This window comes from Stutzerimonas chloritidismutans, from assembly GCF_051486945.1.
Classification (GTDB): domain Bacteria; phylum Pseudomonadota; class Gammaproteobacteria; order Pseudomonadales; family Pseudomonadaceae; genus Stutzerimonas; species Stutzerimonas chloritidismutans_B.
In genome coordinates this window covers 1,309,974-1,422,125 of sequence record NZ_JAHVDX010000001.1, presented here as the reverse complement: position 1 = coordinate 1,422,125, position 112,152 = coordinate 1,309,974, and the positions used below count along the sequence as shown (strand labels likewise).

Genomic DNA, 112,152 nt, shown 5'->3' with positions numbered 1-112,152 from the left:
TTGAGCACGATGATGGTGCCAAGCACCAGACCGGCCAGTGCGAGGTTGGGCAGGGCGCCGGGGTCTTCGGCGCCGTAACCGCCAGCGATGTCGGTCATCGAGACCTTGATCAGCGACAGGCCCATCAGGCTGATGATGGTGCCGGTGACCACGGGTGTGATGATCCGGCGCAGCCGGTCGATGCAGCGGCTGACGGCGATCTCGACGAACGCCGCGCAGAAGCTCACACCGAAGAGCGTCGCGAGGATGTCTTCCGGGGTGCCGCCGCGGTTCTTGACGATGAAGCCGGCCGCCAGCACCACGCTGAGAAAGCCGAAGCTGGTGCCCTGCAGGCAGAGCATGCCGGCGCCGATCGGGCCGACGCGCCTGGCCTGGATGAAGGTTCCGATGCCGGAAACGAACAGCGCCATGCTGACCAGATAGGGCACATGCTCGCCCAGGCCCAGCACGCTGCCGATGATCAGGGTCGGAGTGATCACGCCGACGAAACTGGCCAGCACATGCTGGATCGCGGCGAAGGTGGCGGGGAGTGGACCGGGGCGATCTTCCAGCTGGTAGATCAGGTCCTGATTGGGAGCGTCACCGCTCCTGGGTTCGGTTGCGGTCATGAGTCAAGCCTGCCATTCGTTATTGTTCGGTCATGGGCTTTCGAGGCTGCACGGACCTCTATCACTGGCCGAAAAAAGCTGTTCGCTCGGTCAGGATGCGCTCGACTATAACAACCTGTGGACAGGAGATGAAACAATAAATTTTGTAATTGTGCACAATCCGGACGGCCGTGCACCCGCCGTGTCAATGGGCCGCGCGTAGCTCTCTCGCGACATGCTCGGCCAGGCCCGCGCCGGCTTCGCTCATCGTCAGGTAGGTACGGTCCGCGCCGGCGGCTTCGATCTGCTTGGCGATATCGTCATACATGGCATGCGAGACGATCAGGCCGCTGAAGCCCTTGCCACGCAGCTTGCGGGTAGAAATGATCTTCGCCTCCGGATCGTTCATCGCCAGGATCACCGCCTTGACCTGATTCATCTCCAGGCTCTCCCAGAACATCTGATCCTCGGCATCGGCGAACAGCACATGGCGGTCGTTCTCGCTGCTCTTCTTCACCGTGACCAGGTCCGAGTCGAGGCTGATCAGGCGCCAGCCCTGCGCCTTGAGATGATCGTAGGCGGCGCGCCCGGTACGGCCCATGCCCATGACCAGAATCTGCGCGTCGCCGAGCGAAACGGGCTGTTCGTCCGGGTGGCGGATGTCACGTTCGAGCGGAATCAGGCGTTTGGCCAGGCGATCGTAGAGCGGGTGCGAAATCCGGTTCAGTTGCGCCGAGATGACGAACGACAATGCCACCGTGATTGCCAGCGGTGTCAGCCATTGTGGCAACACGACGCTGGCGACGATCAGGCCGAATTCGCTGTAGTTGGTCAGGCTCGAGGCGCTGAGAAAGGCGCTGCGCGCGCGCAGGCGGAACAGCAGGAAGAGGAAGAAGAACAGCGCGCCCTTGAGCGGCAGCAGCAGCGCAACGGCGCCGGCGAAGAGCATCGCATCCATGTCCGGCAGCCCGCCGATGCCGATCTGCAGGAAGAAGCCGACGAGGAAGACTTCCTTGATTGCCCACAGCGAGTTGGAAAGTTCGGTCGCGCGCTTGTGCTTGGCGAGCATCGCGCCGAACGCCAGGGCGCCCAGTTCCGAGCTGAGGCCGACATATTCGAAGCCCAGGCCGCCCGCGACCAGCGCCAGCATCAGGCCGAGCAACACCATGAGTTCTTCGTGACCGCTGTAGTCGAGCAGGCGGAACAGCAACGGGCGAAGCAGCGGCAAGAGGAATACCAGCAGGGCCCAGGCGGAGGGCACCTTGCCGCTGGCGATGCTCATCACCACGAGGGCAATCAGGTCCTGGATGATGAGCACGCCGATCGCGACGCGGCCATGGAAGGCGCGCAATTCGCGCTTGCCTTCGAGCACCTTGGCCGCCAGCACGGTGCTGGAAAATGACAGCGCGACCGCCAGCAAGAGGCTGTCGCGCCACGTCGTATCGAGAAAGAAGAAGATCGCGGGCAGCACGATCAGGCTGGAAATGCCGAAGTGCAGCAGGCTGCCGCCGATCACCTCGCGCCGTACCAGGTTGCTCAGCTTGAGCTTGAGCCCGACGGTGAAGAGCAACAGCAGCACGCCGAGATGGGCGAGGTGGGCGAGGATTTCGCTGTCCCGCGGGCCGACACCGATCCGATCGCCAAAGGCTGCCAGGGCGAAGCCGGCACCCAGATAGCCGATCAGCGGCGGCAGGCCGATCGATCTCGAGGCGAGCCCGAGCGCGAAAGCGAAGGCGATCCAGGTGGCTTCGATCATGGGTCAGTCCTTCTCGGTTCGGCAGGCGGGCGCCGCATTTTAACGGGGGCGCATGGCTTGTCGAGCATCGGGAAGAACGCCGCGGTGCGCGGAGCCCGCCCGTGGCAGGCTCCCGGTCGGGTGCCTGTCAGTGGTGCGCGGCACCTGTCAGTGCATGGCGCTCCGGGCCACCCAGAACATTGAACAGCAGGTTGAGCGTCACGGCGCTGAGGGTCGCCACGGCGATGCCGCTGTGGGTGATGGGCTCCATCCAGTGCGGTAAGTGGGCGAAGAACTCGGGCCGCACCACCGGCACCATCCCCAAGCCGATGCTTACCGCGACCAGCAACTGGTTGCGTCGATCGCCAATATCGGCCTCCTGAAGGATTTTGATGCCCGTTGCGGCGACCATGCCGAACATGGCGATGCCCGCGCCGCCAAGCACGGCCGCCGGGATCGAGGCCACGAGAAACGCCGCCTTGGGCAGCAAACTCAGCGTGATGAGAAAGAGACCGGCGATGGCCGTGACGTAGCGGCTACGCACGCCAGTCATCTGCACCAGGCCGATATTCTGCGCAAAGGACGAGTGGGTAAACGTGTTCATGAAGCCGGCCAGAAAGGTCGCGCCGGCGTCGCACAGCAGGCCCCGGCGCAGTTGCCTCGGATCGACTTCCTGACCGGTGATCTTGCCCAGCGCCAGGAACATGCCGGCTGACTCGACGAAGATGATCACCACCACCAGACACATCGACAGAATGGGCGCGAGCAGGAACTGCGGTGCCCCGAAGTGGTTTGGCGTCACCAGCTGCACGGCGGGCGCAGCATCCAATCCGCTGAGATCGACCATGCCCAGGGCACCTGCCAGCACGTAGCCGAGGCCCATGCCGATCAGCACCGAGACATTGACCCAGAAACCCCGCATGAACTGATTGATCAGCAGAATCACCGTCAGTACCGCCGCGGCCACGCCGAGATAGGGCAGGGCGCCGAACTGGCCGGTCCCGCTGCCCCCGCCCGCCCAGTTCACGGCGACCGGAAACAGCGACAGGCCGATGGCCGTGATCACGGTGCCCGTTACCAGCGGCGGAAACAGCCGAACAATCTTGCACACGAAGGGCGCGATCAACAGCCCGAAGAAGCCTGCCGCGATGGTCGCGCCGAAGATGCCGGTCATTCCCACGCCGGGCATGCCGGCCATCACCACCATGCTGCTCACCGCGGCGAAGCTGGCGCCCATCGTCACGGGCATGCGGATGCCGACTGGCCCGATGCCCATGGATTGCACAACGGTAGCGATGCCGGCAACGAGCAGATCGGCGTTGATCAAAAAGGCAATTTCGTCACGCGACAGCCCCGCCGCCTGGCCCACGATCAACGGGACGGCGACGGCCCCGCCATACATCAGCAGTACATGCTGGAAGCTCACCAGCAGCATCTGCAGCAGGGGCAGCCGCGTTTCCGTGGCTGACGCGGTTTCCCGCTCGGTCACATCGTTCATGCAAAAACACCTCGGACGCTTTTGTTATTGGAGGGTCGCGGTGGCCCCGCTGAACGTGCGGAGCCGGGAATGGTGCTTGGGGGGTCCGGCCGTGCCGGGTGCTGTTCGTGAAACCTCGCAGGGGCGTGGTCGAGTCGGTTGGAAGGCAGACGCCGCGCCAGCAAGGGCGCGGCGCCGTGGGCGCGATCAGTCGATCGGCGCGCCCTTGTCGATCCAGGCGCCGAGCTGGTCGCGCTCTTCCTGGGTCATGTTGGTCATGTTGCCGAGCGGCATGATTTGGCTGGCCACGGCTTGCGCATGGATCTTGGCGGCTTGCTGGCGGATCTGTTCAGGGGTGTCGAACATCACACCCGCAGGCGCTGCGCTGAACAGCGGGCTGCTGGGCGCAGCGGCATGGCAAACGGTGCAGCGTTCGTTGATGATCCGATGGACTTCAGCGAACTCGCTGTTTCCGCTTTGCTCTGCCGGCGTTACTGCCGCGGCCTGCTGCGCTTCGATGCTCTGCTCACGCGGGCTGGTCGGGGCGGCGTTGGGCACACCACCCTGGCGGTTCGGCGCGGTGACGAACGCCAGGCAGATCATGCCGACGGCCGCAGCGGGCAGGGCCCAGGCGAAGCGGTTGCTGTCATGACGGGTGTTGAAGTAGTGACGCACCAACACGGCCAGCACCGAAATTCCGGCCAGGATTGCCCAGTTGTACTGGCTGCCGTAGGTGCTCGGGAAGTGGTTGCTGATCATGATGAACAGCACGGGCAGGGTGAAGTAGTTGTTGTGGCGCGAGCGCAACAGGCCCTTGGCCGGCAGCACCGGGTCTGGCGTGCGGTTCTGTTCGATGGCAGCGACCAGTGCGCGCTGGGCCGGCATGATGATGCGGAACACGTTGCCGACCATGATGGTGCCAATCAGCGCGCCGGTGTGGATATAAGCGGCGCGGCCGCTGAACACCTGTGAGTAGGCCCAGGCGGCAAAGATCACCAAAACGAACAGCACCAGGCCGAGCAGTGCGGGCTTTTTGCCCAGCGGCGAGTCGCAGAGCAGGTCATAGACGAACCAGCCGACGATCAGTGAGCCAAAGCCGATGGCGATGGCCATCGCTGGGGTCATGTCGCTACCCGGTGCGATCAAATACAGGGTGGGGTTGAGGTAGTACACGACCATCAGCAGGGTCACGCCCGACAGCCAGGTGGTGTAGGCCTCCCACTTGAACCAGTGCAGGTTCTCCGGCATCTGCGGCGGTGCCAGCTTGTACTTCTCAAGGTGGTAAATGCCCCCGCCGTGAATGGCCCAGAGGTCACCCGAAAGACCGTCGCGCGGGTTGGCGCGGTTAAGGTTGTTTTCCAGCCAGACGAAATAGAACGAGGCACCGATCCAGGCGATGCCGACGATCATGTGAATCCAGCGAATAGTAAGGTTCAGCCATTCGGTCAGATGTGCTTCCACGATAGTTACCTCTTGCACGGCTGGCGGACCAACCGCTGTTTCTTCTTATTCGACTCGTCGCAAGTGTCCGGTCTGTTCTGAAGCACGCACGTTCTCTCGGCTGTGCACGGCAGCCTGGAAAATGCCCTTCGGGGTCAGTCGGTCGCCTGTTCGGAGTCCCGGTGGGGGTCGAGGAGAACCTGCTCATCCTCGGTGAAAAAATGCTCGTCGCAGTTGTTCCCAGAACCGCTGCGATCGACCACCAGGAATTCATCCCGCTTTTCGATCGTCAGCACCGGGTGGTGCCAGACGCCGCGGTGGTAATTGACGCCCTGCCTGCCGTTGCTGCGGAAGGCGCGGACGTGACCCGGTACAGGTGCATCGCCAAGTGGCGCGACCACGACCAGAAAAGGGTTGCCGAGCAGCGGAATGAAGGCCTGGCTGCCCTGCGGGTGTCTTTCGAGCATGCGAATGACCAGCGGCATGTTCAGCGCCTCGGCGGCGAAGATGCTGATGATCGCCTGATCCTCGGGCGCGGCGGTCTCGACTGTGGCCAGCTTGTGATAGCGACGGGTCGAGCCGTTGTTGATCATGAAGTAGTCGCTGCCTTCGGTTTCGATGACGTCGCCGAAGGGGGCGAAGGCTTCCTTGGTCAACGGTTCGATCTTGAGTGTGCGCATGCTGTGCTCGTTAGCTGTTCTGTAGGAGCGAGCTTGCTCGCGATCCTGGGGTGGGTCATTCGCGAGCAAGCTCGCTCCTACGGTCTATGCCTGAAGCGGTATCTGGCCGATGCCGCCTCAACGGTTACTTCACTGCTTTGCCAAACAACCGCAGCCGGCTGACGCCGCCGTCCGGGAAGATGTTCAGGCGTACATGGGTAATCGGGCCAAGCTTAGCGATCTGTTCGCTGAACTCATGCTCGGCATGCATCTCGAGCTTCTGGCTCGGCAGCAGCTCACGCCAGAACAGGCTCTGGGTTTCGATCTGGCTGTCGGTGCCGCCTTTGACGTAGGCCGCCTGGATCGAGCAGCTGTCCGGGTAGTTGCCTTTGAAGTGCAGCGTGTCGACGACGATGCGCTCGATCTCGCCCGGATGGCCGAGGGCGACGATCACCCAGTCATTGCCCGGCGTACGGCGGCGGGCGGTTTCCCAGCCGTCGCCCATGTTCTCGCCACGGTTCGGATTGAGGATGTTGCTCATGCGGCCGAAATGCTCGTCGGAGCAGGCCAGTGCGCGGCCGCCATTGAGCGCCGAGGCGAGGTCGAGCTGCTCGTTGTCGCCGACCGTGCTCCAGTCACGGTACGGAATGCCATGTACACGCAGACGGGCGATGCCGCCGTCCGGGTAGATGTTGAAGCGCAGGTGGCTGACCGGCTTGTCGAAGGCGATCTCGTGGTAGTGATGGCTGTTGCCTTGCAGTTCTACCGCGGGAAGGATCTCAGTCCACTGGGTGCTGTCGTCTGGGTCGCCTTCGGCGAGGAAACAGGCTTCTAGCGAGGCGGACGGCGGGTAGTTGCCAGTGAAGAAGCTGGTGTCGATATCCACACCCTTGATCTGACCCGGCACGCCGAGGCGAATCACCGCATGGTCGTAGCCTTCGAAGCGCTTGCGGCGCGACTCCCAGCCGTCCATCCACTTGCCGTTGTCATCGAACACGCCCTCCTTCCATACGGCCGGTGTTGGCTGGAACAACCGGTTGACGTCGGCGAACCAATCGTCGGTGACGGAAATGGCCTTGGTGCCCAGGCGGGCGTCGGCCAGGTTGACGTATTTTTCGAAGGGTACGGCGTAAGCTTTCATCGCGATCTGCCTTGAATTGAGTGGAGCGGTTTCTGCCTTTATTGCCTGTGTTGCGGTGTTGCCTATTTCCCGTTCCGGCTACATCGCCTGCAGCCGGAACAGGGCGATCTTGTTGATTTCGGCCAGCGCTCGGGCGAACTCCTGATCCGGGCTGTTGTGGATGCGCTCTTCGAACGCCGCGAGGATCTGGTGCCGGTTGCTGCCCTTGACCGCCATGATGAAAGGGAAGCCGAACTTGGCCTTGTAGGCCTCGTTGAGTTCGGTGAAGCGGGCGAATTCCTCGGGCGTGCATTCATGGATACCGGCGCCGGCCTGCTCGGAGGTGCTCGATGCGGTCAGCTCGCCACGCACGGCGGCCTTGCCGGCCAGGTCCGGGTGCGCATTGACCAGCGCCAGTTGGGTGTCGTGGCCGGCGGCGAGCATCGCCTGGGACAGGCGGGTGTGCATCACCTCGACGTAATCCAGCGTCTCGTCGACGCCAGCGCCATAGACCGTCTCGGCGACCCAGGGCGAATGCTCGTAAACATCGGCGAAGGCGGCGACGAAGGCGTCGCGGTCCAGGGTCGACGGCTTGATCGTTTTGAACGGGGTCATCAATTGCGCTCCGCGGTCATGGGGTGGGTGGCGTGCCAATGGCGTGCGATATCGACGCGGCGGGCGAACCAGACCTTGTCGTGCCCCTTGGCATACTCGATGAAGCGCTGCAGCGCGGCCAGACGAGCGGGGCGACCCAGCAGGCGACAGTGCATGCCAATGGACAGCATTTTCGGCGCGCCCTCGCAGCCTTCTGCATAGAGCACATCAAAGGCGTCCTTCAGGTATTCGAAGAAGTCGTCACCCTTGTTGAAGCCCTGCACCTGGGTGAAGCGCATGTCATTGGTGTCCAGCGTGTAGGGAATCACCAGATGCGGCTTGGCGGGCGTCGACTCCGGGTCCCAGTAGGGCAGGTCGTCGTCATAGGTATCGGAGTCATAGAGGAAACCGCCTTCCTCACGCACCAGGCGACGCGTGTTCGGCCCGGTGCGGCCGGTGTACCAGCCGAGCGGGCGTTCGCCGGTCAGCTCGGTGAGTATGCGGATCGCCTCCTGCATGTGCTCGCGTTCCTGGGCTTCGTTCATGTACTGGTAGTCGATCCAGCGATAGCCGTGGCTGCAGATTTCGTGACCGTCGGCGACCATGGCTTTGATCACGTCCGGGTGGCGCTGCGCGGCCATGGCCACGGCGAAGATCGTCAGGGGTATGTCATGGCGCTTGAACAGCTTGAGCAGGCGCCAGACGCCAGCGCGGCTGCCGTATTCATACAGCGACTCCATGCTCATGTTGCGCACGCCCTGAAGCGGCTGAGCGGCGACCATCTCGGAGAGGAAGGCTTCGGATTCCTTATCACCATGCAGCACGCTGCGCTCGCCACCTTCCTCATAATTCAGCACGAAGGACAGGGCGATACGGGCGTCGCCCGGCCAGTGCGGATGGGGTGGGTTCTCGGCGTAGCCGATAAGGTCACGAGGGTAGTCGGCGCTCATTGTCGTTCCTTGTTCGAACCGGGCCGCCGCGTAGAAGGTCCGGCAACCTGTATGGCTCAATTGTATACAAAACGATTTGTGGTTTGTAAATCAAAAATCCAGGATTATTTCTGTCTCGCCTCATCGGTGACGCCGTCTGCCCCTATCGTTTTTCTATGCCGAGCGGCGCTTGGCCTTATGCCTTGTGCTTTTGTGCAGCAGGAAGCGGGCCAGATATGGAAATCGCGAGTTGTGTACAATTCAAAAGAAAACTGTCTTTAATTTTTGTGCGGAGTGCTATGCTCCGGTCACCAATCACCACTAAGGAGGCGGGCAGGGCGGTTCGCGCCGTCGTGCTGGAACCTATGGGACGTTTGACCACACACGTATTGGATGCTGCCCACGGCTGCCCGGGCAGCGATATCTGCATCGAACTCTATCGGGTCGAGGGCGACCGCCTGGAGCGGGTCGCCACGCGCCAGACCAATGCCGATGGCCGCTGTGACACGCCGTTGTTGGAAGGCGACGACTATCGGTCCGGTGTTTATCAGCTGCAGTTTTCTGCGGGTGACTACTACCGCCGTCGTGGGGTGGCGCTAACCGAGCCAGCTTTTCTTGATGTGGTGGTATTGCGGTTTGGCATCGATGCCGAGCAGGACCATTACCACGTGCCTTTGTTGATATCGCCGTATAGCTATTCGACGTATCGGGGCAGCTAGTCCGGTTTCTTAAGTGCTGACTCTACTGGAGTCCTTTTACCCGCCTTAATGGCGGGTTTTTTATGGGGGGTGGGGTTTGGCGTGTGTCGCTCGGCGCCAGTTGCAGGACTGCTTACCTTCTTTTGTGTCGCTGATCGTTAGAGTGGAAGGCCGCGCTGCGTTTTTCCACCGAAGTACAACGGCTTAAGACCTACAGGCGACTCGGACTCTTCGTAACGTGCCCTGGGAGCGGCGCCGTAGTGAGAGAGGCCCGGTCGCATAGCGATCAGATCCAGATGTCGGAACGCGCCCAGCAAGGCGAAATCAATGCCCCAGCCAACCAACTGGCTATGGGCATCGCTTCAAAGCGCCTACCGGCTCATCAACGAAGCCGCCCCCGCGCCCCCAAACAGCGCCGCACTCGTTCGGTTGAACCACACATGCCCCTTCCCGGTGCGCAGGTAACGCGCCGCGCCCTGCGCGCCCAGCCCATAGGCCAGCTTGCAGCACAGGTCCAGTACGGCCCAAGTAGCGATCATCACCAGCAACTGCGTCAGCAATGGCTGCTCCGCATTGAGAAACTGCGGCAGAAATGCGGCGAAGAACAAAATGTCCTTCGGGTTGCTGCCTCCTAGCAGGAAGGCCTGCCCGAACAGTCGGCCGAAGCGCGGAGCCGATACCGCTCCATTGATCTCACGCGCAGCTGGCGCGCGGCGTGCTTCCTGCCAGCTCTGCCACGCGAGGTAGAACAAGTACAGCGCGCCGATCAGCTTGAGCGTGCTGAATAGCCGTTCCGAGGCCATCAGGATGGCGCCGAGGCCGAGCGCCGAGGCGCTGAGCAGGAGAATGGAAGCCGTCACCCCACCAAGAAACGCCGGCCACGAGCGACGCACCCCGTGATTCAGGCTGTTGCTGATCATCAGCAGCGACAGCGGGCCGGGGATCAGGATCACTACCAGCGCCGCACTCGCATACAACAACCAGGTTTCCAGACTCATTTCACCCTCCTGACTTTAATAAGAAAGCCCCGCCGCGGTGCGACGGGGCGGCGATGCGCCTCGCTCAGAGAAAGGCGAACTTGGCGATGAAGATCACGCACAACACATACAGGCTGATCGAGACCTTGTCGCGCTGACCGGTGAGCAGCTTCAGCGTGGCATAGGTCAGGAAGCCCAACGCGATGCCGTTCGCGATTGAGAAGGTAAGGGGCATCATCACCACCGTCACGATCGCAGGAATGGTGTCGGTGTGGTCTTTCCAGTCGATGTGCGCCATGCCGCTCATCATCAGCATTGCCACGTAGATCAGCGCGCCCGCGGTGGCATAGGCGGGGATCATGCCAGCCAGCGGGGCAAAGAACATCGCAATCAGAAATAGCACACCGACGGTCACGGCGGTGAGTCCCGTCCGGCCACCCGCGGCGACGCCCGAGGCGCTTTCGACGTAACTGGTCACCGGAGGGCAGCCGACGAAGGCGCCGACCACGCTGGAGGTGCTGTCGGCTTTTAACGCGCGGGACAAGTTCTGGATCTTGCCGTCTTCGTCGACGAGATGAGCGCGGTGGGCGACGCCCATGAGCGTCCCGGCCGTGTCGAACATATTCACGAAGAGAAACGCCAGGATCACGCTGACCATCGCGACATTCAGCGCGCCGGCAATGTCCATCGCTAGCCAGGTCGGCGCGAGGCTTGGCGGCATCGAGACCAAACCGTTGTATTCGACCAGGCCCATGGCCCAGCCAATACCGGTCACAGCGAGCATGCTCAACAGGATGGCGCCGAACACATTGCGGTGGCTGAGCACGGCAATCATCAGGAAGCACACCGCGGCAAGCAGGGCGGTGGGCTCGCCGAAAGAGCCCATGGTGAGCAGTGTCGCGGGGCTGTCAACGACGATGCCGGCGGTCTTCAAGCCAATCAAACCAAGGAATAAGCCCACCCCCGCACCCATTGCAAAGCGCAGGCTCATCGGGATGCTGTTGAGTAGCCATTCACGCAGTCGCGACAGGCTCATGATCATGAACAGGATGCCGGAGAGGAAGACCGCGCCCAAGGCGATCTGCCAGCTGTAGCCCATCTCGCCAACGACGGTATAGGTGAAGAAGGCGTTGAGGCCCATGCCCGGCGCCAGGCCCACCGGCCAGTTCGCGTACAGGCCCATCAGCAGGCAGCCGAGTGCCGCACCAATGCAGGTGGCGACGAAGGCGGCGCCGTGATCGATGCCGGCGTCGGCCATGATGTTGGGGTTGACGAAGATGATGTACGCCATGGTGACAAAGGTCGTGAGGCCGGCGAGCAGTTCGGTCCTGACACGCGTTCCATGAGCGCTGAGTTTGAAGATTCGGTCGAGCAGACCGGTGGGTTGCGGCTGCAGCCCAAGGGCCGCCTGTTCCTGCTTGGTGCTTTCCACAAGGTGTTCCTCATCGTTCTTGTTGTCGATCACCCAGAGCGACGCTCTTGAGGCAGGTGATGGTGAGGGCGCGTCCCCGGCTGGCCGCGTGTAGGCGCAGCGCCTTGTATTTGACCTGAAGGTCAGGATGGCCTGGCGCGATTATCTATTTGTATACAAAAAATGCAAACGGAATTCGCCGGGGAGATCGGGCGGCCACGGTTCTCCTGGCTCCCAAGAAATGCTAGCGCGTCGGCTCGCGCCGCCAGGCAAAGTGCGTGAGATTTTATACGCTGTTGATTGTGCACAATTATTTTGGATTTATTTCGCGATTTGATTCCCGCTAGCTGCCAGCGAACCTCGGAAACGCAGTAAAGTGCGTGCTGCCGACATTTCCGAACGCGAGTCACCATGAACGAACAGTTGCAGCCTCTGAAGAAGCCGACTCGAAGCGGCAAGGTCCGGACCGGGACCCAGGACGACATCGTTTACGCACATATCTTTGACGCGATTCTCGAACAGCGGCTGGCCCCGGGCACGAAGCTCAGCGAGGAAGCCCTCGGCGAAATCTTCGGCGTGAGTCGCACCATCATTCGGCGCGCCCTGTCGCGGCTCGCGCACGAAGGGGTAGTGCTGTTGCGGCCCAATCGCGGGGCGGTAGTGGCCAGCCCGAGCGTCGATGAAGCGCGGCAGATCTTCTTTGCGCGGCGGCTCGTCGAGAGGGCCATCACCGAGTTGGCCGTACAGCATGCCAGCGCCGAGCAGCTCGCCGAGCTGCGGCAAATGGTCAAGGATGAGCAGGACTGTTTCGCCCGTGGAGATCGCGGAGCTGGCATCCGCCTGTCTGGCGAGTTCCATCTCAAACTGGCCGAGGCCGCGCGTAACGCCCCGCTGGTGAGCTTCCAGCGCAGCCTGGTGTCGCAAACATCGCTGATCATTGCCCAATACGAGAGCGGCAACCGCTCGCACTGTTCCTACGACGAGCACAACGAGCTGATCGACGCCATTGCCGCGCGCGACAGCGACAAAGCAGTGAGCCTGATGATGCATCACATGGATCACATCGACAGCAAGCTCAACCTCGACGAAGAGGGCGCGTCGGACGACTTGCACGCCGTGTTCTCGCACTTGGCCCTCGCGAAGAAAAAGCCGCGCGCGGCGCGCTAATCGCTCTGCAGCGGCTCGCCGGAATCGCGACGCCGCTGCGAAAAACACGCCCACCTTTGAATAGCCAAGCCTGAACACCTCAGTCGGGCGGGGAGCCTATTGCTTTCGCCTGATTTTGTTATGTTATAACTATTACGTTATCGCTTGGCCCTGATGCCAGACACCAGGCTGGCGTCCGATAGAAACCGAGGTAGCAATGATCCGTTGTACGCATTTGCAATGGGGGGCGAGCGGGCGGCCGCTGACGCCACCGCTCGATCTGAGCGCGGCGCCCGGGAGCTTGACTGCTGTGATTGGCAGCAACGGTTCCGGCAAGAGCAGCCTGCTCAAAGTCATCGCCGGGCTGGACCGACCGCTGGCTGGAAGTGTCAAGGTTGAGGCACCGAGGCTCGGGGGTATCGGTTATCTGCCGCAGCAGCAGTATGTCGACCGGCAGTTTCCGATTCGCCTCGCCGAGCTGGTAGCCGGCGGCTTCTGGCGCAGCGTACTCGGGCGACGTGAACGGCAGGCACGGCTGCGTCAGGTGCTCTCAGACTGGGGCCTGCTCGAACTGCAGGAGCAGGGTTTGCATGCGCTCTCCGGTGGCGAACTGCAGCGTGCATTGCTGGCGCGGCTGACCCTGACAGACGCGCAAGTGCTATTGCTCGATGAGCCCGAGGCCGCGCTGGACGAAGTCGGTTTCGATCTGTTGTGGCAGCACCTCGCACGTTGGCAAGCGGAAGGCCGTACGCTTATGTTGGTGAGTCATAACCTCGCCAGCCTCGCCGAGCGGGCGTGCGATGGTCTGCTTGTAGCGCGTAGCGGCTGTGTTGCCGGGCCACTTCGGCAGCTGCTGGTTGCGCCTCATGCTCTCCGGCAGGTCGCGTGACAGTCGATCTGTTGTGGGGACCCTTTGCCGAGTTTGCCTTCATGCGTCGGGCATTGTTCGGTGGCGTGGCATTGGCCTGCAGTGCCGGCCCGCTAGGCGTGTTTCTGATCCTGCGGCGCATGAGTCTGATCGGTGATGCTATCGCCCACGGCATCTTGCCCGGCGCTGCGTTGGCGTTTTGGTTGTTCGGCCTGAGCGTGCCGGCGTTGACGGTGGGTGGGCTAATCGCTGGGTTAGGCATGGCGGGCGCCTCGGCTTGGGTCAGCCGTCGGACCGGGCTGCGTGAAGATGCCAGCCTGGCAGCGCTTTATCCGATCTCGTTGGCGAGCGGCGTTTTGCTGCTCGGGCTGGCCGGACGAAAGCTCGACCTGTTGCACTTGCTGTTTGGCTCCGCGCTGGCGGTAGATGGCACGACAATGCACGGGATGCTCGGCACCGCCGCGTTCAGCCTGGTGCTGTTGACCTTGGTGTACCGCGCACTAGCGCTGGACAGCCTGGACCCGCTCTTCCTGCGTAGCATCAGCCGTTTCGGGCCGCTGGCTCACGCGGTGTTTCTGACGCTGGTGGTGCTCAATCTGGTCATCGGTTTTCAGGCCATCGGTGCGTTGATGGTGGTTGGGCTGATGATGCTACCCGCGGCCGCAGCGCGCTTCTGGAGCCGCCGGCTGATCGTTCTACTCCCACTTGCCGCGCTATTCGGAGCGCTCTGCGTATGGGCAGGGCTGTTGCTTTCGTTTCACGTCAGCCTGCCTAGCGGCCCCTGCATCGTCTTGTTGGCCGGTGCGTTCTATCTGATTTCCATGTTGCTGGGCCCGGTGCAGGGCCTGTTGCGCGTTCAGGCTTTTCCCATCACTCCTTGAGGTGTGTTTCATGCGTTATCTGTTATTCACATTAGCCCTGTGGTTGCCATTTTCGCTGCAGGCGGCCGAAAAACTGGATGTCGTCACCAGCTTCAGCATCCTGGCGGACCTGACGCGCGAAATCGGGGGCGACCGAATCGAGCTGACCAATCTGGTCGATGCGGACGCCGATGCGCATGTGTATGAGCCCAGCCCGGACGACGCTAAAGCGCTGCTGCGTGCCGACCTCATCGTCGCCAACGGGCTGGGGTTCGAGCCTTGGCTGGAGCGCCTGCTGGCCAGCAGCGAGCCGGCGGGCAAGCGCATCAACGCCAGTGCGGGCGTCGTTCCGTTGATGCTGGAAGAAGACGGCGAACAGGTACCGGATCCTCATGCGTGGCAAAGCCTGGCCAATGCCGAGATCTACGTGCGCAATATCGCCCAAGCGTTAGCACAACTCGACCCCACGCATCGCGGCGATTACGAGACGCGACGCGATGCGTACCTGGCGCGCCTGCACGCGTTGCTAAAAAAGGCTGACGAGCGCATTAGCCGTCTGCCGTCCAGCCAGCGCAAGGTCGTGACCAGTCATGATGCCTTCGGTTATCTGGGACAGGCCTGGCAGCTGCAGTTCATCGCCCCGCAAGGATTGTCCACCCATGACGAGCCTTCAGCGGCAGAGGTCGCCGCCTTGATCCGACAAATACGCAGTGAGGGCGTGCGTGCCGTTTTCGTGGAAAACATCCGGGATCCGCGCTTGATCGAGCAAATCGCCGACGAAGCCGGGGCCACCGTTGGCGGTACCCTCTATTCCGATGCGCTGGCCAGTGAAGGGCCGGCCAGCACATACCTCGGCATGTTCGAGCACAACCTCGAGACTTTGATGGCAGCGTTGGAGCCGTAGGGTGAATCACGCGATCCACGCGTTAGAGCACGCTGTCTGCCTAGCTCGCGAGACGATTGATCATCGCGTGTGCGATCTGCTGTTCACGATGCCTTTCGGTGTACCGAAACCCCGGCCGCGTAGGTTTCCTTCACCGCGCGGTCGTCGCCGAGGATCATCAGGGCAAAGAGTTTTTCCTGCAGCGTCGTGGCCTGGCTCAGGCGGTAGTCGATCAGCGGTGTCGCTTTGTAATCGAGCACCACGAAGTCGGCGTCCTTGCCCGGTTGCAGGTTGCCGATCTTGTCGTCCAGATAGAGCGCCCGCGCCCCGCCGAGTGTGGCGAGATACAACGCCTTGAATGCATCGAGCTTCTGGCCCTGTAGCTGCAGCACCTTGTAGGCCTCGTTGAGGCTCTGCAGCTGCGAGAAGCTGGTGCCGCCGCCGACGTCCGTGCCCAGCCCGACGCGCACGCCGTAGCATTCCACCTTCGCCAGATCGAACAGGCCGCTGCCGAGAAACAGGTTGGAGGTGGGGCAGAAGGCCACCGCCGAGCCGGTCTCGCCGAGGCGCTGGCATTCCTCGTCGCACAGGTGCACGCCATGGGCGAACACCGAGCGCGCGCCTATCAAACCGTGATGGTCGTAGACGTCCAGATAACCGCTGCGCTCGGGAAACAGCGCCTTGACCCATTCCACTTCCTGCTTGTTCTCGGAAATGTGGGTGTGCATGTACAGGTCGGGGAATTCGGCGAACAGCTTACCCGCGAGGGTCAGCTGCTCCGGCGTGCTGGTCGGGGCGAAACGCGGGGTGACGGCGTAATGCAGGCGGCCCTTGCCGTGCCACCGCTCGATCAGTTCCTTGCTATCGGCATAGCCGGACTCTGCGGTATCGGTCAGAAACTCCGGTGCATTGCGATCCATCAGCACCTTGCCGGCGATCATTCGCAGATTGCGCTTCTCGCAGGCCTCGAAGAAAGCGTCCACCGACTGCTTGTGCACCGTGCCGAACACCAGCGCGGTGGTGGTGCCGTTGCGCAGCAGCTCGCCAAGAAAAAGATCGGCCTGCTCGCGGGCGTGAGCCATGTCGCTGAAGCGGCCCTCGTTTGGGAAGGTGTAGGTTTCCAGCCAGTCGAGCAGCTGTGCGCCATAGGAGCCGATGACGCCGACCTGCGGGTAATGGATGTGGGTGTCGATGAAACCGGGAGTGATCAGCGCGTCCGGGTATTCGACCACCTCGGTGCCCGCTTTCAGGGTTGGAAGTAGGTCAGCAGCACTGCCGATCTGGGCAATCTTTCCATCCCCGACAACCAGCAGGCCGTCTTCGAAATACTCGTGAGATTGCTCGATACCGACCTCGCGCGGGTCGGCAAGGCAGTGAAGCAGGGCGGCACGGTAGGCTTTGGTTTGGGACATGAAGATTCCGAGAAATTCGTTGTATGTAGGTTGCGTAGGAAAGACTGACTGCGAAAGCGCCGTGGTACCTGTAGGAGCCAGCTTGCTGGCGATCCTGTGGGCTCATCGTAGGCGGTTGCGCATTGACACCGGGAGCAGTGCCGCCTTGCGTATCAGCCCGTTTGTGATCGGCGTGATGCAGGCACGAGCATCGGCACCGGCTTTTCGCCGTCCTGAGCTTTCTCACCAAAGTTGGCGTTGTAGGTGGCGATCACTTCGCCAGCGATGGATACCGCAATTTCGACCGGCAGCTTTCCCTTCACCTCGGCAATACCCATCGGGCAGCGCATGCGTTGCACGGTGTCGGGCTGGAAGCCACGGTCGCGCAGACGGTGTTCGAACTTGGCGCGCTTGCTCTTCGAGCCGATCAGCCCGTAGTAGGTGAAATCGTTACGCTCGAGGATGGCCGCGGTCAGTTCCAGGTCGAGCTGGTGGTTGTGGGTCATGACGATGAAGTAGCTGCCCGCCGGCATCTCGGCCACTTCATCGACGACGTCGTCGTTGACGACTTTTTCCACGCCCGCTGGGATATGGGCCGGGAATTCGTTTTCACGCGAATCGATCCAGCGCACCTTGCACGGCAGGCTGGCAAGCAGCGGCACCAGTGCGCGGCCGACGTGGCCGGCACCGAACACCGCGATATGCGCCTGTGGCTGACCCATGGGCTCGAACAGCAGCACGGTGGCGCCACCGCAGCACTGGCCGAGGCTCGCGCCCAGGGAAAAGCGTTCCAACCGCGTATCACGCACCCGGTTTTCGAGCATCTCGCGGGCAATCGCCTGAGCCTTGTATTCCAGATGGCCGCCGCCGATGGTGTCGTACAGGTGTTCACGACTGACCACCATCTTCGACCCGGCGTTACGCGGCGTCGATCCGCGCTCCTCGATGATGGTCACCAGCACGCAGGGTTCACCTTTGTGTTGCAGCTCGGCGAGGGCGTCGATCCAGCTGTTCATCTCGTTCTCCGATGCCGTATGGCATGCGCGTATTCATGTCGTCGGTGACCGGGTCGCAAGCCGAGCTTGCTCCTACAGGTCGCGGTGGCAAGTTGTAGGAGCAGGCTCTGCCTGCGACCGGTGCAGCGCGTCAGGCCGGGGTGGTTTCCGTGGCGCTTGGCACCGCCGCGGTCCGCTTCAGCTTGCGCATCTGCTCCACGCCCCAGAGCACCCGTTCGGGCGTCGCCGGCGCGTCGATCTTCGGCTGGGCCTTGTAGTCCGCCAGGCTGGCGACGGCATCCTTGATCGCACACCAGACCGAGATGCCGAGCATGAACGGCGGCTCGCCGACGGCCTTGGAGTGGAACACGGTGTCCTCCGGATTCTTGCGGTTTTCCACCAGCTTGACCCGCAGATCCAGCGGCATGTCCGCCACCGCCGGCACCTTGTAACTCGCCGGGCCGCTGGTCATCAGCTTGCCCTTGTCGTTCCACACCAGCTCTTCCATGGTCAGCCAGCCCATGCCCTGGACGAAGCCGCCCTCTACCTGGCCGATGTCGATGGCCGGGTTCAGCGAGGCGCCGACGTCATGCAGGATGTCGCTGCGCAGCATCTTGTACTCGCCGGTCAGGGTGTCGACGATCACCTCCGAGCACGCCGCGCCGTAGGCAAAGTAGTAGAACGGCCGGCCGCGTGCCTGGCTGCGGTCGTAGTAAATCTTCGGCGTGCGGTAGAAGCCGGTGGACGACAGCGAAATTTGGCCGAAATAGGCCTGCTGGATCAGTTCGTCGAACGACACGTACAGGTCACGAATGCGCACCTGACCGTTCTTGAACTCGACGTCTTCTTCAGTGACTTGATAGTGCCGCGCAGCAAACTCGATCAGGCGCTGCTTGATGGTCTGCGCTGCATTTTGCGCCGCCTTGCCGTTCAGGTCGGTGCCGCTGGACGCAGCGGTTGGCGACGTGTTCGGCACCTTGTCGGTATTGGTGGCGGTAATCTGGATGCGGTTTATGTCGACTTGGAACACCTCGGCCACGACCTGCGCGACCTTGGTGTTCAGGCCCTGGCCCATCTCGGTGCCGCCATGGTTCAGGTGGATGCTGCCGTCGGTGTAGACGTGCACCAGCGCGCCGCCCTGGTTAAGGAAGCTGGCAGTAAAGCTGATGCCGAACTTCACTGGGGTCAGTGACAGACCCTTCTTCAAAATCGGGCTCTTGGCATTGAACGCGCGGATCTCTTCGCGGCGCTTGGCGTACTCGCTGCTGGCCTCGAGCTCGGCGGTCATCTCCTCAAGCATGTTGTGCTCGACGGTCTGGTAGTACGGGGTGACGTTGCGCTCGGTCTTGCCGTAGTAGTTGCGCTTGCGCACCTCTAGCGGGTCCTTGCCCAGCTCGCGCGCAACCGTGTCCATGATCTCCTCGATGGCAACCATGCCTTGCGGGCCGCCGAAACCGCGGTAAGCGGTGTTGGAGGCCAGGTTGGTCTTGCAGCGATGGCCGTTGATGGTGGCGTCGCCCAGGTAATACGCATTGTCCGAGTGGAACATGGCGCGGTCGACGATGGAGCCGGAGAGGTCCGGCGAGTAGCCGCAGTTGCCGGCCAGGTCGATCTCGATGCCATGCACCAGGCCGTCGTCATCGAAGCCGACGTCGTACTCGACGTAGAAGGGGTGACGCTTGCCGGTCATGGTCATGTCTTCCATGCGCGGCAGACGCATCTTGGTCGGGCGGCCGGTGAGGTGCGCGATCACGGCGCACATGCACGCTGGGCCGGCGGCCTGGGTTTCCTTGCCGCCGAAGCCGCCGCCCATGCGGCGCATGTCGATGACGATCTTGTTCATCGAGACGCCTAGTACTTCGGCGACCAGCTTCTGCACCTCGGTGGGGTTCTGCGTGGAGGTGTAGACGATCATGCCGCCGTCTTCGGTGGGCATGACCGACGAAACCTGGGTTTCCAGATAGAAGTGTTCCTGTCCGCCGATGTGCAGGCTGCCCTGCAGGCGACGCGGGGCGGTGGCCAGCGCGCCACTGGAATCGCCACGCTTGTGGGTATGGCTGTCGAGTACGAAGTGCTTCTTGCGCAGCGCATCGACCACGTCGATCACCGGCTCCAGGTCTTCGTATTCGATGATCGCGGCCATGGCCGCTTTGCGCGCGGTTTCCAGGCTGTCGGCGGCGACGGCGATCACAGGCTGGCCGACATACTCGACTTTGCCATCGGCCAACAACGGGTCACCGGGCATGACTGCGCCAATGTCCAGTTGACCCGGCACGTCCTGCGCCGTGATGGCGATGGCCACGCCCGGAATCTGGTAGCAGGGCGCGGTGTCGATGCGCACGATGCGCGCGTGGGCACGGTCGCTCATGCGGGCATAGACGTGCAGCTGATTGGGGAATTCCAGGCGGTCGTCGACATACACCGCCTCGCCAGTGACATGCTTGGGCGCGCTGTCATGCTTGACGCTGCGGCCGACGCCAGTGATCAGGTCCTGCTTGAACAGGGCGGCGATTTCTTCCTGGGTTTTGGTTGGCTTATGCATAGGAAGTGACCCTCGTCTCGTACGCCGGCGCTTGTTGTTCGTGGAAGCATTTGCGCAGCAGGTTCTGTGCGACCAGCAGGCGGTATTCGCGGCTGGCTCGGAAGTCGGTCAGTGGCGTGAAGTCGCTCTCCAGCGCCTCGCAAGCTCGCTCGATGGTGTCGGCAGTAAACGGCGCGCCGATCAGTGCGCGCTCGCAGGTCACTGCACGTTTTGGAATGGCCGCCATGCCGCCGAAGGCCACCCGGGCATCGTCGATCAGACCGTCTTCGAGCTTTAGGTCGAAGGCTGCACAAACGGCGGAGATGTCATCGTCTAGGCGCTTGGACACCTTGTAGGCGCGGAACAGCTGGTTCGGCTGGGCGCGCGGCACGATGATCTTCTCGATGAATTCACCTTGCTCGCGAGCGGTGACCTTGTAGTCGATGAAGTAATCCTGCAGCAGCAGGGTGCGGCTGTTGTTGCCTTTGCGCAGCACGACTTGCGCACCCAGCGCGATCAGCAGGGGTGGCGAATCGCCGATGGGCGAGGCGTTGCCGATGTTGCCGCCCAGGGTGCCCTGGTTGCGGATCTGCAAGGAGGCGAAGCGGTGCAGCAGCTCGCCGAAGTCCGGGTATTCCTTCGCCAGCACTTCATAGCAATCGGTCAGCGGAGTGGCGGCGCCGATCTCGATGCCCTTGTCGGTGACTTCGACCTTCTTCATCTCGGCGATGTGGCCGACGTAGATCATCACCGGCAGTTCGCGGTGGAACTGGGTGACTTCCAGGGCGAGGTCGGTACCACCCGCGAGCAGGCGGGCGTCCGGGTTGGCGCTGTAGATGTCAGCCAGATCGCCTACGGTCAGCGGCGACAGGCAGCGCTTGTCGCCGCTGTTCAACTCGGCGGTTTCGCGGGGTTCGATGGCCTTCAGTTGGGCGACGGTTTCGGCCTCACGCGCATCGAACTGGTCCGGCTGCTTTCCGCAGCAGGCCTGCTCGGCAGCCTCCAGGATCGGACGGTAGCCGGTGCAGCGGCAGAGGTTGCCGGCGAGGGCTTCATGGGTGTCGGCTTTGTCGAAACCGTCCGCTGATTTCTGCAGGGCGAACAGGCTCATGACGAAGCCCGGTGTGCAGAAGCCGCATTGCGAGCCGTGGCAGTCGACCATGGCTTGCTGAACGCTGTGCAGCTGCCCCTGGTGCTTGAGGTCTTCGACGGTGATCAGCTGTTTGCCGTGCAAGGCGCTGACGAAGGTCAGGCACGAATTGAGCGTGCGGTAGCGCAGGCGGTCACCGTCCAGCTCACCGACCACGACGGTGCAGGCACCGCAGTCACCGGAAGCGCAACCTTCTTTGGTGCCGGACTTGCCGCGATGTTCGCGCAGGTATTCCAGCACGGTGGTATTCGGATCGAGTGTCTGCTCACGGCGCAGTTCTCGATTGAGAAGAAACTGGATCAAGGCGGGCCTCCGGGGCTTATTGTTCTGGGCTCTGGCGGTGGAAATTAGCGGTATCTGACTTTTCGGTCAACTAATTCCTGACTCCAAAGTCAATGCGGCCGACGAGCGCATCCCAGGGATGGCGCCCACAACGTGCCATCCCGGGGTGAACAGGGCTTGAGTGTGGCTCAGGCGGGCAGAGGTTGCTGCTCGCGGCGATAGGCGTAGGTCTCGGCAAAGCGCGACAGCATGTACTGGCTGCACGTCGTGGCCGGGTACTTCGGTGGATTGTCCGCGCTATGGCAACCCGGCAGGCAAGCGATTTCGGTGTCCGGATGCGGCTCGGCAAAGAACGGCATCGAGTAACGATCCACACCCAGCGGGCTGATCACACGGTGCGGCGTCGACTTGTACCGGTCGTTGCTCCAGCGCGCCATCATGTCACCGATGTTGACCACGTAAGTGCCCTCGATGGCTGGCGCGTCGATCCACTCACCCTTGACGTTCTGTACCTGCAGACCGCCGGCCGAGTCCTGATGGAGCAGGGTGACGCAACCGTAATCGGTGTGCGCGCCAGCGCCTTGCTGATCTGCGCTAGTGGCGGTCTGTCGCGGCGGGTAATGAATCATACGGAACACGCTGATGGGCTCGACGAAGCGCTTGTCGAAGAAGTCCCGCTCGATACCCAGTGCCATGGCGATGGCGCGCAGCAGGGTACAGGCCAGCGCCTGCATGTCCTGATAGTGCGCCTCCAGCAAGGGTTGCCAGGTCTCAAGCTGCGCCGGGTGGCGATTAGGGCCGCGTAGTGGTTTGCCGGCGAGCACGTCGGGATGGTCCGCGGGCATGTGAAAACCCATGTCGAAGGTTTCCTTCAGGTCGCACGGCTGGTTTGGGTCCAGCTGCTCCGTGGCGACAGCGCCGTAACCGCGGTGGTGCTGGCTCTTTGTGATATCGATCTCGAGCTTTTGCTCGGTCGGCAGGGCGAAGAAGCGCTTCGCATGTGCGGTCAGCTCGGTAATTCGTTCTGCGCTGATGGGGTGCCCCTTGATATAGAAGAAACCCCAATCGCGGCAGGCGCGATCAATCTGTTCGGCTACCTCAAGATGGCCCGCCTCGTTGTTACGGTACAGCGGGGAGATATCGATGATGGGCAATGCGTTCATGGTTGACTCCGCAATACGCGCCGCCGGTCTTCTCGTACCGGCGGCCTTCGGGGGTGGTGCCCCCTTGCGTGCGGTTCGCCCGGAGGCGGGACGGCACGCAATGTCCGCCAGGCACCGACGTTTCGCCGGTGCCTATTGCCTTCACTTAGGCATATCAGCCTTGATGCCTTCGACGTAGTAGTTCATCGACGCCAGGTCGCCATTCGAGGCGGTCTGACCTTCGGCGATGCGCACCTGGCCGGCTTGATCCTTGATCGGGCCGGTAAACGGGTGGAATTCGCCGCTCTTGATGCTGGCGATGATCTGCTCGGCTTCGGTCTTCACGTCAGCAGGGACCAGGTCGCTGATCGGCAGGCTGATGGTGTCCTCGGCCAGGCCGCCCCAGAAGTCCTCGGATTTCCAGTTGCCGGCCATTACTGCTTCAGCCGATTTGGTGTAGTGAGGGCCCCAATCGTTGACGATGGAGGTCAGTACGGCCTTGGGCCCGAAGTGCGCCATGTCCGAGGCGTAGCCGACGGAGTAGACACCACGGCGCTCGGCGGCCTGAATCGGTGCTGGGCTGTCAGTGTGCTGGAAGATCACGTCAGCGCCCTGGTCGATCAGCGCGTTGGCCGCATCGGCCTCCTTGCCCGGATCGAACCAGGAGTTGACCCACACCACCTTGATTTCGGTGCCGGGGTTGTACTTGTCCAGGGCCAGTTGGATGGCGTTGATGTCACGGATCACTTCCGGGATCGGGAACGAAGCGACGTAGCCGATCTTCTTGCTCTTGGTCATCTTTGCGGCAAGGAAGCCGCCGACGTAACGGCCTTCATAGGAGCGCGACAGGTAGGTGCCGAGATTCTTCGCCTGCTTGTAGCCGGTGGCGTGCTCGAAGGTTACCTTGGGGAATTGCTTGGCAACCTTCACGGTCGGGTTCATGTAGCCGAAGGAGGTGGTGAACACCAGGTCATAGCCGCTCTTGGCCATGTTGCGGATAACACGCTCGGCGTCGGCGCCTTCGGGCACGTTCTCGACGAAGTTCGCTTCGACCTTGTCGCCAAGCTTTTCCATCATGTACTGGCGACCCATCTCGTGCTGGTAGGTCCAGCCGTGGTCGCCGATGGGGCCGATGTAGACGAAGCCGACTTTTAGCGGATCGGCTGCCACGGCGGATAGCGCAGTGGTCAGGCCAACGGCCGCGGCGATACCGCGCAGCAGGGATTTCCTTGTGGTGTTCTGCATTTGAGTTGTCGCTCCATGGTGCATGTCTTTTATAGGTCCGCCGTGAGGCTGCCTGATCGACTGCAAAAAACTGACCAACTGGACAGAAGTCGACAGGTTTCGGCAGGCAGGCAGAACTCGCGACGAGGCGTGGGCAGGTCCGATTCGCCGCGGTGCAGGCGCAGCACTATATGCCACAGGTTGGTGCATCGGCGCCGCGTTTTTTACGCGTCGGCCAATGCCCGGTGCGCCCTGTATAGTGGCTGGCCGCGGGTCCGCGGGCGGGCCCGCGCGCTCGAAATCAATCGGATGGATGTCATGACACAAGCGATCTACATCGCCGGCCCCGGCGTGTTCCGCCCCGATGCAATCGAGCATGGTGAACGCCTCAAGGCGATGTGCGCCGAGTTCGGCTTCGTCGGGCTCTACCCACTGGACAAGCATGTGCCGGAAGGCATCGTAACGCCATGCGAGCAGGCCGCCTGGATCTATCGCGCCAACCTCCAGTTGCTGAAACAGGCCGATGCCGTGCTCGCCGATTTGAACTTCTTTCGCGGCGGCGAGCCGGACAGCGGCACCAGCTTCGAGGTGGGTTATGCCGTTGCCCTGGGCAAACCGGTGTATGGCTACCTGGACGGCGAGGGCAGCTATGCCGAGCGGCTGCGGCAGGCACACCCGCAGCTGTGTGGACTCCCCGGCGTCGACTGCGACGGTTTGCAACTCGAAGCCTTCGACTTACCGCTCAACCTGATGCTCGCCGTGCCCGCCAGATTGAGTGTCGGCGGGCCGCGCGAGGCATTGAAGCGGATGGTTGAAGAGTTGCGCCGACCTTAACCCGCAATCAGCTGGCGTGCCGCCTGACGGTGGTCGGCGATCAGCCCCGCTACATCCAGCCCCTCGATCTGGCCTTCAATGACCCGCCATTGGCCCCCGATCATTACCCGGTCTGCGCGCTCCGCGCCGCACAGCAAAAGCGCTGAGATCGGGTCGTGGCTGCCGGAGAAACGCAGCTCGTCAAGCTTGAACAGCGCCAGGTCGGCCTGTTTGCCGACTGCCAGTTCGCCCACGTCGCTTCGACCCAACAACCGCGCCGAGCCGCGCGTGGCCCAGTCCAGCACCCGCTGCGGCGTGATCTGTTCGGCGCCGTAGCGAAGACGCTGAATGTAAAGCGCCTGGCGTGCTTCGAGCATCAAGTTGGAGGCGTCGTTGGACGCCGAGCCATCCACGCCCAGGCCGATGGGCGCACCTGCTGCTTCCAGCGCGAGCGTCGGGCAGATTCCCGAGGCGAGGCGCATGTTCGAGCTGGGGCAATGGCAGATGCCGGTCCCAGCGGCGCCCAGGCGGGCAATCTCTTCTTCATTGAAATGAATGCCGTGGGCTAGCCAGGTTCGGCTGGACAGCCAGCCAACGCTGTCGAGGTAATCCACGGTGCGCAGGCCAAAGCGCTGCTTGCAGAAGTCTTCTTCATCAAGGGTTTCGGCCAGATGGGTATGCAGGCGAACATCGTGGTAGTCTGCGAGTGCCGCGCTGGCGCGCATGATCTCCGGGGTGACCGAGAAGGGCGAACACGGCGCCAGGGCGATCTGGATCTGCGCCCCTGCGCCGCGCTCGTGGTATCTCGCGATCAGGCGTTCGCTGTCGGCCAGGATGGCCTCGGCGGTCTGTACGGTCTGTTGCTGTGGCAAACCACCATCCGCTTCGCCCAGGCTCATGGAGCCACGGGTCAGCATGGCGCGCATACCCAATTCGCGGACAGCGTCAATCTCCACATCGATGGCGTTTTCGAGGCCGTCCGGGAAGAGGTAGTGGTGATCCGCCGCGGTAGTGCAGCCGGAAAGAAGCAGTTCGGCCAGCGCCACCTTGCTGGCGAGCTTCAGGCGGTCCGGCGTGAGCCGCGCCCACACCGGATAGAGCGTCTTGAGCCAGGGAAACAAGGGCTGGTTGACCACCGGCGCCCAGGCGCGGGTGAGGGTCTGGTAGAAGTGGTGGTGGGTATTGATCAAGCCCGGCAGCACGACGTGCTCGTGGGCGTCGAAGGTATTGTCGACCGGCGCCGAGGGCGTCTGTCCGGCATCGAGCAATTCCACGATGATGCCGCCTTCGATGACGAGTCCACCGGAGGCGGTCTGGTCATTGGCGGTGTGAATGGCGAGGGGGTTCTTGATCCAAACGCGGCTGGCTGTCATGGCCGGCTTCTCCTGAGTTGAGTTCAGAAATGAGCCAGCTCAGTTATGCCCTGTCTGCTGATCCAGGTGCATGTGCGTGCTCCACACATGCCGAGCGCACCATAACGGTAGGCGGGAGAGTTGTCACGAGCTTGGTTCGATGCCTCGTGCCCATGTCCTAACACGAACCCGCTATTAGGACAGGGCACAGGCTCGACTGGGTTTGTCAGCCTCCCAGGTAGGCGTCGCGGACTTTCGGGTTGACCAGCAATTCTTCACCGCTGCCCTGCATGACGATGTGACCGTTCTCCAGCACATAGCCGCGGTCGGCCAGCTTAAGCGCCTGGTTGGCGTTCTGCTCGACCAGGAAGATGGTCACCCCATCTTCGCGCAGCTGTTCGATGATCTCGAAGATCTGCTGGATGATGATCGGTGCCAGACCCAGCGATGGCTCGTCGAGCAACAGCAGCTTGGGCTTGCTCATCAGCGCCCGCGCAATGGCCAGCATCTGCTGCTCGCCACCGGACATGGTGCCGCCGCGCTGATGGAAGCGCTCCTTCAGGCGCGGGAACAGGGACAAGGCCTTGTCCAGCTGCTCCTGGAAATCCGCCTTGCTGGTGAAGAACCCGCCCATGGCGAGGTTTTCCTCGACGGTGAGGCGGGCGAAGATGCGCCGCCCCTCGGGCACCACGGCAATGTCCTTGCGCATGATGTCGCAGGTTTGCTTACCGACCAGCTCCTCGCCTTCGAAGCGGATGCTGCCTTCGGCTGCCATGGGCGTGCCGCAAAGCGTCATCAGCAGGGTCGACTTGCCGGCGCCGTTCGCGCCGATCAGCGTCACGATTTCGCCCTTGCGGACCTCGACATTGACGTTGTGTAGCGCCTGGATCTTGCCGTAGAAGGTCGAGACGTTTTCGAAATACAGCATGGTTACGCCTCTCCCAGATAGGCTTTGATCACGTCCGGATTGTCGCGAATCTGCTCGGGCGTGCCGTCGGCCAACGGACAGCCCTGGTTGATCACGACGATGTGGTCGGAAATGCTCATTACCAACTTCATGTCATGCTCGATCAGCAGCACGGTCACGTTGTGCTGGTCACGCAGCATGCCGATCAGCGCCTTGAGATCCTCCGTTTCCTTGGGATTCAGGCCGGCGGCTGGCTCGTCGAGCATGAGAATGCGCGGGCGCGTCATCATGCAGCGGGCAATTTCAAGGCGCCTCTGCTGGCCGTAGGCGAGGGTACCGGCGGGGCGATTGGCGACGTCGGTCAGGTTGACCTGCTCGAGCCAGTGCGCGGCGAAATCCATTGCCTCGTGCTCGCTCTTGCGGAAGGCTTTGGTCTTCAGCAGCCCGGACAGAAAGCCTGTATTGAGGTGACGATGCTGGGCGACCAGCAGGTTCTCCACGGCTGTCATGTCCTTGAACAGGCGGACGTTCTGGAAGGTACGGACGACGCCCTTGCGCGCGATCTTGTGGCCGGACAAGCCCTCGATTGCCTCGCCCTCGAGCAGGATCTTGCCCGCGGTCGGCTGATAGAAGCCGGTCAGGCAGTTGAATACCGTGGTCTTTCCGGCGCCATTCGGGCCGATCATCGAGACCACTTGTTTTTCGTGAACGGTCAGGCCCACCCCATTGACGGCCAGCAGGCCGCCGAAGCGCATGGTCAGGCCGCTTACTTCTAGAATCGGGCGGCTCATCGCTTCAGCTCCAGGTGGGGGCGTTGCATGGGCAGCAGGCCCTGCGGACGCCAGATCATCATCAGCACCATCATGGCGCCGAACATCAGCATGCGGTACTCGCTGAACTCACGCATCAGTTCAGGCAACAGGATCATCACGATGGCGGCGAGAATCACCCCCAGCTGCGAGCCCATGCCGCCCAGCACCACGATGGCGAGGATGATGGCCGATTCGATGAACGTGAAGGATTCCGGTGAAACCAGGCCCTGGCGCGCGGCGAAGAAGCTGCCGGCGAAACCGGCGAAGGTGGCGCCGAGGGTGAAGGCCGAAAGCTTGATCACGGTGGGGTTCATGCCCAGCGCGCGACAGGCGATCTCGTCTTCGCGCAGTGCTTCCCAGGCGCGGCCGATCGGCATGCGCAGCAGACGGTTGATCACGAACAGGGTCAGCAGCACCAGCAGCAGGGCGATCAGGTAGAGGAAGATCACCTTGTTGATCGAGCTGTAGTCGATGCCGAAGAACTCGTGGAAGGTCTGCATGCCCTCGGCGGCGCGGCGGTCGAAGGTCAGGCCGAAGAGGGTCGGCTTGTCGATACCGCTGATGCCGTTCGGGCCGCCGGTGATGTCCGTCATGTTGCGCAGCAAGAGCCGGATGATCTCACCGAAACCCAGGGTCACGATGGCCAGGTAGTCACCGCGCAGTCGCAGCACCGGGAAGCCCAGCAGGAAACCGAACAGCGCTGCCATGGCGCCGGCGATCGGCAGACTGAGCCAGAAGCCGAAACCGTAGTAGTGCGACAGCAAGGCGTAGGTGTAGGCACCGACTGCGTAGAAGCCGACGTAGCCCAGATCCAGCAGCCCTGCGAGGCCGACCACGATGTTCAGGCCCAGGCCGAGCATGACGTAGATCAGAATCAGCGTGGCGATGTCCACCGCGCCGCGCGAGCCGAAGAACGGCCAGGCGAGAGCGACCAAGATCATTGCGATGATGATGTAGCGCTGGGTCGAGGGCAGGGTCAGGAAGTTGCCGGCACCGGCGGGCACGGTTGGCAGGCTGGGGCTTGCGGCCCAGCCTGCGGCCAGGTGATGACGGAACAGCTGCCAGACGAACATGGCCACGGCACAGGCCGCGATGATCCAGAAAGTCTCCATGTCCGCGCCGTGTACTTCTAGGCGGATGCCGACGGTGGTGAGCTTCAGGCCGAATACCGGCACCGCCACCGCGAACACCAATAGCGCGCTGAAGAAGGCGGTTCGTAGATTGCGCGTCATACCTTTTCGACCTCCGGGCGACCCAGGATGCCGGTCGGGCGGAACAGCAGGACCAGCACCAGCAGGCTGAAGGCCACGACGTCCTTGTACTGGTCGCCGAAGATGTCGGCACCGAACGCTTCGGCCACGCCGAGTACCAGGCCGCCGAGCATGGCGCCCGGAATGCTGCCGATGCCGCCAAGCACCGCGGCAGTGAACGCCTTGATACCGGCCAGGAAGCCGATGTGCGGGTTGATTACGCCGTATTGCATGCTGATCAGCACGGCAGCGATGGCCGCCAATGCCGCGCCGATGACGAAGGTCAGCGCAATGATGCTGTTCGTGTTGATGCCGAGCAGATTGGCCATCTTGAGGTCTTCAGCGCAGGCGCGGCAGGCACGACCCAGGCGAGAACGAGAGATGAACACGGTCAGGCCCAGCATCGCCACGATGGTGACGATGAAAATCAGCACCTGCATGTAGGAGATGACGACGCCGTTCATAGCACTTTCACCAAAGATGAAATTCCCAGGCATCAGGTTTGGGATGGCTTTGTCCTTGGAGTCCTGCGACAGGAGCACCACGTTCTGCAGGAAGATCGACATGCCGATCGCCGAAATCAGCGGAATCAGCCGGTTACTGCCGCGTAGCGGCCGGTACGCAACCCGTTCGATGCTGTAGCCGTAGGCGCTGGTGACGATCATGGCCGCCGCGAACGCACCGATCATCAGGATCGGAAGCGAATCGAGCCCCATCATTGTCAGCCCGACGATGGCGATGAAGGTGACGTAGGAACCGATCATGTACACCTCGCCATGGGCGAAGTTGATCATGCCGATGATCCCGTAAACCATGGTGTAGCCGATGGCTATCAAGGCATAGGTGCTGCCAACGGTCAGGCCGTTGATCAGCTGTTGAAAGTAGTGGTAGAGCTCAGGCATTACATTCTCCTGAACACTGCAGCCCGTGCTGGCAGACCGTTTGACGACCTTGGCCGTTAACAGGCATCGCTGGGAAGGTATCGCTATCGAACCAGTCGCCCGGTGCGGGAATCGCTTACCTGTCCGCTTCGCTTTGCCTGCTGCGCCTGTGTCCTCAATGGCTTGCCCAACCGTCCGTGCGGACCTGCTTCGAACACGCGGCATGGAGAATGCGGCGCCAAGGGCAGGTGCGGATCACGCACTCGCCGGTTCGAGCGGGCCAGCTGTCAGGCCTCTCGCTTGGATGCAAGTGTTGCTGGGGCGTCCCGTGCTTGTGGCCGGGTTGGCCCCGATCAGCTAAAACAAAGCCCACAGCGGATGCCGTGGGCTTCGGGTCGGTTGGTCAAGGGTTCACTTGGCTTCGGTCTTGGTGCCGTCCTGGTGCCATTCGTAAACCACGAAGTTGAAGTCCTTCAGGTCACCCTTCTCGTCGAACGAGAGGTTGCCCGTCGGGGTATCGAAGGTGTTGCTGCGCAGGGCCTCGGCAACCTTGTCGGTGTCGGTACTGCCGGCCTTCTCGATGCCTTCGGCAATGACCTGCACGGCCGCGTAGGCCGGGAACACGAACGGGCCGCTCGGGTCCTGATTCTTCGCCTTGAACGCGTCGACCAGCTTCTGGTTGCGCGGATCCTGGTCGAAGGACTTGGGCAGGGTCACCAGCAGGCCTTCGGAAGCCGGGCCGGCGATGGCGGAGATTTCCTTGTTGCCAACGCCTTCCGGGCCCATGAAGCGGACGTTCAGGCCGCGCTCCTTGGATTGGCGCAGCAGCAGGCCCAGTTCCGGGTGGTAGCCGCCGTAGTAGACGAAGTCGACGCCTTCCTGCTTGAGCTTGGAAATCATCGAAGAGAAGTCCTTGTCACCGGCGTTGATGCCTTCGAACAGGCCGACCTTGATCCCTTTCTTCTCCAGGGTTTCCTTCACGGCCGTTGCGATGCCTTCGCCGTACTGCTGCTTGTCATGGATGACGGCGACGTTCTTCGGCTTGATGGTGTCGGCGATGAAGTTGCCGGCGGTGGGGCCCTGCAGGCTGTCCAGGCCGATGGTGCGGAAGATCAGCTCGTAGCCGCGGGAGGTGATGTCCGGGCTGGTGGAGGCCGCGGTGATCATCAGGATGCCTTCGTCCTCGTAGATGTCCGAGGCCGGCTGGGTCGAGCTGGAGCACAGGTGCCCGACCACGAAGCGGACGTCATCGTTGACGATCTTGTTGGCGACGGCTACGGCCTGCTTCGGGTCGCACGCGTCGTCATAGACCACGCCTTCGAGCTTCTGACCATCGACGCCCCCGTCGTTGTTGATCTGCTCGATGGCCATCTGGGCCCCGATGAACTGCATGTCGCCGTACTGAGCGACTGCCCCGGTGACTGGGCCAGCCAGCCCGATCTTGATGGTGTCGGCTGCCAGGGTGTAGCTCGCTGCCCCCGTCATTGCAATGGCCAGGAAAATCTTGGAAAGACGCTGCTTGGTCTTCATACGTGCTCCACTTGCATCATTATTGTTTGGATCCTGCGGGCTGCAGTGTCGTTAAGGGCTCATCGTCCCCAAACGGTACGGCAACTGTACCGGCACAGTGTAGAAGCGTCAGCACCTGTTTGCACAGTCAGGATTCCATCCGTTTGATGACTTTCACCCGGGCGCTATGATTGCGCCCTTTTCGAGACGGGTGAACTTCATGAGCGACGATTCAAGCACTCTCTATGCCAAGCTGCTGGGCGAGACGGCGGAGATTAGCTGGCAGGAGCTGCAGCCCTTCTTTGCCCGCGGTGCTCTGTTGAGGGTTGAGAGTGACTTCGACTTGATCGAGGCGGCGCTCGCGGTTGCGCAGGATGATCGAGACAAGGTTTGTGCCTGGCTAACGTCCGGCCAGCTCTCCAAGCTCGATACAGAGCACGCGCAGGATTGGCACGCACGTGACCCGTCGCTCTGGGCGGTGGTGGTCAGGCCTTGGGTATTGGTTCAGGAAAGGGCATCCCGACCGGAGCTGCACTGAATCGGAACAGTAGCCAGGGTCTCGCTATGCCCGTACCCAACGCATGCGCGCCCATCCGCTCGCGGCGTCAACGACCAGAACCATTAGCAGCATGGCGAGAATGACGGTCGCGGCCTGGGCCTGCTGGAACAGGCTCAGACTCATATACAGCATCTGACCCAGCCCGCCTGCCCCGACGAACCCGAGCACACTGGCCATGCGGATGTTGTTTTCCCAGCGGTACAGGCTGTAGGCCACCAACTGCGGCCACAGCAGGGGCAAGGTGCCATAGCAGAACGCATTGATCTGTCCGCTCCCGGTTAGACGCAGGGCCTCGCTCGGCGCTTCTGGCGTGTTTTCCAACGCTTCGGCGAACAGGCGTCCAAGTACCCCAGCGGTATGCAGGGCCAGAGCAAGGGTACCCGCATTGGGTCCCAGGCCTGCTGCGAGCACCATCAGGGCTGCCCAGACCAGCTCCGGAATGGCACGAAGGGCATTGAGTAGCAGCCGAGACGCTGCTTTGCCCAGGCGGCCGAAACGACCCGATGCGGGCAGAGCCAAGACCAGCCCGAGCATCGCGGCGAGTAAAGTGCCGATCGCCGACATCGCGAGCGTCTCCAGCGCCCCTTGGCCAGTGGCGTATAGATGTTCCGCAGAAAAGTCAGGCGCGAAGAAACCGGTGGCGTAGTCGGCCATCCCCGCCAGGCCATCGGCACTCAACACCGCGGCGGTATCCAGCTGTAGATAGGCAAAGGACGCGATCACGGCGGAAATCAAGAGTAGCGGCAAGGAAACGCGCGACAGGAATTTCATGCGAACCTCCGACGCAATGCCTGGCTGATGGCATCGGCCAGCAACACCAGCAGGAGGAATGTCAGCAACATGGCCGCAACCTCGCCGCCAGCGAACATGCGCATCGACAGGTCCATCTGCTGACCCAGGCCGCCGGCTCCAACGAATCCCATCACTACCGATGCGCGTATTGCGCATTCCCAGCGGTACACGCCGTAAGAAAGCATTTCTCCGCTGGCCTCCGGCAGGATGCCGTACGCGAACGCCTGTATGCGCGGTGCGCCCGCGCCAATCAGCGCGCGGCAGGGAAGCGGGTCGACCGATTCGAAGATTTCCGCATAGACCTTACCGAGCATCCCGGCATAGGTGATGGCGATCGCCAGCACACCGGCCGTCGGTCCGAGCCCCACGGCGCGCACGAACAGCAACGCCCAGACGATTTCCGGCACGCTACGAAGCACGATCAGCAAAGCCCGGACCGGCCAGCGCAGCGCCTCACCCAGCAGGTGCGGGCGGCCCCCGCGGCTAATCGCCGAGACCGACAGCACCCGCGTGGCCAGCAGAGCGCAGGGGAGGGCGACGAGCAATGCCAGGGTCATGCCGGCGGTTGCGATGGCCAGGGTCTCCAGCGTCGCTCGCAACAGCAGAGCGAGAAATTCTGGCTCATGCGCAGGTGGCCAGAAACCCGAAAGAAAAGCGCCCATGGTGTCGGCATTGCTGCCGTCGAAGAGTACGCCTACGTCCAGCTCGCTCAGCCAAACGCCTGGCCAGAGCAGCAACACGGTCAGCAATGTCAGCGCAAGCCGGGAGAATGCGGCCGGGTCACGAGGCGCCCGCTCCTGATTCAGCATCGTGGCACGTGCAGCCGGTGCTGAACTGGCGCCATCGAGGGCGTTGCACCCGTCAGTTGTTCGTTGGCGTAGAGCGCATCGAGCTCTGCGGGGCTGACCTGGCTGGCCGGTTTGTCGAACAGAATTCGGCCGCCCCGCACGCCGATCACGCGCGGAAAGTAGTTCATCGCCATCTCGACTGCATGCAGGCTCGCCAATAGCGTTGCCCCTCGCTGGCGCGCGTCCTCGCTGAGCACACCGAGGGCATGGCGAGCGAGGATCGGGTCCATCGCAGAAACGGGTTCATCGGCTAGCATCAGGTCGGGTCGCTGATAGAGCACGCGGGCGATGCCAACGCGCTGCAGCTGGCCACCAGAGAGCTGATCGCAACGTTCATAGAGCTTGTCCGCGAGGTCCAGCCGAGCAAGCGCCTCGGCTGCACCCACACTGTCGAGCGGGTGGATCAGGCTCATCAGGCTGCGACCGAGCGACCACTCGCCCAGCCTGCCGGCAAGCACCGCGGTGACCACCCGCTGCCGAGGTGGCAACGGTGGCGCCTGGTGAATCATGCCGATGCGCGTGCGCAGACGACGTCGGGCCGAGGCAGACATCCGCCAGGGTTCGCAGTCAAGCAGTTCCAACTGCCCTAGCTGGGGGCGCAAGTGACTGGCGATGAGGCGCAGCAAGGTGGTCTTGCCAGCGCCGGACGGCCCGATGATCGCCACACGCTCGCCAGGCGCGACGCTCAGCTCGATTTCGTTCAGCACCGCCTGGCCGCCAGCGTGGCGAAAGCCGACCCCGGACAGGCGCAGCGCGGCTGGCGTGCCGGATTGGCCGTTTTCCTGCGGTGCTGCCGTGGCGCGCGATGCGCCGGTCGTCACTTAAGCAGACCTGCCGCGCGGGCTGCTTCCTCGATCCCTTCATAATTTTCGGGGCGCGTCTCGATGAAGCGCGTCGCGGCCTGGAGGTCGAGGATTTTCTTATGATCAGGGTTCGCCGGGTCGAGCTCGAGGAAGGCGGTCTTGATCTTCTCGACGAGTGCCGGATCGAGGTTGCCGCGCACGGTCCAGTTGTAGTCGTAGTAAGGCGGCGTGGTAGAGATCACGCGAACCTTGTCGGTGTCGACCTTGCCAGCGGCGACCAGCTTGTCCCATACCGAGGCGTTAAGAACGCCGGCGTCGGCCTTGCCAGCCTCGACCCAGGCGGCGGTTGCGTCATGGGCGCCTGAATATGCGATGCGCTTGAAGAACTGCTCCGGCTCGATGCCGTCACGCAGCATGAAGTAGCGCGGCATCAGGCTGCCAGAGGTGGAGGACACCGAGCCGAACGCAAAGGTCTTGCCCTTGAGGTCCTGCAGGGTCTTGACCTCCGGGTCGGCGGTGATGAATTTGCTGGTGAATTTCTCGTCCTGCTCGCGTTGCACCAGCGGGATCGCATCGCCAGTTTTCAGTCGAGTCTGGACGAAGGTGAAACCGCCGAGCCAAGCCAGATCGAGGCGATCCGAGGCGAGTGATTCGACCACTGCGGCGTAATCGGACACCGGGGTGAACTTCACCGGCATGCCCAATTCCTTCTCCAGGTACTTGCCCAGAGGCTCGAACTTGCGGATCAGCTCGGTGGGGGCTTCATCAGGAATGGCCGAGACGCGTAGAACGTCGGCAGCATGGGCGGGGGCGATAGACAAGGACAGGGCAAGGCCGGCGACGGCTGCCAGGGTGCGCTTCAGCATTGTGGTTCTCCGGTTCAATAGCGGAAAAAGCGCGCGGATTATAGGGGCAGACGAGGCCCGCCGGGCAAGGTGAGTGGCGCGGGCGGCTGGTTGACGCTTCGTCGGTCAATGCCTGCGCTGGCGAACTAGGCGGCGCTACGGCTGTCGTTTTGTGATGTAAGTCTCTCTTGGACTAGACTTCGGCGCCATGAAAGGAGGCTGACCGCGATGGATGAAGACAAAGAGCTGCGCAAGTATCACTCGCTCCGAAAGCACGTGGACGAATTGCTCGCCGAGGGTGCGGTGATCACCGACCGCGACCCTACAACGCTCGTTGCCGATGGCCAGGCGTTCAAAGCCCGGTGCGGCATGCTGGTGGGCGATGAGGGGGCTAATGACTCAGAGCGGCCGGGGGTGCGCACCAATACGTGACGAAGACGGCTACGCGCCTAGTATTGTGCTCTGCGTCTCGCTTCTATTACGCTCGCAGCCTTTTTTGAATGATGGCGCATTGATATGAGTGAGCCGCAGGATCTACGCAAGCACCACGCCCTAAGGCAACACATCGATGAATTGCTTGCGGCCGGCGCCGCGATCATCGCGCGCGATCCCGTTACGCTGATAGTCGATGGCCAGACTTTGCGTGTCAGGCACGGCATGTTGATCGGCTACTCCGGCGTCCTGGACCTTGTCGAACCAGCCCGAGACCATGAATGGCCTGAGGCGCTGCGCCAGATGGCGATCGATCTGTGCCTCAAACAACTCGACAGTGCCATCGAGGCGTTCCAGACGGGCCAGCAGCTTCTTCAGGTCAAGCCCAGCGCAAACGACAGCCAGCACTGAAGCGCGGCAAAAACTGCATCGTCAGGGAAACGAGACGGGGTTGGGCCGATCAGATGGGTAAGGTGTCCGGCAGGGCACCCATCGCCAGAAGGGGGGCTTCATGTCCGATCAGACCGAGTACCGCGGTTTCATTCCACCTTACATCCTCGACCGCATTATCGACCGTGGCTCGCCGGGGCAGCGCGAGCGCGCGCTCGGCACGCTCGACCATGTCCGCCAGTTATTGCACAACCCAGGCCCGCCAAATCGCCAGCCGATGCCCAGCGTGCTTCCCGAGCGCGGCCCGCGTGGCCAGCCTCGACGCAGCATCCATGATGCTCAGCAGCAGATGCAGTTGCCGGGTGTTCTGGTTCGGATCGAAGGTCAGCAGCCGGTCGCCGATGCGGCCGTGGACGAAGCCTATGAGGCACTGGGCGTCACCCACGATTTCTTCTGGACGGTGTACGGTCGCGACTCGATCGACGACCACGGCTTCGCACTGGTCGGCACGGTGCATTACGGCGTGGGCTACGAGAACGCGTTTTGGAACGGCGCGCAGATGGTCTTTGGCGATGGCGACGGAGAAATCTTCAACCGCTTCACCCTGGCGCTGGATGTCGTCGCCCACGAATTGGCACACGGCATTACCGAGAGCGAGGCGGGGCTGGTGTACCTCGATCAATCCGGCGCGCTGAACGAGTCGGTTTCGGATGTGTTCGGCGTATTGGTGCAGCAATACAAGCAGGGCCAGACGGCGGACCAGGCCGACTGGCTGATCGGTGCCGCGCTGCTGACCGAACGGGTGCAGGGCGTGGCGCTGCGCTCGATGGCCAATCCCGGCAGCGCCTATGATGACCCGGTGCTGGGCAAGGATCCGCAACCCGGGCACATGCGTGATTTCATCCACACCCGCGACGACAACGGTGGCGTGCACCTGAACTCCGGCATTCCCAACCGGGCCTTCTACCTGGCCGCCATGTCCATCGGTGGTTTTGCCTGGGAGCGCGCCGGGCGGGTCTGGTACGACACCTTGTGCGATGCCCGGCTGCCCCGCGATGCCGACTTTTCCACCTTCGCCCGGCTCACTCGCGACAATGCCGCTGCGCGCTTCGGCTCGGAGGTGGTCCAGGCCGTCGAGCAGGCGTGGGACGACGTCGGCGTGACGCTTGCCTGAGGAGGTTTGCATGAAACAGCTACCCGAGCTGGGTCGCGAGACCCGAATCCGCCTGTCACGCCAAGGCGGCTTCGCGCCGATGCAGGCGCTGAGCCGACCCCGTGAGATTGCCTTCGCCGAGTGCGACGAACAGCAGCGCGGGCAGATCTGCAGTGTCCTCGAGGGCTGCCTGCCTCTGGATTCCGGCGCCGACAGTGGGGCGGACCGTCGGTACTACCAGGTCGAGCTGCACTACCGGCGCGAAACGGAGGACGGCGAAATAGTCCTGCGGATCCCCGAGGAGCAGGCCCCAGGCGAGTTGGTGCGGCTCTGGGACAAGGGCGAACTGCGCTGAGCATCACGTGGCCTGGCGCGCAGCGAGGGCGCTAGAATCGACGGCCCCGAACGAGGAGATGTCATGTCCGAGCTGCCTTCGATCGCCTTTGCCGGTATCGGCCTGATGGGCGCCCCCATGTGCCGCCGCTTGCTCGCCGCCGGCTACCCATTGACGGTGTGGAACCGGTCGCCCGACAAGTGCAGGTCGCTCGTCGAAGCCGGTGCCCGCCAGGTCAAGACGCCGGCAGAGCTTTGTGCCGAGGCCGATATCGTTTTGCTGTGCCTGGCCGACACGGCCGTGGTGCGCGATGTGGTGTTCGGGCCCGACGGCATCGTCGAAGGGGCCCGGTCCGGCCAGTTGCTGGTCGACCACTCCAGCCTGGAGCCGGCCGCGACCCGCTCAATGGCCGCCGAACTTGAGACGCGTAGCGGCATGCGTTGGGTCGATGCGCCCGTCTCGGGCGGCACCGCCGGCGCCGAGGCCGGCAGCCTGGCGATCATGGCGGGCGGGCGTGTCGAGGACATCGAGCGGGCACGTCCCGTGTTGATGAGCCTCGGCCAAAGGCTGACCCGCATGGGCGAGTTGGGTGCAGGCCAGGTCACCAAGGCCTGCAACCAGATGATCGTCGCCTGCAATGCCGTTGTGATCGCCGAGGTGGTGGCGCTGGCCGAGCGCTCCGGCGTCGATGCCAGCCTGATCGCGCCGGCGCTGGCCGGTGGCTTTGCCGATTCCCGACCGCTGCAGTTTCTTGCCCCCCAGATGGCCAACAGTGCGTTCGAGCCGGTGAAATGGCATGTGCGCACGCTGGTGAAAGACCTCGACACTGCCGTGCAGCTCGCTCGGGAGACGGGCAGTGCCACGCCGGTCACCGGCCTTGCTGCGCAACTGATGCGCCTGCACGGCAGCCAGGGATATCTGGAAAAAGACCCTGCCACGCTGGTCAACCTGTTCCGGGAGCCACGTCCATGAAACTCGCTGCCAACCTGTCCTTATTGTTCAACGAGCTGCCCTTGCCCGAGCGCGTCATGGCCGCGCGGATGGCCGGCTTCGACGGCGTCGAAATCCAGTTTCCCTACGCGCTGCCGGCGATTCGTCTGAAGGAGCTGCTCGAACGGGCCGATTTGCCGCTGGTGCTGATCAACCTGCCGGCCGGTGACCTCATGGACGGTGGACCGGGACTTGCGGCGGTCCCGTCGCGCCAGGCCGCATTCGACGCCGCGCTGCAGGAGGCACTGACTTACGCGGCCATGACCCGCCCTCATTGCGTCAATGTCCTGCCCGGGCGGCTGGCTGAGGGCGTCACGCATGAGCAGGCAATGGAAACCTTGGTGGCGAACCTGAAGACCAGCGCAGAGGCCTTTGGGCTGCTTGGCATTCGTGTGGTCTGCGAGGCGATCAACCCGCTGGACATGCCGGGGTTCCTGATCAACACGCCGGCTGACCTCGGCGAGCTCCTGGGCCGCGTCGACCACCCCAACTGCCTGGCGCAGCTGGACCTCTATCACATGGCCCGCCAAGGCCTGGACATCGCCGAGGGCATCGGGCGATTGGGCGCTCGTATCGGCCACGTGCAGTTTGCCGACTGTCCCGGACGAGGCGCGCCAGGCCGTGGCGAGCTGGCCTTCGAGCCGCTGGTCGATGCACTCAAGCGCGCCGGCTACGACGGCTGGCTCGGCGCCGAGTATCGACCAGCCGGCCAGGACACCACGGCTGAGCTTGGTTGGATGGCGAGGTGGCGCGCCTTCTGACACGCTGCATTGCGCAGCATCAGCGGCACTGATGTTCACAGACAGGCAACCGATAGCGCTCTAGAGTTTCTCGAAGACCGGCCCACTGCGGCCGGGTATAACAATAAGCCGAGAGCGACGCCATGCAGCCATCCAATCAAGCGCCCAATGCCTGGCGCGTCCTGTTCCTGCTGTTTCTCGCCAATCTGTTCAACTTTTTCGATCGCACCATTCCGGCGATCATCGCCGAGCCTATCCGCCTGGAGTGGAGCCTTAACGACTTCCAGCTGGGGCTGATCGGCACCGCGTTTACCATCGTCTACGCCATCGCCGGGGTTCCTCTCGGGCGGATGGCCGACCTCGGCTCGCGGCGCAAGATCATGGGTTGGGGCCTGACCGTGTGGAGCGGCTTGACCGCAGTGAACGGCCTGGCCTGGAATTTCTGGAGCTTTCTGCTGGTGCGCATGGGTATCGGCATCGGCGAGGCCAGCTATGCGCCCGCCGCCAACTCCCTGATCGGCGACCTCTTCCCCGCGCACAAGCGTGCACGGGCGATGGGCATTTTCATGCTTGGCCTTCCCTTGGGTTTGCTGTTGGCCTTCTTCACGATCGGCTCGATGGTCCAGGCGTTCGGCAGCTGGCGGGCACCGTTCTTTATCGCCGCGGTGCCAGGGTTGGTGCTGGCTATCTTCATTTTTCTCGTCCGGGAGCCACGCCGTGGCGCCGCGGAAACGGTGAAGGTGTCAGAGGCGCCTATCGAGCAGCCGATTCGCAAAGTACTGGCGATCCGGACGTTCTGGTGGCTGGTGCTGGCGGGGTTGGCGTTCAACTTCGCGACCTATGCCTGCAACGCCTTCATGGTGCCGCTGCTGATGCGTTACCACGGCGTGTCGCTGGTCGACGCGTCGGTCGCTACAGGGGTGATCGTCGGTCTGACCGGGCTGGTCGGTCTGACCTTTGGCGGCTGGGTGGCTGACAAGATTCACCAACGCTTCGCCCGCGGCCGCCTGATCTTCGCAGCCGCGAGCATGGCTATCGCTACGCTCGCCACCGGCTACGCATTGCTGGCCGGGCGCATCGAGACGGGCGTGTTCGTGGCGGTGTTCAGCATCGGTTGGCTGTTTTCCTACAACTTCTACACCTGCGTCTACACAGCGATCCAGGACGTAGTCGAGCCGCGGCTGCGCGCGACCGCCATGGCGCTGTTCTTCGCCGGCCTCTACCTGCTCGGCGGCGGCATGGGCACGGTGGTGGTGGGCCTGCTGTCGGACCATTTCGCTCAGGCGGCCATGTTTGCCGCAGGCGCAACGGAGATGGCCGAGCCATTCCGCGCCGAAGGGCTGCATGGCGCGATGTACCTGATTCCGGTGTCGTTGCTGCTGACGATGGTGTTCCTGTTTCAGGCCTCGAGAACCTTCGGCCTCGATTCGAAGCGCATGACAGACGACATGGGGCGCGCTGCGGTGGGGGAGGCGGCGCCGGCTTGATCGCTTAGCCAGCGGGCAGCGCAGTGGCTGCTCGTTACGGAGGGAGCGAGCCTGATCATGACGCAATGGGGCGAGCCGCAGGGAGGCGGCCAGCGTATCGGCGGGGCAGGGGAGGCTTGTAACGCGTTCCTCGCCGTGGTGATGACGCCGGTGGGCCCCGAGATGAAGGCGGATAGGCCAACCCGCGACGGGTCTTGATGAACACGGCGTCCATCGGCGGGACGACCCGGCTGTGAGACACGCAGGAGCCCATTCGGCAACCCGTCCTGCATCTACCCGCGACCTCCTTTACACTGCGCGGCCGTTTTTCCTGTCCCCTGAGCCCTCATGCCAAACGCTTCTCCCGCCCGCGCCTGCGGCATCGACTTCGGCACGTCCAACTCCACGGTCGGCTGGTGGCGCCCCGACACCGACCCGCTTCTGGTGCTGGAAGACGACCAGCACACCCTGCCTTCGGTGGTCTTCTTCAACCTGGAGGAGCGCCGCCCCGTTTATGGCCGCCAGGCCCTGGCCGAATACCTGGAAGGCTATGAAGGCCGGCTGATGCGCTCGCTCAAGAGCCTGCTGGGTTCCAAGCTGCTCAAGAGCGAAACCACCGTGCTGGGCAGCGCCATGCCGTTCAAGGACATCCTCGGACTGTTCCTCGGCACGCTCAAACAGCGCGCCGAAGCGCAGGCCGGGCGATCGTTCGAGCACGTCGTGCTGGGCCGCCCAGTGTTCTTCGTCGACGACGATGCCCAGGCCGACCAGGAAGCCGCCGACACCCTGGCGGCCGCCGCGCGCGTGATCGGGTTCAAAGAGGTGTCGTTCCAGTACGAGCCCATCGCCGCGGCGTTCGACTACGAGTCGCGCATCGAGCGCGAGGAGCGCGTACTGATCGTCGACATCGGCGGCGGCACCTCGGATTTCTCGCTGGTCAGGCTGTCACCGGAACGGCGCAGGCTTGACGACCGTGAGGCCGATATCCTGGCGACCTCGGGTGTGCATATCGGCGGGACGGACTTCGACAAGCAGCTCAGCCTGCAGGGCGTGATGCCTTTGTTCGGCTACGGCAGCCGAATGAAGAGTGACGCACCGATGCCCACCAGCACGCACCTCAACCTCGCCACCTGGCACACCATTAACGCCGTCTACGCGCCGGCATCGCTGCGGGCGTTGCAGAGCATGCGCTACGACATCCAGGACCCGACCGGCATCGACCGCCTGTTTGGTCTCATCGAGCAGCGCGCCGGGCACTGGCTGGCGATGCAGGTCGAGCAGGCCAAGATCGACCTTACCGACCATGACCGCTACCTGATCGATTTCGCTCGCATCGAGGCGGGGCTGCAGGCATCGCTGACGCGTCGCGGCTTCGAGGCGGCCATCGAGCCGCTGCTCGAACGAATTCGCGCCAACATCGGTCAATTGCTGGCCAGTGCCGGCCTCGGCGAGAACGACATCGACACCCTGTTCTTCACCGGCGGTTCGAGCGCCATTCCGGCGTTGCGCCAGAGCGTCGCCACGCTGTTGCCGGGCGCTCGTCATGTCGAGGGCAACCGTTTCGGCAGCATCGGGTCCGGCCTGGCGATCGAGGCGCGCAAGCGCTACGGTTGATTCGCCAGTCGCCTAGGCTGCGGCAGGCTGGCGGGCCCCAGAGGAGTGTCCATGAGCTACAAGCTGCGAACGGCTGACCCGGCCGCCGAGGTGCGCAAGGTTGCCCAGCAAGGCATCGATAATGCCATCGACTCATTGAGTGTCCCGGAGGCCGAGCGGGCCGAAGGTATCCATCAGGCGCGCAAGCGTTTCAAGGAACTGCGCGCCCTGCTGCGGTTGGTGCGCAAACCGCTGCGCGGCGCGTTCAAGCGGGAGAACACCTTGCTGCGCGACTTGGGGCGGCGGCTGGCCGAGTCACGCGATGCCGCTGCCATGCTGGAAAGCTGGGACCTGCTGGCGGAGCAATTCCCCGACCCGCTGGCCAAGGCTCCGTTCACCAAGGTTCGCCAGAGTCTCGAAGCGCGTGCCCGGCGCGGCGAAAGCCGAGCCAGCGGCCTGGACGCGCAACTCGATGCGGTGATCGACGAGCTACGCGCCCTTCGCGAACGCAGCGAAAAATGGAAGCTCGCTGGCGACGGCTTCGACCTGTTCGCCGCGGGGGTCAAACGCACCTATGCAGACGGCTGCGAAGAACTGGCACGGGTGCGTCAGGACCTGAGCGACGAGCAGCTCCATGAATGGCGCAAGCGCGTCAAGGATCATTGGTATCAGACGCGGCTGCTCTCGCCGAGCTGGCCGAAGTTGATGCACATGCGCAGCGACACGCTCAAAGCCCTGGCCGACCGGTTGGGTGATGACCACGATCTGGCAGTGATGCAGCAGTTAATGAAGGACCAGCCTGCGCTTTTCGGCGAGGCGGCGGATCGCGAGCGGCTGGATGCGCTGATCGCCCAGCGGCGCAGTGCGTTGCAGAGCGAGGCATTGAAACGGGGCCGCGAGCTCTATTTCGACGCCCCGAACGAACTGGTGGCGCGCTGGCGTCGCTATTGGGACGACGCGCAGCGCTGAAGGGCGGGGCTTAAAGCTTCTTGGCGGAAACGATCTTCACCGGCGTTAGCGGGACGTTCTGCATCATGCTGCGGTTGCCGGTCGGCACCTGGGCAATCTGGTCGACCACGTCCATGCCGCGTACCACCTTGCCGAACACGGCGTAGCCGAAATCACGGCTGCCGTGATCGAGGAAGTCATTGTCGCGATGGTTGATGAAGAACTGAGCGGTAGCCGAGTCGACGCGCTGGGTGCGCGCCATCGCCAGGGTGCCGCGTACGTTGTGCAGGCCGTTGTCCGCCTCGTTCTTGATCGGGTCGCGCGTGGGCTTCTGGTTCAGCCCTTCGCCGAAACCACCGCCCTGGATCATGAAGCCGGGGATGACGCGGTGAAAAACGGTGTTGTCGTAGAACCCGCTCTCCACATACTGCAGGAAGTTCTTCACGCTGATGGGCGCCTTTTCGGCTTCCAGCTCGACTTCGATCTCGCCCATGGTGGTGGTTAGCAGTACGTGCGGGTTGTCCGCCGCCATGAGGTGGCCGGCGAGCAGCAGTGAACAGGCAGCGAGCAGAATTCTCTTCATGGTGCGTTCCTAATGGTGGAGTGAGCGTTGCCCGACCCGGGGGCGGCCGGTAGCGTCTGCGCATCGTACGTCTTGATCAGGTCGATGAGAATCTGCGTGGCTGGGCCGAGCGGTTTGTTGTGATTGGTGTAGAGGTAGAACATCGGCCGGCGCACACCGCCCTGGATCAGCGGCAACGGTTTAAGAATGCCCTCGGCCAGTTCGCGGCCGATCATGTGGCGTGGCAACCAGGCGAAACCCAGCCCGCTGCTGACGAAGCCGACCGAGGTGGCCAGGCTGCCGACCGTCCAGCGGTGTTCAGCGCCCAGCCAGCCGCTGTCGCGCGGTTGCCGCTGGCCTGAATCGCGAACCACGATCTGCATCTGGGTCTGCAGGTCCTGGACGCTCAGTTTGCGCTGAAGCTTATGCAGAGCATGCTCGGTGTGCGCCACCGCGACGAACTCCACGGTGCTAAGCCCGCTGCCGAGGTACCCGATGATGTCCAGCGCACTGATCGCCAGGTCGGCGGTGCCGTCGCGTAGTACATCTTCGACGCCTGAGAGCACCTCTTCGCGCAGGCGCACCCGGCAGCCACGACTCTGTGGCATGAACTCGGTGAGCGCGCGAATCAACTTCGTGTTGGGGTAGGCGGCGTCCACCACCAGCCGCACTTCGGCCTCCCAACCCTGCTCCATGTGATGGGCAAGGTCTTCGAGCTGGCCGGCTTGCATGACCAGTTGCCGGGACCGGCGCAGGAGCACTTCGCCGGCCTCGGTCAGTACGGCCTTGCGCCCGTCGATGCGCAGCAGCGGAATGCCCAGCTGCTCCTGCATGCGGGCCACGGTGTAGCTCACGGACGATTGCGAGCGGTTCAGCATTTCGGCGGCTTGGGCGAAGCCGCCGTGGTCGATCACCGCTTGCAGGGTTCGCCACTGGTCCAGGGTCACCCTGGGTGCTTTCATCGGATTCTTTCCTGTCGCGTCGGTCTGGTAGGCTGCAATCGCCCATTCGAGGAGCCACACACAATGAAAATAATCGGCCTGGCGGCGCTCGTTGCGCTCGCCATCATCCCACCGAGCGCCTTTGCCGTCAGCTACCCGGTGGATCTGGAGCAGGAACTCAACGGCACCGAAGTGCTAGCGCGCACCGAAACCATCGACCGGGACATGGGCGGGCTGACGCTGCAGAATTTCGGCCAGCGCCCGGTCACCTGCACGGCGGTCTTTCGTAACGGCCCCGAAGCGCCGCGTACCCGACGCGTTGCCGTCGGTTCCGGCGAAACCCGACCACTGACCGTCAAGTTCACGCGTGACGTGATCCGCCTGCGCATCAAGCTGACCTGCGAAGAAGAAGCGCAGTGATCATGAGGGCGGGCCGGCGCTGAACAAAGCCGCCGTGAGCGCATCGGACGGGTTACTCTATGCGCCGTTTTTTCGATCTGCCTTGAGGTGTGACCTTTGTTTGACCAATTCGCCCTGCACGAACGCCTGCTCAAGGCTGTCGCCGAACTCAAGTTCGTCGAGCCAACCCCCGTGCAGGTCGCTGCCATCCCGCCCGCGCTCGAGGGCCGCGACCTGCGCGTGACGGCGCAGACCGGCAGCGGCAAGACGGCTGCGTTCGTGCTGCCGATGCTTAACCGCCTGATTGGCGATGCGCAGCCCCGCGTCGATGTGCGCGCGCTGATCCTGCTCCCGACGCGTGAGCTGGCGCAGCAGACGCTCAAGGAAGTCGAGCGGTTTTCGCAGTTCACCTTCATCAAATCGGCGATCGTCACCGGCGGTGAGGATTTCAAGGTGCAGGCCGCACTGCTGCGCAAGGTGCCGGACGTGCTCATCGGCACACCGGGCCGGCTGATCGAACACCTGAACGCCGGCAACCTGATCCTCGCTGACGTCGAGGTTCTGGTGCTCGATGAAGCCGACCGCATGCTCGACATGGGTTTCGCCGAGGATGTGCAGCGCCTGGTGGGCGAATGCGGAAAACGCCAGCAGACGCTGCTGTTATCGGCTACCACCGGCGGGGCGGCGTTGCGTGAAATGACCGCCAAGGTACTCACCGATCCGCTGCACCTACAGCTCAACCGTATCAGCGAGCTCAACGAGAGCACGCGGCAGCAGATCATTACGGCCGAAGACATCGAGCACAAGGAGAAGCTCGTCCACTGGCTGCTCGCCAACGAGACTTACAAGAAGGCGGTGGTCTTCACCAACACGCGGGCCCAAGCCGACCGCCTGTATGGCCGTCTGGTGGCCGAAGGCGTCAAGGCCTACGTGCTGCATGGCGACAAAGACCAGAAGGATCGCAAGCAGGCCATCGATCGAGTCAAGGAGGGCGGCGTCAAGGTGCTGGTCGCGACCGACGTGGCGGCGCGCGGTCTGGACATCGAAGGGCTGGACCTGGTCATCAACTTCGATATGCCGCGATCGGGCGACGAGTATGTGCACCGTATCGGTCGTACAGGCCGTGCCGGCGCGGAAGGCTTGGCGATTTCGCTGATCTGCCACAACGACTGGAACCTGATGTCGAGCATCGAGCGCTACCTCAAGCAGCGTTTCGAACATCGGGTCGTCAAGGGCTTGAAGGGCAGCTACATGGGCCCGAAGAACCTGAAGGCGTCCGGCAAGGCGGCCGGCACCAAGAAGAAAAAGGACGACAAGAAGAAAGCGGCTGAAAAGAAAGGCAAGAAGGCGTCCAAGCCTGCTGGCAAGCGGCCCGCAACTGGAAAGCGCGAGGCACCGGCCTCATCGGTAGTAAGCGGTGATGGCCTGGCGCCGCTCAAGCGCAAGAAGCCAGCAGAATCCTGACAGGCTGACCGGAGCGGTGCCCCCGCTCCGGTTAACCTTGCTCGTCAGCCTTTTTTAGCCGGTGCGATATCGGCTTCTTTCTCTGCCTCGCGCACGTGCTCCATGCGCTTTTCGTAGGCTTCGCATTCGCTACCCAGCTGCTCGGCGGTCTGCTTGACTTCCATGTCGCGCAGCTCCTCGTTGATCTCGGCGGCGCGCTCCGGGTTGCTTTTTGTTAGCGCATTTACCCGCTCCGCAAGCTCTCTGGCTTTCGCTTCGATCACGTCGGGTGTGCACTGTTCGTCGAGCTGTTCGTCTGCCAGAACCGGCTGGCTGGCCAGCACGGCCAGCGCGAGGGGAATCATCAGGCGTTTCATAGGCGCGCTCCTCATTGACATCTATCTGGTGGATCGCGGTTGCGGCGCTTTAGTTCAGCCTTCGTGGCCTGCCACGGATCGAACCATGGCGCGCCGGACAAGGTCCGAATAGCAAGGCCGCCGTTCCTAGCGGCGCAACAGGAGAACGGACATGACCTACGACTGGGACCTGATGCTGCGCCTGCTGCGCGAGGTGCAAAAACCCGGCAACGAACACTTCCGGCCGCGCCAGTATGCCGATGAGCATGCCCTGGCCATGGAAGACGCCGGCAAACCCATGCCCAATCTCGATTCGCTCAAGGCCGAGGCGCAGAACTACGAAAGCGTGCTGTTCGAGGGTGGATTCATGGTGGCGCGCCCCGAGGAGCAGGGTGGTAACGGAGAAAACTTCATCCTGACCGAACGCGGCCAGCGTCTGCTCGCCCTGCTCGAGGGTGATGGCAGCGCCGATGGGCGTCGGCGATTGGATGACAAGGGCGAGGCGGCGATGGTGCCGGAGGTCTTCGACGGCATCGCGGGCTGACCCGCGCGCCGTCCCGAAGGGACCGACCTTTCCCTCGATCCTTAGGCCCGCCGAGTAGGCGGGCTCAGGAACGTTCAGTACAGGCCGATGGTGCCGCAGCTCTTGTTCGCGGAGTGCTTTTGCAACACCGGCAATTGCGGGCGGGCCTTGCCGCTCTTTACGTCCAGCGACAGTGCGTACTCACCCCACCAAGGCCCGGCGGCCCAGTAGGTGCTCGGGATGCATTGCTGGCCCAGATACTTCAGCAGATTGTCCATTGCGACCACTGCCGAGGGCGAGAAATCCGGCACGCCATGCTCGCCGATAAAGCCGCGCAGCTTGTACTTGTTCAGCCACTCGACGAACGGCTTGGCCCGCTTTACGCCTTCCATCGGGTCATAGACGGCCTTGGCGTTGGCATAGGTGCCAGAATAATCGCTGTCCAGGTACAGGTGCGCTTCGTAAACCAGGTTGTTGGCGGGGTTACGCATCCAGGCATCGCTGATCAGTTGGATGTTGTAGGACGGCCAATGGTAAGCGCTCGACCAGCGATCACCGGCGACGAAAATCCAGCGCTTCGCATCCACCGTGCGGATCGCCTTGGCCGCCGCGAGCGCCGCGGCGGGCCATTTCCCATTGGTCGAATGTGGCTCGTTCATCAGGCCGTAACCGTACACCGCCGGGTGGTTGAGCACCTGGCTCGCGATGCGCTTCCAGCTGTCAGCGAACGCGGCGATCGGCACCTCGGACGTCGCGATCAGCTTGCCGTAGTAGCGGTAGTAGTTATGCATGTCGAGGATGACTTGCATGCCATGTTTGTTGGCGAGGTCGAGGGTCGCCTTGAGGCGGCCCAGCTCGGTAGCGTTGAGCGGCTGGTTCAGCTTCGGCTGGAGGCGCTCCCAGCGGAACGGTAGACGGACCAGCTTGAGGTTGAGGCCGGCGTAGCGCTTGAAATCGGCCTCGCCTGGGTAGGTGTAGTGCTTCAGGTAGACGCCGGGTAGCGACCCGGAACTGAACTCCGCACCGGCGAGGTTGATGCCGACCAGGTTGATCGGGTTTGCAGGCGCGGCCGTGCCGCCCTGGCTGGTGTTGCCTGCAGGCGTCGTCTGGTTGAAGCCGGTGCTGCTAACCGAAACCGTCCGCGGAAAGCCCACCTTGCTGCCGTTCAGCGCGCTGCCGTCGAGAAGCACGGTCATGTTGCCGCCGAAGCGGTAATACAGGGTGACGGTGCGGATTTGCCCGTCGGCGAAACGCACCTTGGCCCCTTTATGGAAGGCCGCCCGGTTGGCGTCGGTATCCTTCACCGAGATGCCGGGCGAGCGCACGTAGATGCCAAACGAAAAGTCACCGCCATTGAAGGAGTTCAGCGCGACCGTCAGCGACGTGGACGGCGCCACGGTGCCGCTGCCCGACGTGCCTGAGGCTGAGGTGCCTGGCGTCGAGGTGCCTGTACCCGAGCTGGGTGAGGTCGGCGTGGAGCCCGACGAGGGGGTAGTGGGTGTCGAAGGCGAGGTCGAGGGGGGCGTCGATGTCGAACCGCCTGAAGTGGGCGTCGATGTGCTCGACGCGGCGTACAGCTTGTTCGGATAACCGAGCGACCCGCTCAGCGAACTGCCCGAAAGCATCACGCTCATGTTGCTGCCAGAACTGTAGACAGCCGTGATGCTGCGGACCTGACCGTCGGCCAGCTTGACCGACGCGCCAGGCTTGAATGCAGCGCTGTTGGCGCTGTTAGCCGGAATCGAAAACCCGGCCGACTTGCGCCAAACGCCATTGAGCCAGTCGGTGTTGGTGTAATTGTTGATGACGCTGCTGTGGGTCGCCCCGCTCGTGCCCGTGCTCGCGCTGGTGTTTGGCGCCGGCTGCGCGGCAGTGCTCGAAAGCGCAGAGACCGATCGCGGGTAGCCCGTGGTCGCCGCGTCGAGGATCGCTCCGGAAAGCATGGCGCTCATGTGCGCGCCAGACTGGTACACCGCAAGAATGGTACGAACCTGGCCATTAGCCAGTCGTACTTGTGCGCCCTTGGTGAAGGCAGCCTTGTTCGCGGCGCTGGCCGGGATGGAGAAACCGGCCGATTTGCGCCAGGTGCCGAGTAGCCAGTCACTACTGGTGAAGTTATTGAGCTGAGCGGTCGCAATCGCAGTGGCGGCACTCGATGGCGCCGTGGTGGCTGCATCCGCCGAGGCCGGCAGAAGGGTGAGCCCGGCGATCGCGCCGAGCAGTGCGACGCTCAGGGCGAGTCGCGGAGCGCCGGAAACGGCGTTGCAAAGGGACATGTAAGAACTCCAGTACTTAATACGGCAAAGGGCGTTGCCCTTTAAAAAGTGCGGAAGCATCCAGAGACCCATGCAACGAACGAAGCACCGACCCATGACGCCACCCGAACACGTGACGGCCTTTTAGGGCTGGTGAAGCCACGTGCATAGGCTTTATATCGGGTGAATATTATTTTTTGAAGAATCTTTGGCGCCAGAAAATCAAAGGATGAGTCGGAATGTTGTTGCTCTTGTCTATATTGCCATTACAGGCGTGGCATTTAAATATCAAAATGATTGTATTTATAAGTGATTGATTTTGAAGAAATCCGATCATCGGACATTGCGGGGCGTTAATTAAAGCGAGACGAAATGAAACGGTGTCGTGTGAAATTTACCGTTTGTCTCAGAGGCTTTGGTTTTATTTCAGATTATTTCGGATGCAACGCGTACGTTCTAACCAACGAACGCATTCAATTGAACTGGAATAACCGGGCGTGGAGGTCAGCGCACGTGTTGCAGACTGTCGACGGTCAGTTCGAGAGCCTTGCGCATGTCGAGCCGCGCCGAGCGGCCGATGTCCTTGTTGTCCAGTTGATAGCTGCGCTCGGACGGCAGGATCGGAGCGGTCAGGTCGTCGGCCTCGGCGGCTTCGAAATCGCTGTTGCGGCCGATGGTCAATGCACTGCGGCGTAGCAATTCCCGCAGCTGTTCAGGGGCAAGCGCCGGATTGATCGACAGCATGGCGGCGACGATGCCGGTCACCATGGGTGTGGCGTAGGACGTGCCGCAGTGCACCTCGCCACGCTTGCCCGGCTCGAGGGTGGCGGCACGGGTGCAGGCCGACGCGGTGATATCGACGCGCCTGTCGATGTTCGACGAGGGGCGTTTGATTACGTAGTCCGGATGCTCAACGGGCACGTCCTTGCTCAGGTCGCGCTGATGCGCGCCGACCACCAGCAACTGCTCGGTGATGAACGAGGAGGGGAGGCGATAGTCATCCTGCCCGGAGTGCGCCGAGCCGTTGCCGGCGGAGTTCACGACCAGCACGTCGGGGTGTTCGCGGCGCAGCCAAAGAAAGAATTCCTCGAGCAATTCCTCATAGCCACTCATGGCGACACCGGAGCGCACCAGGGAATCGACTTCCTGGCCTTCAACGTCGCGGGTGCCGACTCGGTGGATGCCCCAGCTCCAGTTCAGTACCCGCACGCCGTCTTCCACGAGGTTTACCGAGGCGGCGACATTGGCGGTGATGCCGGCGTCCGAGTTGCGCTCGACAATCACCTCGAAACCGGAGCTGATCGGCTCCAGTGCACTGAGAAAGCCACTATCGCCCGGGTTGGCATTGCGCGCGGCGAGGATGCCCGTGACGCTGGTTCCATGATCCGCCGGCGTTTGGGCGTCGCGGGCATAAACGCAGGTGCGAGGTTGAGCGGGGTCGCACGGGCCGAGGTAATCGCTGAACTCGGGTGAATCGAAATCGACGTCCCGTTCGACGATGCCGATCCGGACCGGATGCGTTTGGAGAGGCGCTCGCTCTGCAGGGACGCGGCGAAGGTAGAAATCCACCGCATCGAGAAATCGGTTAGCGACCCATTCGCTATTTCGGGGTTTGCTTTGCGAATCGGCTTCCAGCGGCTCTTCTGCGCCGGATTCCTCGACGACGACCGCATCGACGCTGGTCTCGCTGCCCAGGCGCAGCACCATGGCATCCCGCTCGGTCAGGTTCTTGACCGGCAGGCGCAGCTGATAGGTGTTGAGTGGTGCGATGGCACCCACGACCGTCGCCCCATATTTTTTGGCAAGGCGCTGCGATTCGGCGAGGCCGTCGTGGTCCTCCTCGATGATGAGGCTGACCAGGTCGACGTAGGTCGTCAGGCCGTCCATGTTCTTCGCGACCTCATCGGGGCCTGCGGGCACCACGTGGCTGCCGTTGAGCGTCAGCCAGACCGGGTTGCTTTGGCGCCCCGCCTGCTCCAGCCAGAGCGGCCCGCTCTGGTGGTCCTTGCGCTGGAGCGTCAGGCGTAGCCTCCCGTTTTGCTCGCGCGTGGCCGCGACGGGCTTGCCGCTCAGCATCACGTCAACCGGTCCGCTACCGAGGCCGTCGCCGCGAAGGCAGAACGTCAGCTCTGCGGTGGAGAACAAGTCACCGCAGCGCTGCAGATCCTTGAGGCGCAGCGGCGTATCGGCACTGGCAGTGCCGAGGCCGAGCGCGAAGACGAGGGCGATCAGGTGGCGTTCGATGGGGGTCATGGGCGGCGTTGCAGGTAATGCACGCTGAACAGTTCCTGGGCGTCGGTCCACTGGCCGCTGCAGTCGAAGCCTGCGCTGCTTGCGAGGTCGGCGAATGTCTGCAGCGTGTACTTGTAGGAATTCTCGGTGTGCAGGCTTTCGTCAGCATCGAAGTGGAAGCGCTGGCCCTCGATGGTCACGTCCTGCGCTTCGCGGCTGATCAGGTGCATTTCGATGCGCGAATGCTGTTCGTTGAAAAACGCTTGGTGGCGGAAGCGGGACGGGTCGATGTCGCTGTCGAGCTCGCTGCGAATGCGCTGCAGGAGGTTGAGGTTGAACGCGGCGGTGACGTGCGCTCGGTCGTTATAGGCCGCCTCCAGCACGTTGCGGTCCTTGACCAGGTCGACACCGATCAGCAGCCCGCCGCCCGGCGGCAGGATGTCGTGCAGATGGCCTAGCAGCCGCCGCGCTTCCAACGGCGTGAAATTCCCGATACTCGAGCCAGGAAAGAACACCAGCGGGTGATGCAGCTCGAAATCGTCCGGCAGCTTCAGCTCTTCGGAGAAGTCGGCACAGGCTGCGTGCACCTCGAGCCAGGGGTAGTCGGCGGCCAGGCGCTGGGTGCTGGTCAGCAGGAAGTCTTCCGAGATGTCGACGCCCAGGTAGCTGACCGGCTTCAGGCCCTCGAGCAGCAACCTGACCTTGCGGCTGGCGCCGCTGCCCAGTTCGATCAAGTCGGTTTGCGGCCCGGCAATCTCGCGGATGTCGTTCGCGGCGTGGGCGAGGATCTTTTCCTCTGTGCGGGTCAGGTAATACTCCGGCTGCACGCAGATCTGTTCGAAGAGTTCGGAGCCGCGCCGGTCATAGAAGAACTTCGGCGAGATGTGCTTGGGGGAGGCCGCAAAGCCCGTTAGCGCCTCGTCCCTTAGGGATGCCTCATGAGCCGGTTGGGTCTGGTCGTGGAAACGTACGGCAAGTGCCATTCAAAGCTCCCTGGCCAGGCGCAGCCCGGCGAATTGCCAGCGCATCGCCGGCTGGAAGAAGTTGCGATAGGTCGCGCGGATGTGAGATTCGGGTGTCGCGCAGCATCCGCCGCGCAACACCATCTGGCCGGACATGAACTTGCCGTTGTACTCGCCCAGGCTGCCCTCGAGCGGTCGAAAGCCGGGATAGGGGCGATAGGCGCTGGCCGTCCACTCCCAGACGTCGCCGAACAGCTGCGCCGGGCCCTCGTGGGGCGCGCGCGCAGCGACGGGCTGCAGGTGGTCGTTTTCCAGAAAGTTGCCGCGGCGGGGCTGGTCGCTCGCAGCCACCTCCCACTCGGCTTCGCTGGGTAGCCGCGCGCCAGCCCAGCGGGCATAAGCGTCGGCCTCGTAGAAGCTGACATGGCAGACCGGCGCATCGAGGTCGAGCGGCCTGAGCCCGCCAAGGGTCATTTCGTACCAGGCGTCGTCGTGGCGCTGCCAGTAGAGCGGCGCATGCCAGCCGGCCTGGTGTATCTGCGCCCAGCCGTCCGACAGCCAAAGGTCGCTTCGCGCATAGCCACCGTCGGCGATGAAGGAGAGGTACTCGCCATTGGTGACGAGCCGGTCGGCGAGCTGGAAATCCTCGACGAACTGGCGGTGCCGTGGCGTCTCGCAGTCAAAGGCGAAGCCGCTGCCGGCGTGGCCGATATGGCGCACACCGCCGGCATGATCATGCCAGCGCAGGCGGTCGTGATGCAGCGTTGGGGCGAGTTTCAGATCGGCGCGGTAGACCGGGTGCAGCGGGTTCTGCGCCAAGATGTGTTTGATGTCCATCAGCAACAGCTCTTGATGCTGCTGCTCATGCTGCAGGCCTAACTCCACGCGCCGCATGATCTCGCTCGCATGGTGCCGCGGCGGGTTGCTCATCAGGTCATCCATGGCATGGTCGACGTGCTGGCGAAAGCGGTAGACGTCAGCTACGCCGGGCCTGGAGATTAGCCCGCGGCGCGCTCGGGGAAAGGGCGTGCCGTGCGTTTCGTAGTACGAGTTGAAAAGGTGGTCGTAAGCGGGATCTAGCGGCCGGTAGCTGGCCAGGTAGGGTTTGAGCAGAAAGGCTTCGAAGAACCAGCTGACATGCGCCAGGTGCCATTTAGGTGGGCTGACGTCAGGCATGCTCTGCACGCCGTAGTCTTCGACCTGCAGCGGTGCGCAGATCGCTTCACTGGTAGCACGCACCTGTCGGAACCGCTGCAGCAGGGCTTCCAGGTCGGCGAGTGCCGGTTGTGCCTGTTGCGCCAGATTGCCCATGTCGTCCCCCTTGTCGGATGCACACGTGGGCTCCGATCGCCCCTATAAGCGACCCGAAGCGCGACGTGAAAGTTCGACCGGGCACATGCTCTGGCCCGGACGTGTCGCTTTGATGAAAGCAGCAGATCGGCAATTGCGAAAGGCGACGCGATGGCGAGTCGGCGGCCGTCCGGTGTAGACACAGGTGACCGCACCGGCCCGGTGGGCCGGCGATGCGTGGTCGACGGTGCTGATCAGTAGTTGGGGGTGGTTTCGGGGATCCCGGTGCCGTCGGTGATGTCCGGCATGGTCCAGGGTTCCAGCCGCTGGTCCTTATCTTCGACGTCAAGCCGCGCCTGTTCGATGACGCCACCCAGGCGCTGCGGGCTGCTGTAGTCCGCCTGTGTCACGCTCGGGACACGCAGCACTTCGGTGCCGCTGCCGGTCATCACGGTAAAGCCGAAACTGTCCTCGTCGGGGTTGGCGCTGGTTACGCAGCCGCAGGGAAGAAAGGCTTCGGACACGAGCTGCATCGCTTCGTCGATTGTCATGGTCTGGTCACTCATGCTGTTCTCCGTCATCGGTTGTCTTAGATGGACCGCCCGGGCGCGCCTCCGTTTCCTGCGATACGGCTGGCGTCGCCCACCCTTGTAGGCCGACGGCCCCGACCGCATAGTCCAGGCATGAAATCACCCATCGATAACGACCCTCTGGCCCGCTTCCATCCCGCCGTGGCCGATTGGTTCCGCCGGCGCTTTCCGGCACCGACACCCGCGCAAGCCGGTGCCTGGCCCTTGATCCGCAGCGGGCGATCGACGCTCGTCGCAGCGCCTACCGGCTCAGGAAAGACGCTGACGGCCTTTCTCGCCGCGCTGGACGACCTGGTGCAGCGCAGCCTGGAACCAGGTGGGCTGCCGGATGAAACGGCGGTGCTCTACATCTCGCCACTCAAGGCGCTGTCCAACGACATCCATCGGAACCTCGAACAACCCCTGGCCGGAATCCGTGACGAGCTGCAGCGGCTCGGCCTGCCGGTGCCGGCTATTCGTACGGCGGTGCGCACCGGCGACACGCCACAGGCCGAGCGCGCCGCGATGCGCAAGCGGGTCCCGCATATCCTGGTGACGACGCCGGAGTCGCTCTATGTGCTGCTCGGCTCCGAGTCCGGTCGGCAGATGCTCGCTGGTGTGCGCAGCGTGATTGTCGACGAGATCCATGCCATCGCGGGCAACAAGCGTGGCAGCCATCTGGCGTTGACGCTGGAGCGGCTGGAGGCCTTGTGCGGGCAACCGCTGGTGCGCGTCGGGCTGTCGGCGACGCAGAAGCCCATCGAGGCGGTGGCCGATTATTTAGTGGGTGTCGGGCGCCACTGCGAAATCATCGATGTGGGCCATGGCCGAGCGCGTGACCTGGCGCTGGAGGTGCCGCCGGTGCCGCTGGAAGCGGTTATGAGCAACGCCGTCTGGGAGCTGGTCTATGACCGGCTTGCCGTGCTGGCCGGTGAACATCGAACCACACTTATCTTCGTCAACACCCGGCGCATGGCCGAACGCGCGGCGCGGCATCTGAGCGAGCGGCTGGGCAACGCCGTGGTTGCCGCCCACCACGGCAGTTTGGCGCGCGAACAGCGGCTGGATGCCGAGCAGCGACTCAAGCGCGGCGAGTTGCGGGTGCTGGTCGCTACCGCGTCGCTTGAGCTTGGGATCGATATCGGCGACGTCGAGCTGGTCTGCCAGTTGGGCTCGCCGCGGTCCATTTCCGCTTTCCTGCAGCGCGTCGGCCGCGCCGGTCACCAGGTGGGCGGTGTCTCGAAGGGGCGCCTGTTTCCCAGCTCACGCGATGACCTGATCGAATGCGCTGCCTTGCTCGACGCCGTGCGGCGCGGCGAGCTCGATACGTTGGTGATACCAATGGCCCCGCTGGATGTGCTGGCGCAACAGATCGTCGCCGAGGTGTCGTGCCGGGAGTGGCTGGAGGATGCATTGCTAGCATTGATCCGCCACGCCATGCCTTACGCCAGGTTGAGCCAGGCGGATTATCAGGCGCTGCTGGCGATGCTCGCCGAGGGCTACAGCACCCGCCACGGTGCACGCGGCGCGTATCTGCACCGCGATCTCGTCAACCGCAGTTTGCGCGGGCGACGCGGCGGGCGTCTGACCGCGCTGACGTCTGGCGGCACCATTGCTGACAATGCCGATTACTCGGTGCTGCTCGAACCACAGGGCTTCAACATCGGCACGGTCAACGAGGATTTTGCCGTCGAGAGCCTTGCCGGCGATGTCTTCCAGCTCGGTAATACGGCCTACCGCATCATCAAGATCGAGTCCGGTCGCGTGCGGGTCGAGGATGCGCAGGGCCAGCCGCCGAACATTCCTTTCTGGATAGGCGAGGCGCCGGGGCGAAGCGATGAGCTGTCGGCAGCCGTAGCGAGGCTGCGCGCGGAGATCGATGCGCGCCTGTCTGCAGCCGACGCCCAGACCCGTAGGAGCGAGCTTGCTCGCGAACCGGACGCCCCCGAGGTGTCGATTTTCGCGAGCAAGCTCGCTCCTACAAAAGCAACATGCATCGAGACCGGCGAACGTTCATCAATACTCGAGTCTGCCATCGACTGGCTCACCGACACGCTCGGCCTGCCAGACGCCGCGGCTCGCCAGATCGTCGAGTACCTGGCCCGTGCCCGCTCGGCGCTGGGCGCGTTGCCTACGCAGCAGCGGTTGATCATGGAGCGCTTCTTTGACGAGTCCGGCGGCACCCAGCTGGTCATCCATTCGCCGTTCGGCAGTCGGATCAACCGCGCATGGGGCCTGGCGCTGCGCAAGCGCTTCAGCCGCACCTTCAACTTCGAGTTGCAGGCCGCGGCGACCGAAGATGCGATCATCTTTTCGTTGTCGACCAGCCACAGCTTCCCGCTCGATGACGTCTGGCGTTACCTGCACCCCAACAGCGCCGAAGCGGTGCTGATCCAGGCGCTGCTCGATGCGCCGCTGTTCGGCGTGCGCTGGCGCTGGAACGCGACCACCGCGTTGGCGCTGCCGCGAATGGCCGGAGGCCGCAAAGTCGCGCCGCAGCTACAGCGCATGAAGAGTGAAGACCTGCTCGCGACCGTCTTTCCAGACCAGGTCGCCTGTTTGGAGAACATCGTTGGCGAGCGGGAGGTGCCGGATCATCCCCTGGTCGCCCAGACGCTGAATGACTGCCTGCACGAGGCCATGGACAGCAATGGCTGGTTGGCGCTGCTCCGGCGGATCGAGGCTGGCGATATCGAGCTTCTGGCGCGTGACCTGCCGGCGCCGTCGCCGCTGGCCATGGAAGTGCTGGGCGCGCGGCCTTACGCCTTTCTCGACGACGCACCGCTGGAAGAGCGTCGGACTCAGGCTGTGCTCAATCGTCGCTGGACCGACCCCGAATCGGCCGACGACCTCGGCGCGCTGGATGCCGCGGCAATCGAGGCGGTCGGCGAGCAAGCCTGGCCCCAGGCGCGTAATCCGGACGAGTTGCATGAAGCGCTTACAGGCTTGGGCTGTATTGCCCAAGCCGAAGTGCAGGCCGATCCCCAATGGCCTGCCTGGCTGAACGAACTGGCTCGTGGCGGGCGCGCGACACGGATGCAGGTCGCGCAGGATCGCGCGCTCTGGCTGCCCGTCGAGCGCCTTGCCTTGTTGCAGTCCATCTATCCCGAGGCGTCTTGCGAGCCGGTGCTCAAGCCGCTGCCTGGCTTCGATCAGCCGTCGAGTGAAGACGATGCCTTGGTCGAACTGATCCGCGCGCGCCTGACCGGCTTCGGCCCCTTGCCGGTGCCGCTGATTGCCCGGCCGCTGGCCCTGCCAGCTTCGGCGGTCGCGTTGGCGCTCACGCGTTTGGAGGCGGAGGGCTATATGCTGCGCGGCCGCTTCACGCCTGGCGCAACGGACGAGGAGTGGTGCGAGCGGCATCTGCTGGCGCGCATGCACCGTTACACCGTCAAGCGCCTGCGCCGCGAAATCGAACCGGTGGAGCGCGCCGATTTCATGCGTTTCCTGTTCGACTGGCAGCACCTGTCCGAGGCGACGCGGATGCAGGGCCGCGAGGCGCTCGGCACCGTCGTCGAGCAACTTGAAGGCTTCCAGGCCGCCGCAGGCGCCTGGGAGAGCGACCTGCTGCCGGCGCGCTTGAAAGATTACGGCGGCACCTGGCTGGACGAGCTGTGCCGCTCCGGGCGCATCGTCTGGACGCGCCTGGCCGGGCGAATCAAAGCCAGCAGCGGGCCGGTGCGCGGCACGCCTATCGTGCTGCTGCCGCGTCGGCAGTTGGCAGCCTGGTATGCGCTGGCCAGTGATGCGCCACAGCCCGAACTGTCATCACGCGCGCAGCGGGTGTTCGAGACGTTGCAGGGGCAGGGCGCTTTGTTCTTCGACGAGCTGCAGCAGGATGCCCGCCTGTTACGCAGCGAGCTGGAAGACGCTCTGGGTGAGTTGGTTGCGGTGGGGCTGGTCAATGCCGACAGTTTCGCCGGCCTGCGGGCATTGCTGGCGCCCGCGGCGAAGCGTTCACGCAGCACCCGGCAGAGCCGCGGCGGGGCATTCATCGGCGGCATGGCCGACGCGGGTCGCTGGGCGCTGGTGCGCAAAGGCGTGCCGGCGCCGCCCGAAACCTCTCCACGCCGGCCGATGCTGGATCCCGAAGCGCTGGAGCACGTTGCGATGACCTTGCTGCGTCGCTACGGCGTGGTGTTCTGGCGCCTGCTGGACCGAGAGGCAGATTGGTTGCCGCCCTGGCGTGAACTCCTGCGCGTCTACCATCGGCTCGAAGCGCGGGGTGAGATCCGTGGCGGGCGTTTCGTGGCGGGTGTGCCGGGCGAGCAGTTCGCCTTGCCAGAGGCGGTTGGCCTGTTGCGTGAGGTGCGCAAGCGGCCGCTGGCCGGTGAAATGATCGCTGTCTCGGCAGTCGATCCGTTGAATCAGGTCGGCACACTGCTACCCGGCGAGCGCGTGCCCGCCACTGCAGGCAATCGCATCCTTTATCGCGACGGTGCCCCGCTGGCCCTGCTGATCGGCGGTAAGCCGGAGCTGCTGGCGGAGCTGAGCGAAGACGACCAGCGCAAGGCCAGGCAACTGCTTGCAGTGGCGCGACGTTAGGACTGCGCTAGCGCTCTTCAGGAACAGGTCAGGGGACGGGTTGCACGGGCGGTACCATGTGTGGCGGCAATCAGTACCGATGGGATCGCGCTGCGCTACGCCACTACGCGAGGGCGATGAAATGAAAAAGGCCGGCTGCGATCACTCGTAGCCGGCCTTTTTATACTGCGATCGAACGTCAGCCGGCGACCAGCACGCGGATCGCCTCCAGCCTCAGCCCGGCCTTCTCCAACATCGCCAGACCTTCCTCACGCTGCTTGCACACGGCCTCGATCTCGCTGTCGCGTACGCTCGGGTTGACCGCTTGCAGCGCCGTCAGGCGCGCCAGCTCTTCGTCGAGACTCGCCTTCAGTTTGCGCTGCGCTTCGGCGACGCGCTCGGTGTGGCGAGGAGTGACCTTGGCTTCGGCGTCAGCGATCTGCTTGGCCAGCACGTCGCGCTGAGCCTGGACGAACTTGTTCGCACTGGCGCGCGGGACGCTTTCCAGCTGATCGGTGAGCGTCTCGAACGCCACCTTGGGCGCCAGGTCGTTGCCGTTCGAATCCAGCAGGCAACGCAGCGCCAAGGGTGGCAGGAAGCGGTTGAGCTGCAGGGCACGCGGCGCCACCACCTCGCTGACATAGAGCAGTTCAAGCAGGACGGTGCCGGGCTTGAGCGCCTTGTTCTTGATCAACGCCACCGCGGTGTTGCCCATGGAGCCGGACAGCACGAGGTCCATGCCGCCCTGAACCATGGGGTGTTCCCAGGTGAGGAACTGCATGTCTTCGCGAGCAAGTGCCTGCTCACGGTCATAGGTGACGGTCACGGCTTCGTCGTCCCCGAGCGGGAAGCTGGCATCCAACATCTTCTCACTCGGGCGCAGAATTAGAGCGTTCTCGGAATGGTCTTCGCTGTCGATGCCAAAGGCGTCGAACAGCTCTTCCATGTAGATCGGCAGGGCGAACTGGTCGTCTTGCTCTTCGATGGCCTCAACCAGTGCCTTGCCCTGTTCACCGCCGCCGGAATTGAGTTCTAACAGACGGTCACGGCCGGCATGCAGGTCGGCTTCCAGTCGTTCGCGCTCGGCGCGTGCCTCTTCGATGAGTTGCTGGAATTCGTCGTCGTCGCCTTCTTCCAGCTGATTCAGCAGGCGCGGGCCGAACTGATGCTGCAGGGCATTGCCGGTGGGGCAGGTGTTGAGGAAAGCATTCAGCGCCTCGTGGTACCACTTGAACAGACGTTCCTGCGGGCTGGTTTCCAGGTAGGGCACGTGCAGCTGGATAACGTGGGCCTGACCGATCCGATCGAGACGGCCGATGCGCTGCTCCAGCAGGTCAGGGTGCGATGGCAGATCGAAGAGCACCAGGTGATGCGCGAACTGGAAGTTGCGACCCTCACTGCCGATCTCGGAACAGATCAGTACCTGCGCACCGAACTCTTCGTCAGCGAAATAGGCGGCAGCACGGTCGCGCTCGAGAATGCTCATGCCTTCGTGGAACACCGTGGCCGGAATGCCGGAGCGCACGCGCAGCGCGTCTTCCAGGTCCAGCGCGGTCTCGGCGTGGGCGCAGATGACCAGCACCTTGAATTTCTTCAGCATCTTCAGCGTGTCGATCAGCCACTCGACGCGCGGATCGAAGTTCCACCAACGGTTCTGAGCATCCGGTTCTTCCTGCTGGCTCTGGAAGCTGACTTCCGGATACAGCTCGGCATGCTCGCCCAACGGCAGTTCCAGATACTCGGTGGGGCAGGGCAGCGGATACGGATGCAGCTGGCGCTCCGGGAACCCCCGCACGGCGGCGCGCGTATTGCGGAACAACAGGCGGCCAGTGCCATGGCGGTCGAGCAGCTCGCGAATCAGGCGGCTACTGGCTTCGATGTCGCCGTCGGTGGCCGCGGCCAGCAGCGCTTCACCTTCGTCGCCGAGGAAGCCGTGAATGGTCTGGTGCGCTTCTTGGGATAGGCGGCCTTCGTCGAGCAATTCCTGCACTGCGCGGGCGACCGGCTGGTAGCTGTCGCTCTCGGCGCGGAAGGCTTCGAGATCATGGAAGCGGTTCGGGTCGAGCAGGCGCAGGCGGGCGAAGTGGCTTTCCTGGCCGAGCTGTTCCGGCGTTGCGGTCAACAGCAGGACGCCGGGCGTGACCTCGGCCAGTTGTTCGACCAGCTTGTATTCCGCGCTGGCGTTCTCCGGGTGCCAGACCAGGTGATGCGCTTCGTCCACGACCAGCAGGTCCCAGCCGGCAGCGAAGGCCGCGTCCTGGGCGCGCTCGTCATCTTTCAGCCAGTCCAGCGAGACCAAGGCGAGCTGGGTGTCTTCAAAGGGGTTGGTGGCATCACTTTCGATAAAGCGCTCATCGTCGAACAACGCGACCTGCAAGTTGAAACGGCGGCGCATCTCGACCAGCCACTGGTGCTGGAGGTTTTCCGGCACCAGGATCAGCACGCGCTTGGCGCGCCCGGACAGCAGCTGGCGATGAATGACCAGGCCCGCTTCGATGGTCTTGCCCAGGCCCACTTCATCCGCCAGCAACACGCGGGGAGCGATACGATCTGCAACTTCACGCGCGATATGCAGCTGATGCGCAATCGGTTGGGCGCGCGCGCCACCCAGGCCCCAGAGCGGGGACGTCAGCTGTTTGCTCTGGTTTTCCAGCGTGTGGTAACGCAGCTTGAACCAGTTCAGCGGGTCGATCTGCCCGGCGAACAGGCGGTCGCTGGCGAGGCGGAACTGGATGAAGTTGGACAACTGGGTCTCGGGCAGGGTGCGGGCTTCGTTCTGCGCGGTCAGGCCGTGGTAGACCAGCAGGCCGTCGACATCGTCAACTTCTCGCACGGTCATCTTCCAGCCTTCGAAATGCGTGATCTCGTCACCCGGAACGAAGCGTACGCGGGTCAGCGGCGCGCTACGGGTGGCGTACTGGCGGGTCTCGCCGGTGGCGGGGTAGAGCACGGTGAGCATCCGCCCATCCTGCGTGAGGATGGTTCCCAGACCGAGTTCCGCTTCGCTGTCGCTGATCCAGCGTTGCCCCGGTAGATACTGCTGCGCCATGCCCTGCCTCCCGCTGTAAAAAAGCCCGCTATGTTAACGGAACACTGTCGATAGAGCGACGATAGCCGACCGGTTAAAGTAGGCCCACGCCCCTGCGCCTTGTCGACGAAACGGAGCGAGCCTTGCCAGTGTAGCGCCGTCGCTAAAGTTGGCGCCGGCCCGGCCGATCTCTGGGTAAAGCTCCAGGGAATTGGAGCGGTGCGTATCGGTCCGCTTATGGGAGAGCCAAGATGCTGCCAGTGATTCCGCCCGGCGCCATTCAAGTCACGACGCAACAGGATGTGGTCAAGCCGCGTCCTGACGTGCCACCTGTCGCGCCGGTGGAGCCAAGCGCCAATGAGAGTTCGGTCGAGCTCGACCGCCGGCATCCGCAAGAAGCCGAACAGATGCTGCGTGACGAGCAGCGCCGACGTCAGCGCCGTGGCTACAGTCCGCAGGAGCTGGCCGAAGGTGAAACCGCCGAAGAAGACCAGGCCGCGCTCGACGAACTGCCCCGCCAGGGGCTCTGGGTCGATGTTGAGGTTTGAACCGCGGCCGGGCGCTCCAGGCCTGCGCATCGAACTGCCGCAGGCCGACCTCTACTACTGGCCACGGTGGGTGGCGCCCGAGCTGGCCGATCACTGGCTCGAGCAGCTTGTCGCCGAAACGCCATGGGAACAGCCGACGATCAGGTTGTACGGCAAGACGTTCGCTGTGCCGCGGCAGGTCGCCTGGTACGGCGACCCCGAGGCGCGCTATCGCTATTCTGGGTTGGTGCATGAGCCGTTGCCCTGGACCGATCTCTTGGCCGATATCCGTGATCGGTTGCAACTTGACACCGGAAGCGCGCTCAACGCCGTGCTGCTCAATCTCTACCGGGACGGCCAGGATGCAATGGGCTGGCACAGCGATGACGAACCGGAGCTGGGCGCCGAGCCGGTAGTGGTATCCCTCAACCTGGGCGCGACCCGGCGTTTCGATCTGCGCCGCAAAGGCGTCAACCGTATCGAGCATTCGCTAAGCCTGGAGCATGGATCGCTACTGGTCATGTCTGGCCCGACGCAGCATCATTGGCAACACCAGATCGCCCGGACGCGTAAGGTGGCCAGCCCACGCCTGAACCTGACATTCCGCCGGATCATCCGCGAGTACCCTGCATGAACGATGATGTAAAACTGATCGACTTCGGCGCCGAGCGCGAAAAGCGCATCCATGACCTCAAGGACAAGCGCCTCGCCGAAATGCGCCAGGCCTTCGAACAGGCGCTGCCTCTGGGTAAACCGAAGAAGAAGGGCAAGGCCAAACCCAAGAAGCGCTGAGCTGCCCGCTGTCGTCTCCCCGCGTCACGGTCTTTGGACACTCCAGCAGACCGCCTACTTCCCCGCCTGAACACCCCCATTTTCTTGATCTGGATCAGCTGGTGGCGCGCTCGTCCTGACGGGCTTGGCCCCCATTGACGTCGGTCAATTTTTTATCAGTGGCGGCGGGTAACGTAGCACCCATCGAACAGCACAACAGCTACAGCGCGGAGGCAGGAAATCATGTTCGTCGATAATGTGGTGCTTGCAGGGGTGATCACGGTCGGCCTGATGGTCGCCTTCCTCAGCGGATTCGGATACTTCATCTGGCGGGACGCTCAAAAGAAGCACTGATCCCCCAGTACACAGAGCACGCAAGGCATTTGGGCGACTTCGGTCGCCCTTTTTTATGGCTGCGTTTTTATGTCCGGCGGGCGGTGATTGCCTATCCTGGCAGGGCGCAAGCGCTAGCCAGGATAGGGCAGGGTGTGCGTGCGGGCTTTAGCCGAAGCTGATCGGCGGCAGCTCTTTGAGCTCGACAGTTTCCTCGCGGCGTGGCGCCAGGACTTCTGCTTCACCACCTACCACCTGTTCATCGTTCTGGTTGAACACATTGGTGGCGATACGGACCCGGTTCTTGGGCAGCTTTTCCAGAATTTCCAGGCGCACGGTGAGGGTGTCGCCGAGTTTGACCGGCCGCGTGAATTTCATCGTTTGGCCCAGATAGATGGTGCCCGGGCCGGGCAGGGTGCAGGCGACCGCTGCGCTGATCAAGGCGCCGCTGAACATGCCATGGGCGATCTGCTCCTTGAAGGGTGTGCCGGCAGCGTAGTCCGCATCCAGGTGGACCGGGTTGCGATCACCGGACATGGCGGCGAAGAGCTGGATGTCTCGCTCCTCGACCGTTTTTTCGTAGCTGGCGGTCTGTCCGACTTCCAGGGCGGAGTAGGGCGTGTTGCTGAGCGTGCTCATGCGTGAACCTCAAGGTGCGGTAACGGAAAAGGAGCCGTCGCGGCGGCGGCCCGGTTCAAAAGCGCGTGGAGCGCTGCATTCTAGAGAGCGAGCGGCGGCTTGTCCCGGTTGTCGTGCCGCGGGTCGCTTGGGCTGAGATTCACACCGCTGATTACGCTCGTTGCGCTATTGCGCGGTGCGGCTGAACTGTTAAGTTCGCCACAGCCCGCCGTGCGTGGGCCAGACCATCTCAGGTAAAGAGGCCAATAAGAATGCAACCTGATTTCTGGAACGACAAACGTCCCGCCGGCGTGCCCAACGAGGTGGACATGGCTGGCTTCCGCTCGGTGGTGGAAGTGTTCGAGCACTCCTGCAAGACATACGCCGACCGCCCCGCCTTCAGCAATATGGGCGTGACCTTGACCTACGCCGACCTGGAGCGGTGCTCCTCGGCGTTCGCGGCCTGGCTGCAGAATCACACCGACCTCAAGCCCGGCGACCGCATCGCCGTGCAGATGCCCAATTTGCTGCAGTACCCCATCGCCGTATTCGGTGCCCTGCGTGCCGGGCTCATCGTGGTCAACACCAACCCGCTCTACACCGCGCGGGAGATGCGCCACCAGTTCAAAGATTCCGGCGCGCGGGCGCTCGTCTATCTCAATACCTTCGGCAAGCTGGTGCAGGAGGTGCTGCCGGACACCGGCATCGAGTACCTCATCGAGGCGCAGATCGGCGATATGCTGCCCTCGCTCAAGGGGCTGCTCGTCAATGCGGCAGTCAAGCATGTTAAGAAAATGGTGCCGAGCTACAGCCTGCCGCAGGCGACCCCGTTCAAGCAGATCTTGCGCGATGGCGGCCGACACAGCCTCAAGCCGGCCACGCTTGGCCTGGATGACATTGCCGTACTGCAGTACACCGGCGGCACTACGGGCGTGGCCAAGGGCGCGATGCTGACGCACGGCAACCTGGTGGCCAACATGCAACAGGTGCGGGCCAACATGCAGCAGCTGGACGAGCACGGCAAACCGGTAATAGGTGAGGGGCAGGAAATCATCATTGCGCCGCTGCCGCTGTATCACATCTATGCGTTCACGGTGAACTGCATGTGCATGATGGTCACGGGCAACCACAACGTGCTAATCACCAACCCCCGCGACATCGATGGCTTCGTCAAGGAGCTGCAGAAGTGGCGGTTCACCGGCTTCCTCGGGCTGAACACCTTGTTCGTCGCACTCATGTCGCACCCGGATTTCAAGAAGATCGACTTCTCCGCGCTCAAAGGCACCAACTCCGGGGGCACGGCGCTGGTGTCGGCTGTGGCCGAGCGCTGGAAGACGGTGACGGGCGTGACGGTAACCGAAGGCTATGGGCTGACCGAAACGTCGCCGGTGGTCAGCGCCAACCCGCATGGTGACAAGTCTCGCTTGGGCACCGTAGGCCTGCCGCTGCCAGGCACGGCGCTGAAGGTAGTGGATGACGACGGCCGCGAGCTGCCTGTTGGCGAGCGGGGCGAGCTCTGCGTCAAGGGCCCGCAGGTAATGAAGGGCTACTGGCAGCGCGAGGAAGCGACGGCCGAAGTGCTCGATGCGGAGGGCTGGCTGAAGACGGGCGATATTGCAGTGATCGATCCCGATGGTTTCGTGCGCATCGTCGACCGTAAGAAAGACCTGATCATCGTTTCGGGTTTCAACGTCTATCCGAACGAGATCGAGGATGTCGTCGCCGCGCATCCAAAGGTGACGGCGTGCGCTGCGATCGGCGTGCCGGACGAGAAATCCGGCGAGGCGGTGAAGTTGTTCGTCGTGCGCAGCGACCCCAGCCTGACGGTCGAGGAGTTACAGGCGTATTGCCGCGAGAACTTCACCGGCTACAAGATTCCGCGCCACATAGCCTTCCGCGATTCGCTGCCGATGAGTGCTGTCGGCAAGATCTTGCGCAGGGAGCTGCGCGACCAGGCGTGACGGCTGTCGGGGGGCAGCCTCACTTTCAATTACAGCGTGACCGCTTTAACGTAAGCGGTCACTTTTGTGCCGATCTGTGCCTGCCTGGACACTGTTCGGCTAGTTTCAAAACTGCTAACCTCGAACCGCTTTTTGGCGGGATTGCGCTACAAAAATTAACAAAACACAACAAAACAGCTGCGATGTGCGGTAAAGCTGTCGCTTAGGAGTGGGGTTTCATGACCGATAACTTCTGGAAGGATAAATATCCTGTCGGGGTCAGTAGCGAGATCAATCCCGATGAGTACCAGAACATCCAGGCAGTGCTCAAACAGTCCTGTGAGCGTTTCGCAGACAAGCCGGCCTTCAGCAACCTCGGCAAGACCCTGACCTATGGCGAGCTCTACGAGCTTTCCGGGGCATTCGCGGCCTACCTGCAACAGCACACCGACCTGCAGCCTGGCGATCGTATTGCCGTGCAGCTGCCCAACCTGATCCAGTACCCCATCGTCGTGTTCGGTGCCATGCGCGCCGGGCTCATCGTGGTCAACACCAACCCGCTCTACACCGCGCGGGAGATGGAGCATCAGTTCAACGATTCCGGCGCCAAGGCGCTCGTGTGTCTCGCGAACATGGCGCACCTGGCCGAGGACGTCCTGCCCCGCACCGGCATTCGGCATGTGGTGATTACCGAAGTCGGCGACATGCTGCCGGCGCTCAAGCGCATGCTGGTCAATGCGGTGGTCAAGCATGTGAAAAAAATGGTGCCCGCCTACAGCTTGCCCAAGGCGGTGAAGTTCACCGAGGCGATGGCGCTCGGCCGCGGAAAGGCGTTGCGCGAAGCTAACCCAGCGCGTGATGACGTCGCGGTGCTGCAATACACCGGCGGCACCACTGGTGTGGCCAAGGGCGCAATGCTGACCCATCGCAATATCGTCGCCAACATGTTGCAGTGCCGCGCGCTGATGGGCGCCGAACTGGGCGACGGCTGCGAAACCATGGTCGCGCCGCTGCCGCTTTATCACATCTACGCGTTCACCTTCCATTGCATGACCATGATGCTGATCGGCGCGCACAACGTGCTGATTACCAACCCGCGCGACCTGCCGACCTTCGTCAAGGACCTGGGCAAGTACCGTTTTACCGGCTTCGTCGGTCTCAACACCTTGTTCGTCGCGCTGTGCAACAACGAAGACTTCCGCAAGCTCGACTTTTCCGCGCTGAAGGCCACCTTCTCCGGTGGTATGGCGCTGCAGCTGGCAGCGGCCGAGCGTTGGCGGCAGGTTACGGGCTGCGAAATCTGCGAAGGCTTCGGTATGACGGAAACCAGCCCAGTGGTGTCGGTGAATCCTTTCGGCGGCATCCAGATCGGCACCATCGGCATTCCTATGCCATCGACGTCGTGCAAAGTGATCGACGACGAAGGCAACGACCTGCCGGTAGGGGCGATCGGTGAACTTTGCGTCAAGGGCCCGCAAGTCATGAAAGGCTACTGGCAGCGCCAGGAGGCCACCGACGAAATCCTCGACGCCGATGGCTGGTTGAAGACAGGTGACATTGGTCTTATCCAGGAAGACGGCTACCTGCGCATCGTCGATCGAAAGAAGGACATGATCCTGGTGTCCGGCTTCAACGTGTACCCGAACGAGCTCGAGGACGTGCTTGCCACGTTGCCGGGCGTGCTGCAATGCGCGGCGATCGGAGTGCCGGACGACAAGTCGGGCGAGGCGATCAAGCTGTTCGTGGTCGTCAAGCCAGGCGAAAGCCTGACCAAGGAACAGGTCATGCAACACATGCATGACAACGTCACCGGCTACAAGCGGCCCAAGACCGTCGAGTTCCGTGACAGCCTGCCTACCACCAACGTCGGCAAGATACTGCGCCGCGAATTGCGTGACGAAGAGTTGCGCAAACTGGGCAAGAAGTAAGGCTTCTGTCGCTCACTCGAACCCGGCCGATCTGGCGGGGTTCGTCGTTTCTGGCTCTCGCTTCAGACCCGTTGCTGGGCTTAGCTGAAGTGATTGACCTCGCGCTCGAGCGCGTCGGCCAGGCTCTTCAGTTGATGCGCGGTGTTGGCCAGTTCGGCACCGGCCTTACGGCGGGACTGGTTGTCCTGCGCGACGGTGTGCAGGTTCTGGCTGAGCACCGAGGCAGTAGCGCTCTGCTCGCTGGTGGCTCGCGCGATATCGGCGAACTGATCGAGCGTCTGCGCTGTGTGCGTCTGAATGTCATCGAGGGTTGCGGCGACCTTACCGTTGAGCGCTAGTCCCTGCTCCATCAGGCGGTTGCCTTCGTCGATGGAGGTCATTGCGCGGTTGGTTTCGTCCTGGACCGACTGGATCACCTCGGTGATTTCACGCGTGGCCTGGCTGGTGCGAGCCGCCAGGCTGCGGACCTCATCGGCTACCACGGCGAACCCGCGGCCCTGTTCGCCGGCACGTGCGGCCTCGATGGCTGCGTTGAGGGCCAGCAGGTTGGTCTGCTCGGCGATGCCGCTGATGACACCCACGATGCCGCCGATCTGCTGCGAGCGCTCACCGAGGCCGTTGATGACCTCGCCCGTGGACGACAGCGAACGGGCGATCTGCTCCAGTGCGCCGGCGGCCGAACGCATCGAGTCGGCGCCCTGGCGAGTAAGGCCGACGTTTTCTACCGTCAGTTGCTCGGTGCGCTGCATGCCGTTGGCAATATCCCCAGCGGTGGCGCTGAACTGTTCTACCGCGCTGACCATCGAGTCGAGCTGGGTCGCCTGCTCGGCCGAACGCTGCTCGGTGCCGGTCGCCAGCGTGTTGAGTTGGTCGGCTCGCTGGGTGACGTCGGTCGAGGAGCTGCGGACCTTGGCAACGGTACCCGAGAGCGATTCGGCCATTTGGTTGAACGTTGCCGAGAGCGCACCGATTTCATCCTGGCGCACCACCGGCACGCGCACCTTCAGGTTACCTTCGCCAAAGGCGCGGGCCTGTTCGACCAGGCGGCCAAGCGGGCGCAGGCGATGGCGCAACAGGACGATGGTCGCGGCCACCGCGAGCAGCAGTGCGAGCAGGCTGCCCAACGCCAGTTGCGTGCCGACGCGCCAGATCAGCGCATCGATTTCTTCCTGAGGCAGGGTGGCCGCCACATGCAGGGTCTCCTGCTGGACGGGCGCCGAGAGGCTCACGAACTGCGCGTCGCCGTCGTTCCAGGTCAACGGCTGATTCGGTTCGGCCTTGGCAATCAGCGCGTCTAGCGCGTCCAGGGTGGCGGCACCGGCGGGCTTCACCAGCCAGCCGGTGACATCGTCACGAACAGCCAGCGAGCCGCCTGTGCCAATGCGGAACTCGGAGAGGGTCTTGAACTGGTCTTGCTGTTCCTTGGTGTAGTCGAAGCCGACGTACAGCACGGCGATGACCTGCCCGCTGCCATCGCGAACCGGGGTGTACTGGTTCATGTACTGGCGGCCGAACAGGGTCGCGCGGCCCACGTAAGGCTGCCCATTGATCAGGGGAGCATAGCCCGGATGCTTGCGATCGAGCAGGGTGCCGATGGCGCGTGAGCCGTCTTCTTTTTTCACCGACGTCGTAACGCGCAAGAAGTCATCGCCAGTGCGCACGAAGACCGTTGCGGCGCCACCGGTCAAGTTGGTGAATTCATCGACCAGGGTGAAGTCGCCGTTCAGGCGCTCGCCGTTCAGGTACAGCGAAGGTGCCGTCCCGTCCGTCGCCGGGCCGAGCGTCAGGCCCGAGGCGAAGCGCCGCTCGAACAGTGTGGCCAGGCGCTGGGTGCTGGTGCGCAGGGTCTGGTGAAAGCTGGCGAGCTGGCCCGCGAGCAGTTGTGCCTCGCTGGCCAGGTGCTGGCGATGAGCGAGTTCGGTCGACTCGCCGAGCGAGCGCAGCGCGAACAGGCTACTCCCGGCGATGACCACCGCAAGCACGCCGGATAGCGCCAGGCCCAACTGGCCGGCAATACCGGAACGGGTTCCAAACATTCGTGTACTCCTGGGCGGGACGGTGGTCGCGCCCGTCTCTTATGGGTAGGGCGGTGCAGGCAAGAACAGCAAGGCTGGTAGCGCGAATATCGGCGCAACTCCTGCGGCCTTGAGCCGGGCCGACAGACGTACATACCGGCATTCGCGGCGCGCGCATTCATGCATGAAAAGCTTTCAGCCCGCTTTCGGTGCCATTCTTTTGCCACTGCCGGCGACCGGACCAACGGCCGGTGCGCTCGTCGGATGGAGCCGAACGCTTCTTCAGGCGCACCGGTCTACCCCCGCATGGCCGCGTCCGCTTGATGCCGTAGGGGACGATGGCGCATGCCATTTCGCGGCCTGCCCATCAATCTCGTTGCAAGGATGAGTTACCCATGCACAAGAAAAACAATGCACGTCGGGTAGTTGCTTCTTTCGCTGTACTGGCTTCCACCGCAGCCTTGGCTGCACCCAACGCAGAGGTCGAGGCGTTCAACGATTACTGGAGCCCTGGCAAACCTAATCCCCGCGTCTGCCAGTCGCCGCTGCTGGTCGGCACGCCGCTGGGCCTGCCGCGCTGCATGCAGGCCAGTAACGTCATGACGCACCTGCAAAACCTGCAGGACATCGCTTCGCTGAACAACGGTAACCGTGCTTCCGGTCAGCCCGGCTACCAAGCCTCGGTCGACTACGTACGCAGCACGCTCGAGCGTGCCGGCTACCAAGTTCGCATACAGACCTTTCCATTCCTTGCCTTCTATCCCGAGGGGCCGGGCTCGCTGGCAGCCGTTGCCCCCCAGCCGGTGCAGTACACCTGGGAGGAAGATTTCGCTTATGCCGATCAGACCGATCCGGGCAACGTAACCGCGCCGGTGGTGCCGGTCGACCTTGCGCTGGGCGTGGGCAATGCCTCCACCAGCGGCTGCGAGATGGACGACTTCGCTGGCTTCCCCGCTGGTGCAATCGCCTTGATCCAGCGCGGTAGCTGCACCTTCGGGCAGAAGGCCACCAACGCCGCAGCCGCAGGTGCGGCCGGTGCGATCATCTTCAACCAGGGCGATACCGACACCGAGGACCGCACCGGATTACTCGTCGCGACGCTGGGCGAGGATTACGAAGGCGGCATCCCGGTGATGTTCAGCACCTACGCTAACGGCGTTGAATGGGCCGGCACCGAAGGTTTGCAGCTGAGCATGAATGTCGATGTGGTTCGCGAGCGAACCGAAACCTACAACGTGCTGGCCGAGACGCGGCGCGGCAACCCGGACAACGTCGTCATGGTTGGTGCGCATCTGGATTCGGTGTTCGAAGGCCCCGGCATCAACGACAACGGCTCCGGCAGTGCGGCCCTGCTCGAGATGGCGACCTTGATGAGCAAGGCACATCCACTGAACAAGGTGCGCTTTGCCTGGTGGGGCGCAGAGGAATCGGGACTGGTCGGTTCGACTTATTACGTTAATCAGCTTCCCGAGGAGGAGAAGGCGCAGATCAAGGCGTACCTGAATGTCGACATGATCGGCTCGCCGAACTATGCCAACTTCATCTACGACGGCGACGGCTCCGATTTCGGCCTTCAGGGCCCACCCGGTTCCGGTGCAATCGAACGGCTGTTCCGCTCGTACTTCCAGCTGCGCAACGCGCCCTCGGAAGGCACCGAGATAGACTTCCGTTCCGACTACGCGCAGTTCTTCGATGACGGCATCGCCTTTGGTGGGCTGTTCACCGGCGCGGAAGACGTGAAGACAGTCGAGCAGGCGCAGCGCTATGGCGGCACGGCCGGAGAGTCGTTCGATCCGTGCTACCACAGTGAGTGCGATGACCTGAGCAACATCGACACCGAGGCGCTCGAGCTTCACGGCGATGCGCTGGCCTTCGCAACCAGCTGGCTGTCGTTGTCGACCAAGGTGATCGACGACCAAATCGCAGCGGCCGCCGAGCAGAGCATTGGTGCGATGCGTATCCAGAGCGTGCAGGAAAAATCACGCTGGGGTCACTGGATCCGGTAACCGCTTGACCACCGCACCGGTTCGCCGGCGCGGTCCCACCGTTCCCTTTTCCTGCGGCCAGCCGGGCAAATCTGCGACAATCGCGCCCTTCTCGAATCTGCCCACGGCTGTCCATGACTGACGCAACGCCTGCCCCTGAGCAACTCCTGAACAACCTCGACCAGGTGATGTTCGCCGACCGCCATCGCCTGCGCCGCCAGCTGCATGATCTGCGAAAGAAAGCGGGTAGCGCGCCGATTGAGGGCGATGGCCTAGCGCGCTGGATCGAACGCTTCGAGGCCTCCGCCGCCAAGGTCGAAGCGCGGCGCCAGAGCGTGCCGGTGATGCGCTACGACGACCAGCTGCCGATCGCTGCCAAGCGCGACGAAATCAAGGCTGCACTGGCGAAGCACCAGGTGCTGGTGCTGGCTGGTGAAACCGGCTCGGGCAAGACCACTCAATTGCCAAAGATCTGCCTGGAAATCGGCCGCGGCGTGCACGGGCTGATCGGCCATACCCAGCCGCGGCGCCTGGCCGCGCGCAGCGTGGCGACGCGGGTGGCGGAGGAAATCGGCACACCGCTGGGCGAACTGGTCGGCTATCAGGTGCGTTTCGAAGACCACAGCCAGGACGGCACGCTGGTCAAGCTGATGACCGACGGCATTCTGCTGGCCGAGACGCAGCACGACCGCTTTCTGGAAAAGTACGACACGATCATCGTCGACGAGGCGCACGAGCGCAGCCTCAATATCGACTTCCTGCTCGGCTATCTAAAGACTCTGCTGCCGCGCCGGCCGGACCTGAAGGTGATCATCACCTCGGCGACCATCGATCTGGATCGCTTCAGCAAGCACTTCGATAACGCGCCCATCGTCGAGGTGTCCGGTCGCTCCTATCCGGTCGACGTCTGGTACCGGCCCCTGGCCGCCGAGACCGACGAAGACGGTAACCGGGTCGAGGACGACCTCACCGTCGACCAAGGCATCCTCGCCGCGCTGGGCGAGATCGAGGCGCATGAAAAACAGGTCGGCCAGCGGCCCGGCGACGTGCTGGTGTTCCTGCCCGGTGAACGTGAAATCCGTGACGCCGCCGAGGTGCTGCGCAAAGCCAACCTGCGGCACACCGAGGTGCTGCCACTGTACGCACGGCTGACCCCGGCCGAGCAGCAGAAAATCTTCCGCCCGATGCCGGGTCGCAAGATCGTGCTGGCCACCAACGTGGCCGAGACTTCGCTTACCGTGCCGGGGATCCGCTATGTGATCGACTCGGGTACCGCGCGCATCAGCCGCTACAGCTACCGCGCCAAGGTGCAGCGGCTGCCTATCGAGGCCATTGCCCAGGCCAGTGCCAACCAGCGCAAGGGCCGTTGCGGGCGGGTAGAGTCCGGGATCTGTATTCGTCTGTATAGCGAGGAGGATTTTCTCGGCAGGCCGGAATTCACCGACCCGGAAATCCTGCGCACCAACCTGGCGGCGGTCATCCTGCAAATGCTGCACCTGCGCCTTGGCCAGATCGAGGATTTCCCCTTTATCGAGCCGCCGGACGGCAAAGCCATCAGCGACGGCTTCAACCTGTTGCAGGAGCTCTCGGCGGTCAACCGCGAGAACCAGCTGACGCCGCTCGGCCGCCAGCTGGCGCGCCTGCCCATCGACCCGCGGTTGGGGCGAATGCTCCTCGAGGCGGCCAACCTCGGCAGCATGCAAGAGGTGCTGATCGTCGCCAGCGCATTGTCCGTACAGGACGTGCGCGAACGACCGGCCGACCGCCAAACCCAGGCCGACCAGGCGCACGCGCAATGGAAGGACCCGGACTCCGACTTCGCCGCGCTGATCAACCTCTGGCGCGGTTTTGAAGAACAGCGCCAGGCCCTCGGCTCCAATGCGCTGCGGACCTGGTGCCGAAAACATTTCCTCAACTACCTTCGCCTACGAGAGTGGCGCGACGCGCATCGTCAGCTCACGCTGATCGTGCGCGAGCTGAAACTCGGCGCGGGCCGGGCAGTGGATGGCTCCGGCCATCCACTCCACGAAAAGCCTGGGGCGCGCGGAAATCGTAGAGTGGAAAACGCCGAAGGCGTTTCCACGCGTCAGGCCGGGGCCGACGCCCAGCCCGTGCGCACCACCGACAAACGCGTCAACGCCAAACTCGCCCAGCAAGCCGAGGCCAGCGAGGCAGCGGTGCGTGCGAAGAGCTACGCGGCCGTGCACAAGGCTATCCTGGCTGGCCTGCTCAGCCAGATCGGCAGCAAGACCGAGGACGGCGACTACCTCGGTGCTCGCCAGCGGCGTTTCTGGATTCATCCGTCGAGCGTCATTGGCCGGAAGAAGCCTAGCTGGGTGATGGCGGCTGAATTGGTGGAAACCACCAAACTGTTCGCGCGCATGGTCGCCAAAATCGAACCGGACTGGATCGAGCCGCTGGCCAAGCATCTGATCAAGAACAATCACTTCGAAGCGCACTGGGAAAAGAAGCGCGGGCAGGTCGTGGCCTTCGAGCAGGTCACCCTGTACGGCATGATCATCGTTGGGCGCCGCCCGGTGCACTACGGGCCGATCGAACCGGCGCTGTCTCGCGAGCTGCTGATTCGTGAAGGGCTGGTGCGTGGCGACATCAGCAGCCGCGCCCGTGCGCTGACGGCCAATCGGCAATTGCTGGAGCGGCTAGACGAGCTGGAAGCGAAGGCCCGCCGGCGCGACATCATTGCTGACGAAGAAACCTTGTTCGGCTTCTACGATGCACGCATCCCGGCGGACATCTACCAGACCGCCAGTTTCGACAGCTGGTACAAGCGCGAGGGCGCCAAGGACCCGCAGCTGCTGATCATGCGCGAGGAAGATGTGCTGGCCCGCGACGCGCGGGAGGTCACCGCCGCGCAATATCCGGACGTCCTGCAGCTTGGCGAACTCCAGCTGCCACTCAGCTATGACTTCGAACCGGGCAGTGAGCGTGATGGCGTGACGCTGCGCGTGCCGGCGCCGCTGTTGCCGCAACTGCCGCGAGATCGGCTCGACTGGTTGGTGCCTGGGCTGATCGAGGCCAAGGCCGTGGCGCTGATACGCGGTTTGCCGAAGGCCATCCGCAAGAATTTCGTGCCTGTGCCCGATTTCGTTAGCGCCGCGCTTTCCAAGATCACCTTCGCCCAGGGTTCGCTCTTCGAGGCGCTAGGCCGCGAACTGCAGCGCATGACCGGTGCACGGATACCGGATGAGGCCTGGCCAGAGGCAGTCGCCGGGCTGGACCGGCATCTGCAGATGAACATCGAGGTGGTCGACGCCAACGGCAAGTACCTGGGTGAGGGTCGCGATCTGGCGACGTTGACTGCGCGCTTCGCCGAGGCGAGCCAGGCGGCGTTGGCCGTGCCGCAGAAAAAGGCTGAGGCGGACACGCCGGTCGAAGCGCGCGCCTTCGAGGCAGTGCCGGAGAAAACTCAGCAGAAGGTCGCCGGCCTAGCCATAACGGTCTATCCGGCGCTCGTCGACGAGGGTGGGGTTGTGAAGGAAGGGCGCTTCCCGACCCAGGCGGAAGCGGATTATCAGCATCGCCGTGCCCTACAGCGTCTATTGCTTCAGCAACTGGCCGAGCAAGCCAAGTTCCTGCGCAACAAACTGCCGGGGCTCACCGACCTCAGCCTGCTGTACCGCGACATGGGCAAACCCGATGCGCTGATCGAAGACATTCTGCTGGCCAGCCTCGACGAGGCCATTCTTGCAGGCGTCTTGCCGCTGCCGCGTGAGGGCGCCGCGCTGGCCTCGCTGGCTGAGCAGAAGCGCGGCGGATGGACGGAGCACGCCGAACGATTGGCGCGCCGGGTGTTGGACATCCTCAAGCTGCGTCAGGCCTTGCAGAAGCGCTTCAAGGGCAAGATCGACCTCGCTCAGGCGGTCGCGCTGAACGACATCAAGGCGCAACTGGCGAACCTGATCTACCCCGGCTTCGTCCGCGACACGCCAACCGAGTGGCTGAAGGAATACCCGCGCTACCTCAAAGCGATCGAACAACGCCTGGACAAGGTGGGTGGGCAGCTGCAGCGCGACCGCGTGTGGACGGGCGAAATCGCGGGTTACTGGGAGAAGTATCAGGCCCGTGTCGCCAAACATGCGCAGGAAGGCAAGCGCGATCCGCAGCTCTCGCAGTACCGCTGGATGCTCGAGGAATACCGCGTCTCGCTATGGGCGCAGCAACTGGGCACGAAGATGCCCGTGTCAGACAAGCGTTTGAACAAGCAGTGGAGCGAAGTCGAGGTTTGATCCACGCTGAACGCGACGTATCGCGCCAAATCGGGCCGTGACCGCGGTTCGCCAGCGAGCTTGCTTTAGATCAGCGCGCCGGCGTTCAGCGGTTCGCCAGCAAGCTGGCGCCTACCAAAGAGCGGGGCCGGGCACGAGATACCCGGTGTGGGAGTAATTTCTACCTGCAGCCTGGGCCGCTGCGATGAAAGGGGGCCGGCAGCGTCCGCTCCTATGGATCCTAATGAAAAAGGCTTCGGCGCTGGGCGATGGGCAACCGCGCGGGGTCGCCCACTGTGCGCATGCCATGTATCGGCTTCAGGCGGGCCGTGTTACTGAACGTCGAAGGTTGTGGTAGTGCCGTAATACAGCCTATCGACGGCCTTGCCAGCGACCTTTTGTCCGTTGGCCGGCGCCTCATGGCCGCTTGCGACGATATAGCGGCCAGCGCCGCCGACCGGCACCGCGACCTGGCCGTTGGCGTCGGTCTTGAGTTCCTTGGCCTGGTTGTCCGGCGTGATCAGCATGACGTCGTTTTGCGCTACGGGCTCACCCTTGAACAGCAGAGTGAAGCGGTCGGCGCCCGCTTCCACTGGCACCAATTCGAAATCCATGCCCGGCTTGGTTTCGGTGCGGCCATGGCGGGCATGCATCAGGGCAGCCGTCATGCCGCCCTGGTCGTTCTTCCAAGGCTCCCAGACCTGATCATTGATGGCGCGTACATCACCGGTTCCGTCGAGGCGGGCTTCCAGATGATCGTCATGCACGCTGAGCGGGGCCGAGCCTGCCGACTGGCCGCCGAGCAGCCGGGTGGTAGGGGCGAGTGCTGCGATGGTCTCGCCGCGCTCGAGTACATCTTGGTCCGGTTCGCCGAGGTAGAGCTTGACGGGGCCGTTGCCGTCGCGCTCGAGCCAGAGTTCGTGAGCAGAAGCGGGCAGGGCGATTGCGCCGAGAAGCAGGGCACAGGCAAGGGGCTTGAGCATGGTCGTTCCTTGTTTGATGAGTCGGGTTGAGCCGAGTGGCCGGTGGAGGGCGGGCCGCCCCTCACGGCGCGAACGGGATGCTGACGAAGCGGCGTGCAGCCTGGAATGCACCGCACGGCCAGGCGCCTGGCTTGCAGCATCGACCGGAAGACTAAGTTCCTGAGAATGCCTTGTAAACGAGAATATATCTCGATTTAGAGATATTTGAATGCCCATGTTTCGACGGGAACGGAGAGGACACTGCTCGATTCCCGTCGGGCGGAGTGGCTTGGCTATGCTCGTTTGCGCATCGGTCAGCTTCAGAAGCTATTTCGAGCGGGCCGGCGCTGCCTGCCGATTACCCAGCATCCGCGCCAGAACATCCTCATCGTTAGGGCGACGGCGATGGGCTACGACCATAGCCACATGGCCGACCACTAGTACTAGCAGAAGCCAGCCCAGCCAGCTATGCAGCACGCCAGGCGCGGTCATCCAGTCGATGGGGCCGTTGTCGAAGCCGGCCATCAGTGGAATGCCGAACGGCTCGAATGCCCGGCCCGAGCCGTATTGGCGCAGCAGGCCAATGGCCGGGACGATGAGCATCAGCGCATACAGTGCCAGGTGGCCGAGTGTAGCCATGGCGCTGAGCGAGGCGGGGCGGTGGCCCCGGTTGTAGAGCGACCAAAGCCCACGTAACACCACGAGCCCGATCAATAGCAGGCCGACAACTTTATGGGTGCCCCAGAGAAAGCCCTCGATGGCCGTGTCTTCGAGCAGCAGGTGAGCCAGTGCCGTCGCGAATTGCCAGGCAAGGATCGCGGCCATGCTCCAATGGAAGAATCGGCTCAGTGTGCCGTAGCGAGCCGGGCTGTCGTGCAGTTGCCTTTTGTGGGCGCTCATCAGGGGTGCCTCAGGTAATGGTTTGGGTGAAGCCTATCCGCTCTAGGACGGGCCTTCAACGCCATCGTCAGCTTGCGACGTTCAGTTTGCCGTTCACGTCGAGGTGCAGCCGCAGCATGTCTTCGGCCAGGATCAAATTCCCGGCGTAATAACGGTTGGCCTCGGCCCGGATGTCTTCGATCGACAGGCCTCGCCCGGGAGAGCTCTGATAACGCGCGCTGAAATGCGTGAGCACCAAGTTCGGCAGCGCGAGTTGCTCCGCGAAGCGGGCCACCTGGGCGGCCGTGCTGTGGCCGAATTCGGCCTTGCCGGCTTCGGCGATGGCCTGGGTGTACGTTGCCTCATGCACCAGAACGTGCGCGCCCTGGCAGGCATCGCTCAGCAGCGCCGGGCAGTCGTTGTCGCCGGCGATCACTACGCGACGCGGCGTGCGCGTCGGCTGCAGGTAAGCCTCGCTGTGCAGCGTCGCTCCCTCGTGAATCACGTCTAGGCCACGCGCCAGCTGGCCCCATAGCGGACCTCGGGGGATGCCGTCGCGCTCCAGCCGCTCGATGTCGAGCCGCGGGTCGGGGCGTGCCTCGGTGAAGCTGAAGCCCCAGCTCGGCACGCGGTGGGACAGTGAAGCAGCCGACACGATCACCTGGGCGTTGCGCCAGCCCTGAAAGGTCTCGGTGGCGTGAAAGCGCAGCTCGTACGGCAAACCGCTCAGGCTCATCTCGAGCGTGGCGCGCACCCAGCCCTCGATAGCGGCAGGCGCGATGATGTCCAGCGGCGCCTCCCGGCGTGCCATCCCTGCGCTGGCGAGCAGGCCGGGCAGGCCATAACAGTGATCGCCGTGCACGTGGGTGATGCAGATCGCTCGCAGGCCATGCAGCGTCAATGGCGTGCGCAGCAATTGATGCTGCGTCGCTTCGCCACAGTCGACGAGATACCAGCCCTTGCCGCTGCCTTCGAGCAGCGCGACGCCACTGACGTTGCGTGCCCGCGTAGGGGTGCCGGACGAGGTACCGAGAAAAAGCAGATCCACGTATGTATTCCCGTGTCGATCGAATGCCAGCATGGTCCTGCCTCGCCGTCCTGTCTGCAACTCAGGTTCTGGGTAAGCAAGGCGTCAGGCGGAATCGGGATCGCATATATCTTTTCGGTACTAAGAAAGCACGAACTTATATTAAGGATTGCTAGTCGATCCCGTTATGCTGCGCGTCATCGACATGGCCCTAGCGGCCTTCAGGTGGTGTGCGCGATGGAAATAACTGTTCTCGGCTTTGTAGTGGCGGGCCTGCTGGTGGGCTTCATCGTCGGCATGACCGGCGTAGGCGGCGGTTCGTTGATGACGCCGATCCTGCTCTGGTTCGGTGTCAATCCGGCGGCGGCAGTCGGCACCGACTTGCTCTACGCAGCGATCACCAAGGCGGGCGGCGTCTGGGTGCATCAGAAGAACCGCAACATCGATTGGTCGATCACTGGCTGGCTGGCCCTCGGCAGCGTGCCGGCCGCCGCGCTGACGCTCTGGCTGCTCAAGGGTTTGCATTCGGACCAGGAGACCCTGAACGCCATCATCAAGCAGTCGCTGGGCGTGGTGTTGGTGCTGACGGCCGCGGCGGTGCTGTTCAAGAAGCGCTTGCTTGCGTTCGCCGCGCGGCTCTCCGGGCCGACACCGCGCCTCTCGCCGCGCGGCCTGAATGCGCTGACGGTGGCGGTGGGTGTCATCCTTGGGGCAGTGGTGACCCTGACCTCGATTGGCGCCGGCGCCCTGGGAACAGTGGCGCTGTTCTTCCTCTATCCCTTGCTCGCGACCAGGCGCCTAGTGGGCACCGAAATCGCACACGCCGTGCCGCTGACACTGGTTGCCGGCCTCGGCCACGCCAGCATGGGCAACATGGACTGGACCATTCTGACCTACCTGCTGATCGGCTCGCTGCCGGGTATCTACCTGGGCAGCAACCTCTCAGGGCGTGTCCCGGATGCCGTGCTGCGCCCTTGCCTGGCGATCATGCTCGCCACGATCGGCTATAAATTGATCTGATCAAGGCCCTACAGGAGCAGACATGCCGCGCGGCGGCGCGGCGGTCAGGCTGCCCGATGACGCACGCAACATTCCGCTTCTATGCAAGGCTGAACGCCTTCCTTCCCGCCGAGCGCCGCGGCCAGGCTCTGCATTGCCGCTGCGCCCGCGACGCCACCACCAAACATATGATCGAAGCCCTCGGCGTGCCGCACACCGAGGTGGCCCTGGTGCTGATCGACGGTGAGCCAGTCGGGCTCGAGCGGCTAATAGAAGACGGCGACCGCGTCGCTGTCTATCCGCGCTTCGAGCGACTGGACCTCGGCGTGTTTCAGCCGCCAAGGCCGGACGGGCAACCCCGTTTCGTGGCCGACGCCCACCTCGGTGGGCTGGCGCGGCTGCTGCGTATGGCCGGCTTCGATACGCTCTACGACAACGGCTTCGAAGATGCCGCGATGGCCGACCAGGCCAATCGCGAAGGGCGCATCCTGCTGACCCGTGACCGTGCGCTGCTGATGCGCCGCGTGGTCCGCTACGGTTGCTACGTGCATGCGCAGCGGCCGGCCGATCAGTTTCGCGAACTCTACTCTCGGTTGGACCTGGCCACGCACATGGCGCCCTTCAGCCTGTGCCTGGCCTGTAATCGGCCGCTGCACGCCGTGGACAAGCAGCAGGTGTGGGCGCGCTTGCCCGAGCGTGTACGGCAGCGGCATGACCGCTTTCAGGGCTGCGATGGTTGCGGCGGGCTGTTCTGGGAGGGCTCGCACTGGCAAGACATGCGGGCGATGCTCGCGACCCTGACGAATAGCACCTGAGCGAGCCGAACCACCAGGGGCCACGTCGGGTCTGGGTACTATCGACCGCTGCTCACCGGAGCCTTCGGCATGCGCTCACGCAGATATCCCTACCTGATGTCCGCCGTACCGATGCTCGCCACGGGCCTGGCATGCGTCGCCATCGGTCTTTCGACCGAGGCGGAAACCTTCGTTTGGATGGCGCCTGGCTTCTTACTGCCGGGCTTGTTCCTCGCGGTACTCGGCGCAAGCGGGCGGGTGCGCTGAATGACGCGCGGCCTGGTTCGGTTGGCTAGAGGTATTTAAGCCAGCCGATATCCCGCCGCCGCGCCTTCAACTCGGCGAACCAGCGCACCGCCGGGAAGAGCACCACCGCCAGTATCAGGGTGCTGATCCACAGCGGCCACACCGCGTCGAAGCCGAAGTGCGTACCACGATTAAGGCCCCAGACCGCCACCGCGGCGATGTACAGCAGCTTCAGCACGTACAGGTGAAGCAGATAGAAAAACATCGGGGCTGCGCCTAAGACGGTGAGCGGGCGTATCCAGCGCTGTGCCTGACTGCGCTCGAAGGCCCTTAACAGCAACAAGCCGCAACCGAGCGTGAGGCAGAGGAACAGCAACGAGGGCGGGTACTTGGTGATATTGAGCAGACTCATCAGCGTGCGCAGGCCATCCTCGCCGCCACTCCAGGGCTGCTCGCCATAGCCATTGACCAGTCGCAGGGCGACGAATGCCAGTAATGCGGCGAGGCCGGCATTCACCAGATAGTGCTGACGCTGGACCGAATCGGTGCCTCGAGCGAACCAGGGGCCGGCGGCATAGCCCAGCGCAATCACTCCGATCCAGGGCAACAGCGGATAGGAGGTGCGCAGACGCAGGTTATCGGACAGTTCGATCCACCCTCGGTCATGCAGGATCGCCCATGGCACATGCAGGGCCGATTCCTCGGCGAACTGCAGGGGGTCGAGCAGGTTGTGGCCGGCGATGATCACCAGACCAAGCGTTGCGAGCATTGGCCGAGGCAGCCAGAGCAATGCGGCGAGGGCAAGCATGCTCAAGCCAATCGCCCAGATCACCTGCAGGTAGATGACGCCTGGCGGAAATTGAAACGTCCAGGCGAAATTCACCAGCGTGAACTCCAGCACCACGAGAAACAGCCCCCGCTTGAGCAAAAAGCTCGACACTGCGGCGCGCCCGGTTTGCTTCTCGCCGTAGAGAAAGGCAGAGAGCCCGGTGAGAAAGATGAACACCGGGGCACAGAGGTGCGCCAGGGTCCGGCTGAAGAACAGTGCCGGCTCGGTGACGCTGACGTCCATCGGGTCGGGTACCTGCATGTGCAGCAGAAAGGTTTCGCGAACGTGGTCGAGCAACATGAACAGGATGACCAGCCCGCGAAGCGCGTCGATGGATTGCAGACGTGTCGCGGAGGGCGTTGTAGCAGCTGGGGCGGGCATGGATCACTCGAAGCGGGGCTTGCGGGACGTGCGCACGGAGTGGCGCAACGCGTTGGGCGCGATACGTTATAACAAAAGCGGCCCGGCGACCAACAGAGCGTGGCTGCGCGCTTGGCGGCTGCATCGATCCCGAGCGCGTGGCCAGGCGTTGCCCAGCCACGCAACTGACCCATGACCCGCTCAGCCAGGTCATGGCGACGTCGTTGGAGGAACGCTTTACGTCGGCTCGCAGTTGACCATCCACGACACGCCAAAGCGGTCGACCAGCATGCCGAAGCGTTCGGCCCAGAACGTTTTCTCCAACGGCATGATGACCTGGCCGCCCGCAGCGAGGCCGTCGAATACACGTTCGCTCTCGGCGATGGTTTCGGGATGCAATGAGATGGAGCAGCCCTTGATGCCTTCGTACGACCCGCCGCCACAGGCCGGATCGCCCGGCATGGTGTCCGAGGCCATCAGCCGGACGTCACCGAGCGTCAGGCACACGTGCATGATCCGTTCGCGGTGTTCGGCCGGGAAATGCTCTGACTCCGGCGCCTGGGCAAAGGTCATCATTTCCAGATCACCGCCCAGCACGTGCTGGTAGAACGTAAAGGCGTCGCGCGCCTGGCCATCGAACGTAAGGTAAGGGGTGATTTTCATGCAGGGCTCCTTGAGCGTGAGGTGAGGTTAGGCCTTGTCTGTATAGCCTGCGGAGAGGATTCCCGCCGGTAGTGCGGTGGCGGCACGGGTTCCGTCCAATCGCTAGTCGAATGCGGTGGGTGCGGATCGACATTGCCCGTCGGAGCGCTCGGGGTTTCACCGACTTGTTTGTAGAGGATTCGGCGTCCCAAATTTTTTTCATACACCGTGCATCCGTTCCGGCGTCTGGCGGGTAGTACCGGTAGCGGCCACCTCGCCGCTCAACCCGATCACTACCCGGAGACACAAAAATGGACGCGAAAAATATTCTCTGCCTGACCGGTCTGACACTGGCCCTCGGATGCTCTGCCAGCGCCTTCGCTCAAATGAACGTACCTGAAGCCGTGCGCGTACCGGACGGGCACAGGGTCGCGATGGAGACGGTCGGCGTCGGCCAGATCACTTACGAGTGCCAAGCCAAGACGGACATGCCCGGTCAGATGGCGTGGGTATTCATGGGGCCCAAGGCAGCGCTCAACGACCGCAGCGGCAAGCAGGTCGGCACCTATTACGGCCCGCCCGCCACATGGGAATCGATGGATGGCTCCAAGGTGACCGGGACTCAGGTCGCTGTCGCGCCGGCTGGCGAGGGCAACATCCCGCACCAGTTGGTCAAGGCCAATCCCGCTGAAGGCAAGGGCGCGATGACCGGCGTGACCTACATCCAGCGTGTGGCGACCAAGGGCGGCGTAGCGCCGGAAAAGGCGTGCGCAGCGGCCAACGAGGGCGAGCGTCAGGTCGTCGATTACCAGGCCGACTATCTGTTCTGGGCGAGCAAGTGAGTAAAGCGCAGCGGGTGAAAAGCTGCTCGATATGAGCGCTGATCGCCTCTATGCTCTGACTCCCCGGCATGCATGCGCCGGGGGTGTCGATAACCAGCCAATGGCAGATTCCGTGTCGCAATCCCCCTTGTTCGATTACGAAGCGGCACTGCGCGCCTGCGCGCGTGGCGATCGCTCAGCGCTGCAGCATCTTTACGAGCAGGAGAGCCCGCGCCTGCTCGGCGTAGTGCAGCGCATCGTGCGCGACCTGGCCCTGGCTGAAGACATCGTCCATGACGCCTTCATCCGCATCTGGAACAAGGCCGGGACATACGATCAGACGCGTGGCTCGGCCCGCGGCTGGATTTTTAGCCTGACCCGCCATCTGGCCTTGAACGCAGTACGCAACAATGCCCGCCACGTCCAGATGGAACCGGACGAGGAGGGCGACATCGAGCACACAGCCCTCGATGGCTGGCAAGAACAGACCGACGCCTTCGATTGGCGGGTAAACCCCGGCAGGATCGAAGCCTGTCTCGAACAACTCGAACCGGTGCGCCGCAATTGCGTGTTTCACGCTTACGTCGACGGCTATTCGCATCAGGAAATTGCCCAGCGCCTGGGTGCGCCACTGGGCACGGTGAAAGCCTGGATCCGCCGCAGCCTGACCGCCCTTCGTGAGTGCATCGGATGAACAACGAACCCAATGATTCGCACGAGACCCTGCACGAGCTTGCCGGTGAATATGTGCTTGGCACCCTCGATGCGGTAGACCGTGAGGCGGTCGAAACGCGCCTGGCCGTCGAGCCTAAACTGCAAGCAGCGGTCGACTACTGGGAGGCGCGGCTGCATCACCTGACCGACCTGGTCGAACCAGAGACACCTTCGCCGCGTTTGTGGAATCGCATTCAACGCACCCTGGACGAAGCGAATCGTCAGGCTGTTCCGGTAGCACCAGCGCGCCGGTCGAGCTGGTGGGACAGCTTGTCGTTGTGGCGCGGTTTTGCTGCGGCTGGCATGGCCGCTACGTTGGTACTTGGGGCCTTGCTGGTGACGCGCATTCCGCCAGACCCCTCGCCGACCTGGCTCGTGGTGCTCGCTGCCCCGCAGGACCTGTCACCGGGTTGGGTGGTGCAGGCCAGCAATCGAACGCAGGAGATCGAGCTGATTCCGTTGGGCGTCACCGAGTTGCCGCCGGATAAAGCCCTGCAGCTCTGGACCAAGGCCGAAGGCTGGCAGGCACCTGTCTCCCTCGGGCTGGTCAAGCCGGGTGAGCCGGTAAGGATTCGGCTCGACGATCTGCCGCCGTTGCAGCCCAACCAGCTGTTCGAACTGACGCTGGAACAGCCCACCGGCTCACCGACCGGTCTGCCGACCGGGCCGATCCAGTTCATCGGGCGGGCGGCAAAGGTGATCTGACGGCTCAGCCGCGAGCTGGAATGTTCAATCCCTTGGCCACCGCGGGTCGTGCGACGAAGGCATCCAATACCCGCTGTACGTTGACGAAGCGCTCGAACTCGACCAGCTCGCGTGCCTCGTAGAAACCGACCAGATTGCGCACCCAGGGGAAGGTGGCGATATCGGCGATGCTGTAGCGCCCGCCCATGAGCCAATCGCGGCCTTCGAGGCGCTTTTCCAGCACGCCGAGCAGGCGCTGGGTTTCGGCGAGGTAGCGGTCGCGTGGCCGTTTGTCCTCATAGTCCTTGCCGGCAAATTTGTGGAAGAAGCCGAGCTGGCCGAACATCGGGCCGATGCCGCCCATCTGGAACATCAACCACTGGATCGTTTCGTAGCGAGCGGCAGCATCATCTGGGATGAGCTGGCCCGTCTTCTCCGCCAGGTAGAGCAGGATCGCGCCCGACTCGAACAGTGCCAGAGGTTCGCCACCCGGCCCGTCGGGGTCGAGAATGGCAGGGATCTTGTTGTTCGGATTCAGCGAGAGAAATTCGTCGGACAGCTGGTCTTGAGTCTCGAAGCTCACCAAATGCGGCTCGTACGGCAGGCCGACTTCTTCCAGCATGATCGATACCTTCACGCCGTTCGGCGTTGGCAGCGAGTAGAGCTGCAGGCGGTCAGGATAGCTAGCGGGCCATTTCTGGGTGATGGCGAAGCTGGACAGGTCATGCATGAACAATCTCCGATGGGGTCGGTTGGGTGTGCGTTCTGCCTTCGAAGCGGTAACCGCGGAAGTGGCGCGGCAGGCACACCTGCCCGAGTCTAGCTGGGATGTATTCGTGAAGGCACGTACGCATCAGGCTCTGAATGAGAAGGGTGGTTCCGGCTGTTCAGCAGGGCGCACGACACGCTCGCAGACCAACCCTGTCTCGGCGGCTACACGCCGCGCCGCGTCGGGGTCGTCAGCAAAGGGCAGTAACGCGCTCTGCTCAGCGGCGCGGTCGTCCAGCCTGGTCAGGCTCAGTAGGCCTCCGGACACGCAGATGACGGTAAGGCAGATCAGCAGTCCCATGGTTCAACCCGCCTTTGCCAGGTTAGGAATCGGCGCGTCCTCAGCGGATTGGACAGCGCGCACGGTGCGCCAGGTGTTGTAGGCCATCAGCAGCATGCCGAAGGCGAACAGTCCACCGCCGGTCAGGCGCACGAGATAGCCTGGATGACTGGCTTCGAGCGCTTCGACGAACGAGTAGGTCAGAGTGCCGTCTTCGTTGATCGCCCGCCACATCAGGCCTTGAGTGATGCCGTTGACCCACATCGATGCGATGTAGAGCACGGTGCCGATGGTGCTCAGCCAGAAGTGTGCATTGATCAGGCCGACGCTGTGCATCTGCTCGCGTCCCCAGAGTTTGGGAATCATGTGATACAGCGTACCGATGCTGATCATCGCCACCCAGCCGAGGGCGCCGGCATGCACATGGCCGATAGTCCAATCGGTGTAGTGCGACAGGGCGTTGACCGTCTTGATCGCCATCATCGGCCCTTCGAAGGTCGACATGCCGTAGAAGGCCAGTGACACCACCAGGAAGCGCAGGATCGGGTCGGTGCGCAGCTTATGCCAGGCACCGGAGAGGGTCATCATGCCGTTGATCATGCCACCCCAGCTCGGCGCCAACAGGATGATAGACATCACCATACCGAGACTTTGCGCCCACTCCGGCAGGGCGGTGTAGTGCAGGTGGTGTGGGCCGGCCCAAATGTAGATCGAGATGATCGCCCAGAAATGCACGATCGAAAGGCGATAGGAGTAGATAGGTCGCTCGGCCTGCTTCGGCACGAAGTAATACATCATCCCCAGGAAGCCCACCGACAGGATGAAGCCGACCACGCTATGCCCATACCACCACTGCACCATCGCATCGGTGGCGCCGGAATACAGCGGGTAGGACTTGTACCAGGTCACCGGCACCAGCATGTGATTGATCACATGGACCATCGCCGTGACAATGACGAAGGCGCCGTAGAACCAGTTACCGACGTACACATGGCTGACGCGGCGGCGCGCGATAGTGCCGAAGAACAACCACATGTAAGCGATCCAGACGAGCGTCAGCCAAAGCGCGATGGGCCACTCCATCTCGGCATATTCCTTCGATGTGGTGATGCCCAGCGGATAGCTGACCAGCATCGCGACGATCACCGCCTGCCAACCCCAGAAGACGAAACGCGCCACCCCATCGGAAATGAGCCGCACACGGCTGGTGCGCTGTACCACATATAACGACGTGGCCAGCAGCGCGTTGCCGCCGAAAGCGAAGATCACGAGATTGGTGTGCAAAGGCCGAATGCGCCCGAAGCTGGTCCAGGGCAGGTCGAAATTCAGCTGCGGCCAGACGAGCTGGGCCGCGATGAACACGCCCAGGCCCATCCCGAGGATGCCCCATGTCAGGGTCATCAGGGTGAATTGGCGGACGATGTGGTAGTTGTAGCGCTCGCCGGCGGCGCCGGCTGGAATCACGTCAGGCATGAAGTCACTCGTTGCACGCAAGGAAGAAAGGCGTGCACCCGCCAGATCGCATGGCCTGTTCGAAGCTCTCGAGGCGATCGGGGGTGCAACACAAAGCGGAGCGTGAAACAGTTTGGTGAGCTGCTTGAGTTGTTGCAAAGGAATAATAATGGCCTTTAAGTGCAATAAAATTTATTCAAGTGTTGCGGGAAGCCGGCAATCGCCGCAATACGGCGACTCATCCAGCTGGTTGAAATCAAAAACATTGCTGTTGGGCGGCACTAACTTTCATTTCCGCATCGCTGCGCCGCGCCACTAGGATTAGGGCGAGGCGCCTCCCGGCGCGCATGGCAGAGGAGAGTCGATATGACGTCACAGAGCTTGGGTATGGAGCGGCAGCAACTGGTCGAAGCGCTGGACGAACTGCTCAGCGCCGAGCGAGCGGGCGCGCTGGTCGCCAGCGCCAGCCTCGACGAAGCCACGAGCGATGTGCAGCGTAGCGTGCTGGCGCAGGTACACCGTGGCGAGGCGGATAGCTGCCGGCGCCTGCGCAATTGCCTGCAATTGCTCGACGTGGAGCCGGGTCATGAGCGGGGCGCCTTCTACGAAAAGTGCATGGCCATTCCGGATATCGGCGAGCGGCTGGCGCTGGTGGACCGTGGGCAGAAGTGGGTCATCCGCAAGCTTGAAGCGCTGCTCGAGCAGGTCACCCATGCGCCGATCCGCGACGAGCTCGAAGCCGTGTTGCGGACACACGAAATCAACAGCGAAGACTACGCCGCCCAGGCCGACGCCCTGCGCTAAACCCCGCGGCTTCAGCATCCTTGGCGCGGGCGGCCGTTCCCGTTATGGTCGGGGCTTTCCGCCTGCCTTGGAGAGTCCCCGTGTCGCTGACTACGCCTTACGATCCGCAGAACATTTTCGCCCAGATCATTCGCGGCGATGCGCCCTGCTACAAGCTCTACGAGGACGAAGACGTCCTGGCGTTTCTCGATCTCTTTCCACAGTCTTACGGGCATACCTTGGTCATTCCCAAGCGCTCAGCGGCCTGTAACATCCTCGACGTCGACACCGAGGCGCTGAGCAAGGTCATGACGGTGGTGCAGCGGCTAACGCGTGTCATCGTCGATGAACTGCAGCCCGATGGCGTGCAGATCGCCCAATTCAACGGCACGCCCGCCGGGCAAACGGTGTTTCACATCCATGTGCATATCGTGCCGCGGTATTCGGACCAGGGGTTGGGCGCGCACGCCTCGGGCAAGGCCGACCCGCAAGCGCTGGAGCAACTGCAGGCGCGTCTAATCGAGCGCATCGCCGGGCAGGCCTGAACCGCGACCATCGCAGCAAGCGGCAGGCACCAAAGTACTATTCGTGCTGGCCTGAGCGCTTCGTACCCTGCAGGCATGAAGCCTGCTACCTGCTTTTTTGTCCGACTCACGAGCCGCGCCTTGCGCGCGGTGTCGCTCATGTTCGCCACGGTGCTGCTTCTGGCCGTGTCCGCGGTGCGAGCGGCGGAGCCGTTGCCAGTGCTGCGCCTGAGCGTGCTGCAGTTCGGCACGCCGCACTGGGAGCTAGAGCATCTCAAGCGCGAAGGACTGGACGTCGCCAATGGCTTCCGGCTCGAGTTGCGGCTTGTCGCCGACCTGCCTGCTTCGCGTCTCGCCCTTGGTAGCGGCAGCGTGGACGGCGCGGTCAGCGACCTGCTCTGGGCGCAGGCTCGCTACGAGGCCGGCACGGCTTTCCGCTATGTCCCGTTTTCCTCGCAGATTGGCGAAGTGCTGGTCCCCGAGGGCAGCGCCATTGACGGCCCGTCCGACCTACGCGGCAAGCGCATCGGCGTAGCCGGCGGGCCGGACGGGCTCGGCTGGTTGCTGCTGAAGCGTCTGGCCGCACGCGAAGGCATCGACCTTGCCACGGAGGCTGAGGTGCAGTACGCCGCGCCGCCGCTGCTCAATGAAGTGTTGCGGCGCGGTCAAGTCGATGCGCTGGTGACGTTCTGGCATTTTTCCGCGCGGTTGCGCGGCGAGGGCGGGGCGCGGACGGCTTTTAGGCTGGCCGATCTCGTCGGCGACCTGGGGCTGAGCCGCGATCTCCCCGTGCTGGGCTACCTCATTCCAGACGATTGGGCTGCGGCTCACCCGGCCGTGCTGCACGGTTTTACCCGGGCGATACGCCAGGCCAAGGCGCAGCTGCGTGACGATCCGGCTGCCTGGCAAAGCATTCGAATGCTGATGCGTGCGGAGGATGACGCGGTATTCGCCGCGCTGCGAAACAGTTTCGTCGAAGGCATTCCGGGCCTGCTCGATGAGGCGCGGGTCGCCGATCTACACCGGCTGCTGCGTTTGACCGGCAGCCCGCCGGAAGGACTGATGCCCGCCTCGCTGTTCCAGGATGCGCCATGAACACGCCGCGCTGGGCCTGTCTGATCGCGCTGCCGCTGGCCGTGCTGGTCTGGACAGTGACGGCGCACTTCATTGCCAGCCCGCTATTGCCTGGGCCGATGGCGGTGCTGGATACCTTCTGGCGCGCAGTGCAGAGCGGCGAGCTGCCACACCATCTGCTGGTTACCCTGCGTCGGGTCCTGGTCGCCTTCGTCCTTGCGATGGCGTTAGGCGCAACGCTCGGTGTCTGGATGGGGCGCTCGCGGTTGGCAAACGCTGTGCTCGATCCGCTGCTGGTGCTATTTCTCAACCTGCCAGCGCTGGTCACGATCATCCTGTTGTACGTCTGGTTCGGGTTAGTAGAAGCCGCGGCGGTGCTGGCAGTGGTGGTCAACAAGGTGCCCAATGTCGCTGTGACGCTACGCGAAGGCGCACGCAACCTGGACCCCCGGCTCGAACAGATGGCGCAGGTATACGGATTCAGCCGCTGGGGCCGGCTGACTGAGGTGTGGCTGCCACAGTTGTTTCCCTATGCCATGGCGGCGACTCGCGGCGGACTGGCGCTGATCTGGAAGATCGTGCTGGTGGTCGAGCTGCTGGGGCGGTCCGATGGCATCGGCTTCCAGTTGCATATGGCGTTCCAGGTCTTCGACGTGGCGGGCATCCTGGCCTACAGCCTGGCGTTCATCGCAGTGGTACAGCTCATCGAGTTGGCCGTGTTGCAGCCGCTGGAGCGGCGCGCATCGGCCTGGCGCCAAGTGGGGTTGCAGCATGCTTCTGCGCCTTGACGGCACATCGGCCGCGCATCCGTTGCTCGGTACGCTCGACGTGAAGGTACACCCGGGCGATCGCATCTGCCTGCTCGGGCCTTCAGGCATCGGCAAGACGACCTTGCTCAACGCCATCGCCGGGCTCGACCCTCTGTTACGCCCGCAGAGCGCCACGCGAAGGGTCGGCTATCTGTTTCAGGAGCACCGCCTGTTGCCGTGGCGTACGGTTCGCCAGAACCTGGAGCTGGTGGGTGCGACCGGGGCGGAGATAGATTGCCTGCTCATGGAAGTCGCCCTGGCTGAAGCCGGCAATCGTTTGCCCGACCAACTCTCTCTCGGTATGGCACGGCGCGCAGCGTTGGCCCGCAGCCTGGCGGTGAAACCTGACTTGCTGCTGCTCGACGAACCCTTCGCTTCGCTGGACCCAGACCGGGCAGCCGAGCTGCGTGCACTGATCCTCCGGCTGCTAGCAGCGCACCCGGAGATGGCGATGATTTGTGTGACCCATGATGCAGGTGATGCCGACCAGCTGGCCAACCGGCTCTGGTATCTGGACGGGCGGCCCGCGACTCTGCAATGGGATCGACCGCTAGTGCCCGGCACCAGTGCCAGCCGCATCAGCGAACAGCTGCGCTTGCTCAGCACCTAGCCCATCGCGAATTGCGTCAATGCATGTAGCACCAGCCCGACGAGCCCACCGACCAGCGTTCCGTTGATGCGGATGTATTGCAGGTCCTTGCCGACGCTCTGTTCCATCTGCTCGACCAGCTCGCGGCTTTCCCAGTGCTCAACGCGCTGGGCGATGTATTTTCCGATCTGTCCACGGTAGCGCTCGAGCAAGTCGGGTGCGGCGCGCATCAGCCGCTCGTTGATCCACAGGCGCATCGAGGCGTCCATGGCCAGCGAGTCGCCGAGCCCCTGGGTCAACCGCTCGATGCGCCGGCCGATGCGTGATTCCGGGCTGTCCAGGTCGCTTTCGAGCCAACCGGTCAGCTCTTGCCACAGTGACTGCAGGTAATCGGTGGTCGCGGGATGCTCGAGCAGTTGGGCGACGATGCGTTCGACTTCTAGCCGGTAGCTCGGGTCGTGCTTGAGCCGCTCGATGTAGAGCGCGACGTGTTCGTCGAAGCGCTCGCGCAACGGGTGCTCCGGGTCGTTGGCAATCTCGGCGATGACGGCCGAAACGCCGTCCACGAACTTGTTCGCCGACCAACCGCCGACCGCTTTGCCAAGGCCTAAGTAGCGCAGCGTATGCACCTCAGCAGTGATCGCGTCGGCCACCAGCGCGCGAGTATCGTCGTCCTGCAGCAGGGCGTCGAGCTTGATCAACGCCTCGTCGAGCATGGCCTGGTGCTTACCCTGGCGAGTGAGCATCTCCAGAATCTGGCCGCACACGGGGGCGAGGTCGATCTTGCGCACGCGGTCGATCAGTTTGGCCTGGACGAAGCCCTGCACGCGCTCGTCGTGCAACGACTCGGCGCCGAAGCGGGCTACGGCGGTGAGCTGCCGGCCTACCGCGGCGGCGTTATTCGGGTGGCGCAACCAGCCGGCGAGGCGCCCGCCGATATCCAGCGCTTCGAGTTTGGCCAGCACCAGCGGCGTGGAAAGGAAATGCGTGGTGATAAAGGCGGACAGGTTCTGCCCGATGCGCGCCTTGCTGCGTGGAATGATGGCCGTATGGGGAATAGGCAGGCCCAACGGGTGCCGGAAGAGGGCAGTGACAGCGAACCAGTCGGCGATCGCACCGACCATCGCCGCCTCGGCAAAGGAGGCGAGGTAACCCCACCCTGGATGGCGGTGTTCCAGCGCGGTCGCGATGACGTAGAGCAGGGCGGCGAGCAGCAGCAGGAGGCCGGCGACCGCCTTCATGCGGGAAACCGGTGTTTGCCAGCGACGTTGCACAGGGTTCATGCGACTCCTCGTGGCGTGGCGAAGGGGCATCAGGCTCCGGAGGACGACGGGCCTGCCCTACAGCAGACCCGCCAGGAGCGGTGCCGGTTCGGCGCCGCGGGTGGATCAGTCCTCGCCATCGTCCTCTTCGCGCAACAGCACATAGCTGCCATCGTCCAAGCGTTCGCAGACGTAGAACATGGCAATGGTGCCGTCATGCTCGGTGACCGCCGCGTAGTCGTCCGCCTCGACGGTGAAATAACCCTTCGAATCGGACCCTGCTTCGCTGGCGAATACGGCTGTGAAAAACGCGTCTTCAGGCATGCCATCGAAATAGTCGGCACGTTGCTTGGCGTCCCATTCCTGTGGCGCTTCGAATTGGCCGTTGATGATTACGCGGGCGTCGCCCATGTCGCGCTCTTCGCCGTCCGGGTCGGTTTCATGCGCTCGGTAGATCGTGCAATCCAGTGCATCCGGGTGAGCGAGAATGGTCTCGCGCGAGAAATATTCGGTGGCAGGCATGGGGTCGGCTCCGGTGCGGTGGGGAATGGCGGCAGTGTGGTGGAGTCGGGGGGCTGCTGCAATCGCAACTTCACAGGTGGTCGCCTCCCATCAGGAGCAGTGAACATCGCGTTGACCAGGCCGCTCCAATATCGCGAACCCACCCGATAAATAGTGAGGTCTCGATGAGCATCGAACCGGAGCCAAACGAGGACCAAGCCGCACAGGACCTGCCTGATGTCACTATGACCGACGCCGGTGAAAAGGAGCCTGGTGAGGATCCTGATTTCGATGACAGCGAGCTGGACGGCCCGAGCGAAAATCGCGGTCAACGCTCCCCCGATTGAGTCGCCGGCAAGCGTTACGTCGGTCAGCCCATCAAGGAGGCATTCATGGAAACCTATCAGGCTCAGCCCACCCCGATGGGGTGGGAATTGGTCGATCAGCAATCGAGCGAAACCATCCTGCGCACCCTTACCAAGGATGAAATGCTTAACGAACTCGACCGTTTCATGGCCGGCCGGACGGCTACGGTAGCAGTGCTCGATCGCAGTGGCGCCGTTGAAGAAGAGCGCCCCTATCCGGGTAGCCACCACCAGCTGTGAAAATGCACCTGGCATAACAGGCGACGCACGGACGGCCGCGAAACCTGTCATAAGATGACCGCTTCGCTTATCGCCCGGAGACCGCCACATGCGCTCGATATTCACCGTCCTGATTCTGCTGGCCCTGGCTGGCTGCTCGTCTTGGCAAGCCGACCCGGAAGAGATCAATCCCGTTCCGGAAGACCGCCTGCGCGGCTATCAAGCGCCTGTCGAGAACGGTGGCGAGGTGGTAGTGACCCGTGACCTGGGGCTGCGCGGCGGTGGCTGTTATGTCGCGGTGATGATCGATCGCAAGATCGCGGCGCGCATCCATGTAGGCGAACAGGTGCGCCTGCAGGTCCCGGCGGGTATGCGCATCGTCAGCATTGAATCCGATCCCGAGGACGACACCCTCTGCGGCATGGGCAACCTCCTGCGCGAGCGCGCAGCGAAGGTCGAGCCGGGGCAGACGTTGCATTACCGCATCAGCGCGGACAACAGGGTCGGTTTCGACATTCAGCCAGTCGACGCACCCTGAGGGTGGGCGGCTGAATCACGTCGATACATATTCACGAACCCAATCACGGAGCTAAGCACAACGGTTGCCCCACTAAGGTGAGCGGTAACCGTTGTGCTTGAGCCTCCCGCGGCCTGTCATGCGTGGCACGAGCGGCTAGCACGACGCCTCTTGCAACCCTCGGCCAATGCGCCGCTGAACAGGAGCCACTCGTGAAGAAAACCTTTGTTGCCGTGTCGTTCGCCACTGCAATTGCGATCGCTACACCGCTCAATGCCCAACAGCAGCCAACGTTTGGGCCGCAACTTCAAGGCTTCGACTATCCCTTCCCGATTCAACGTTTCGAGTTTTCATCCCAACAGAAAGAGCTGTCGATGGGTTACCTGGACGTCAAGCCGAAAGGCCAGGCGAATGGCCGTACGCTGGTGCTGCTTCACGGAAAGAACTTCTGCGCCGCGACCTGGGAACAGAGCATCCGGGTGCTGAGTGAGGCAGGCTACCGCGTCATTGCACCGGACCAGGTCGGCTTCTGCAGCTCGACCAAACCACGCGGCTACCAATTCAGTTTCGCCCAGCTGGCGCACAACACGCGTGCCCTGTTGCAGTCGCTGGACCTGGAGCGGGTCACTCTGGTCGGCCATTCAATGGGCGGCATGCTTGCTTCGCGAGTGGCGCTCAATTATCCGCAGGTCGTCGAGCAGCTCGTTCTGGTCAACCCCATCGGACTGGAAGACTGGCAGGCCGAAGGTGTGCCTTACGCTGACATCGATCAGCTCTACCAGGGCGAGTTAAAGACCGATTTCGAGAAGATCAAGGCGTACCAACGCAAGTTCTACTACAACGGGGATTGGAAGTCGGAGTACGACCGCTGGGTAACCATGCTGGCCGGGATGTACGCAGGCGAGGGCAAGGAGATCGTGGCCTGGAATCAGGCGCAGACGTCCGAAATGGTGTTCACGCAGCCTGTGGTCCACGAATTCGATCGGTTGAGCGTACCCACGCTGCTGTTGATCGGCGGGAAGGACCGCACGGCCCCCGGTGCCAACCGTGCCCCGGAGGCGGTGGCCGAACGCCTGGGCAACTATCCGGAGCTGGGCCGGCAGGCCGCGGCGCGCATCCCGCGGGCGACATTGGTGCCATTTCCCGAGCTCGGTCATTCGCCGCAGGTCGAGGCGCCTGAGGTGTTTCATGCAGCCTTGTTAAAGGAGCTCGACGACCTCCGGTGACTTAGGCAACAGCTTACCCGCCGCGAATCAGGTCCTGAATCCGCACGGCCAGTTCGTCCATCACGAACGGCTTGGTCATGACGTGCATGTTCTCCGCGAGGTGCCCGTCGCCAACGATGCTGGTATCGGCATACCCCGTGATGAAGAGGACCTTCAGATCTGGCCGGGCGACACGCGCGGCGTCGGCCATCTGCCGGCCGTTCATCCCGCCCGGCAGGCCGACATCGCTGACCAGCAGGTCGACCCGCGCGTCAGACTCCAGCACCCTCAACCCCGAGGGCCCATCTGCGGCTTCGAGGGCGGCGTAGTTCGTGAATATGCGTGCCAGAGTCGGGCAGGTAGTGCTGCCCGGCCGCGCTGGCAGTGCCCGGCACGGTCCAGTCGCCATCTACCATCAAGGTCAGGCGGTCGGCATCGACCACGCCATAGCCGGCTCGGCTGGCCTGCAGCGTGCGTCCGAGAATCTCGGCAGTGGTTGCTGCCATTTCGGCGATGTCCTGCATGTCGCGCAGCCGATCGCTCAGTTCCAGCAGGCCGTTGCGGCGGCCCTCGGCTTCGTGGCTGTCGGTGACCTCGCGGAACAGGGTGGAGAATTTGTCGTCCTCGAACCGGTGGGTGCGCCCTTCGTACCAGCGTCCGCGGCTGCCGATCACCCGCGAAAAGGTCGCCGGAATGCCGGTGTCGACCACCGCCGCCGTTTCCTCGATCCAGTGCGGGTCGCTGTCGAACAACTGGCGGTAGGTCCGCAACCTGGCCAGGGCCGGGTCTATCTCGACGATTTCGCCCCAGGCGGCGTTGACATGCAGGTAGCGCAGGTCGATCACGCGGCCCTCGGCGTCGCGGATCACCTCGCCAAGTACCAGCCCTTCCTCAAGGTTCTCGAACAGGCCGCGCCAGTGGGACTCGCTGCGCGCCAGCGCGAGCTCGGCGCGGCGGCGGTCGGAGATGTCGTTGAACAGGATCGCCACCCGGTGCTCGCCGGGGGCACCGATCCGTAGGGCCTGCACGTCGTACCAGCGGCCGAAGGGGACTGCGGCGTTCTCGAAGCGCTCGGCCACTCCGGTCAAGGCGACGCGACCATAGGTGTCGAACCAGTGCCGTTCGAGATCCGGGGCAATCTCACTGACCCATTTGCCTTGCGAGCCATACAGGCCGGTCAGCCGCTCGAAGGCGGCATTGCCCTCGACGATGCGGTAATCCACGGCGCGGTTGTTGGCGTCGAAGCGCATCTGGACGATGCAGAACCCAGTGTCGATGGCGCCCAGCAGGGTGCGGTAATGCGACTGGTCGGTGGGCGAGCCTTCGGTGGTCAGGCTGGCATCGACCGGCGCGGTGCCAAGCTGCGCACGCAGCTGAGCGACCTCGTCTTCAAGCGCGCGGGCGTAACGCCTGAGCTGTTCTGCTTCTGGTTGACTCACTGATCGGCAGGCCTTCTCGGTTACTGGACGAATGAGGGCGCGTCGGGGCGGCTCCAGGGGCTATGCATCCCTTCACTATGGGCATTGCCGAGCCTGAACAGTTTCTTCGGCCTGATCGCCGGAGATGACCGGCTAGAGCGGCCAGATCCAGAGGATGGCCGGCACCGCGACCAGAATGACCAGGATCGACAGCGGCAGCCCGAGCCGCCAGTAGTCGCCGAATCGGTAGCCCCCCGGCGCCATGACCAGCGTGTTGGACTGGTGGCCGATCGGCGTGAGGAACGCGCAGGACGCGCCGATCGCGACCGCCATCAGCAGCGGGTCAGCAGAGGCGTCCATGCCGCGTGACAGGCTGATCGCGACCGGCGCGGCCAACACCGCCGCGGCGGCATTGTTGACTACGTTCGACAGCAGCATCACGCCACCCATGAGAATCGCCACCGTGGCCGCGGGTGGAGCGGACTGGCCGAGCGCGAGCAAGCCGTCCGCGATCACCCGCGAGCCGCCGCTGCTCTCGAGCGCCTCACCAATCGGCAGCATCGCCGCAATCAGCACGATGATGGACATGTCGATGCTTTTGTAGATATCGCCCGGCGGCACCAGCCCGACCAGCACCATCACCAGGGCACCGGACACCAGAGCAACCGCCGCTGGCAGCACGCCGAAGGCGATCAGCAGCAACGCTGCGGCGAACAGGCTGCTCGCCAGCACGACCTTACGTGGCGCGGTAATGCGCAGCCCGCGCGAGGCCAGGGGCAGGCAGCCAAGGGCATTCAGGGTCGTTTGCAATTGGTCTTCGCGAGCCTGCACCAAGAGGATGTCACCGGCGGCGAAACGGATCCGGCTCAGGCGCTGATTCAGGCGTTGCCCCTGGCGCGCCACGGCGAGGATGTTCACCCCGTGCCGCTCACGCAGCGCCATGCCCGTCGCGGTGGTTCCCACGAGGGAGGACTGCGGCGTGATGATGGCTTCAGCGAGGGCGCGCTCCTTCGACTTTCCATCCGACTCGGCGGGTGCGTCTTCGCCGTTCTTCTGCGCATTCTTGCGTTCGCGCGCCAGCTCGCGCGCCTCTTCCTTGCCATCCGCATCGGCCGCCAGCTCCAGCTTGGTGGAGTCGATGAAGGCCTTGAGGCTGTCCGAGTCGGTCTCGACGAGCAGGATGTCGCCGTCGCGCAGGACCTCATACATCGAGGGCATGCCGATCTGCCGGGTTTCGCGCACCAGTGCGGTGACCAGCACATCGTCCTCGCCGCTGGCGGTCATGAGGTCATGCAAGGTGCGGCCAATGAACTTGCTGCCTTCGGGCAGCTTCAGTTCGGTGAGGTAGGCATTGATCTCGAACAGTTGCCCCTCATCGGCGCGCTCGCGACGCGGCGTCAGCCGCCATAACAGGCCGATGAACAGGACGCCGGCGAGGGTGATGGCCAAGCCCACTGGGAGGAAGTCGAACATCCCGAACGGCGCCTCGGCGACGTCGCGGCGGTAGCCCGCGACGATGATGTTCGGCGGCGTGCCGATCAGTGTCAGCGTGCCCCCCAGCAACGAACCGAACGCCAGCGGCATCAACAGGAACGAGGGCGAGCGGCCTCCCTGGTGGGCCATCCATACGGCAACGGGCATGAACAGCGCGAGCGCGCCGACGTTGTTCATGAAGCCCGAGCAGAGCGCGACGAGCCCCGTCAGCGTCAGCACCTGTACCCAAGCGCGCTCGCCGACGCCGGTCAGGTGCCGCGCCATGGCATCGACCACGCCGGCATTGAGCAACCCGCGGCTGAGTACCAGCACCGCGGCGACAGTGATCACCGCCGGATGCCCAAGGCCCATGAATGCCTCCTCGACGGGTACGACGCCCAGCAAGGTTGCGGCCAGCAGGGCACCGAGCGCGACGATGTCGTAGCGCCAGCGGTTCCAGATGAACAGCCCGAGGGTCGCGGCCAGGAGGACGAATACGATCAGCTGGTCGCTCTGCATGAGGACTCCAAATGGTTGCACGGCGCGGCGGCCGCGCAGGAAATGCCGCCAAGGCGCCCGAGCTTAGCAAGCGGGCTGCGCGCCGACGACGCCTGGGTGACCCCATGACGATCCCAGGCTGGCCAAACGCAGCGGCCGAAGGCATGGTGGGCAGACGATTCCCCTGCACGGTGAACCATGCCCGAGTCCGTCACACTCGTCTGTCGAGACGGCTATCCGCTTGCAGCATGCTGCTGGGCGCCGCCCCGTCCGGCCCGCGGGGCGGTCATCCTGAGCTGCGCGACAGGCGTGCTGGCGCGGTACTACGCTCGGTACGCGACCTTCCTCTGCGAGCAAGGCTACCGGGTACTGACCTATGACTACCGAGGCATCGGCGGCTCGCGGCCGGCCAGCCTGCGCGGTGCGCAAATTCGCTGGCGGGACTGGGGCGAGCTGGACTTCGACGCGGCGGTGCGTTGGATGCGTGAGCGTGAACCGGCCGGCCCTCTGGTGGCGGTCGGGCATAGCATCGGCGGCTTCCTGCCGGGGTTCGCCGAGGCGGCCACCGGCGTAGACCGCTACCTGAGCGTCGGCGCCCAGTACGCCTACTGGCGCGATTACGCGAGGCAGCACCGCTTGCGGATGTTCGTCCGATGGCACCTGTGCATGCCAGCCATCACGGCGCTGTGGGGCTACTTTCCCGGGCGTCGCCTTGGCTGGCTGGAAGACCTGCCTGCGGGGGTCGCTTGGGAATGGGCGTTTCGGCGCGCCCGGCTCGAACAGAGTTATCCGGCGCACGAGCGGGAAGAGGTGCTTCGCCGCTTCGCTGCCGTGCGTGCTCCGATGCTGGCAGTGAGCTTGAGTGACGATGAGTACGGCACGCTGCCGGCCATCGAGCGCGGCTTGCACTACTACCGAAACAGCCCGCGCGAGCATGCTCGTCTCACCCCAGCGATGCTCGGCCAGGCGCAGGTCGGGCACTTCGATCTGTTCCGTGAGCGCTACCGCGACAGTTTCTGGCAGGCCAGCCTGGAATGGATCGAGTCCGGTCGAAACCCCTGGCCTAGCACGGCTCGCTTCGCTCCCGCGCAGCCCTGATGCGGCGCCGGTGCCTTCAGCCGGCCCTGTCGGTCGGTGCCTCGAGCAGCTCGTCCAGCGCCTGCCGGTATTCGCGACGGCCGATGCGCATGCTGTTATTGTGCGTGCCGCCTTCGATCAGTAGCAGGCGTTTCGGCGGCTTGGCCGCTTCGAACAAGGCCTCGCTGAAGCGCGCCGGCACGTAAGGGTCCGCGGTGCCGTGGACGATCAGCACCGGCATCCGTACCTGGCCGATTTTGTCGATGGAATCGAAGCGTTGCGACACCAGCCAGCGCACCGGCCAGGGCGTGTCGGCGACTTCGGTGGCGATGTCGCCGAGGTTGGTGAACGTCGATTCGATGATCAGTGCGCGGGCCCCGTCGGCATCCTCGGTTTTGCTCAGCTCGGTCGCGAGGTCGACGGCTACGGCGCCACCGAGCGAGTGGCCGTAGATGAGCCGCTTGCGCGCGTCAGGCTGGCGCTTCTTGAGCTCAGTCCAAGCGATGCGGGCGTCCTCGTACACCGTGGCCTCGGAGGGTAAACCGCCCAGGCTCTTGCCGAAGCCCCGGTAGTCGATCGCCAGCACCGCGAAGCCCAGCGAACGAATCTGCTCGAGGCGAAACAGATGGCCGGTGAGGTTCCAGCGCGACCCGTGCAGGTACAAAAGGGCAGGGGCGTCGGCCTGCTCGGCCGGCCACCACCAGGCATGGATGCTCTGGTCGTCGCCGAAGGCTGGCGCCGTCAGCTCCAGTTCCTCGACGCCGCTGGGCAAGCCGCTGAACCAGCGCGCCGTGCCCGGCTCGATGCGAAATACCAGTTCGCGCTCCTTCTGTTCGAGCAGCGAGCAGCCCACGGGCAGCGCAGCCAGGATCAGGGCGACGCAGCTCGCGGCGAACAGACGCGCCCGGCTACGGAAGAATCGTGACATGAGTCCTGCTTCCTTGTTCACACCGGCGACATTGAGCGACCCGGCCGACCACGATGCAAGCGGGCGGCGCGAGCAAGTCTTTACCGCAGATTGCAATCGTCCAGTCTCTGCTACGCCACCGGGGCGAAGTACGACACTTGGGCTGTCAGGCCGTCGCTGCGCCCTCAGTCGCAGGCAGCGACGGCATTCGGCGCATCATCCGCCGGCTCACGCGCCGTCCAGGCCCACCAGAACACCAGCAACCCGACCGCGCCGGTCGCTGCGCCGATATAGCCGGTCGAGGTCCATCCCAGGCCGGCGCTGATTGCCAGGCCGCCGAGCCAGGGGCCAAGGGCGTTGGCCACATTGAAAGCTGAATGATTGGATGCGGCGCCAAGCGTCTGGGCCTCCCCGGCCACGTCCATCAGATGGGTCTGCAGGGGCGGGCCGAGTGACACCATGGTGCCAACCGCAAACGCGGCTGGAAGGATTGTCCACAGTGAATTAGCGGCGAAAGGGAATACCAGCAGGACCAGAATGCTCCATAGCAAAAGCCAGGCGACGGCTTTGAACCCCAGCTTGTCAAACAGCCTGCCGCCAATAATGTTGCCGACGATTCCACCCATGCCGAACGCGGCTAGGCCTACCGGGATCCAGTTCTCGCCCACGCCCGTGACCTCAAGCATGGTCGGCGCCAGGTAGCTGAACACGCAGAACATCCCCGCAAAGCCGATCGAGCTGATGGCTAACGCGAGCCAGACGGGCTTGCGGTTGAAATCGCGCAGCTCGCGCATGGGGTTGTTGCGCGGTTCGCTGCGATCGAGCGGTAGGAGGATGGCCACCAGCAGAACGGTCAGTAGGGCGATCAGGCCGACCAGCGCGAATGCCCAGCGCCAGCTCAGGCTTTGGCCGAGCCAGGTCGCGGTGGGGTTGCCGATCAGCATGGCGATGGTCAGGCCAGCCAGTACGCGGCTAACGGCCTTGGCGCGCTGGTCGGCCGGCACCATGGAAGCGGCCACGAGCATGGCGACGCCAAAATAGGCGCCATGCGGCAGCCCGGCGATGAAGCGGAACAGCATCAGCGTGTGGTAGTCCGGCGCCATGGCGCTGGCGAAGTTGCCCAGCGCGAAAAAGCCCATCAGCAGAAGCAGCAGGTGACGGCGGAACAGTCGTGAGCCGAGGATCGCCAGCAGCGGCGCGCCGACCACGACACCCAACGCGTAAGTGCTGATGACATGGCCGACCTGCGGCTCGCTGATGCCCAGCCCCTGCGCAACGTTCGGCATCAGGCCCATGATGGCGAACTCGCCGGTCCCGATGGCGAACCCGCCCATGGCCAGTGCCAGTTCGATCAGCAAAATCGCGCGGGCCGACAATACCGGCCTGCCAGTGTCATCTCGGATCATGGATGCCTCAGCGGAGTGGTGACGTGGCACGCCAGCGTCCTGGGGACGGGGTGCCTGAGGGTGCGATCGGGGCGAACACGATAGGCAGCGGGCGCGGCGTGAAGTTCTCACCGGGCCGATGATCGTCGATATGCACGCCGGCTAGTGGTAGCGGGCGAGGAGAGTATCGAACTCGCCGGCCTGCTGCATCTGTCGCAGCGCGGCGAGTATCGCCTCGGCCGGCACGTCGGGCTCGTCGCGCACGATGCAATGGATGGCATAGTCGCTCAGCTGCTCGACAGCCTTGATCGGCTGGTCAGGGTGGTTCCGGTTGTACCAATCCAGTGCGCTGCGTGTGCTCAAGGCGTAGCGGTCACGCCCGGCGGCGAGCTTGGCTAGCACCTGGGCTTCGGTTCGTGCGTCGTCGCGCTGCAAAACGCCGTCTCGAAACAAGGCCTCCGCATCGGGGTAGTCGAACCCGAGTACCGTGCCGATGCGCTCGCCCTGCAGCTGCGCCAGGGCAGTGGCGGGAACGTCCTCAAGGGCGACGAGCAATGAGTGTTGGGTCATGAAGGGCACACTCCAGCGATAGCTCGCGTGCGACTGGTCGAGCCAGGCGGGGTTCATGTAGCAGCTGACATCGACCAGGCCTTCAGCCAGCAGTGGCTGGATGCGCGACCGTGACATCACAAGTTGCTCGGCCGTGCGGCCGACGTGCGCTGCAATTCGCCGATGCAGGTCGTGGAGAATGCCGTTGATGACCTTCCCCTCGGACAGTTCCACCATTGGCATGGTGGAACTGTCGCTGACCGAGAACCGCAGCGGGCGATCGTCGGCCAACCCCGGTGCGCTGGTCAGCAGTAGAAACAAGGCCAGGATGGTTGTACGCATGTCGATCCTTCAGCGCGGTCGACGGTGCGACCGGGTTCGCGAAAGGCGCGATTATCGATGCGGCGCGTCCGTGTGTCGATTCATGCGCTGAATAATGCCCCTAAGCTACTGCGGTCATGGGCTCGTGCATCAACCCTGGACGGCCAGCGCATCGGCCAGCAGCCGGGGTGTGTCCTGGGCGCCCATGGCTTGGGCTGCGGCTAGTGCGCTCACGCCATTGGCGTCGGTGCGTCGCGGATCGGCGCCGCGCTCAAGAAGCAGTTCAACGATGTCGCGACGGTTGAACATGGCGGCCATCATCAAGGCTGTCTTGCCATCCGGAGACGGGCTCTCGACGTCGGCGCCGTGGTCCAGCAGCAACCGCACCATGTCCAGGTTGCCTTTGAACGCAGCGCCTGCGAGCGGGCTCTGGCCCTTATCGTTACTTAGGTGCGGATCGGCGCCGTGCTCGAGCAGCACGCGCGTGGCGTCCAGGTGGCCGTGGTAGCTGGCCAGCATCAGCAGGCTATCGCCATTGTGGTTGCGGATGTTCGCCGGCAAGCCCCGGCCCAGCAGATCGGCCAGCCGCGCGGCATCACCCTTGCGGGTGCTTTCGAATACTTGCTCGGCAAACGCGAGCGCGGCGTCGTCCAGCTCGGGGCGGGTAGTGGGTTGATCCGTCATGTCATGGTCCTCGGTTCGAATACGGCGAAACGCCGCCATTGTGCCGAAGCGGCACGCCCGCTCGGGCGACGGCTTTTCTATCCGACCGATAGCCGGGGCGAATGTCCTGCAGCACACCACTGGGCTATGGCAGTATCGCCGACCCGTTCACTGTGACCGCTGACATGAAGCCCGAAGCCCTCGAACGCCTGGTGACCCAGACGATGCCTTACGGCAAGTACAAGGGTCGGCCGATCGCCGACCTGCCAGGGCACTACCTCAATTGGTTCGCGCGGGTCGGCTTCCCGCCCGGCGAGCTTGGCCAGTTGCTGGCACTGATGCATGAGATCGACCACAACGGGCTGTCCGCGCTGCTCGCACCGCTGCGCCGCCGCTGAGGTTCAGGCCTCGCCTTGCGCCTTGAGCGCGTCGAGGGCCGGTGCGGCGTAGATGCCCACCTCAACCGCCAGCGCCATGACCCGTTCGACATCGCAGCTGTAGACGAGCACGGCCTGCAGCGCGTCATCCAGCGGCTCGCTGAAATCGACCAACACATAGCCGCCCTTCTCCGGATAAAGGCTGCCGAGCTGGGTCTGGATGCGGTTCAACGCCTTGAGCGGCTCGGTCTTGGCGAGCTGCTTGGGCTTGAGCACGAAATCGACGCCCGGGCCAAAGGAGCCGACGATTTGCTCGAACAACGCCTGGTAGTCATCGGCCTGAAACAGCACGGTGTCCGGTAGGCTGCCAACTACGACCCACTCGCCAAGCGGGATAGGGAAGTCGTCGTCATAGTTGATATCCGGGTTGGCCTGCAGGAAGGCGTCCGGGTCGGCATAGGCTTGCGCGGCTTCGTCGGCGATGCGCTCGATATCGGCATCGCCCAGGCAGCCGGAGCTGATCAGGCGGATCAGTTCGGCGAGTGGCTCTCTCATCGGGGAATCCTGGCGGGCTGCGGGGCGGCCAAGAATACCGGAAACGCAGCAGAGCCGTGCCTTCGCGACGCGCCATCGCATACTGTTGCGCGTGTTGGGTTTTCAGCGCAGGGCTGCAGATTCTGTTAGCTTTTCGTGCACAATAGCCGCCATAAACAGGCACGGCGGGCCATGGCGCACGCTGGCTTCGCTCTGTTCCCGCGCCCTATAACGATCCGCCCATTTTCGAGAGGAACGACTGTGCATAACGTCGTCATCAGCGGTACCGGCCTTTATACCCCTGCCCATAGCATTTCCAATGACGAGCTGGTTGAGTCCTTCAATACCTACGCCCGCCGCTTCAACACCGAGCACGCCGACGCCATCGAAGCCGGCGACGTCCAACCGATGCCCGAGTCGAGCTCGGCTTTCATCGAAAAAGCCTCGGGAATCAAAAGCCGCTTCGTCACTGACAAGGCCGGCATCCTCGATCCGGACCGCATGGTTCCGCGCATCCCCGAGCGCAGCAACGATCAGTGGTCAATCCTGTGCGAAATGTCGGTCAAGGCAGCCGAGCAGGCGCTCGAGCGCGCCGGCAAGACGGCTGCCGACATTGATGGCGTGATTGTCGCCTGCTCCAACCTTCAGCGCGCTTATCCGGCGGTCGCTATCGAAGTGCAGGCGGCGCTGGGCATTAAAGGCTTCGGCTTCGACATGAACGTTGCCTGCTCGTCGGCCACCTTTGGCATTCAGAACGCAGCCAATTCGGTCCAGCTCGGCCAGGCAAGGGCGGTGCTGATGGTCAACCCGGAGATCTGCACCGGGCACATGAATTTCCGTGACCGCGACAGCCACTTCATTTTTGGTGACGCCTGCACGGCGGTGGTCATCGAGCGTGCCGATTTGGCCACCTCGCCGTATCAGTGGGACGTGGTCAGCACCAAGCTGGCAACCGAGTTTTCCAACAATATCCGCAACAATTTCGGCTTCCTCAACCGCACCGCCGAGGAATACATGACCAATCCGGACAAGCTGTTCGTCCAGGAAGGTCGCAAGGTGTTCAAGGAAGTCTGCCCGATGGTAGCCGAGCTGATTGGCGAGCACCTGCAGGCAAACGGCCTTGAAGTGGAGCAGGTCAAGCGCTTCTGGTTGCACCAGGCGAACCTGAACATGAACCTGTTGATCGTACGCAAGCTGCTCGGCCGCGACGCCAGCCCGGAAGAAGCGCCCGTCATTCTCGACACCTATGCCAACACCAGCTCGGCCGGCTCGGTGATTGCCTTTCACAAGCACCAGGACGACCTGCCAGCGGGCAGCCTGGGCGTGCTCAGCTCGTTCGGCGCGGGTTATTCCATCGGCAGCGTGATTCTGCGCAAGCGCTGATTGCAACGCTCAAGCGATCAGAAAAGGGTGGGCTTCGGTCCGCCCTTTTTTGTGCGCAGTGGTTTGCGGTAAGCGTGGATGGTCAGATTGGCTGGCGATAAAGCACGGATTTTTTAGTTCCCCCTGTCATGAAAGCTTTATCTAACAGCCACTTGGCTGACACATGCCCTGGCGAAGATGCCGGCAACACAAAGAGCCATGAGCTGTGTGTTTTCCAACGCTAAACCAAAAGGGGAATTTTCGATGATCCGTAAGCACTTCGCCGGTTTCGCCGCCAGCGCCCTCGCTCTGGCCGTTTCCGCCCAGGCTTTCGCCGGTACCGTCACCACTGACGGCGCCGACATCGTAGTCAAGACCAAGGGTGGCCTGGAAGTCGCCACGACGGATAAGCAGTTCAGCTTCAAAATCGGTGGCCGCCTGCAAGCTGACTACAGCCAATTCGATGGCTTCTACACCGTAAACGGCGACAGCGCTGACGCTGCATACTTCCGTCGTGCGTTCCTCGAAATCGGCGGTGTGGCCTTCGAAGATTGGAAATACCAGTTCAACTATGACTTCGCCCACAACGCCGGCAGCAGCGAAGACGGTTACTGGGATGAAGCATCCATCCAGTACTCGGGCTTCAGCCCGGTCAACATCAAAATGGGTCGTTTCGATCCCGACTTCGGCTTGGAAAAAGCCACCAGCTCCAAGTGGGTGACAGCCCAAGAACGTAACGCTGCCTACGATCTGATCGACTGGGCCAACGGCCATCAGAACGGCCTGGGCATTCAGGTCAACGGTACTGCTGGCGACTCCCTGTACGGCTCGCTGGGCCTGCACGCCAAGGACCAAAACGACGTTGACGGCGACAGCGTCAAGCAGTTCAACGCTCGTGCCGTATTCGCCCCGATGCACGAATCTGGCAACGTTTTGCACTTGGGTTTGAACTTCGCTCAGCGCAGCCTCGATGACACCGCCGTTGACGGTCGCATCCGCAGCCGCCTTGGCATGCGTGGCGTGAGCACTGCTGGTGGTAACGATGCCGGCACCAACGGCAACCGCCTGCTGCTGGGTGGCGCAAACAACGCACCGGCCGGTTCGTACGGCGACGATACCGCTATTGGCCTGGAAGCGGCCTGGGCGATGGGTCCGCTGTCCGTTCAGGGCGAGTACATCACTCGCGAAATGGACGCCGACTCGGCTGCTTATGAGGATGTCGAGGCCAAGGGTTACTACGCTCAGGTCGCCTACACCCTCACTGGCGAAGCTCGTGGTTACAAGCTGGGGCGCTTCGATCAGCTCAAGCCGTCCAACAAGCAGATCGGCGCTTGGGAAGTGTTCTATCGCTACGACCATATCGAAGCTGAAGACGACTCGGTCGGCCTGGTTGCGACCAACGACGTTGAAGGCAAGGTCCACAACCTCGGTGTGAACTGGTACGCCAACGAGAACGTCAAACTCAGCGGCTACTACGTCAAAGCCAAGGTAGACAATGCCGAGAACGCCAACGGCGACGACGATGGCGACGGCGTTGTGTTCCGCGCGCAGTACGTGTTCTAACGCTTCACTTCTCCGCTGATGCTCCACTAAGCCCCGTTTCGACGGGGCTTTTTTTCGCCTGGCTTACGGGCCAGACTGATGCACATGCCTATCCAGACGCTTTCCCGCCTTGCCGACCTCGATCCCAATCACTGGGACGCTTTGCTTGGCCCTGAACCGCAGCCGTTCCTGCGCCACGCCTTTCTTAGCGTTCTGGAGGACAGTGGCAGCGTGGGTGGGCGCAGTGGCTGGCAGGCGCGGCATGCCCTCCTGCACAGCGAGCAGGGCGGCCTGATCGCGGCGATGCCGCTGTATCGCAAAACGCATTCCAGCGGCGAGTACGTGTTCGACTGGGCGTGGGCCGACGCCTGCCATCGTGCCGGCATCGAGTACTACCCCAAGCTGCTCTGCGCCGTGCCGTTCTCGCCCGTGACCGGTGCTCGGCTGCTGGGTGATCCCGAGGCAGCGGGGCTGCTGATCGACCGGCTCGTCGCCGGGCTCGCCGGGCAGGGCCAGTCGAGCCTGCACATCAACTTCACCGAGCCCGAAGCCGACGATGTCATGCGCGGGCGAGAGGGCTGGCTGGAGCGCATCGGCTGTCAGTTCCACTGGCACAACCGTGGCTATCGCGACTTCCAGGATTTTCTCGATGGGCTGACATCGCGCAAGCGCAAGCAACTGCGCAAGGAGCGCGAGCAGGTGGCGGGGCAGGGGATCGATTTCGAGCGGCGCGAAGGCCGTCAGCTCAGCGAGGCGGAGTGGGATTTCGTCTATGCCTGCTACGCCAACACCTACCACGTCCGCGGGCAGGCGCCGTACCTGACGCGCGCTTTCTTTAGCCTACTGGCCGAGCGCATGCCTGAGGCGATTTCGGTGGTGCTGGCACGGCAGGGCGGCCGCCCGGTGGCCATGGCGTTCTGCTTGGTCGATGCCGGTGGGCTATATGGGCGTTACTGGGGGTGCCTGGCGGAATTCGACCGGCTGCATTTCGAAACCTGTTTCTACCAGGGCATCGACCACGCGATCGCGGCAGGCCTGTCCCGTTTCGATGCGGGTGCGCAAGGCGAGCACAAGCTGATCCGCGGTTTCGAGCCGGTGATCACGCGATCGTGGCATTACCTCGTGCATCCGGGCCTGCGCGCAGCGGTGGCGGACTTTCTCGATCAGGAGCGGGCCGGCGTGTTGCGCTACGCCGAAGCGGCCCGTGACGCGCTGCCGTATCGGCAAGCGGACGGCTAGCGAGGCTTCGAGGCGGCACTTACACCTTCGAGCGTGGCGAAGGACGTGTCCTTGGCGGTCAGCAGGAAGTCGCGCATGAAAGGGGAATCGAGCATGTCGGCCCGAATGCCGGCATGGAGCGTGGCGAACAGGCCCTTTTCCCCGAGCCGCTTGGCGGTCACGTAGCCGCGGGCGCTGTACTCGTGCAGTGCCCAGTTCGGCAGGCTGCAAACGCCGCGGCCTGAGGCCACCAGCTGCATCATCATGACCGTCAGTTCGGACGTGCGTACCTGCGCCGGTTCGATGTCCTCCGGTTCGAGGAAGCGGGTAAAGATGTCCAGCCGGTCGCGTTCGACGGGGTAGGTAATGAGCGTCTCGCTCGCCAGGTCTTCGGCGCGCACGAAGGGCCGTGTCGCCAGTGGGTGTTGGTTGGCAACCGCAAGCAAGGCTTCGTACGTGAACAGCGGCACGTAAGCGATCCCCGGGAGTTCGACGGGGTCCGAGGTGACGACCAGATCGAGATCGCCCCGGGCCAACGCAGGCAGAGGGGCAAAGGAAAAGCCCGAGGCCAGGTCCAGTTCGACTTCGGGCCAGGCGTCGCGGAACTGGTCGATGGTTGGCATCAACCACTGAAAGCAGCTGTGGCATTCGATCGCCATGTGCAGCCGCCCCGCCGTGCCGCCCGCCAACCGGGCTAGATCGCGCTCGGCACTGCGTAGCTGCGGCAGCAGGGCGTCGGCCAGTTGCAGGAGGCGCAAGCCCGCACTGGTAAAGCGCACGGGGCGGGTCTTGCGCACGAAGAGCTGCAGCCCGAGGCGCTCTTCCAGTTCCTTGAACTGGTGCGACAGCGCCGATTGCGTCAGGTGCAGGCGTTCCGCGGCCTCGACCAGGCTATCAGTCTCGCGCAGCGCATGAAGGGTTTTCAGGTGGCGTAGCTCCAACATGCTGGGCATCCCGTGGTTTCAAAGCATAGAAGCCGGTTGGCGCGCTACAGGCTATGGGGCGCATGAGCCGAGTTCAGGTTCGGCACAGTTTCGCCTAGCCACGCGATGGCGTCGAGCCCGCGCCTCACATCCAGAGGCGGGTGGCCAGAAAGGCCAAGCCGCCGAGCATGGCGATGGAAAGAAGGACCAGCGCGCCGTCCTTCGCCATCATGCCGAGCCCCAGCAGGCTCAGCGCCCCACCCGCGAGGGAGTTGCCGAAGGGAATTAGCTCAAGCGGTGGCATGGTGGCCGCGATCAACAGGCACAACACTGCATTGAGCCGCACGGCAGGCCCGGTCGTCAGCAGGGTCAGACGATGGCGGATGATTCGGTCTACCCATTTCGCGGGCCGTTTGAGAAAGCCCATCGCGCGATCGTATTTGCTTCTGGGCGCACTCCGACGAAGCAGCCACTGCGGCAGCCAGAAATGGTCGCGGCCGATGAGCAGCTGGAAGGCAATCAGGGCGACCATCGCCGCGAAGAAGGTTGGTAGGCCGGGAATGCCCGACAGCGGGGAAAGCACCAACAAGCCTGGAACCAGCAGCAGCGCCCCGAAACTTCGCTGCCCCGTAGCTTCGAGCATTGTCGACAAGGTTACGTCCTGGCCGGGTTCACCGGCTTGCGTCAGGCAGTCGAGAAGGGAACGCAAGTCGTGCGGTTGTTCGTCGCGATTCATGGTCCTTGGCCTGATTGCGGCGTTATCGACTTAGAGTCCAAGCCGCGGGGAAAATCGCAACATGAATGATTTTGAAGTTCAAGCTTAGTAAGTTGAGTTTGTTTCACCAAGAACGCTCCGGGACAATCGGCGCATTCATGAAACGAATTGGAGAACTGAGATGGCTGTTGCGCATTCCCTGGGCTTTCCCCGCATCGGTGCGGACCGCGAACTGAAAAAAGCACTCGAGGGCTATTGGAAGGGCGATCTCGATGAGGCGGGCCTGCGCGACGCTGGGCGCCGCCTGCGTGCGGCTCACTGGCAGCTGCAGGCCGAGGCAGGAATCGATTTGCTGCCGGTCGGTGATTTCGCTTGGTATGACCAGGTCCTGACCCATTCTTTGATGTTCGGCGTCGTGCCGGAGCGCTTTCGCAATCCCAACGGGCAAGTAGCGCTCGACACGTTGTTCGCCATGGCACGCGGGGCGACGCAGGGGTGTTGTGGTGGGGTTCAGGCCCAGGAAATGACCAAGTGGTTCGATACCAACTACCACTATTTGGTCCCTGAATTTAGCGTCGACCAGGCCTTCGAGCTGTCCTGGACGCAATTGTTCGACGAAGTGGACGAGGCGAAGGCGCTCGGCCACCGCGTCAAACCGGTACTGATCGGGCCGCTCACTTACCTCTGGCTCGGCAAGACCAAGGGCGCAACGTTCGACAAGCTGGACCTGCTGGACCGACTGTTACCGTTATACGGCGAGATTCTGGACCGGCTGGCCGCGCAGGGTGTCGAGTGGGTGCAGATCGACGAGCCGATCCTGGTGCTCGATCTGCCTCAGGACTGGAAGAACGCCTACGAGCGGGCTTACAACCTGCTGCAGCGCGCCCCGCTCAAGAAGCTGGTCGCCACCTATTTTGGCGGCTTGGAGGACAACCTCGGGCTGGCCGCTGGC

At 63.4% G+C, this 112,152-nt stretch carries 105 protein-coding genes and 1 pseudogene (2 of these 106 running past the window's edge); 49 read left to right on the top strand and 57 right to left on the bottom strand.

What is annotated here, in order from left to right; translation table 11 throughout:
- From KXR72_RS06495 to puuE, 8 genes are all read right to left on the bottom strand, one after another.
- A protein-coding gene (locus KXR72_RS06495; RefSeq protein WP_243606330.1) for a nucleobase:cation symporter-2 family protein crosses the window boundary here: on the bottom strand, positions 1-608 show its 5' end (the start). It extends 892 nt beyond the left edge of the window; the window shows 608 of its 1,500 coding nt (coding positions 1-608); it begins with the start codon at positions 606-608; its stop codon lies off the left edge, out of view.
- A gap of 184 nt (positions 609-792) precedes the next feature.
- Complete coding sequence (locus KXR72_RS06490) at positions 793-2,343, bottom strand: cation:proton antiporter domain-containing protein (protein WP_437420256.1); 1,551 nt, start codon at positions 2,341-2,343, stop codon at positions 793-795.
- A gap of 127 nt (positions 2,344-2,470) precedes the next feature.
- Entirely contained in the window at positions 2,471-3,820 is a 1,350-nt protein-coding gene (locus KXR72_RS06485; RefSeq protein ID WP_437420255.1) for a nucleobase:cation symporter-2 family protein, read from the bottom strand.
- Positions 3,821-4,006: 186 nt separating this feature from the next.
- Positions 4,007-5,260 carry a urate hydroxylase PuuD gene (locus tag KXR72_RS06480; RefSeq protein WP_437420254.1) on the bottom strand — a complete coding sequence of 418 codons (1,254 nt, stop codon included), beginning with the start codon at positions 5,258-5,260 and terminating at the stop codon, positions 4,007-4,009.
- A gap of 134 nt (positions 5,261-5,394) precedes the next feature.
- Positions 5,395-5,919 carry an ureidoglycolate lyase gene (locus KXR72_RS06475; RefSeq protein WP_437420253.1) on the bottom strand — a complete coding sequence of 175 codons (525 nt, stop codon included), beginning with the start codon at positions 5,917-5,919 and terminating at the stop codon, positions 5,395-5,397.
- A gap of 124 nt (positions 5,920-6,043) precedes the next feature.
- On the bottom strand, positions 6,044-7,039 hold the full coding sequence (gene alc, locus KXR72_RS06470; RefSeq protein ID WP_437420252.1) for an allantoicase: 996 nt from the start codon (positions 7,037-7,039) through the stop codon (positions 6,044-6,046).
- 78 nt (positions 7,040-7,117) lie between these two features.
- Positions 7,118-7,633: a 2-oxo-4-hydroxy-4-carboxy-5-ureidoimidazoline decarboxylase gene (gene uraD / locus KXR72_RS06465; RefSeq protein ID WP_437420251.1), complete on the bottom strand. Its 516-nt coding sequence runs from the start codon at positions 7,631-7,633 to the stop codon at positions 7,118-7,120.
- Positions 7,633-8,562 (bottom strand): allantoinase PuuE, encoded by a 930-nt coding sequence (puuE, locus tag KXR72_RS06460; RefSeq protein WP_437420250.1) that lies wholly within the window; start codon positions 8,560-8,562, stop codon positions 7,633-7,635. The genes uraD and puuE overlap by 1 nt, the downstream gene beginning before the upstream one ends.
- Before the next feature lie 344 nt (positions 8,563-8,906).
- Here puuE and uraH point away from each other — a divergent pair, with 344 nt between their 5' ends.
- On the top strand, positions 8,907-9,260 hold the full coding sequence (gene uraH / locus KXR72_RS06455; RefSeq protein ID WP_437420249.1) for a hydroxyisourate hydrolase: 354 nt from the start codon (positions 8,907-8,909) through the stop codon (positions 9,258-9,260).
- A 350-nt stretch (positions 9,261-9,610) separates the two neighbouring features.
- Here the strand turns inward: uraH and KXR72_RS06450 are convergent, their stop codons facing one another.
- Both KXR72_RS06450 and KXR72_RS06445 read right to left on the bottom strand, forming a co-directional pair.
- Positions 9,611-10,237 carry a LysE family translocator gene (locus tag KXR72_RS06450; protein WP_437420248.1) on the bottom strand — a complete coding sequence of 209 codons (627 nt, stop codon included), beginning with the start codon at positions 10,235-10,237 and terminating at the stop codon, positions 9,611-9,613.
- Positions 10,238-10,301: 64 nt separating this feature from the next.
- Positions 10,302-11,648 (bottom strand): NCS2 family permease, encoded by a 1,347-nt coding sequence (locus tag KXR72_RS06445; RefSeq protein WP_437420392.1) that lies wholly within the window; start codon positions 11,646-11,648, stop codon positions 10,302-10,304.
- A 390-nt stretch (positions 11,649-12,038) separates the two neighbouring features.
- Between KXR72_RS06445 and KXR72_RS06440 the strand changes: the two genes are divergently transcribed.
- The 4 genes from KXR72_RS06440 (at position 12,039) to KXR72_RS06425 (ending at position 15,405) form a co-directional block, all read left to right on the top strand.
- On the top strand, positions 12,039-12,794 hold the full coding sequence (locus KXR72_RS06440; RefSeq protein WP_437420247.1) for a GntR family transcriptional regulator: 756 nt from the start codon (positions 12,039-12,041) through the stop codon (positions 12,792-12,794).
- A gap of 196 nt (positions 12,795-12,990) precedes the next feature.
- Complete coding sequence (locus KXR72_RS06435) at positions 12,991-13,662, top strand: metal ABC transporter ATP-binding protein (protein ID WP_437420246.1); 672 nt, start codon at positions 12,991-12,993, stop codon at positions 13,660-13,662.
- A gap of 41 nt (positions 13,663-13,703) precedes the next feature.
- Positions 13,704-14,522, top strand: coding sequence for a metal ABC transporter permease (locus tag KXR72_RS06430; RefSeq protein ID WP_437420391.1), 819 nt, complete (start codon positions 13,704-13,706; stop codon positions 14,520-14,522).
- A gap of 10 nt (positions 14,523-14,532) precedes the next feature.
- Positions 14,533-15,405: a metal ABC transporter substrate-binding protein gene (locus KXR72_RS06425; RefSeq protein ID WP_437420245.1), complete on the top strand. Its 873-nt coding sequence runs from the start codon at positions 14,533-14,535 to the stop codon at positions 15,403-15,405.
- 83 nt (positions 15,406-15,488) lie between these two features.
- Here KXR72_RS06425 and guaD read toward each other — a convergent pair whose 3' ends face one another.
- From guaD to KXR72_RS06395, 6 genes are all read right to left on the bottom strand, one after another.
- Positions 15,489-16,796 (bottom strand): guanine deaminase, encoded by a 1,308-nt coding sequence (guaD, locus tag KXR72_RS06420; protein ID WP_437420244.1) that lies wholly within the window; start codon positions 16,794-16,796, stop codon positions 15,489-15,491.
- Positions 16,797-16,948: 152 nt separating this feature from the next.
- Positions 16,949-17,791, bottom strand: a complete 843-nt coding sequence (gene xdhC / locus KXR72_RS06415; RefSeq protein WP_437420243.1) for a xanthine dehydrogenase accessory protein XdhC — start codon at positions 17,789-17,791, stop codon at positions 16,949-16,951.
- A 130-nt stretch (positions 17,792-17,921) separates the two neighbouring features.
- Complete coding sequence (gene xdhB / locus KXR72_RS06410) at positions 17,922-20,312, bottom strand: xanthine dehydrogenase molybdopterin binding subunit (protein ID WP_437420242.1); 2,391 nt, start codon at positions 20,310-20,312, stop codon at positions 17,922-17,924.
- A complete protein-coding gene (xdhA, locus tag KXR72_RS06405) occupies positions 20,305-21,744 on the bottom strand; it encodes a xanthine dehydrogenase small subunit (RefSeq protein WP_437420241.1) in 1,440 nt (479 codons plus the stop codon). The genes xdhB and xdhA overlap by 8 nt, the downstream gene beginning before the upstream one ends.
- A gap of 167 nt (positions 21,745-21,911) precedes the next feature.
- On the bottom strand, positions 21,912-22,886 hold the full coding sequence (locus KXR72_RS06400) for a 2-oxoglutarate and iron-dependent oxygenase domain-containing protein (protein WP_437420240.1): 975 nt from the start codon (positions 22,884-22,886) through the stop codon (positions 21,912-21,914).
- A gap of 141 nt (positions 22,887-23,027) precedes the next feature.
- Positions 23,028-24,110 carry a BMP family ABC transporter substrate-binding protein gene (locus KXR72_RS06395; RefSeq protein ID WP_437420239.1) on the bottom strand — a complete coding sequence of 361 codons (1,083 nt, stop codon included), beginning with the start codon at positions 24,108-24,110 and terminating at the stop codon, positions 23,028-23,030.
- A 288-nt stretch (positions 24,111-24,398) separates the two neighbouring features.
- On the opposite strand from KXR72_RS06395, the gene KXR72_RS06390 reads away from it, so the two are divergent.
- The gene (locus tag KXR72_RS06390) at positions 24,399-24,923 is read left to right on the top strand and encodes a nucleoside 2-deoxyribosyltransferase (RefSeq protein ID WP_437420238.1); all 525 of its coding nucleotides are present in this window, start codon (positions 24,399-24,401) and stop codon (positions 24,921-24,923) included.
- Here the strand turns inward: KXR72_RS06390 and KXR72_RS06385 are convergent.
- The 6 genes from KXR72_RS06385 to KXR72_RS06360 form a co-directional block, all read right to left on the bottom strand.
- Complete coding sequence (locus tag KXR72_RS06385) at positions 24,920-26,275, bottom strand: 8-oxoguanine deaminase (protein WP_437420237.1); 1,356 nt, start codon at positions 26,273-26,275, stop codon at positions 24,920-24,922. The two genes, KXR72_RS06390 and KXR72_RS06385, sit on opposite strands and share 4 nt — an antisense overlap.
- Positions 26,276-26,480: 205 nt before the next feature.
- Positions 26,481-27,182, bottom strand: a complete 702-nt coding sequence (locus KXR72_RS06380; RefSeq protein ID WP_437420236.1) for an ABC transporter ATP-binding protein — start codon at positions 27,180-27,182, stop codon at positions 26,481-26,483.
- 2 nt (positions 27,183-27,184) lie between these two features.
- Positions 27,185-27,952 (bottom strand): high-affinity branched-chain amino acid ABC transporter ATP-binding protein LivG, encoded by a 768-nt coding sequence (gene livG, locus KXR72_RS06375; RefSeq protein WP_437420235.1) that lies wholly within the window; start codon positions 27,950-27,952, stop codon positions 27,185-27,187.
- On the bottom strand, positions 27,949-29,205 hold the full coding sequence (locus KXR72_RS06370; protein ID WP_437420234.1) for a high-affinity branched-chain amino acid ABC transporter permease LivM: 1,257 nt from the start codon (positions 29,203-29,205) through the stop codon (positions 27,949-27,951). The genes livG and KXR72_RS06370 overlap by 4 nt, the downstream gene beginning before the upstream one ends.
- Positions 29,202-30,125 (bottom strand): high-affinity branched-chain amino acid ABC transporter permease LivH, encoded by a 924-nt coding sequence (gene livH / locus KXR72_RS06365; protein WP_437420233.1) that lies wholly within the window; start codon positions 30,123-30,125, stop codon positions 29,202-29,204. Before livH ends, KXR72_RS06370 begins: the two co-directional genes overlap by 4 nt.
- A 390-nt stretch (positions 30,126-30,515) precedes the next feature.
- A complete protein-coding gene (locus KXR72_RS06360) occupies positions 30,516-31,634 on the bottom strand; it encodes a branched-chain amino acid ABC transporter substrate-binding protein (RefSeq protein WP_437420232.1) in 1,119 nt (372 codons plus the stop codon).
- A gap of 199 nt (positions 31,635-31,833) precedes the next feature.
- Here KXR72_RS06360 and KXR72_RS06355 point away from each other — a divergent pair, with 199 nt between their 5' ends.
- Positions 31,834-32,151: a DUF2288 domain-containing protein gene (locus KXR72_RS06355; protein ID WP_437420231.1), complete on the top strand. Its 318-nt coding sequence runs from the start codon at positions 31,834-31,836 to the stop codon at positions 32,149-32,151.
- A 24-nt stretch (positions 32,152-32,175) separates the two neighbouring features.
- On the opposite strand, the gene phnE is transcribed toward KXR72_RS06355, so the two are convergent.
- From phnE to KXR72_RS06335, 4 genes are all read right to left on the bottom strand, one after another.
- Positions 32,176-32,943, bottom strand: coding sequence for a phosphonate ABC transporter, permease protein PhnE (gene phnE / locus KXR72_RS06350; RefSeq protein ID WP_437420230.1), 768 nt, complete (start codon positions 32,941-32,943; stop codon positions 32,176-32,178).
- Positions 32,940-33,773 (bottom strand): PhnE/PtxC family ABC transporter permease, encoded by an 834-nt coding sequence (locus KXR72_RS06345; RefSeq protein WP_437420229.1) that lies wholly within the window; start codon positions 33,771-33,773, stop codon positions 32,940-32,942. The genes phnE and KXR72_RS06345 overlap by 4 nt, the downstream gene beginning before the upstream one ends.
- On the bottom strand, positions 33,767-34,564 hold the full coding sequence (locus tag KXR72_RS06340; RefSeq protein WP_437420390.1) for a phosphonate ABC transporter ATP-binding protein: 798 nt from the start codon (positions 34,562-34,564) through the stop codon (positions 33,767-33,769). The genes KXR72_RS06345 and KXR72_RS06340 overlap by 7 nt, the downstream gene beginning before the upstream one ends.
- Positions 34,565-34,629: 65 nt before the next feature.
- Complete coding sequence (locus tag KXR72_RS06335; RefSeq protein ID WP_437420228.1) at positions 34,630-35,481, bottom strand: putative selenate ABC transporter substrate-binding protein; 852 nt, start codon at positions 35,479-35,481, stop codon at positions 34,630-34,632.
- Positions 35,482-35,688: 207 nt separating this feature from the next.
- Here KXR72_RS06335 and KXR72_RS06330 point away from each other — a divergent pair, with 207 nt between their 5' ends.
- The 9 genes from KXR72_RS06330 to KXR72_RS06290 all read left to right on the top strand — a co-directional run bounded on the left by KXR72_RS06330 (position 35,689) and on the right by KXR72_RS06290 (position 43,527).
- Positions 35,689-35,892, top strand: coding sequence for a hypothetical protein (locus tag KXR72_RS06330; protein WP_437420227.1), 204 nt, complete (start codon positions 35,689-35,691; stop codon positions 35,890-35,892).
- Between the two features lie 84 nt (positions 35,893-35,976).
- The gene (locus KXR72_RS06325) at positions 35,977-36,303 is read left to right on the top strand and encodes a hypothetical protein (protein WP_437420226.1); all 327 of its coding nucleotides are present in this window, start codon (positions 35,977-35,979) and stop codon (positions 36,301-36,303) included.
- Positions 36,304-36,403: 100 nt separating this feature from the next.
- Entirely contained in the window at positions 36,404-37,456 is a 1,053-nt protein-coding gene (locus KXR72_RS06320; protein WP_437420225.1) for a M4 family metallopeptidase, read from the top strand.
- Positions 37,457-37,466: 10 nt separating this feature from the next.
- Positions 37,467-37,790 (top strand): protealysin inhibitor emfourin, encoded by a 324-nt coding sequence (locus tag KXR72_RS06315; protein ID WP_437420224.1) that lies wholly within the window; start codon positions 37,467-37,469, stop codon positions 37,788-37,790.
- A gap of 63 nt (positions 37,791-37,853) precedes the next feature.
- Positions 37,854-38,741, top strand: coding sequence for an NAD(P)-dependent oxidoreductase (locus tag KXR72_RS06310; protein ID WP_437420223.1), 888 nt, complete (start codon positions 37,854-37,856; stop codon positions 38,739-38,741).
- Entirely contained in the window at positions 38,738-39,520 is a 783-nt protein-coding gene (locus KXR72_RS06305; RefSeq protein WP_437420222.1) for a hydroxypyruvate isomerase family protein, read from the top strand. Before KXR72_RS06310 ends, KXR72_RS06305 begins: the two co-directional genes overlap by 4 nt.
- 122 nt (positions 39,521-39,642) lie before the next feature.
- Positions 39,643-40,986: a spinster family MFS transporter gene (locus KXR72_RS06300; RefSeq protein WP_437420221.1), complete on the top strand. Its 1,344-nt coding sequence runs from the start codon at positions 39,643-39,645 to the stop codon at positions 40,984-40,986.
- A 327-nt stretch (positions 40,987-41,313) separates the two neighbouring features.
- Positions 41,314-42,579 (top strand): Hsp70 family protein, encoded by a 1,266-nt coding sequence (locus tag KXR72_RS06295; protein ID WP_437420220.1) that lies wholly within the window; start codon positions 41,314-41,316, stop codon positions 42,577-42,579.
- A gap of 51 nt (positions 42,580-42,630) precedes the next feature.
- Positions 42,631-43,527: a CHAD domain-containing protein gene (locus tag KXR72_RS06290; protein ID WP_437420219.1), complete on the top strand. Its 897-nt coding sequence runs from the start codon at positions 42,631-42,633 to the stop codon at positions 43,525-43,527.
- A gap of 10 nt (positions 43,528-43,537) precedes the next feature.
- Here KXR72_RS06290 and KXR72_RS06285 read toward each other — a convergent pair whose 3' ends face one another.
- Positions 43,538-44,089, bottom strand: a complete 552-nt coding sequence (locus tag KXR72_RS06285) for a peptidylprolyl isomerase (RefSeq protein ID WP_437420218.1) — start codon at positions 44,087-44,089, stop codon at positions 43,538-43,540.
- Entirely contained in the window at positions 44,086-45,030 is a 945-nt protein-coding gene (locus KXR72_RS06280) for a LysR family transcriptional regulator (RefSeq protein ID WP_437420217.1), read from the bottom strand. Before KXR72_RS06280 ends, KXR72_RS06285 begins: the two co-directional genes overlap by 4 nt.
- A 63-nt stretch (positions 45,031-45,093) precedes the next feature.
- On the opposite strand from KXR72_RS06280, the gene KXR72_RS06275 reads away from it, so the two are divergent.
- Positions 45,094-45,429, top strand: a complete 336-nt coding sequence (locus KXR72_RS06275) for a 3-phosphoglycerate kinase (protein WP_437420216.1) — start codon at positions 45,094-45,096, stop codon at positions 45,427-45,429.
- A 96-nt stretch (positions 45,430-45,525) separates the two neighbouring features.
- Positions 45,526-46,872 carry a DEAD/DEAH box helicase gene (locus KXR72_RS06270; protein WP_437420215.1) on the top strand — a complete coding sequence of 449 codons (1,347 nt, stop codon included), beginning with the start codon at positions 45,526-45,528 and terminating at the stop codon, positions 46,870-46,872.
- Between the two features lie 44 nt (positions 46,873-46,916).
- Here KXR72_RS06270 and KXR72_RS06265 read toward each other — a convergent pair whose 3' ends face one another.
- Positions 46,917-47,228, bottom strand: a complete 312-nt coding sequence (locus KXR72_RS06265; protein WP_437420214.1) for a hypothetical protein — start codon at positions 47,226-47,228, stop codon at positions 46,917-46,919.
- A gap of 151 nt (positions 47,229-47,379) precedes the next feature.
- Between KXR72_RS06265 and KXR72_RS06260 the strand changes: the two genes are divergently transcribed.
- Positions 47,380-47,751: a transcriptional regulator gene (locus KXR72_RS06260; RefSeq protein ID WP_437420213.1), complete on the top strand. Its 372-nt coding sequence runs from the start codon at positions 47,380-47,382 to the stop codon at positions 47,749-47,751.
- A 74-nt stretch (positions 47,752-47,825) separates the two neighbouring features.
- Here the strand turns inward: KXR72_RS06260 and KXR72_RS06255 are convergent, their stop codons facing one another.
- The 5 genes from KXR72_RS06255 to KXR72_RS06235 all read right to left on the bottom strand — a co-directional run bounded on the left by KXR72_RS06255 (position 47,826) and on the right by KXR72_RS06235 (position 55,035).
- Positions 47,826-50,006: a glycoside hydrolase family 5 protein gene (locus tag KXR72_RS06255; protein ID WP_437420212.1), complete on the bottom strand. Its 2,181-nt coding sequence runs from the start codon at positions 50,004-50,006 to the stop codon at positions 47,826-47,828.
- A 483-nt stretch (positions 50,007-50,489) separates the two neighbouring features.
- Positions 50,490-52,238 (bottom strand): S8/S53 family peptidase, encoded by a 1,749-nt coding sequence (locus KXR72_RS06250; RefSeq protein WP_437420211.1) that lies wholly within the window; start codon positions 52,236-52,238, stop codon positions 50,490-50,492.
- On the bottom strand, positions 52,235-53,200 hold the full coding sequence (egtD, locus tag KXR72_RS06245; RefSeq protein ID WP_437420210.1) for an L-histidine N(alpha)-methyltransferase: 966 nt from the start codon (positions 53,198-53,200) through the stop codon (positions 52,235-52,237). Before egtD ends, KXR72_RS06250 begins: the two co-directional genes overlap by 4 nt.
- Positions 53,201-54,490, bottom strand: a complete 1,290-nt coding sequence (egtB, locus tag KXR72_RS06240) for an ergothioneine biosynthesis protein EgtB (protein ID WP_437420209.1) — start codon at positions 54,488-54,490, stop codon at positions 53,201-53,203.
- Positions 54,491-54,723: 233 nt separating this feature from the next.
- Positions 54,724-55,035: a hypothetical protein gene (locus KXR72_RS06235; RefSeq protein WP_437420208.1), complete on the bottom strand. Its 312-nt coding sequence runs from the start codon at positions 55,033-55,035 to the stop codon at positions 54,724-54,726.
- A gap of 117 nt (positions 55,036-55,152) precedes the next feature.
- Here KXR72_RS06235 and KXR72_RS06230 point away from each other — a divergent pair, with 117 nt between their 5' ends.
- Positions 55,153-59,583 (top strand): DEAD/DEAH box helicase, encoded by a 4,431-nt coding sequence (locus KXR72_RS06230; protein ID WP_437420207.1) that lies wholly within the window; start codon positions 55,153-55,155, stop codon positions 59,581-59,583.
- 178 nt (positions 59,584-59,761) lie between these two features.
- Here the strand turns inward: KXR72_RS06230 and rapA are convergent, their stop codons facing one another.
- Positions 59,762-62,611, bottom strand: coding sequence for an RNA polymerase-associated protein RapA (gene rapA, locus KXR72_RS06225; RefSeq protein ID WP_437420206.1), 2,850 nt, complete (start codon positions 62,609-62,611; stop codon positions 59,762-59,764).
- Between the two features lie 230 nt (positions 62,612-62,841).
- Between rapA and KXR72_RS06220 the strand changes: the two genes are divergently transcribed.
- The 4 genes from KXR72_RS06220 (at position 62,842) to ccoM (ending at position 64,242) form a co-directional block, all read left to right on the top strand.
- Entirely contained in the window at positions 62,842-63,138 is a 297-nt protein-coding gene (locus KXR72_RS06220) for an aspartate-semialdehyde dehydrogenase (RefSeq protein WP_437420205.1), read from the top strand.
- Positions 63,125-63,751, top strand: coding sequence for an alpha-ketoglutarate-dependent dioxygenase AlkB family protein (locus KXR72_RS06215; RefSeq protein WP_437420204.1), 627 nt, complete (start codon positions 63,125-63,127; stop codon positions 63,749-63,751). The genes KXR72_RS06220 and KXR72_RS06215 overlap by 14 nt, the downstream gene beginning before the upstream one ends.
- The gene (locus tag KXR72_RS06210) at positions 63,748-63,909 is read left to right on the top strand and encodes a hypothetical protein (RefSeq protein WP_437420203.1); all 162 of its coding nucleotides are present in this window, start codon (positions 63,748-63,750) and stop codon (positions 63,907-63,909) included. The genes KXR72_RS06215 and KXR72_RS06210 overlap by 4 nt, the downstream gene beginning before the upstream one ends.
- Before the next feature lie 222 nt (positions 63,910-64,131).
- A complete protein-coding gene (gene ccoM, locus KXR72_RS06205; protein ID WP_437420202.1) occupies positions 64,132-64,242 on the top strand; it encodes a cytochrome c oxidase subunit CcoM in 111 nt (36 codons plus the stop codon).
- Between the two features lie 147 nt (positions 64,243-64,389).
- Here the strand turns inward: ccoM and KXR72_RS06200 are convergent, their stop codons facing one another.
- On the bottom strand, positions 64,390-64,860 hold the full coding sequence (locus KXR72_RS06200; RefSeq protein ID WP_437420201.1) for a MaoC family dehydratase: 471 nt from the start codon (positions 64,858-64,860) through the stop codon (positions 64,390-64,392).
- 251 nt (positions 64,861-65,111) lie between these two features.
- Between KXR72_RS06200 and fadD2 the strand changes: the two genes are divergently transcribed.
- Both fadD2 and fadD1 read left to right on the top strand, forming a co-directional pair.
- Complete coding sequence (gene fadD2 / locus KXR72_RS06195) at positions 65,112-66,800, top strand: long-chain-fatty-acid--CoA ligase FadD2 (protein ID WP_437420200.1); 1,689 nt, start codon at positions 65,112-65,114, stop codon at positions 66,798-66,800.
- A 218-nt stretch (positions 66,801-67,018) separates the two neighbouring features.
- Entirely contained in the window at positions 67,019-68,707 is a 1,689-nt protein-coding gene (gene fadD1 / locus KXR72_RS06190) for a long-chain-fatty-acid--CoA ligase FadD1 (protein WP_437420199.1), read from the top strand.
- Between the two features lie 80 nt (positions 68,708-68,787).
- Here fadD1 and KXR72_RS06185 read toward each other — a convergent pair whose 3' ends face one another.
- Positions 68,788-70,743: a methyl-accepting chemotaxis protein gene (locus KXR72_RS06185; RefSeq protein WP_437420198.1), complete on the bottom strand. Its 1,956-nt coding sequence runs from the start codon at positions 70,741-70,743 to the stop codon at positions 68,788-68,790.
- 374 nt (positions 70,744-71,117) lie between these two features.
- Between KXR72_RS06185 and KXR72_RS06180 the strand changes: the two genes are divergently transcribed.
- The gene (locus tag KXR72_RS06180) at positions 71,118-72,728 is read left to right on the top strand and encodes a M28 family metallopeptidase (protein ID WP_437420197.1); all 1,611 of its coding nucleotides are present in this window, start codon (positions 71,118-71,120) and stop codon (positions 72,726-72,728) included.
- 113 nt (positions 72,729-72,841) lie between these two features.
- Positions 72,842-76,954, top strand: coding sequence for an ATP-dependent RNA helicase HrpA (gene hrpA / locus KXR72_RS06175; protein ID WP_437420196.1), 4,113 nt, complete (start codon positions 72,842-72,844; stop codon positions 76,952-76,954).
- A gap of 311 nt (positions 76,955-77,265) precedes the next feature.
- Here hrpA and KXR72_RS06170 read toward each other — a convergent pair whose 3' ends face one another.
- The 3 genes from KXR72_RS06170 to KXR72_RS06160 form a co-directional block, all read right to left on the bottom strand.
- Positions 77,266-77,916 carry a DUF4198 domain-containing protein gene (locus tag KXR72_RS06170; RefSeq protein WP_437420195.1) on the bottom strand — a complete coding sequence of 217 codons (651 nt, stop codon included), beginning with the start codon at positions 77,914-77,916 and terminating at the stop codon, positions 77,266-77,268.
- A 306-nt stretch (positions 77,917-78,222) separates the two neighbouring features.
- A complete protein-coding gene (locus KXR72_RS06165; protein WP_437420194.1) occupies positions 78,223-78,795 on the bottom strand; it encodes a cytochrome b in 573 nt (190 codons plus the stop codon).
- A 67-nt stretch (positions 78,796-78,862) separates the two neighbouring features.
- Positions 78,863-79,822, bottom strand: coding sequence for a ribonuclease Z (locus KXR72_RS06160; RefSeq protein ID WP_437420193.1), 960 nt, complete (start codon positions 79,820-79,822; stop codon positions 78,863-78,865).
- Between the two features lie 216 nt (positions 79,823-80,038).
- Between KXR72_RS06160 and KXR72_RS06155 the strand changes: the two genes are divergently transcribed.
- The 3 genes from KXR72_RS06155 to KXR72_RS06145 all read left to right on the top strand — a co-directional run bounded on the left by KXR72_RS06155 (position 80,039) and on the right by KXR72_RS06145 (position 81,861).
- Positions 80,039-80,821, top strand: coding sequence for a sulfite exporter TauE/SafE family protein (locus KXR72_RS06155; protein ID WP_437420192.1), 783 nt, complete (start codon positions 80,039-80,041; stop codon positions 80,819-80,821).
- A gap of 56 nt (positions 80,822-80,877) precedes the next feature.
- Positions 80,878-81,615 (top strand): Mut7-C RNAse domain-containing protein, encoded by a 738-nt coding sequence (locus KXR72_RS06150; protein ID WP_437420191.1) that lies wholly within the window; start codon positions 80,878-80,880, stop codon positions 81,613-81,615.
- A 69-nt stretch (positions 81,616-81,684) separates the two neighbouring features.
- On the top strand, positions 81,685-81,861 hold the full coding sequence (locus KXR72_RS06145; RefSeq protein WP_437420190.1) for a hypothetical protein: 177 nt from the start codon (positions 81,685-81,687) through the stop codon (positions 81,859-81,861).
- Between the two features lie 25 nt (positions 81,862-81,886).
- On the opposite strand, the gene KXR72_RS06140 is transcribed toward KXR72_RS06145, so the two are convergent.
- Together KXR72_RS06140 and KXR72_RS06135 are read right to left on the bottom strand one after the other, a co-directional pair.
- The gene (locus KXR72_RS06140) at positions 81,887-83,050 is read right to left on the bottom strand and encodes a DUF1624 domain-containing protein (protein WP_437420189.1); all 1,164 of its coding nucleotides are present in this window, start codon (positions 83,048-83,050) and stop codon (positions 81,887-81,889) included.
- Between the two features lie 216 nt (positions 83,051-83,266).
- Positions 83,267-83,692, bottom strand: coding sequence for a VOC family protein (locus tag KXR72_RS06135; RefSeq protein ID WP_437420188.1), 426 nt, complete (start codon positions 83,690-83,692; stop codon positions 83,267-83,269).
- A 290-nt stretch (positions 83,693-83,982) separates the two neighbouring features.
- Here KXR72_RS06135 and KXR72_RS06130 point away from each other — a divergent pair, with 290 nt between their 5' ends.
- From KXR72_RS06130 to KXR72_RS06120, 3 genes are all read left to right on the top strand, one after another.
- Positions 83,983-84,513 carry a DUF3455 domain-containing protein gene (locus tag KXR72_RS06130; protein ID WP_437420187.1) on the top strand — a complete coding sequence of 177 codons (531 nt, stop codon included), beginning with the start codon at positions 83,983-83,985 and terminating at the stop codon, positions 84,511-84,513.
- Between the two features lie 112 nt (positions 84,514-84,625).
- Positions 84,626-85,186 (top strand): sigma-70 family RNA polymerase sigma factor, encoded by a 561-nt coding sequence (locus tag KXR72_RS06125; RefSeq protein WP_437420186.1) that lies wholly within the window; start codon positions 84,626-84,628, stop codon positions 85,184-85,186.
- Positions 85,183-85,911, top strand: a complete 729-nt coding sequence (locus KXR72_RS06120) for an anti-sigma factor (RefSeq protein WP_437420185.1) — start codon at positions 85,183-85,185, stop codon at positions 85,909-85,911. Before KXR72_RS06125 ends, KXR72_RS06120 begins: the two co-directional genes overlap by 4 nt.
- Positions 85,912-85,915: 4 nt before the next feature.
- Here the strand turns inward: KXR72_RS06120 and KXR72_RS06115 are convergent, their stop codons facing one another.
- The 3 genes from KXR72_RS06115 to ccoN all read right to left on the bottom strand — a co-directional run bounded on the left by KXR72_RS06115 (position 85,916) and on the right by ccoN (position 88,411).
- Positions 85,916-86,620 carry a glutathione S-transferase N-terminal domain-containing protein gene (locus KXR72_RS06115; protein ID WP_437420184.1) on the bottom strand — a complete coding sequence of 235 codons (705 nt, stop codon included), beginning with the start codon at positions 86,618-86,620 and terminating at the stop codon, positions 85,916-85,918.
- A 123-nt stretch (positions 86,621-86,743) separates the two neighbouring features.
- On the bottom strand, positions 86,744-86,959 hold the full coding sequence (locus KXR72_RS06110; protein ID WP_437420183.1) for a hypothetical protein: 216 nt from the start codon (positions 86,957-86,959) through the stop codon (positions 86,744-86,746).
- A gap of 3 nt (positions 86,960-86,962) precedes the next feature.
- A complete protein-coding gene (ccoN, locus tag KXR72_RS06105) occupies positions 86,963-88,411 on the bottom strand; it encodes a cytochrome-c oxidase, cbb3-type subunit I (RefSeq protein WP_437420182.1) in 1,449 nt (482 codons plus the stop codon).
- A gap of 345 nt (positions 88,412-88,756) precedes the next feature.
- Between ccoN and KXR72_RS06100 the strand changes: the two genes are divergently transcribed.
- The 5 genes from KXR72_RS06100 to KXR72_RS06080 all read left to right on the top strand — a co-directional run bounded on the left by KXR72_RS06100 (position 88,757) and on the right by KXR72_RS06080 (position 92,190).
- The gene (locus KXR72_RS06100; protein ID WP_437420181.1) at positions 88,757-89,194 is read left to right on the top strand and encodes a DUF6306 domain-containing protein; all 438 of its coding nucleotides are present in this window, start codon (positions 88,757-88,759) and stop codon (positions 89,192-89,194) included.
- An 80-nt stretch (positions 89,195-89,274) separates the two neighbouring features.
- The gene (locus KXR72_RS06095) at positions 89,275-89,718 is read left to right on the top strand and encodes an HIT family protein (RefSeq protein WP_437420180.1); all 444 of its coding nucleotides are present in this window, start codon (positions 89,275-89,277) and stop codon (positions 89,716-89,718) included.
- A gap of 75 nt (positions 89,719-89,793) precedes the next feature.
- The gene (locus KXR72_RS06090) at positions 89,794-90,792 is read left to right on the top strand and encodes an ABC transporter substrate-binding protein (RefSeq protein ID WP_437420179.1); all 999 of its coding nucleotides are present in this window, start codon (positions 89,794-89,796) and stop codon (positions 90,790-90,792) included.
- On the top strand, positions 90,789-91,559 hold the full coding sequence (locus tag KXR72_RS06085) for an ABC transporter permease (protein WP_437420178.1): 771 nt from the start codon (positions 90,789-90,791) through the stop codon (positions 91,557-91,559). Before KXR72_RS06090 ends, KXR72_RS06085 begins: the two co-directional genes overlap by 4 nt.
- A complete protein-coding gene (locus KXR72_RS06080) occupies positions 91,543-92,190 on the top strand; it encodes an ATP-binding cassette domain-containing protein (RefSeq protein WP_437420177.1) in 648 nt (215 codons plus the stop codon). Before KXR72_RS06085 ends, KXR72_RS06080 begins: the two co-directional genes overlap by 17 nt.
- On the opposite strand, the gene KXR72_RS06075 is transcribed toward KXR72_RS06080, so the two are convergent.
- Positions 92,187-93,452: a DUF445 domain-containing protein gene (locus tag KXR72_RS06075; RefSeq protein ID WP_437420176.1), complete on the bottom strand. Its 1,266-nt coding sequence runs from the start codon at positions 93,450-93,452 to the stop codon at positions 92,187-92,189. The genes KXR72_RS06080 and KXR72_RS06075 overlap by 4 nt on opposite strands.
- A 105-nt stretch (positions 93,453-93,557) precedes the next feature.
- Positions 93,558-93,953 (bottom strand): hypothetical protein, encoded by a 396-nt coding sequence (locus tag KXR72_RS06070; RefSeq protein WP_437420175.1) that lies wholly within the window; start codon positions 93,951-93,953, stop codon positions 93,558-93,560.
- A 164-nt stretch (positions 93,954-94,117) separates the two neighbouring features.
- Here KXR72_RS06070 and KXR72_RS06065 point away from each other — a divergent pair, with 164 nt between their 5' ends.
- The 4 genes from KXR72_RS06065 (at position 94,118) to KXR72_RS06050 (ending at position 96,259) form a co-directional block, all read left to right on the top strand.
- Complete coding sequence (locus KXR72_RS06065; protein ID WP_437420174.1) at positions 94,118-94,279, top strand: hypothetical protein; 162 nt, start codon at positions 94,118-94,120, stop codon at positions 94,277-94,279.
- Positions 94,280-94,324: 45 nt separating this feature from the next.
- Positions 94,325-94,537, top strand: coding sequence for a hypothetical protein (locus KXR72_RS06060; RefSeq protein ID WP_437420173.1), 213 nt, complete (start codon positions 94,325-94,327; stop codon positions 94,535-94,537).
- Positions 94,538-94,625: 88 nt separating this feature from the next.
- Positions 94,626-95,054 carry a 3-isopropylmalate dehydratase gene (locus tag KXR72_RS06055; protein ID WP_437420172.1) on the top strand — a complete coding sequence of 143 codons (429 nt, stop codon included), beginning with the start codon at positions 94,626-94,628 and terminating at the stop codon, positions 95,052-95,054.
- Between the two features lie 212 nt (positions 95,055-95,266).
- Positions 95,267-96,259 carry an alpha/beta fold hydrolase gene (locus tag KXR72_RS06050; RefSeq protein ID WP_437420389.1) on the top strand — a complete coding sequence of 331 codons (993 nt, stop codon included), beginning with the start codon at positions 95,267-95,269 and terminating at the stop codon, positions 96,257-96,259.
- Between the two features lie 13 nt (positions 96,260-96,272).
- On the opposite strand, the pseudogene KXR72_RS06045 reads toward KXR72_RS06050, so the two are convergent.
- The 3 genes and pseudogenes from KXR72_RS06045 to KXR72_RS06035 all read right to left on the bottom strand — a co-directional run.
- A pseudogene (locus KXR72_RS06045) lies at positions 96,273-96,566 on the bottom strand (response regulator); the annotation flags it as partial.
- Positions 96,511-97,677: a PAS domain-containing protein gene (locus KXR72_RS06040; protein WP_437420171.1), complete on the bottom strand. Its 1,167-nt coding sequence runs from the start codon at positions 97,675-97,677 to the stop codon at positions 96,511-96,513. The gene KXR72_RS06040 and the pseudogene KXR72_RS06045, both read right to left, overlap by 56 nt.
- 132 nt (positions 97,678-97,809) lie before the next feature.
- Positions 97,810-99,648, bottom strand: a complete 1,839-nt coding sequence (locus KXR72_RS06035) for an SLC13 family permease (RefSeq protein WP_437420170.1) — start codon at positions 99,646-99,648, stop codon at positions 97,810-97,812.
- A 177-nt stretch (positions 99,649-99,825) separates the two neighbouring features.
- On the opposite strand from KXR72_RS06035, the gene KXR72_RS06030 reads away from it, so the two are divergent.
- Complete coding sequence (locus KXR72_RS06030; RefSeq protein ID WP_437420169.1) at positions 99,826-100,725, top strand: alpha/beta hydrolase family protein; 900 nt, start codon at positions 99,826-99,828, stop codon at positions 100,723-100,725.
- Between the two features lie 16 nt (positions 100,726-100,741).
- Here the strand turns inward: KXR72_RS06030 and KXR72_RS06025 are convergent, their stop codons facing one another.
- The 4 genes from KXR72_RS06025 to KXR72_RS06010 all read right to left on the bottom strand — a co-directional run bounded on the left by KXR72_RS06025 (position 100,742) and on the right by KXR72_RS06010 (position 104,550).
- Positions 100,742-101,632 (bottom strand): alpha/beta hydrolase, encoded by an 891-nt coding sequence (locus KXR72_RS06025; protein WP_437420168.1) that lies wholly within the window; start codon positions 101,630-101,632, stop codon positions 100,742-100,744.
- A 164-nt stretch (positions 101,633-101,796) separates the two neighbouring features.
- Positions 101,797-103,017 (bottom strand): MFS transporter, encoded by a 1,221-nt coding sequence (locus tag KXR72_RS06020; RefSeq protein WP_437420167.1) that lies wholly within the window; start codon positions 103,015-103,017, stop codon positions 101,797-101,799.
- A gap of 141 nt (positions 103,018-103,158) precedes the next feature.
- The gene (locus tag KXR72_RS06015; protein ID WP_437420166.1) at positions 103,159-103,887 is read right to left on the bottom strand and encodes a substrate-binding periplasmic protein; all 729 of its coding nucleotides are present in this window, start codon (positions 103,885-103,887) and stop codon (positions 103,159-103,161) included.
- Positions 103,888-104,016: 129 nt separating this feature from the next.
- Positions 104,017-104,550, bottom strand: coding sequence for an ankyrin repeat domain-containing protein (locus KXR72_RS06010; RefSeq protein ID WP_437420165.1), 534 nt, complete (start codon positions 104,548-104,550; stop codon positions 104,017-104,019).
- 164 nt (positions 104,551-104,714) lie between these two features.
- On the opposite strand from KXR72_RS06010, the gene KXR72_RS06005 reads away from it, so the two are divergent.
- A complete protein-coding gene (locus KXR72_RS06005; protein WP_437420388.1) occupies positions 104,715-104,927 on the top strand; it encodes a DUF3820 family protein in 213 nt (70 codons plus the stop codon).
- A gap of 3 nt (positions 104,928-104,930) precedes the next feature.
- Here KXR72_RS06005 and KXR72_RS06000 read toward each other — a convergent pair whose 3' ends face one another.
- The gene (locus KXR72_RS06000; RefSeq protein WP_437420164.1) at positions 104,931-105,461 is read right to left on the bottom strand and encodes a hypothetical protein; all 531 of its coding nucleotides are present in this window, start codon (positions 105,459-105,461) and stop codon (positions 104,931-104,933) included.
- Between the two features lie 240 nt (positions 105,462-105,701).
- On the opposite strand from KXR72_RS06000, the gene KXR72_RS05995 reads away from it, so the two are divergent.
- The 3 genes from KXR72_RS05995 to KXR72_RS05985 all read left to right on the top strand — a co-directional run bounded on the left by KXR72_RS05995 (position 105,702) and on the right by KXR72_RS05985 (position 109,583).
- On the top strand, positions 105,702-106,823 hold the full coding sequence (locus KXR72_RS05995) for a beta-ketoacyl-ACP synthase III (protein ID WP_437420163.1): 1,122 nt from the start codon (positions 105,702-105,704) through the stop codon (positions 106,821-106,823).
- Positions 106,824-107,066: 243 nt separating this feature from the next.
- Positions 107,067-108,365, top strand: coding sequence for an OprO/OprP family phosphate-selective porin (locus KXR72_RS05990; RefSeq protein WP_437420162.1), 1,299 nt, complete (start codon positions 107,067-107,069; stop codon positions 108,363-108,365).
- Between the two features lie 84 nt (positions 108,366-108,449).
- The gene (locus KXR72_RS05985) at positions 108,450-109,583 is read left to right on the top strand and encodes a GNAT family N-acetyltransferase (RefSeq protein ID WP_437420161.1); all 1,134 of its coding nucleotides are present in this window, start codon (positions 108,450-108,452) and stop codon (positions 109,581-109,583) included.
- Here KXR72_RS05985 and metR read toward each other — a convergent pair.
- Together metR and KXR72_RS05975 are read right to left on the bottom strand one after the other, a co-directional pair.
- On the bottom strand, positions 109,580-110,506 hold the full coding sequence (metR, locus tag KXR72_RS05980) for a transcriptional regulator MetR (RefSeq protein WP_437420160.1): 927 nt from the start codon (positions 110,504-110,506) through the stop codon (positions 109,580-109,582). The genes KXR72_RS05985 and metR overlap by 4 nt on opposite strands.
- 124 nt (positions 110,507-110,630) lie before the next feature.
- A complete protein-coding gene (locus KXR72_RS05975; protein ID WP_437420159.1) occupies positions 110,631-111,221 on the bottom strand; it encodes an exopolysaccharide biosynthesis protein in 591 nt (196 codons plus the stop codon).
- A 160-nt stretch (positions 111,222-111,381) separates the two neighbouring features.
- On the opposite strand from KXR72_RS05975, the gene metE reads away from it, so the two are divergent.
- Positions 111,382-112,152 carry the start of a 5-methyltetrahydropteroyltriglutamate--homocysteine S-methyltransferase gene (gene metE / locus KXR72_RS05970; protein ID WP_437420158.1) on the top strand. The gene runs 1,530 nt beyond the window's last position, so 771 of the gene's 2,301 nt are visible here — the first part of the coding sequence; its start codon is at positions 111,382-111,384; its stop codon lies beyond the right edge, outside the window.

Excerpts from the sequence above, each read along its gene's own strand:
- KXR72_RS06490 (WP_437420256.1), bottom strand. The coding sequence starts at position 2,343 with ATGATCGAAGCCACCTGGATCGCCTTCGCTTTCGCGCTCGGGCTCGCC.
- KXR72_RS06485 (WP_437420255.1), bottom strand. The coding sequence starts at position 3,820 with ATGAACGATGTGACCGAGCGGGAAACCGCGTCAGCCACGGAAACGCGG.
- KXR72_RS06475 (WP_437420253.1), bottom strand. The coding sequence starts at position 5,919 with ATGCGCACACTCAAGATCGAACCGTTGACCAAGGAAGCCTTCGCCCCC.
- alc (WP_437420252.1), bottom strand. The coding sequence starts at position 7,039 with ATGAAAGCTTACGCCGTACCCTTCGAAAAATACGTCAACCTGGCCGAC.
- uraD (WP_437420251.1), bottom strand. The coding sequence starts at position 7,633 with ATGACCCCGTTCAAAACGATCAAGCCGTCGACCCTGGACCGCGACGCC.
- puuE (WP_437420250.1), bottom strand. The coding sequence starts at position 8,562 with ATGAGCGCCGACTACCCTCGTGACCTTATCGGCTACGCCGAGAACCCA.
- uraH (WP_437420249.1), top strand. The coding sequence starts at position 8,907 with ATGGGACGTTTGACCACACACGTATTGGATGCTGCCCACGGCTGCCCG.
- KXR72_RS06450 (WP_437420248.1), bottom strand. The coding sequence starts at position 10,237 with ATGAGTCTGGAAACCTGGTTGTTGTATGCGAGTGCGGCGCTGGTAGTG.
- KXR72_RS06440 (WP_437420247.1), top strand. The coding sequence starts at position 12,039 with ATGAACGAACAGTTGCAGCCTCTGAAGAAGCCGACTCGAAGCGGCAAG.
- KXR72_RS06435 (WP_437420246.1), top strand. The coding sequence starts at position 12,991 with ATGATCCGTTGTACGCATTTGCAATGGGGGGCGAGCGGGCGGCCGCTG.
- KXR72_RS06430 (WP_437420391.1), top strand. The coding sequence starts at position 13,704 with ATGCGTCGGGCATTGTTCGGTGGCGTGGCATTGGCCTGCAGTGCCGGC.
- KXR72_RS06425 (WP_437420245.1), top strand. The coding sequence starts at position 14,533 with ATGCGTTATCTGTTATTCACATTAGCCCTGTGGTTGCCATTTTCGCTG.
- guaD (WP_437420244.1), bottom strand. The coding sequence starts at position 16,796 with ATGTCCCAAACCAAAGCCTACCGTGCCGCCCTGCTTCACTGCCTTGCC.
- xdhC (WP_437420243.1), bottom strand. The coding sequence starts at position 17,791 with ATGAACAGCTGGATCGACGCCCTCGCCGAGCTGCAACACAAAGGTGAA.
- xdhB (WP_437420242.1), bottom strand. The coding sequence starts at position 20,312 with ATGCATAAGCCAACCAAAACCCAGGAAGAAATCGCCGCCCTGTTCAAG.
- KXR72_RS06400 (WP_437420240.1), bottom strand. The coding sequence starts at position 22,886 with ATGAACGCATTGCCCATCATCGATATCTCCCCGCTGTACCGTAACAAC.
- KXR72_RS06395 (WP_437420239.1), bottom strand. The coding sequence starts at position 24,110 with ATGCAGAACACCACAAGGAAATCCCTGCTGCGCGGTATCGCCGCGGCC.
- KXR72_RS06390 (WP_437420238.1), top strand. The coding sequence starts at position 24,399 with ATGGATGTCATGACACAAGCGATCTACATCGCCGGCCCCGGCGTGTTC.
- KXR72_RS06385 (WP_437420237.1), bottom strand. The coding sequence starts at position 26,275 with ATGACAGCCAGCCGCGTTTGGATCAAGAACCCCCTCGCCATTCACACC.
- KXR72_RS06380 (WP_437420236.1), bottom strand. The coding sequence starts at position 27,182 with ATGCTGTATTTCGAAAACGTCTCGACCTTCTACGGCAAGATCCAGGCG.
- livG (WP_437420235.1), bottom strand. The coding sequence starts at position 27,952 with ATGAGCCGCCCGATTCTAGAAGTAAGCGGCCTGACCATGCGCTTCGGC.
- KXR72_RS06370 (WP_437420234.1), bottom strand. The coding sequence starts at position 29,205 with ATGACGCGCAATCTACGAACCGCCTTCTTCAGCGCGCTATTGGTGTTC.
- livH (WP_437420233.1), bottom strand. The coding sequence starts at position 30,125 with ATGCCTGAGCTCTACCACTACTTTCAACAGCTGATCAACGGCCTGACC.
- KXR72_RS06360 (WP_437420232.1), bottom strand. The coding sequence starts at position 31,634 with ATGAAGACCAAGCAGCGTCTTTCCAAGATTTTCCTGGCCATTGCAATG.
- KXR72_RS06355 (WP_437420231.1), top strand. The coding sequence starts at position 31,834 with ATGAGCGACGATTCAAGCACTCTCTATGCCAAGCTGCTGGGCGAGACG.
- phnE (WP_437420230.1), bottom strand. The coding sequence starts at position 32,943 with ATGAAATTCCTGTCGCGCGTTTCCTTGCCGCTACTCTTGATTTCCGCC.
- KXR72_RS06345 (WP_437420229.1), bottom strand. The coding sequence starts at position 33,773 with ATGCTGAATCAGGAGCGGGCGCCTCGTGACCCGGCCGCATTCTCCCGG.
- KXR72_RS06335 (WP_437420228.1), bottom strand. The coding sequence starts at position 35,481 with ATGCTGAAGCGCACCCTGGCAGCCGTCGCCGGCCTTGCCCTGTCCTTG.
- KXR72_RS06330 (WP_437420227.1), top strand. The coding sequence starts at position 35,689 with ATGGATGAAGACAAAGAGCTGCGCAAGTATCACTCGCTCCGAAAGCAC.
- KXR72_RS06325 (WP_437420226.1), top strand. The coding sequence starts at position 35,977 with ATGAGTGAGCCGCAGGATCTACGCAAGCACCACGCCCTAAGGCAACAC.
- KXR72_RS06320 (WP_437420225.1), top strand. The coding sequence starts at position 36,404 with ATGTCCGATCAGACCGAGTACCGCGGTTTCATTCCACCTTACATCCTC.
- KXR72_RS06315 (WP_437420224.1), top strand. The coding sequence starts at position 37,467 with ATGAAACAGCTACCCGAGCTGGGTCGCGAGACCCGAATCCGCCTGTCA.
- KXR72_RS06310 (WP_437420223.1), top strand. The coding sequence starts at position 37,854 with ATGTCCGAGCTGCCTTCGATCGCCTTTGCCGGTATCGGCCTGATGGGC.
- KXR72_RS06305 (WP_437420222.1), top strand. The coding sequence starts at position 38,738 with ATGAAACTCGCTGCCAACCTGTCCTTATTGTTCAACGAGCTGCCCTTG.
- KXR72_RS06300 (WP_437420221.1), top strand. The coding sequence starts at position 39,643 with ATGCAGCCATCCAATCAAGCGCCCAATGCCTGGCGCGTCCTGTTCCTG.
- KXR72_RS06295 (WP_437420220.1), top strand. The coding sequence starts at position 41,314 with ATGCCAAACGCTTCTCCCGCCCGCGCCTGCGGCATCGACTTCGGCACG.
- KXR72_RS06290 (WP_437420219.1), top strand. The coding sequence starts at position 42,631 with ATGAGCTACAAGCTGCGAACGGCTGACCCGGCCGCCGAGGTGCGCAAG.
- KXR72_RS06285 (WP_437420218.1), bottom strand. The coding sequence starts at position 44,089 with ATGAAGAGAATTCTGCTCGCTGCCTGTTCACTGCTGCTCGCCGGCCAC.
- KXR72_RS06280 (WP_437420217.1), bottom strand. The coding sequence starts at position 45,030 with ATGAAAGCACCCAGGGTGACCCTGGACCAGTGGCGAACCCTGCAAGCG.
- KXR72_RS06275 (WP_437420216.1), top strand. The coding sequence starts at position 45,094 with ATGAAAATAATCGGCCTGGCGGCGCTCGTTGCGCTCGCCATCATCCCA.
- KXR72_RS06265 (WP_437420214.1), bottom strand. The coding sequence starts at position 47,228 with ATGAAACGCCTGATGATTCCCCTCGCGCTGGCCGTGCTGGCCAGCCAG.
- KXR72_RS06260 (WP_437420213.1), top strand. The coding sequence starts at position 47,380 with ATGACCTACGACTGGGACCTGATGCTGCGCCTGCTGCGCGAGGTGCAA.
- KXR72_RS06255 (WP_437420212.1), bottom strand. The coding sequence starts at position 50,006 with ATGTCCCTTTGCAACGCCGTTTCCGGCGCTCCGCGACTCGCCCTGAGC.
- KXR72_RS06250 (WP_437420211.1), bottom strand. The coding sequence starts at position 52,238 with ATGACCCCCATCGAACGCCACCTGATCGCCCTCGTCTTCGCGCTCGGC.
- egtD (WP_437420210.1), bottom strand. The coding sequence starts at position 53,200 with ATGGCACTTGCCGTACGTTTCCACGACCAGACCCAACCGGCTCATGAG.
- egtB (WP_437420209.1), bottom strand. The coding sequence starts at position 54,490 with ATGGGCAATCTGGCGCAACAGGCACAACCGGCACTCGCCGACCTGGAA.
- KXR72_RS06235 (WP_437420208.1), bottom strand. The coding sequence starts at position 55,035 with ATGAGTGACCAGACCATGACAATCGACGAAGCGATGCAGCTCGTGTCC.
- KXR72_RS06230 (WP_437420207.1), top strand. The coding sequence starts at position 55,153 with ATGAAATCACCCATCGATAACGACCCTCTGGCCCGCTTCCATCCCGCC.
- rapA (WP_437420206.1), bottom strand. The coding sequence starts at position 62,611 with ATGGCGCAGCAGTATCTACCGGGGCAACGCTGGATCAGCGACAGCGAA.
- KXR72_RS06220 (WP_437420205.1), top strand. The coding sequence starts at position 62,842 with ATGCTGCCAGTGATTCCGCCCGGCGCCATTCAAGTCACGACGCAACAG.
- KXR72_RS06215 (WP_437420204.1), top strand. The coding sequence starts at position 63,125 with ATGTTGAGGTTTGAACCGCGGCCGGGCGCTCCAGGCCTGCGCATCGAA.
- KXR72_RS06210 (WP_437420203.1), top strand. The coding sequence starts at position 63,748 with ATGAACGATGATGTAAAACTGATCGACTTCGGCGCCGAGCGCGAAAAG.
- ccoM (WP_437420202.1), top strand. The coding sequence starts at position 64,132 with ATGTTCGTCGATAATGTGGTGCTTGCAGGGGTGATCACGGTCGGCCTG.
- KXR72_RS06200 (WP_437420201.1), bottom strand. The coding sequence starts at position 64,860 with ATGAGCACGCTCAGCAACACGCCCTACTCCGCCCTGGAAGTCGGACAG.
- fadD2 (WP_437420200.1), top strand. The coding sequence starts at position 65,112 with ATGCAACCTGATTTCTGGAACGACAAACGTCCCGCCGGCGTGCCCAAC.
- fadD1 (WP_437420199.1), top strand. The coding sequence starts at position 67,019 with ATGACCGATAACTTCTGGAAGGATAAATATCCTGTCGGGGTCAGTAGC.
- KXR72_RS06185 (WP_437420198.1), bottom strand. The coding sequence starts at position 70,743 with ATGTTTGGAACCCGTTCCGGTATTGCCGGCCAGTTGGGCCTGGCGCTA.
- KXR72_RS06180 (WP_437420197.1), top strand. The coding sequence starts at position 71,118 with ATGCACAAGAAAAACAATGCACGTCGGGTAGTTGCTTCTTTCGCTGTA.
- hrpA (WP_437420196.1), top strand. The coding sequence starts at position 72,842 with ATGACTGACGCAACGCCTGCCCCTGAGCAACTCCTGAACAACCTCGAC.
- KXR72_RS06170 (WP_437420195.1), bottom strand. The coding sequence starts at position 77,916 with ATGCTCAAGCCCCTTGCCTGTGCCCTGCTTCTCGGCGCAATCGCCCTG.
- KXR72_RS06165 (WP_437420194.1), bottom strand. The coding sequence starts at position 78,795 with ATGAGCGCCCACAAAAGGCAACTGCACGACAGCCCGGCTCGCTACGGC.
- KXR72_RS06155 (WP_437420192.1), top strand. The coding sequence starts at position 80,039 with ATGGAAATAACTGTTCTCGGCTTTGTAGTGGCGGGCCTGCTGGTGGGC.
- KXR72_RS06150 (WP_437420191.1), top strand. The coding sequence starts at position 80,878 with ATGACGCACGCAACATTCCGCTTCTATGCAAGGCTGAACGCCTTCCTT.
- KXR72_RS06145 (WP_437420190.1), top strand. The coding sequence starts at position 81,685 with ATGCGCTCACGCAGATATCCCTACCTGATGTCCGCCGTACCGATGCTC.
- KXR72_RS06140 (WP_437420189.1), bottom strand. The coding sequence starts at position 83,050 with ATGCCCGCCCCAGCTGCTACAACGCCCTCCGCGACACGTCTGCAATCC.
- KXR72_RS06135 (WP_437420188.1), bottom strand. The coding sequence starts at position 83,692 with ATGAAAATCACCCCTTACCTTACGTTCGATGGCCAGGCGCGCGACGCC.
- KXR72_RS06130 (WP_437420187.1), top strand. The coding sequence starts at position 83,983 with ATGGACGCGAAAAATATTCTCTGCCTGACCGGTCTGACACTGGCCCTC.
- KXR72_RS06120 (WP_437420185.1), top strand. The coding sequence starts at position 85,183 with ATGAACAACGAACCCAATGATTCGCACGAGACCCTGCACGAGCTTGCC.
- KXR72_RS06115 (WP_437420184.1), bottom strand. The coding sequence starts at position 86,620 with ATGCATGACCTGTCCAGCTTCGCCATCACCCAGAAATGGCCCGCTAGC.
- KXR72_RS06110 (WP_437420183.1), bottom strand. The coding sequence starts at position 86,959 with ATGGGACTGCTGATCTGCCTTACCGTCATCTGCGTGTCCGGAGGCCTA.
- ccoN (WP_437420182.1), bottom strand. The coding sequence starts at position 88,411 with ATGCCTGACGTGATTCCAGCCGGCGCCGCCGGCGAGCGCTACAACTAC.
- KXR72_RS06100 (WP_437420181.1), top strand. The coding sequence starts at position 88,757 with ATGACGTCACAGAGCTTGGGTATGGAGCGGCAGCAACTGGTCGAAGCG.
- KXR72_RS06090 (WP_437420179.1), top strand. The coding sequence starts at position 89,794 with ATGAAGCCTGCTACCTGCTTTTTTGTCCGACTCACGAGCCGCGCCTTG.
- KXR72_RS06085 (WP_437420178.1), top strand. The coding sequence starts at position 90,789 with ATGAACACGCCGCGCTGGGCCTGTCTGATCGCGCTGCCGCTGGCCGTG.
- KXR72_RS06080 (WP_437420177.1), top strand. The coding sequence starts at position 91,543 with ATGCTTCTGCGCCTTGACGGCACATCGGCCGCGCATCCGTTGCTCGGT.
- KXR72_RS06075 (WP_437420176.1), bottom strand. The coding sequence starts at position 93,452 with ATGAACCCTGTGCAACGTCGCTGGCAAACACCGGTTTCCCGCATGAAG.
- KXR72_RS06070 (WP_437420175.1), bottom strand. The coding sequence starts at position 93,953 with ATGCCTGCCACCGAATATTTCTCGCGCGAGACCATTCTCGCTCACCCG.
- KXR72_RS06065 (WP_437420174.1), top strand. The coding sequence starts at position 94,118 with ATGAGCATCGAACCGGAGCCAAACGAGGACCAAGCCGCACAGGACCTG.
- KXR72_RS06060 (WP_437420173.1), top strand. The coding sequence starts at position 94,325 with ATGGAAACCTATCAGGCTCAGCCCACCCCGATGGGGTGGGAATTGGTC.
- KXR72_RS06055 (WP_437420172.1), top strand. The coding sequence starts at position 94,626 with ATGCGCTCGATATTCACCGTCCTGATTCTGCTGGCCCTGGCTGGCTGC.
- KXR72_RS06035 (WP_437420170.1), bottom strand. The coding sequence starts at position 99,648 with ATGCAGAGCGACCAGCTGATCGTATTCGTCCTCCTGGCCGCGACCCTC.
- KXR72_RS06030 (WP_437420169.1), top strand. The coding sequence starts at position 99,826 with ATGCCCGAGTCCGTCACACTCGTCTGTCGAGACGGCTATCCGCTTGCA.
- KXR72_RS06025 (WP_437420168.1), bottom strand. The coding sequence starts at position 101,632 with ATGTCACGATTCTTCCGTAGCCGGGCGCGTCTGTTCGCCGCGAGCTGC.
- KXR72_RS06020 (WP_437420167.1), bottom strand. The coding sequence starts at position 103,017 with ATGATCCGAGATGACACTGGCAGGCCGGTATTGTCGGCCCGCGCGATT.
- KXR72_RS06015 (WP_437420166.1), bottom strand. The coding sequence starts at position 103,887 with ATGCGTACAACCATCCTGGCCTTGTTTCTACTGCTGACCAGCGCACCG.
- KXR72_RS06010 (WP_437420165.1), bottom strand. The coding sequence starts at position 104,550 with ATGACGGATCAACCCACTACCCGCCCCGAGCTGGACGACGCCGCGCTC.
- KXR72_RS06005 (WP_437420388.1), top strand. The coding sequence starts at position 104,715 with ATGAAGCCCGAAGCCCTCGAACGCCTGGTGACCCAGACGATGCCTTAC.
- KXR72_RS06000 (WP_437420164.1), bottom strand. The coding sequence starts at position 105,461 with ATGAGAGAGCCACTCGCCGAACTGATCCGCCTGATCAGCTCCGGCTGC.
- KXR72_RS05990 (WP_437420162.1), top strand. The coding sequence starts at position 107,067 with ATGATCCGTAAGCACTTCGCCGGTTTCGCCGCCAGCGCCCTCGCTCTG.
- KXR72_RS05985 (WP_437420161.1), top strand. The coding sequence starts at position 108,450 with ATGCCTATCCAGACGCTTTCCCGCCTTGCCGACCTCGATCCCAATCAC.
- metR (WP_437420160.1), bottom strand. The coding sequence starts at position 110,506 with ATGTTGGAGCTACGCCACCTGAAAACCCTTCATGCGCTGCGCGAGACT.
- KXR72_RS05975 (WP_437420159.1), bottom strand. The coding sequence starts at position 111,221 with ATGAATCGCGACGAACAACCGCACGACTTGCGTTCCCTTCTCGACTGC.